At 73.7% G+C, this 99,378-nt stretch carries 101 protein-coding genes, 2 pseudogenes and 1 riboswitch (1 of these 104 only partly in view); of the genes and pseudogenes, 33 read left to right on the top strand and 70 right to left on the bottom strand.

The window, feature by feature from the left end; all coding sequences use genetic code 11:
• Window positions 1-429 carry the 3' portion of a 1,4-dihydroxy-6-naphthoate synthase gene (locus IH44_RS0104660; protein ID WP_030458104.1) on the top strand. 423 nt of this gene lie to the left of the window's left edge, so 429 of the gene's 852 nt are visible here — the last part of the coding sequence; the start codon falls outside the window, past its left edge; it ends in the stop codon at window positions 427-429.
• A gap of 7 nt (window positions 430-436) precedes the next feature.
• On the opposite strand, the gene IH44_RS0104665 is transcribed toward IH44_RS0104660, so the two are convergent.
• Both IH44_RS0104665 and IH44_RS0104670 read right to left on the bottom strand, forming a co-directional pair.
• Window positions 437-820 (bottom strand): cold-shock protein, encoded by a 384-nt coding sequence (locus IH44_RS0104665; RefSeq protein WP_030458105.1) that lies wholly within the window; start codon window positions 818-820, stop codon window positions 437-439.
• A 324-nt stretch (window positions 821-1,144) separates the two neighbouring features.
• Window positions 1,145-2,278 (bottom strand): alpha/beta hydrolase family protein, encoded by a 1,134-nt coding sequence (locus tag IH44_RS0104670; protein WP_030458106.1) that lies wholly within the window; start codon window positions 2,276-2,278, stop codon window positions 1,145-1,147.
• Window positions 2,279-2,479: 201 nt separating this feature from the next.
• On the opposite strand from IH44_RS0104670, the gene IH44_RS0104675 reads away from it, so the two are divergent.
• Window positions 2,480-2,746 carry a hypothetical protein gene (locus IH44_RS0104675; protein WP_030458107.1) on the top strand — a complete coding sequence of 89 codons (267 nt, stop codon included), beginning with the start codon at window positions 2,480-2,482 and terminating at the stop codon, window positions 2,744-2,746.
• Window positions 2,747-2,753: 7 nt separating this feature from the next.
• Here IH44_RS0104675 and IH44_RS0104680 read toward each other — a convergent pair whose 3' ends face one another.
• The gene (locus tag IH44_RS0104680) at window positions 2,754-3,359 is read right to left on the bottom strand and encodes an HAD family hydrolase (RefSeq protein WP_030458199.1); all 606 of its coding nucleotides are present in this window, start codon (window positions 3,357-3,359) and stop codon (window positions 2,754-2,756) included.
• Window positions 3,360-3,479: 120 nt separating this feature from the next.
• Between IH44_RS0104680 and IH44_RS0104685 the strand changes: the two genes are divergently transcribed.
• On the top strand, window positions 3,480-4,502 hold the full coding sequence (locus IH44_RS0104685) for an ABC transporter substrate-binding protein (protein ID WP_035953928.1): 1,023 nt from the start codon (window positions 3,480-3,482) through the stop codon (window positions 4,500-4,502).
• Between the two features lie 90 nt (window positions 4,503-4,592).
• Here the strand turns inward: IH44_RS0104685 and IH44_RS42370 are convergent, their stop codons facing one another.
• Window positions 4,593-5,534 (bottom strand): hypothetical protein, encoded by a 942-nt coding sequence (locus IH44_RS42370; RefSeq protein ID WP_157852104.1) that lies wholly within the window; start codon window positions 5,532-5,534, stop codon window positions 4,593-4,595.
• Between the two features lie 155 nt (window positions 5,535-5,689).
• On the opposite strand from IH44_RS42370, the gene IH44_RS0104695 reads away from it, so the two are divergent.
• A complete protein-coding gene (locus tag IH44_RS0104695) occupies window positions 5,690-8,182 on the top strand; it encodes a helicase-associated domain-containing protein (RefSeq protein WP_051816555.1) in 2,493 nt (830 codons plus the stop codon).
• 39 nt (window positions 8,183-8,221) lie between these two features.
• On the opposite strand, the gene IH44_RS0104700 is transcribed toward IH44_RS0104695, so the two are convergent.
• Window positions 8,222-8,503: a hypothetical protein gene (locus IH44_RS0104700; protein ID WP_030458111.1), complete on the bottom strand. Its 282-nt coding sequence runs from the start codon at window positions 8,501-8,503 to the stop codon at window positions 8,222-8,224.
• A gap of 132 nt (window positions 8,504-8,635) precedes the next feature.
• Between IH44_RS0104700 and IH44_RS0104705 the strand changes: the two genes are divergently transcribed.
• Window positions 8,636-10,267 (top strand): DNA repair helicase XPB, encoded by a 1,632-nt coding sequence (locus IH44_RS0104705; RefSeq protein WP_030458112.1) that lies wholly within the window; start codon window positions 8,636-8,638, stop codon window positions 10,265-10,267.
• 7 nt (window positions 10,268-10,274) lie between these two features.
• Here IH44_RS0104705 and IH44_RS46220 read toward each other — a convergent pair whose 3' ends face one another.
• A complete protein-coding gene (locus IH44_RS46220; protein ID WP_157852106.1) occupies window positions 10,275-10,439 on the bottom strand; it encodes a hypothetical protein in 165 nt (54 codons plus the stop codon).
• A gap of 306 nt (window positions 10,440-10,745) precedes the next feature.
• On the opposite strand from IH44_RS46220, the gene IH44_RS0104715 reads away from it, so the two are divergent.
• Complete coding sequence (locus tag IH44_RS0104715; RefSeq protein ID WP_030458113.1) at window positions 10,746-12,815, top strand: AAA family ATPase; 2,070 nt, start codon at window positions 10,746-10,748, stop codon at window positions 12,813-12,815.
• Between the two features lie 161 nt (window positions 12,816-12,976).
• Here IH44_RS0104715 and IH44_RS0104720 read toward each other — a convergent pair whose 3' ends face one another.
• The 5 genes from IH44_RS0104720 to IH44_RS0104740 form a co-directional block, all read right to left on the bottom strand.
• Entirely contained in the window at window positions 12,977-13,663 is a 687-nt protein-coding gene (locus IH44_RS0104720; protein ID WP_030458114.1) for a copper homeostasis protein CutC, read from the bottom strand.
• A gap of 117 nt (window positions 13,664-13,780) precedes the next feature.
• On the bottom strand, window positions 13,781-14,767 hold the full coding sequence (locus IH44_RS42375; protein WP_051816556.1) for a hypothetical protein: 987 nt from the start codon (window positions 14,765-14,767) through the stop codon (window positions 13,781-13,783).
• Complete coding sequence (locus IH44_RS0104730; RefSeq protein ID WP_035953932.1) at window positions 14,764-15,123, bottom strand: PadR family transcriptional regulator; 360 nt, start codon at window positions 15,121-15,123, stop codon at window positions 14,764-14,766. Before IH44_RS0104730 ends, IH44_RS42375 begins: the two co-directional genes overlap by 4 nt.
• An 80-nt stretch (window positions 15,124-15,203) precedes the next feature.
• Window positions 15,204-17,909 (bottom strand): FtsX-like permease family protein, encoded by a 2,706-nt coding sequence (locus IH44_RS0104735; protein WP_030458117.1) that lies wholly within the window; start codon window positions 17,907-17,909, stop codon window positions 15,204-15,206.
• The gene (locus IH44_RS0104740; protein ID WP_030458118.1) at window positions 17,906-18,607 is read right to left on the bottom strand and encodes an ABC transporter ATP-binding protein; all 702 of its coding nucleotides are present in this window, start codon (window positions 18,605-18,607) and stop codon (window positions 17,906-17,908) included. Before IH44_RS0104740 ends, IH44_RS0104735 begins: the two co-directional genes overlap by 4 nt.
• Window positions 18,608-18,766: 159 nt before the next feature.
• Here IH44_RS0104740 and IH44_RS0104745 point away from each other — a divergent pair, with 159 nt between their 5' ends.
• Complete coding sequence (locus IH44_RS0104745; protein ID WP_030458119.1) at window positions 18,767-19,396, top strand: hypothetical protein; 630 nt, start codon at window positions 18,767-18,769, stop codon at window positions 19,394-19,396.
• A 10-nt stretch (window positions 19,397-19,406) separates the two neighbouring features.
• On the opposite strand, the gene IH44_RS0104750 is transcribed toward IH44_RS0104745, so the two are convergent.
• From IH44_RS0104750 to thrC, 7 genes are all read right to left on the bottom strand, one after another.
• Window positions 19,407-19,688 (bottom strand): DUF4031 domain-containing protein, encoded by a 282-nt coding sequence (locus tag IH44_RS0104750; protein WP_030458120.1) that lies wholly within the window; start codon window positions 19,686-19,688, stop codon window positions 19,407-19,409.
• Window positions 19,685-20,044: a hypothetical protein gene (locus IH44_RS0104755; RefSeq protein WP_030458121.1), complete on the bottom strand. Its 360-nt coding sequence runs from the start codon at window positions 20,042-20,044 to the stop codon at window positions 19,685-19,687. Before IH44_RS0104755 ends, IH44_RS0104750 begins: the two co-directional genes overlap by 4 nt.
• Window positions 20,045-20,066: 22 nt before the next feature.
• Window positions 20,067-20,366 (bottom strand): Uma2 family endonuclease, encoded by a 300-nt coding sequence (locus IH44_RS0104760; RefSeq protein ID WP_255358037.1) that lies wholly within the window; start codon window positions 20,364-20,366, stop codon window positions 20,067-20,069.
• A gap of 164 nt (window positions 20,367-20,530) precedes the next feature.
• Window positions 20,531-22,153 carry a chaperonin GroEL gene (gene groL / locus IH44_RS0104765; protein WP_030458123.1) on the bottom strand — a complete coding sequence of 541 codons (1,623 nt, stop codon included), beginning with the start codon at window positions 22,151-22,153 and terminating at the stop codon, window positions 20,531-20,533.
• A 312-nt stretch (window positions 22,154-22,465) separates the two neighbouring features.
• Window positions 22,466-22,672, bottom strand: coding sequence for a cold-shock protein (locus IH44_RS0104770; RefSeq protein ID WP_014137493.1), 207 nt, complete (start codon window positions 22,670-22,672; stop codon window positions 22,466-22,468).
• A gap of 583 nt (window positions 22,673-23,255) precedes the next feature.
• Complete coding sequence (locus tag IH44_RS0104775; protein ID WP_014137492.1) at window positions 23,256-23,534, bottom strand: MoaD/ThiS family protein; 279 nt, start codon at window positions 23,532-23,534, stop codon at window positions 23,256-23,258.
• Window positions 23,535-23,571: 37 nt separating this feature from the next.
• Window positions 23,572-24,852 carry a threonine synthase gene (gene thrC / locus IH44_RS0104780; RefSeq protein ID WP_030458124.1) on the bottom strand — a complete coding sequence of 427 codons (1,281 nt, stop codon included), beginning with the start codon at window positions 24,850-24,852 and terminating at the stop codon, window positions 23,572-23,574.
• A 17-nt stretch (window positions 24,853-24,869) separates the two neighbouring features.
• Window positions 24,870-24,997, bottom strand: a riboswitch (SAM riboswitch).
• Between the two features lie 138 nt (window positions 24,998-25,135).
• On the opposite strand from thrC, the gene IH44_RS0104785 reads away from it, so the two are divergent.
• Window positions 25,136-26,134 carry a glucosyl-3-phosphoglycerate synthase gene (locus tag IH44_RS0104785; RefSeq protein WP_035953938.1) on the top strand — a complete coding sequence of 333 codons (999 nt, stop codon included), beginning with the start codon at window positions 25,136-25,138 and terminating at the stop codon, window positions 26,132-26,134.
• Window positions 26,135-26,205: 71 nt separating this feature from the next.
• Window positions 26,206-27,675 carry a trehalose-6-phosphate synthase gene (locus IH44_RS0104790; RefSeq protein WP_030458126.1) on the top strand — a complete coding sequence of 490 codons (1,470 nt, stop codon included), beginning with the start codon at window positions 26,206-26,208 and terminating at the stop codon, window positions 27,673-27,675.
• 249 nt (window positions 27,676-27,924) lie between these two features.
• Here the strand turns inward: IH44_RS0104790 and otsB are convergent, their stop codons facing one another.
• From otsB to IH44_RS0104810, 4 genes are all read right to left on the bottom strand, one after another.
• Complete coding sequence (gene otsB / locus IH44_RS0104795) at window positions 27,925-28,773, bottom strand: trehalose-phosphatase (RefSeq protein WP_030458127.1); 849 nt, start codon at window positions 28,771-28,773, stop codon at window positions 27,925-27,927.
• A gap of 53 nt (window positions 28,774-28,826) precedes the next feature.
• Window positions 28,827-29,057 carry a DUF3263 domain-containing protein gene (locus IH44_RS0104800; RefSeq protein WP_030458128.1) on the bottom strand — a complete coding sequence of 77 codons (231 nt, stop codon included), beginning with the start codon at window positions 29,055-29,057 and terminating at the stop codon, window positions 28,827-28,829.
• Between the two features lie 81 nt (window positions 29,058-29,138).
• Entirely contained in the window at window positions 29,139-30,404 is a 1,266-nt protein-coding gene (locus IH44_RS0104805) for an extracellular solute-binding protein (RefSeq protein ID WP_232794823.1), read from the bottom strand.
• Between the two features lie 228 nt (window positions 30,405-30,632).
• Complete coding sequence (locus tag IH44_RS0104810; protein WP_030458130.1) at window positions 30,633-31,421, bottom strand: DeoR/GlpR family DNA-binding transcription regulator; 789 nt, start codon at window positions 31,419-31,421, stop codon at window positions 30,633-30,635.
• A gap of 198 nt (window positions 31,422-31,619) precedes the next feature.
• Between IH44_RS0104810 and IH44_RS0104815 the strand changes: the two genes are divergently transcribed.
• From IH44_RS0104815 to IH44_RS0104830, 4 genes are all read left to right on the top strand, one after another.
• Window positions 31,620-32,540, top strand: coding sequence for an SIS domain-containing protein (locus IH44_RS0104815; protein WP_030458131.1), 921 nt, complete (start codon window positions 31,620-31,622; stop codon window positions 32,538-32,540).
• A 147-nt stretch (window positions 32,541-32,687) separates the two neighbouring features.
• Entirely contained in the window at window positions 32,688-33,620 is a 933-nt protein-coding gene (locus IH44_RS0104820; protein ID WP_030458132.1) for an ROK family protein, read from the top strand.
• Complete coding sequence (gene nagA, locus IH44_RS0104825) at window positions 33,617-34,792, top strand: N-acetylglucosamine-6-phosphate deacetylase (RefSeq protein WP_030458133.1); 1,176 nt, start codon at window positions 33,617-33,619, stop codon at window positions 34,790-34,792. Before IH44_RS0104820 ends, nagA begins: the two co-directional genes overlap by 4 nt.
• Before the next feature lie 95 nt (window positions 34,793-34,887).
• Window positions 34,888-35,745, top strand: a complete 858-nt coding sequence (locus IH44_RS0104830) for a class II fructose-bisphosphate aldolase (RefSeq protein ID WP_030458134.1) — start codon at window positions 34,888-34,890, stop codon at window positions 35,743-35,745.
• A 41-nt stretch (window positions 35,746-35,786) separates the two neighbouring features.
• Here IH44_RS0104830 and IH44_RS0104835 read toward each other — a convergent pair whose 3' ends face one another.
• Complete coding sequence (locus IH44_RS0104835; RefSeq protein WP_030458135.1) at window positions 35,787-36,722, bottom strand: hypothetical protein; 936 nt, start codon at window positions 36,720-36,722, stop codon at window positions 35,787-35,789.
• A 123-nt stretch (window positions 36,723-36,845) separates the two neighbouring features.
• A complete protein-coding gene (locus IH44_RS0104840) occupies window positions 36,846-38,636 on the bottom strand; it encodes a diguanylate cyclase (protein WP_030458136.1) in 1,791 nt (596 codons plus the stop codon).
• A gap of 221 nt (window positions 38,637-38,857) precedes the next feature.
• Here IH44_RS0104840 and IH44_RS0104845 point away from each other — a divergent pair, with 221 nt between their 5' ends.
• Entirely contained in the window at window positions 38,858-39,412 is a 555-nt protein-coding gene (locus IH44_RS0104845; protein ID WP_030458137.1) for a flavin reductase family protein, read from the top strand.
• 7 nt (window positions 39,413-39,419) lie between these two features.
• Here the strand turns inward: IH44_RS0104845 and arfB are convergent, their stop codons facing one another.
• Complete coding sequence (gene arfB, locus IH44_RS0104850; RefSeq protein WP_030458138.1) at window positions 39,420-39,848, bottom strand: alternative ribosome rescue aminoacyl-tRNA hydrolase ArfB; 429 nt, start codon at window positions 39,846-39,848, stop codon at window positions 39,420-39,422.
• A 62-nt stretch (window positions 39,849-39,910) separates the two neighbouring features.
• Between arfB and IH44_RS0104855 the strand changes: the two genes are divergently transcribed.
• Together IH44_RS0104855 and IH44_RS0104860 are read left to right on the top strand one after the other, a co-directional pair.
• A complete protein-coding gene (locus tag IH44_RS0104855; protein WP_030458139.1) occupies window positions 39,911-40,402 on the top strand; it encodes a hypothetical protein in 492 nt (163 codons plus the stop codon).
• Between the two features lie 114 nt (window positions 40,403-40,516).
• Window positions 40,517-41,092: a TerD family protein gene (locus IH44_RS0104860; protein ID WP_030458140.1), complete on the top strand. Its 576-nt coding sequence runs from the start codon at window positions 40,517-40,519 to the stop codon at window positions 41,090-41,092.
• A gap of 69 nt (window positions 41,093-41,161) precedes the next feature.
• On the opposite strand, the gene IH44_RS49330 is transcribed toward IH44_RS0104860, so the two are convergent.
• The 7 genes from IH44_RS49330 to IH44_RS0104895 all read right to left on the bottom strand — a co-directional run bounded on the left by IH44_RS49330 (window position 41,162) and on the right by IH44_RS0104895 (window position 47,507).
• The gene (locus IH44_RS49330; RefSeq protein WP_157852108.1) at window positions 41,162-42,163 is read right to left on the bottom strand and encodes a hypothetical protein; all 1,002 of its coding nucleotides are present in this window, start codon (window positions 42,161-42,163) and stop codon (window positions 41,162-41,164) included.
• A gap of 104 nt (window positions 42,164-42,267) precedes the next feature.
• A complete protein-coding gene (locus tag IH44_RS0104870; RefSeq protein WP_030458142.1) occupies window positions 42,268-42,765 on the bottom strand; it encodes a DUF3180 domain-containing protein in 498 nt (165 codons plus the stop codon).
• Window positions 42,766-42,887: 122 nt separating this feature from the next.
• Window positions 42,888-43,526 carry a 2-amino-4-hydroxy-6-hydroxymethyldihydropteridine diphosphokinase gene (gene folK, locus IH44_RS0104875; RefSeq protein ID WP_369794897.1) on the bottom strand — a complete coding sequence of 213 codons (639 nt, stop codon included), beginning with the start codon at window positions 43,524-43,526 and terminating at the stop codon, window positions 42,888-42,890.
• Window positions 43,523-43,882, bottom strand: coding sequence for a dihydroneopterin aldolase (folB, locus tag IH44_RS0104880; RefSeq protein ID WP_030458144.1), 360 nt, complete (start codon window positions 43,880-43,882; stop codon window positions 43,523-43,525). Before folB ends, folK begins: the two co-directional genes overlap by 4 nt.
• A gap of 166 nt (window positions 43,883-44,048) precedes the next feature.
• Complete coding sequence (locus IH44_RS0104885; RefSeq protein WP_081966724.1) at window positions 44,049-44,549, bottom strand: nuclear transport factor 2 family protein; 501 nt, start codon at window positions 44,547-44,549, stop codon at window positions 44,049-44,051.
• A gap of 2 nt (window positions 44,550-44,551) precedes the next feature.
• Window positions 44,552-45,418 carry a dihydropteroate synthase gene (gene folP, locus IH44_RS0104890; protein WP_030458146.1) on the bottom strand — a complete coding sequence of 289 codons (867 nt, stop codon included), beginning with the start codon at window positions 45,416-45,418 and terminating at the stop codon, window positions 44,552-44,554.
• A 250-nt stretch (window positions 45,419-45,668) separates the two neighbouring features.
• On the bottom strand, window positions 45,669-47,507 hold the full coding sequence (locus tag IH44_RS0104895) for a phosphatidylglycerol lysyltransferase domain-containing protein (RefSeq protein WP_030458147.1): 1,839 nt from the start codon (window positions 47,505-47,507) through the stop codon (window positions 45,669-45,671).
• Window positions 47,508-47,900: 393 nt separating this feature from the next.
• Here IH44_RS0104895 and IH44_RS0104900 point away from each other — a divergent pair, with 393 nt between their 5' ends.
• Window positions 47,901-49,082 (top strand): alpha/beta hydrolase family protein, encoded by a 1,182-nt coding sequence (locus tag IH44_RS0104900; protein ID WP_030458148.1) that lies wholly within the window; start codon window positions 47,901-47,903, stop codon window positions 49,080-49,082.
• A 55-nt stretch (window positions 49,083-49,137) separates the two neighbouring features.
• Here IH44_RS0104900 and folE read toward each other — a convergent pair whose 3' ends face one another.
• From folE to dacB, 6 genes are all read right to left on the bottom strand, one after another.
• The gene (folE, locus tag IH44_RS0104905; protein WP_030458149.1) at window positions 49,138-49,743 is read right to left on the bottom strand and encodes a GTP cyclohydrolase I FolE; all 606 of its coding nucleotides are present in this window, start codon (window positions 49,741-49,743) and stop codon (window positions 49,138-49,140) included.
• A gap of 124 nt (window positions 49,744-49,867) precedes the next feature.
• Window positions 49,868-51,910 (bottom strand): ATP-dependent zinc metalloprotease FtsH, encoded by a 2,043-nt coding sequence (gene ftsH / locus IH44_RS0104910; RefSeq protein ID WP_030458150.1) that lies wholly within the window; start codon window positions 51,908-51,910, stop codon window positions 49,868-49,870.
• A gap of 223 nt (window positions 51,911-52,133) precedes the next feature.
• Window positions 52,134-52,673 (bottom strand): hypoxanthine phosphoribosyltransferase, encoded by a 540-nt coding sequence (gene hpt, locus IH44_RS0104915; RefSeq protein WP_035953964.1) that lies wholly within the window; start codon window positions 52,671-52,673, stop codon window positions 52,134-52,136.
• Window positions 52,674-52,751: 78 nt separating this feature from the next.
• Window positions 52,752-53,885 carry a tRNA lysidine(34) synthetase TilS gene (gene tilS / locus IH44_RS0104920; protein ID WP_030458152.1) on the bottom strand — a complete coding sequence of 378 codons (1,134 nt, stop codon included), beginning with the start codon at window positions 53,883-53,885 and terminating at the stop codon, window positions 52,752-52,754.
• Between the two features lie 232 nt (window positions 53,886-54,117).
• Window positions 54,118-55,275, bottom strand: a complete 1,158-nt coding sequence (locus tag IH44_RS0104925; RefSeq protein ID WP_030458153.1) for a zinc-dependent metalloprotease — start codon at window positions 55,273-55,275, stop codon at window positions 54,118-54,120.
• 116 nt (window positions 55,276-55,391) lie between these two features.
• Window positions 55,392-56,912, bottom strand: a complete 1,521-nt coding sequence (gene dacB, locus IH44_RS0104930) for a D-alanyl-D-alanine carboxypeptidase/D-alanyl-D-alanine-endopeptidase (protein ID WP_051816559.1) — start codon at window positions 56,910-56,912, stop codon at window positions 55,392-55,394.
• A gap of 95 nt (window positions 56,913-57,007) precedes the next feature.
• Between dacB and IH44_RS0104935 the strand changes: the two genes are divergently transcribed.
• Entirely contained in the window at window positions 57,008-57,499 is a 492-nt protein-coding gene (locus IH44_RS0104935; RefSeq protein WP_030458155.1) for an inorganic diphosphatase, read from the top strand.
• Between the two features lie 112 nt (window positions 57,500-57,611).
• Here the strand turns inward: IH44_RS0104935 and IH44_RS0104940 are convergent, their stop codons facing one another.
• The 3 genes from IH44_RS0104940 to IH44_RS0104950 form a co-directional block, all read right to left on the bottom strand.
• On the bottom strand, window positions 57,612-57,833 hold the full coding sequence (locus IH44_RS0104940) for a dodecin (RefSeq protein WP_030458156.1): 222 nt from the start codon (window positions 57,831-57,833) through the stop codon (window positions 57,612-57,614).
• A gap of 110 nt (window positions 57,834-57,943) precedes the next feature.
• Complete coding sequence (locus tag IH44_RS0104945) at window positions 57,944-58,894, bottom strand: asparaginase (protein WP_030458157.1); 951 nt, start codon at window positions 58,892-58,894, stop codon at window positions 57,944-57,946.
• A gap of 60 nt (window positions 58,895-58,954) precedes the next feature.
• Entirely contained in the window at window positions 58,955-59,473 is a 519-nt protein-coding gene (locus tag IH44_RS0104950) for a hypothetical protein (protein WP_030458158.1), read from the bottom strand.
• A 347-nt stretch (window positions 59,474-59,820) separates the two neighbouring features.
• Between IH44_RS0104950 and dtd the strand changes: the two genes are divergently transcribed.
• Complete coding sequence (dtd, locus tag IH44_RS0104955) at window positions 59,821-60,252, top strand: D-aminoacyl-tRNA deacylase (RefSeq protein ID WP_030458159.1); 432 nt, start codon at window positions 59,821-59,823, stop codon at window positions 60,250-60,252.
• A gap of 119 nt (window positions 60,253-60,371) precedes the next feature.
• Here dtd and IH44_RS0104960 read toward each other — a convergent pair whose 3' ends face one another.
• From IH44_RS0104960 to IH44_RS0104970, 3 genes are all read right to left on the bottom strand, one after another.
• Complete coding sequence (locus IH44_RS0104960; protein WP_030458160.1) at window positions 60,372-61,328, bottom strand: folate-binding protein YgfZ; 957 nt, start codon at window positions 61,326-61,328, stop codon at window positions 60,372-60,374.
• A gap of 10 nt (window positions 61,329-61,338) precedes the next feature.
• Window positions 61,339-61,785, bottom strand: a complete 447-nt coding sequence (locus IH44_RS0104965) for a Fur family transcriptional regulator (protein WP_030458161.1) — start codon at window positions 61,783-61,785, stop codon at window positions 61,339-61,341.
• A gap of 86 nt (window positions 61,786-61,871) precedes the next feature.
• Window positions 61,872-62,456, bottom strand: coding sequence for an FABP family protein (locus IH44_RS0104970; RefSeq protein ID WP_030458162.1), 585 nt, complete (start codon window positions 62,454-62,456; stop codon window positions 61,872-61,874).
• Between the two features lie 242 nt (window positions 62,457-62,698).
• Between IH44_RS0104970 and IH44_RS0104980 the strand changes: the two genes are divergently transcribed.
• A complete protein-coding gene (locus IH44_RS0104980) occupies window positions 62,699-63,061 on the top strand; it encodes a DsrE family protein (protein ID WP_030458163.1) in 363 nt (120 codons plus the stop codon).
• Here IH44_RS0104980 and IH44_RS0104985 read toward each other — a convergent pair.
• From IH44_RS0104985 to IH44_RS0104995, 3 genes are all read right to left on the bottom strand, one after another.
• Window positions 63,055-63,336, bottom strand: coding sequence for a DUF3099 domain-containing protein (locus IH44_RS0104985; protein ID WP_030458164.1), 282 nt, complete (start codon window positions 63,334-63,336; stop codon window positions 63,055-63,057). The two genes, IH44_RS0104980 and IH44_RS0104985, sit on opposite strands and share 7 nt — an antisense overlap.
• Window positions 63,337-63,416: 80 nt before the next feature.
• Window positions 63,417-63,707 carry a DUF1416 domain-containing protein gene (locus IH44_RS0104990; protein WP_030458165.1) on the bottom strand — a complete coding sequence of 97 codons (291 nt, stop codon included), beginning with the start codon at window positions 63,705-63,707 and terminating at the stop codon, window positions 63,417-63,419.
• A gap of 39 nt (window positions 63,708-63,746) precedes the next feature.
• Entirely contained in the window at window positions 63,747-64,580 is an 834-nt protein-coding gene (locus IH44_RS0104995; protein ID WP_030458166.1) for a sulfurtransferase, read from the bottom strand.
• Window positions 64,581-65,165: 585 nt separating this feature from the next.
• Between IH44_RS0104995 and IH44_RS0105000 the strand changes: the two genes are divergently transcribed.
• A complete protein-coding gene (locus IH44_RS0105000; protein ID WP_030458167.1) occupies window positions 65,166-65,363 on the top strand; it encodes a hypothetical protein in 198 nt (65 codons plus the stop codon).
• On the opposite strand, the gene IH44_RS0105005 is transcribed toward IH44_RS0105000, so the two are convergent.
• The 4 genes from IH44_RS0105005 to IH44_RS47645 all read right to left on the bottom strand — a co-directional run bounded on the left by IH44_RS0105005 (window position 65,351) and on the right by IH44_RS47645 (window position 67,110).
• The gene (locus IH44_RS0105005) at window positions 65,351-65,587 is read right to left on the bottom strand and encodes a hypothetical protein (protein WP_030458168.1); all 237 of its coding nucleotides are present in this window, start codon (window positions 65,585-65,587) and stop codon (window positions 65,351-65,353) included. The two genes, IH44_RS0105000 and IH44_RS0105005, sit on opposite strands and share 13 nt — an antisense overlap.
• A 137-nt stretch (window positions 65,588-65,724) precedes the next feature.
• Window positions 65,725-66,015: a hypothetical protein gene (locus IH44_RS0105015; RefSeq protein WP_157852112.1), complete on the bottom strand. Its 291-nt coding sequence runs from the start codon at window positions 66,013-66,015 to the stop codon at window positions 65,725-65,727.
• Between the two features lie 11 nt (window positions 66,016-66,026).
• Window positions 66,027-66,173, bottom strand: a complete 147-nt coding sequence (locus tag IH44_RS46225) for a hypothetical protein (protein WP_157852114.1) — start codon at window positions 66,171-66,173, stop codon at window positions 66,027-66,029.
• A 199-nt stretch (window positions 66,174-66,372) separates the two neighbouring features.
• A complete protein-coding gene (locus IH44_RS47645) occupies window positions 66,373-67,110 on the bottom strand; it encodes a hypothetical protein (RefSeq protein ID WP_232794824.1) in 738 nt (245 codons plus the stop codon).
• Between IH44_RS47645 and IH44_RS47650 the strand changes: the two are divergent.
• A pseudogene (locus IH44_RS47650) lies at window positions 67,109-67,384 on the top strand (helix-turn-helix transcriptional regulator); the annotation flags it as partial. The gene IH44_RS47645 and the pseudogene IH44_RS47650 sit on opposite strands and share 2 nt — an antisense overlap.
• Window positions 67,385-67,519: 135 nt before the next feature.
• Here IH44_RS47650 and IH44_RS0105030 read toward each other — a convergent pair.
• Window positions 67,520-68,089: pseudogene (locus IH44_RS0105030) on the bottom strand (DUF2993 domain-containing protein); the annotation flags it as partial.
• Between the two features lie 121 nt (window positions 68,090-68,210).
• On the bottom strand, window positions 68,211-68,468 hold the full coding sequence (locus tag IH44_RS0105035; protein ID WP_030458172.1) for a MoaD/ThiS family protein: 258 nt from the start codon (window positions 68,466-68,468) through the stop codon (window positions 68,211-68,213).
• A 662-nt stretch (window positions 68,469-69,130) separates the two neighbouring features.
• Between IH44_RS0105035 and IH44_RS0105040 the strand changes: the two genes are divergently transcribed.
• The 5 genes from IH44_RS0105040 (at window position 69,131) to IH44_RS0105060 (ending at window position 74,663) form a co-directional block, all read left to right on the top strand.
• Window positions 69,131-69,862, top strand: a complete 732-nt coding sequence (locus IH44_RS0105040; protein WP_030458173.1) for a response regulator transcription factor — start codon at window positions 69,131-69,133, stop codon at window positions 69,860-69,862.
• Between the two features lie 126 nt (window positions 69,863-69,988).
• Window positions 69,989-71,029, top strand: a complete 1,041-nt coding sequence (locus tag IH44_RS0105045; protein WP_030458174.1) for a LacI family DNA-binding transcriptional regulator — start codon at window positions 69,989-69,991, stop codon at window positions 71,027-71,029.
• Window positions 71,030-71,154: 125 nt separating this feature from the next.
• Window positions 71,155-72,318 (top strand): S1C family serine protease, encoded by a 1,164-nt coding sequence (locus IH44_RS0105050; protein WP_232794825.1) that lies wholly within the window; start codon window positions 71,155-71,157, stop codon window positions 72,316-72,318.
• Between the two features lie 111 nt (window positions 72,319-72,429).
• Window positions 72,430-73,203, top strand: a complete 774-nt coding sequence (locus IH44_RS0105055) for a response regulator transcription factor (protein WP_030458176.1) — start codon at window positions 72,430-72,432, stop codon at window positions 73,201-73,203.
• 59 nt (window positions 73,204-73,262) lie between these two features.
• Window positions 73,263-74,663, top strand: coding sequence for a cell wall metabolism sensor histidine kinase WalK (locus tag IH44_RS0105060; protein ID WP_051816560.1), 1,401 nt, complete (start codon window positions 73,263-73,265; stop codon window positions 74,661-74,663).
• Between the two features lie 73 nt (window positions 74,664-74,736).
• Here the strand turns inward: IH44_RS0105060 and IH44_RS0105065 are convergent, their stop codons facing one another.
• The 6 genes from IH44_RS0105065 to IH44_RS0105090 all read right to left on the bottom strand — a co-directional run bounded on the left by IH44_RS0105065 (window position 74,737) and on the right by IH44_RS0105090 (window position 82,246).
• On the bottom strand, window positions 74,737-76,545 hold the full coding sequence (locus IH44_RS0105065) for a bifunctional metallophosphatase/5'-nucleotidase (protein ID WP_051816561.1): 1,809 nt from the start codon (window positions 76,543-76,545) through the stop codon (window positions 74,737-74,739).
• A gap of 164 nt (window positions 76,546-76,709) precedes the next feature.
• On the bottom strand, window positions 76,710-78,056 hold the full coding sequence (locus IH44_RS0105070; RefSeq protein WP_030458179.1) for an ATP-binding protein: 1,347 nt from the start codon (window positions 78,054-78,056) through the stop codon (window positions 76,710-76,712).
• Window positions 78,057-78,100: 44 nt separating this feature from the next.
• Complete coding sequence (locus tag IH44_RS0105075) at window positions 78,101-79,672, bottom strand: SCO6880 family protein (protein ID WP_030458180.1); 1,572 nt, start codon at window positions 79,670-79,672, stop codon at window positions 78,101-78,103.
• A gap of 7 nt (window positions 79,673-79,679) precedes the next feature.
• On the bottom strand, window positions 79,680-80,963 hold the full coding sequence (locus IH44_RS0105080) for a hypothetical protein (protein WP_030458181.1): 1,284 nt from the start codon (window positions 80,961-80,963) through the stop codon (window positions 79,680-79,682).
• The gene (locus IH44_RS0105085) at window positions 80,953-81,771 is read right to left on the bottom strand and encodes a hypothetical protein (protein WP_030458182.1); all 819 of its coding nucleotides are present in this window, start codon (window positions 81,769-81,771) and stop codon (window positions 80,953-80,955) included. Before IH44_RS0105085 ends, IH44_RS0105080 begins: the two co-directional genes overlap by 11 nt.
• A gap of 127 nt (window positions 81,772-81,898) precedes the next feature.
• A complete protein-coding gene (locus IH44_RS0105090; RefSeq protein ID WP_030458183.1) occupies window positions 81,899-82,246 on the bottom strand; it encodes a hypothetical protein in 348 nt (115 codons plus the stop codon).
• Window positions 82,247-82,496: 250 nt separating this feature from the next.
• Here IH44_RS0105090 and IH44_RS0105095 point away from each other — a divergent pair, with 250 nt between their 5' ends.
• Both IH44_RS0105095 and IH44_RS0105100 read left to right on the top strand, forming a co-directional pair.
• Window positions 82,497-83,552: a bifunctional lytic transglycosylase/C40 family peptidase gene (locus IH44_RS0105095; RefSeq protein WP_030458184.1), complete on the top strand. Its 1,056-nt coding sequence runs from the start codon at window positions 82,497-82,499 to the stop codon at window positions 83,550-83,552.
• A 211-nt stretch (window positions 83,553-83,763) separates the two neighbouring features.
• Window positions 83,764-84,522: a phosphatase PAP2 family protein gene (locus IH44_RS0105100; protein WP_035953945.1), complete on the top strand. Its 759-nt coding sequence runs from the start codon at window positions 83,764-83,766 to the stop codon at window positions 84,520-84,522.
• A 44-nt stretch (window positions 84,523-84,566) separates the two neighbouring features.
• Here IH44_RS0105100 and IH44_RS40575 read toward each other — a convergent pair whose 3' ends face one another.
• Window positions 84,567-84,761 (bottom strand): hypothetical protein, encoded by a 195-nt coding sequence (locus IH44_RS40575; RefSeq protein WP_035953947.1) that lies wholly within the window; start codon window positions 84,759-84,761, stop codon window positions 84,567-84,569.
• Between the two features lie 159 nt (window positions 84,762-84,920).
• Here IH44_RS40575 and IH44_RS0105110 point away from each other — a divergent pair, with 159 nt between their 5' ends.
• On the top strand, window positions 84,921-85,751 hold the full coding sequence (locus IH44_RS0105110; protein ID WP_030458186.1) for a hypothetical protein: 831 nt from the start codon (window positions 84,921-84,923) through the stop codon (window positions 85,749-85,751).
• 140 nt (window positions 85,752-85,891) lie between these two features.
• Window positions 85,892-86,104 (top strand): hypothetical protein, encoded by a 213-nt coding sequence (locus IH44_RS0105115; protein WP_030458187.1) that lies wholly within the window; start codon window positions 85,892-85,894, stop codon window positions 86,102-86,104.
• Window positions 86,105-86,117: 13 nt separating this feature from the next.
• On the opposite strand, the gene IH44_RS0105120 is transcribed toward IH44_RS0105115, so the two are convergent.
• On the bottom strand, window positions 86,118-86,477 hold the full coding sequence (locus tag IH44_RS0105120) for a metal-sensitive transcriptional regulator (RefSeq protein ID WP_030458188.1): 360 nt from the start codon (window positions 86,475-86,477) through the stop codon (window positions 86,118-86,120).
• A 252-nt stretch (window positions 86,478-86,729) separates the two neighbouring features.
• Between IH44_RS0105120 and IH44_RS0105125 the strand changes: the two genes are divergently transcribed.
• Both IH44_RS0105125 and IH44_RS0105130 read left to right on the top strand, forming a co-directional pair.
• Window positions 86,730-87,350, top strand: coding sequence for a DUF47 domain-containing protein (locus IH44_RS0105125; RefSeq protein ID WP_014137429.1), 621 nt, complete (start codon window positions 86,730-86,732; stop codon window positions 87,348-87,350).
• A gap of 5 nt (window positions 87,351-87,355) precedes the next feature.
• On the top strand, window positions 87,356-88,351 hold the full coding sequence (locus IH44_RS0105130) for an inorganic phosphate transporter (protein WP_030458189.1): 996 nt from the start codon (window positions 87,356-87,358) through the stop codon (window positions 88,349-88,351).
• A gap of 133 nt (window positions 88,352-88,484) precedes the next feature.
• Here the strand turns inward: IH44_RS0105130 and pstB are convergent, their stop codons facing one another.
• The 9 genes from pstB to IH44_RS0105180 form a co-directional block, all read right to left on the bottom strand.
• Window positions 88,485-89,261, bottom strand: a complete 777-nt coding sequence (gene pstB, locus IH44_RS0105135; RefSeq protein WP_030458190.1) for a phosphate ABC transporter ATP-binding protein PstB — start codon at window positions 89,259-89,261, stop codon at window positions 88,485-88,487.
• Window positions 89,262-89,302: 41 nt separating this feature from the next.
• Entirely contained in the window at window positions 89,303-90,379 is a 1,077-nt protein-coding gene (gene pstA / locus IH44_RS0105140; protein ID WP_030458191.1) for a phosphate ABC transporter permease PstA, read from the bottom strand.
• Window positions 90,376-91,359 carry a phosphate ABC transporter permease subunit PstC gene (pstC, locus tag IH44_RS0105145; RefSeq protein WP_030458192.1) on the bottom strand — a complete coding sequence of 328 codons (984 nt, stop codon included), beginning with the start codon at window positions 91,357-91,359 and terminating at the stop codon, window positions 90,376-90,378. The genes pstA and pstC overlap by 4 nt, the downstream gene beginning before the upstream one ends.
• A 174-nt stretch (window positions 91,360-91,533) precedes the next feature.
• A complete protein-coding gene (gene pstS / locus IH44_RS0105150; protein ID WP_030458193.1) occupies window positions 91,534-92,670 on the bottom strand; it encodes a phosphate ABC transporter substrate-binding protein PstS in 1,137 nt (378 codons plus the stop codon).
• Between the two features lie 256 nt (window positions 92,671-92,926).
• On the bottom strand, window positions 92,927-93,433 hold the full coding sequence (locus tag IH44_RS0105155) for an NUDIX hydrolase (RefSeq protein ID WP_198544947.1): 507 nt from the start codon (window positions 93,431-93,433) through the stop codon (window positions 92,927-92,929).
• 38 nt (window positions 93,434-93,471) lie between these two features.
• Window positions 93,472-94,548 (bottom strand): CHAD domain-containing protein, encoded by a 1,077-nt coding sequence (locus IH44_RS0105160; protein ID WP_051816562.1) that lies wholly within the window; start codon window positions 94,546-94,548, stop codon window positions 93,472-93,474.
• Between the two features lie 89 nt (window positions 94,549-94,637).
• Window positions 94,638-97,133, bottom strand: a complete 2,496-nt coding sequence (locus tag IH44_RS0105165; protein ID WP_030458196.1) for an RNA degradosome polyphosphate kinase — start codon at window positions 97,131-97,133, stop codon at window positions 94,638-94,640.
• Between the two features lie 285 nt (window positions 97,134-97,418).
• Window positions 97,419-98,339, bottom strand: coding sequence for a mycothiol synthase (gene mshD, locus IH44_RS0105170; RefSeq protein WP_030458197.1), 921 nt, complete (start codon window positions 98,337-98,339; stop codon window positions 97,419-97,421).
• A gap of 295 nt (window positions 98,340-98,634) precedes the next feature.
• Window positions 98,635-99,255, bottom strand: a complete 621-nt coding sequence (locus IH44_RS0105180) for a hypothetical protein (protein ID WP_030458198.1) — start codon at window positions 99,253-99,255, stop codon at window positions 98,635-98,637.
• Window positions 99,256-99,378 lie beyond the last annotated feature (123 nt).

Here is a 99,378-nt window from a genome sequence, read left to right on the forward strand (position 1 = left end):
GTCCGGGACGGGAAGGTGGACGCCGGGCTGGTGATCCACGAGGCCCGGTTCACGTACCAGGAGTACGGGCTGCACTGCCTGGCCGACATGGGCGAGGCGTGGGAGGCGGCGACCGGGCTGCCGATCCCGCTGGGCGCGATCGTGGCCCGGCGCTCGCTGGGCGCCGAGCGGCTGCGCGAACTGGCCGACACCGTGCGGGCGTCGGTGCGCGCGGCCTGGGCGGACCCGGCGGCCTCCCGGGAGTACGTGCTGGCGCACGCCCAGGAGATGGACCCGGCCGTCGCCGAGCAGCACATCGGGCTGTACGTCAACGAGTTCACCGAGGACCTCGGCGAGGCCGGCTACGCGGCGGTGCGCGGCCTGCTCGCCCGGGCCGCCGAGCGGGGACTCGTCCCCGCCGTCGACCCGGGCGCGCTGGCGTTCGCCTGACGGCCGGTCAGACGTCGAACTGGTCGGCGATGGCGCGCAGCACCATGGCGATCTTCTGGCCCTCCGGCTTGCCCGGGTAGCGGCCGCGCTGCAGGCCCGGCAGCACGCTGTCCAGCTTGGTGATCAGGTCCTGGACGATCGGGGCCATGTCGTCGGCGCTCTTGCGCTGGGCGGCGGCCACCGAGGGCAGCGCGTCCAGCAGTTGGACGCTCATCGCCTGGTCGCCGCGGTGGCCCGCGGCGATCCCGAACTCGACCCGCTGGCCCGGCCTCAGCGTGGTGACGCCCGCGGGCAGCGCCTTGGTGTGGACGAAGACCTCGCCCCCGTCGTCGCGCGACAGGAAGCCGTAGCCCTTCGTCTCGTTGAACCACTTGACCTGGCCGGTGGGCATCTCGAACAGTCCTCGGTATCGGGTGCGTGCGGCCTCGTCGGGCCGCGGGTGGATGTGCGGGTGGGCGCCCCGGTCGGGCGGCCGGTCTCGCTCAGTGGAGCAATGATCCCTCAGCGTTCACCGGAACGGCGAAGGGATTCCGGACCGGGGCGCGGCCGTGCCCCGCGCTCGCTGCGCCCTCCACTGGCTCACACCCCCGATCGGTGCCGGGCGGGCGTTCGTGGACCATCGGCAGGTCCGCCCGCGCGATGGCTGCATACCCGGGGGCGGCGCGGGTCGAAACTCCTTGCGCGCACGGAGTTGCGCGCTGTGACGCCGGGCCGGTCAGGAGGGGTCGGCGAGGTGGCCGCCGAGCCAGCCCAGCGAGGCCGGGAGCATCCGGGACCAGGTGGTGAAGTTGTGGCCGCCGCTGTCCAGGGTGATCGCCGAGACCTTGGTCGGGGTGCCCTTGGCGGCGGCCCGGAACCGCTCGGTCTGGTCGTAGTAGTCGCCGTCGCCCTCCCGGCTGCCGCCGACCAGCAGCGCGGTGGCCGGGGCCGGCAGGTGGGCGAGGCGCCACTCCAGGTCGGCCTGGTCGCGGCGGGCCCCGTCGCCGCCGAACAGGTCCCCGGTGGTCGGGTCCTCGGCGGCCTTGTAGTAGCCGGACAGCGACACCGCGGCGGCGAACACGTCGGGGTGACGCATCGCCAGCTTCAACGCGCAGTAGCCGCCGGTGGAGTTGCCGATCACGCCCAGGCTGCCCGGCCCCTCCGCGATCCGGTAGGAGGTGCGCAGCGCGGCGGGCACGTCGGCGCTGAAGTACCGGTCGGCCTGCGGGCCGCCCGGCACGTCCTCGCACTCGGTGTCCCGGGGCATCGCCGGGGAGGGGCGCATCAGCACCAGCACGGTGGGCTTGGCCCGGCCCTGCTCGGCCAGTTTGAACTGCACGGACGGGTAGTTGAGTTTGGTGACCAGGTTCTTGGCGTCGCCGGGGAAGCCGGTGATGGCGATCACCGCGGGGAAGCGCTTGGCCCGGTACTCGGGGCGGAAGTACTGCGGCGGCAGGTAGACGTAGCCCTCAGTGGTCAGGCCGGTGCTCGCCCCGGGCAGCCGGACCCGCTCCAGCCGGCCGACCTGCTCGGGGGCCCGGCCGGCCGCGCCGGTGTCGCGGACGTTCTCGGCGGCCAGCGTCTGGACGGCGGGGGCGCGGCCGAGCAACTGGTTCTGGATGGTCACCGGGCCGTCGTCGCCGGTGCCCAGCAGGTCGTCCCAACTGCTGTAGAAGGCGAAGGAGTTGTTGGCCATCAGGGCCAGCGTGCAGAGCACCGCCAGCTGGGTGCCGACGATGGTGCCGAGCCGGCCCAGCACCGCCCGCCAGCCGCGCCCGGCCAGCCGGGGCCAGAGCCAGACCGTGCCCCCCACCGCCAGCACCGACAGCAGCGCGGACAGTGCCAGCACCTTGTGACTGGTCAGACCCATGTGCCCGTACGCCCCGCTCGCCCGTCGCCGTTCCCGCTGCCGCCCTTCAGCATGCCTGAGGGATTCCTGGGAATCCTGAGCGTTCAGTCGGAACGTGTGTCGCCGCGCCCCCGCCGATCGGAGGGGGCGCGCGGTGGGACAATCGACGGGAGTGCCCCGCGCGAAGGCGCCGGGAGCGCCCCGTGCGAAGGAGTGGTGAGAGTGAGCGACCGTCCCGACGACCCCGGTGACGTGCTGGTCCGCGTCGGCGGCATCGTGTTCGGCATCGGCATGCTGGCCACCGTCGCCACCTTCGTGCCGCTCTTCCTCGACCTGACCCGGCTGCCCACGTTCGCGTACTGGCTGTCGATGCTGATGCCGCTGGGCCTGCTGGTCGCCCTGGTCGGGCTGTTCGCCAACGCCCGGAGCAGCTCCCGGCGGCGGCGCGCCCGGCAGGCCGCCGCCACCGGCACCGCCGCCGCGGGCTGAAGCCCCGTCAGGCCCGGTGCGCGGCCAGCCAGGCCGGGAACTCGGTGAGGTCGCCCAGCACCGCGTCCGCCCCGGCCCCGGCCAGCTCGGCGGCGCTGTACGGACCGGTGGCCACGCCCACCGCGACGGCGTCCGCGGCCCGGGCGCCGCGGATGTCGCCCAGGTGGTCGCCGACGTAGACGTCCGCGCCGTGCGCGCGCAGCGCCTCGCCCTTGGTCTCCGCCCACAGGTCGCCGACCAGCACGTCCACCTCCAGCCCGATCGCGTCCAGGTGACGGCGGGCGTTCGGCTCCCACTTGCCGGTGATCACCAGCACCCGGCCGCCCGCCGCCCGGACCGCGGCCACCGCCGCCAGCGCACCGGGCAGCTCGACGGTCGGCGCGATGGCGTGCTCCACGTACAGCTCGCGGTAGCGGTCGGCCACCGCCTCCAGCCGCTCCGGCGGGTACCAGTTGGCCAGTTCCCGCACCAGCGGCGGCCCGAGCCGGCTGACCACCAGGTCGGAGTCGATGACGGTGCCGGTCTCGGCGGCCAGCACGTCGTACGTGGCCTTGATGCCGGGGCGGGTGTCGAGGAGCGTCATGTCGAGGTCGAAACCGACGGTGAGAGCCATGCGGCCAGCCTAGCCAGCGGGGTTTCGGGCCCGAAAAGCCGGGGGGAAAGCCGCATCGCGGACATACTGGCTGCGGACGTACTGGCTGACGACCGACCGCGCCGCCGGAGGAGGTCCCGGGTGCCACCCCCGCTGTCCCGCCGGGCCGCCCTCGCCGGGCTCGGCGCCGCCCTGCTCACCGGCTGCGGCCCGCACCCGTTGCCCGAGGGGCCGCCGCTGCCCGCCGCCGCCGACGGCTCGCCCACCGGCAGCGGCACCCCCGCGCCGGCCCAGCCCAGTCCCCCGCCGCGCCCCGCCGTCACCGTCGACGCCGCGGACGGGCCGGTCACCGTGCCCGGCGGGGTGCTCCGGGTGGTCGTCCGGGACACCGCCGAGCTGGACTCCGCGATGACCCTGGGCATCACCCCCGTCGGCGCCGCCAAGGCCCCGCTGGACGCCGGCCTGCCCGGCTACTGGCCCGCCTCCCGGCTCGCCCGGATCGCCGTGGTCGGCGACCTCGGGGCCGCCCCCGACACCGCCGCGATCACCGCCCTGCGGCCGCAGCTGGTGCTCACCAACCTGACCCGCGACGCCGACCGCCTCCCGGCCCTGCGGGCGATCGCCCCGACCGTGGCGACCCGGACCACCGGCGCGCCCTGGCGGGAGGACTTCCAGCTGCACGCCGCCGCCCTGGACCGCCGCGAGCAGGCCGCCGCCGTGGTCGCCGGGTACGAGCGGCACGTCGGCCAGGCCAGGGCCGCCCTCGCCGCGGCCGGCGCCGACGGGCAGCGGATCAGCCTGGTCCGCTTCGTCGAGGGCTCCCCCGCCGTCCGGCTGTACGCCCGGCAGAACTTCCCCGGCAGCGTCCTGGCCGACCTCGCGCTGCCCCGCCCCGACCCGCAGAACGCCGACCGCTTCGACACCGAGACCGCCCCCGACCGGCTCGCCCCCGCCGACGGCGACCTGCTGCTGTACGCCGGCTACGGCGACCCCGCCCGCAACGGCCTGACCGCCGCCCTCGCCTCCCCCGGCTGGCAGGCGCTGGGCGCCGTCCGCGCCCACCGCGCCTTCCGGGTCGACGACCAGCTGTGGTTCCAGGGCATCGGCTACACCGGCGCGCACTTCCTGATCGCCGAACTGCTGTACCTGCTCGGCGCGGGCTGACCCCGGCGGAGCACCCGCGTCGGGGCACACGCGTCGGGGCGCGCACCTCCGGGACGTGCCCGCCGGGCGCGCACCGTCGGAGAGGCCCCGCTACCCCTTGCGGCGGCGCAGCGTCACCGCCAGCACGAACAGCGCCGTCAGCACCGCCGCGGCCCGCAGCACGCCCGGCGCGGCCGCCCAGGTGGTGGCGCCCGCGTCGCTGCCCGGGGCCAGCGCGTTGCCCCAACGGCCCTTCTCCCGGCCCCAGTTCCACACCGTCAGACCGGTCACCGTGACCAGCGGGATGCCCAGCACGGCGAACTTCTTCATCAGGTCGGTCCAGCCCTTCGACAGGTACGCCGCGGCCCAGCCGAGCAGCATCACCAGCAGTTGGCCGGTCACCGCCCCGGCCAGCAGCAGGCCCGCGCCGAGCAGCAGCAGCGGCGCCGGCCTGCGGGCCCCGGCCGCCGCGGCGGGGGCGGGGGCGGGGGGCGCCGACGGGGCGTCAGGAGCGGCCTTCGGCTTGCCGAACAGCGCCGCCAGCAGGATCCGCCCCACCCCGGGGCGTTCGCGGGCGGGCTCCGGGGCGGGCTCGGGCGCCGCCTCCGGTTCGGGCACGGGCTCCGGGGCCGGTTCGGGCGCGGCCTCCGGTTCGGGTTCCGCCAGGCCGAAGTACTGCGCGGTCCACCCGGGCTGCCCGATCCCGAAGTCCGGGGCGCTCAGGTCCTCCGAGTACGCGAAGGCCCGGTCGACCTCGGACTGCGACGACTCCCTGCCGACCGGCCCGACCGGCCCGGCCGGCGTCCGCGGCTTGCCCAGCTCGACGGCCGCGGCCCGCGGCGGCTGCGCGGGCACCGGCGGGACCGGCGGTGCGGCGGGGGCCTCGGGGACGGCAGCCGGCGGCGGCTCCGCCGCCGGCCGGGGCAGGTACACGCTCCCCCCGCCGTCCGAACCGTCCGCCGCCCCGCCCTCGCGCCACCACGAGCCGTCCGCCATCGCCCCGCCACCCGCCCTCACGTCCACGTACCCGCCGCCCACCGAGACGGTACCCACCCCCGCCCGCCCGAAGCGAGCCCCGACCGGCTGCCGGAAGCAAGCCCCGACCGGCTGCCGTCCCCGGCCCCGCGGCGCCGGAGCGGCCGCGGATTCGTACGGAGTTCGTCCGCCGTTCTGGGCCCCGAGCGGGGGCGTTGACTAGTCTGGACCGGATGACCGCACCGCAGAGCGCGCCGCGTGCCACCCGCGCCGCCGCACCCCGCACCCTGGCCGAGGAACTCCGCGGTCGGGAGGACGGGGCCGTCGCCGCGCTGCTCCGGGCCCGCCCCGACCTGCTGAACCCGGTGCCGACCGACCTCACCCAGCTGTCCGCGCGGCTCTCCAGCCGGGCCTCGGTGCTGCGCGCCCTGGAACGGCTGGACCGGTTCACCCTGCAGGTCGCCGAGGCCCTCGCGGCCGCCCCCGAGGGCGCGTCCGAGGCCGCCGTGCGGAGCCTGCTGACCGGACCCGCCCGGGTCAAACCGCACCCCGGCGCCGAGCCCGTCGACCGGGCCGCCGTCACCGCCGCGCTGCCCGCCGCGCTGGCCCGGCTGCGCGAGCAGGCCCTGCTGTGGGGGCCGGACTCCGCGCTGCGCCTGGTCCTGGCCGTGCGCGAGGCGCTCGCCCCCAGCGCGCTCAACCCCGGCCGCACCGGCCTCGGCCCGGCCTTCGCCGACGCCACCGCCGGCATGTCGCCCGCCCGCCTCCAGCAGCTGCTGGCCGGCACCGGCCTGCCGCCCACCCCGGACCCGGTCACCGCCGTCGCCGCGCTCACCGCCCTGCTCGGCGACCGCAAGCGGCTGGGCGCGCTGCTCGAACAGGCCCCGCCCGCCGCCCTCGGCCTGCTGGAGCGGCTGGTCTGGGGCCCGCCCACCGGCACCGTCCCGGACGCCGCCCGGCAGGTCACCGCCGAGGACGCGCGCAGCCCCGTCGAGTGGCTGCTCGCCCGCGGCCTGCTGCTGCCCTCCAGCCCCGGCTCGGTCGTGCTGCCCCGCGAACTCGCCCTGCACCTGCGCGGCGGCCGCACCCACCGCGGCGTCGACCCGGCGCCGCCCGCCGTCGCCCCCGTCGTCGAGCGCGACCCGGTGGTCACCGACCGCACCGCGGCCGGGCAGGCCGGCACCGCCGTCCGCACGGTCGAGGAGCTGCTGGAGTCCTGGAGCCTCACCCCGCCGCCCACCCTGCGGGCCGGCGGCCTGGGCGTGCGCGACCTCAAGCGCGCCGCCGCCCTGCTGGAGGGCTCCGAGGCGGACGCCGCGTTCTGGATCGAACTCGCCCACACCGCAGGGCTGGTGGCCCCCGACGGCGAGGTCGACGAGGTCTGGGCGCCGACCCCCGCCTACGACGCCTGGCTGCAGCAGGACACCGCCGAACGCTGGAGCGTGCTGGCCCGCGCCTGGCTCGCCGCCACCCGGGTCGGCCGCCTCACCGGCACCCCCGACGGCAAGGGCCGCCCGCGCGCCGCGCTCGGCCCCGAACTCGACCGCACCCTCGCCCCGTCGGTGCGCCGCGCCGTCCTGACCCGGCTCGCCGAACTCCCGCCCGGCACCGCCGCGTCCGCCGACGCCCTGCTGCCCGCCCTGCGCTGGCACCGCCCGCTGCGCGGCGGCCCGGTCGGCGCCGACGGCCGCGACCTGCGCGACCAGCTCGCCGAGTGGACCCTGCACGAGGCCGAACTACTCGGCGCCACCGGCCGCGGCGCCCTGGCCGCCCCCGTCCGGGCCCTGCTCGACGGCGCCGACCCGGTGCCGGTCCTGGCGCCGCTGCTGCCCGAGCCGCTCGACCACGTCATCCTGCAGCCCGACCTGACCGCGATCGCCCCCGGCCCGCTGCTCACCCCGCTCGCCCAGGCCCTCGCGCTGGCCGCCGACATCGAGTCCAAGGGCGGCGCGACCGTCTACCGCTTCACCCCCGACTCGGTCCGCCGCGCCCTGGACGCCGGACGCACCGCCGCCGACCTGCAGGCGTTCCTGGCCCAGCACTCCCGCACGCCCGTCCCGCAGCCGCTCGCCTACCTGATCGACGACGTGGCCCGCCGGCACGGCATCCTGCGGGTCGGCGCCGCCTCCTCCTACCTGCGCTGCGACGACCCCCGGCTGCTCGACGAGGTCCTCGCCGACCGGCGCGCCGCCGAACTGCGCCTGCGGCTGCTCGCCCCCACCGTGCTGGCCGCCCAGGCCGGGCCCGAGACGCTGCTCGCCGTGCTGCGCACCATGGGCTACGCGCCCGCCGCGGAGTCCGCCGAGGGCGACGTCGTGATCACCCGCCCCGACAGCCGCCGCACCCCGCCGCGCACCCCGCCGCTGCCCGTCCCGGACGGCCCCGCCCGCCCCGACGACGCCCTGCTGGCCGCCGCCGTCCGCGCCATCCGGGCCGGCGACCGGGCCGCGACCGCCGTCCGCAAGGACACCGTGGCCGGGCCCGCGGCGAGCGCCGCCGTCCCCCGCACCGCCGCCGCCGACACCCTGGCCGCGCTGCAGACCGCCGTCCTGCTCGGCGAGCGGATGTGGATCGGCTACATCAACGCCGAGGGCCTCTCCTCCCAGCGCGTCATCGACCCGGTCAAGGTCGAGGGCGGCTTCGTCACCGCCTACGACCACCTCGCCGACGAGGTCCGCACCTTCGCCCTGCACCGCATCACCGGCGTCGCCGAGGTCGAGGAGTAGCGGCCGGGGCGCGCCCCCTCGCCCCGGCCCCGCCCCGGGCTACTTGCCGGCGTGCTGCTTCGCGTCCTCTTCGGCCTTCTGCTTCTTCGCCTCGTCCACGATCGCGTGCGGGTCCGGCATCTTCGGCTCGACGCCCGTCAGCAGGCCGGTGCCGGTGAAGGCGACGGTGCCGATCAGTCCGCCGGGCTGGCCGATGTCGGCGACCTGGTCGAGGGCCATGGCCTCGGTGTCGGCCGCGTGGGCGGGCGCCGCCCCGAGGGCGGTGGCGAGGGCCGCGCCGGAGAGCGCCAGGCCGGCCAGGAATCGGTTGGGCTTGATCATGCCCTGCCCAACGAGCGGGAGCGCCGCAGGTCACTGTCCCGCCCCGCGGGCCGCGGCCGCGGACCGCCCCGACCGGTCGGCGCGCCGATGCGGCACACTGGACGTTTGGCCCGCGGAAGGGGATGCACAGGCGTGGACGGACCGCTGATCGTGCAGAGCGACAAGACGCTGCTGTTGGAGATCGACCACCCGCGGGCGGCGGAGTGCCGGCGGGTGATCGCGCCGTTCGCCGAGCTGGAGCGGGCGCCGGAGCACGTGCACACGTACCGGGTGACGCCGCTGGGGCTGTGGAACGCGCGGGCGGCGGGGCACGACGCGGAGCAGGTGGTGGACGCGCTGGTGGAGTACTCGCGCTACCCGGTGCCGCACGCCCTGCTGGTGGACGTCGCGGACACCATGGCGCGCTACGGGCGCCTCCAGCTGCAGAAGCACCCGGTGCACGGGCTGGTGCTGACCACCACCGACCGGCCGGTGCTGGAGGAGGTGCTGCGCTCGAAGAAGATCGCCCCGCTGGTGGGGGCCCGGGTCGACCCGGACACCGTGCTGGTGCACCCCTCGGAGCGCGGCCAGATCAAGCAGGTGCTGCTGAAGCTGGGCTGGCCGGCCGAGGACCACGCCGGGTACGTGGACGGCGAGGCGCACCCGATCCACCTGGAGGAGGACGGCTGGCAGCTGCGCCCGTACCAGCGGCACGCGGTGGACGGCTTCTGGCACGGCGGCTCCGGCGTGGTGGTGCTGCCGTGCGGCGCGGGCAAGACGCTGGTGGGCGCGGCGGCGATGGCGGAGGCCAAGTCGACCACGCTGATCCTGGTGACCAACACCGTCTCGGCCCGGCAGTGGAAGCACGAGCTGGTCAAGCGCACCTCGCTGACCGAGGACGAGATCGGCGAGTACAGCGGCACCCGCAAGGAGATCCGCCCGGTCACCATCGCCACCTACCAGGTGATGACGACCAAGCGGAAGGGCGTGTACGCGCACCTGGAGCTGTTCGACGCCCGCAACTGGGGCCTGGTGGTGTACGACGAGGTGCACCTGCTGCCCGCGCCGGTGTTCAAGTTCACCGCGGACCTGCAGGCCCGCCGCCGGCTCGGCCTGACCGCGACGCTGGTGCGCGAGGACGGCCGGGAGGGCGACGTGTTCTCGCTGATCGGCCCGAAGCGGTTCGACGCCCCGTGGAAGGAGATCGAGGCGCAGGGCTACATCGCGCCCGCCGACTGCTGCGAGGTCCGGGTGACGCTGACCGACTCCGAGCGGCTGGCGTACGCGACGGCCGAGCCGGAGGAGAAGTACCGGTTCTGCTCGACCACGGCGACCAAGCGCCGGGTGGTGGAGCGGCTGGTGGAGAAGCACAAGGGCGACCAGACCCTGGTGATCGGCCAGTACATCGACCAGCTGGACGAGCTGGGCGAGGTGCTGGACGCCCCGGTGATCAAGGGCGAGACCTCGAACGCCCAGCGGGAGAAGCTGTTCGAGGCGTTCCGGTCGAAGGAGATCAGCGTGCTGGTGGTCTCGAAGGTGGCGAACTTCTCGATCGACCTGCCGGAGGCGACGGTGGCGATCCAGGTGTCGGGCACCTTCGGCTCCCGCCAGGAGGAGGCCCAGCGGCTGGGCCGGGTGCTGCGCCCGAAGGCGGACGGGCACGCGGCGCACTTCTACTCGGTGGTCGCCCGGGACACCGTCGACCAGGACTTCGCGGCGCACCGCCAGCGCTTCCTGGCCGAGCAGGGCTACGCGTACCGGATCGTCGACGCCGACGACCTGTAGCGGTCGGTCAGAGCTTGACGCCGTCGCGCCCGAGGAAGAGCACGCGCGCGGCGGTGTCGAGCACGATGCCGACGTTGCGGACGGCGTTGGCCACCGGGTGGCGGCGGCGCTGCTCGGCGCGGTGGGCGCCGTGCACGCCGTCGAACTGCGGGTTCACTCGTTCGGTCGTCATGTCTCCACGGTAGGTTCACAACCGGGGCGGGCACATCAGCCGAAAGACCCGAGCCCGCGGCGGCGCGCCTCGTCCTGCGGGTGTACGGCTCCCCTACCCCGGTACCGGGGATCCCCCGGAAAAAGGATTCGCACCCGGACGGCGCCGGGTCTAGGATCGTCCGTCTGCCCCTCCCGAACCGTGGTGCCAGCGTCGTCGGCAGCCGTGGGAGTGCCGGCCGTTCGGCAACCGGCCGGTGTCCTTCACCGTGAGCTCTCCGACGAGTCGGCCGCCGCCCTTCCACCGCCGCGGCCGGGAAGGTCCGCCGTGCACTCCCCCACCCCCACCGAAACCGCCGACGCCGCCACCGATCCGCTCGGCCGCGAACGCTCCCACCTCGCCGCCTCCCGGGCCGCGCTGACCGCGATGCGCGAGGACGTCGAGGCGCTCGACCTGCGCGACGTCACCGGCACCTGGGTCTCCGCCCAGGTGCTGCAGAAGCAGGTCGACGAGCGGATCAAGGCGCTCGCCGACCTCGCGCACACCCCGCTGTTCTTCGGCCGCCTCGACTACCTGCACGCGATCAGCGAGGCCGAGTCCGAGGGCAGCGGCGGCGAGCGCTTCTACATCGGCCGCCGCCACGTGCACGACGCGGGCGGCGACCCGATGGTGATCGACTGGCGCGCCCCGGTCTCCCAGCCGTTCTACCGGGCCAGCCGCACCGAGCCGATGGACGTCGCCAAGCGCCGCCGCTTCGGCTACACCGGCGGCGAGCTGACCGCCTACGAGGACGAGAACCTCTCCGACCCGGACGAGTCCGACAGCCGCTCCGCGCTGCTCGCCGCCGAGATCGAGAAGCCCCGCGTCGGCCCGATGCGCGACATCGTCGCCACCATCCAGCCCGAGCAGGACGAGATCGTCCGCGCCGACGTCACCGGCACCGTCTGCGTCCAGGGCGCCCCCGGCACCGGCAAGACCGCCGTCGGCCTGCACCGCGTCGCCTACCTGCTGTACGCGCACCGCGAGCGCCTGGCCCGCACCGGCACCCTGGTGGTCGGCCCGAACCGCTCCTTCCTGCAGTACATCGAGCAGGTGCTGCCCGCCCTCGGCGAGCTGGACGTCGCCCAGGCCACCGTGCAGGAGCTCGTCGGCCACGTCGAGGTCCGCGGCACCGACACCGCCGGTACCGCCCGGATCAAGGGCGACGCCCGGATGGCCGCCGTCCTGCGCAACGCCGTCCGGGCCGGGATCACCCTGCCCGCCGAGCCCTGCGTGGTCGTCCGCGGCTCCCGCCGCTGGCGCGTCCCCGCGTACGAACTCGAGGAGATCGTCCGCGAGTTGATGGGCCGCGAGATCCGCTACGGGGCCGCCCTGGAGGCCCTGCCGCAGCGGATCGCGCACGCCGTCCTGGTCAAGATGGAGCAGGGCGGCGAGGCCCCCGACGACCGGGTGCAGGACGCCGTCGCCCGCAACGCCGCGGTCAAGGCCACCGTCAAGGCGTGCTGGCCCGCCGTCGACCCGGTCAAGCTGGTGCACCGGCTGCTCAGCGACGCCGAGTTCCTCGCCACCGCCGCCGACGGCCTGCTCGACGCCGACGAACAGGCCGCCCTGCTCTGGGCCAAGCCCCCGCGCAGCGCCCGCACCGCCCCCTGGTCGGCCGCCGACGCCGTCCTGATCGACGAGGCCGCCGACCTGGTGCACCGCACCCCCTCGCTCGGCCACGTGGTCGTCGACGAGGCCCAGGACCTCTCCCCCATGCAGTACCGGGCCGTCGGCCGCCGCTGCACCACCGGCTCCGCGACCGTCCTCGGCGACCTCGCCCAGGGCACCACCCCGTGGGCCACCGGCAGTTGGCAGGAGGCCCTGCACCACCTCGGCAAGGACGGCGCCCACGTCGAGGAGCTCACCCAGGGCTTCCGCGTCCCCGGCGAGGTCATCGCCTACGCCTCCCGGCTGCTCCCCGCCATCGCCCCCGGCCTGGCCCCCGCCACCTCGATCCGCGACCTGCCCGGCTCACTCGCCCTCCGGCACGTCCCGGACGGCCTGGACGCCGCCGTGCTGGACGCCTGCCGCGAAGCGCTCGACCACGAGGGCTCGGTCGGCCTGATCGCCGCCGACGCCCGGATCCCGGCCCTCGCCGCCGCCCTCACCGCCGCCGGGCTCCCCTACCTCGACCCCGGCACCGAGACCACCGCCGACGCCCGCCTCACCCTCGTCCCGGCCTCCCTCGCCAAGGGCCTCGAGTACGACTACGTGGTCCTCGACGAACCCGCCGCGATCGTCACCGGCGAACCCGACCACCGCACCGGCCTGCGCCGCCTCTACGTCTCCCTGACCCGCGCGGTCTCCGGCCTGACGGTCCTCCACGCGGAGCCGCTGCCGGCAGAGCTGGACTGAGGCAGCACGCAAGCAGGGGCGCGGGGAACTGCGCGGCCGAGCGAGTACGCACAGCCGGATCGCCTAGCAGGACACGAACTTGCACTGTCCCGCGATCTTGCTGACGTGCGACTCCGCCGCGCGCAGTTCCCCGCGCCCCTGTCGGTGCGCGTCCGGTCAGCTCACGTACCGATGAGCTCGCGCCACTGCGTGACCTTCGCCGCGTCGACCGCACCCGCCCAGCCGCCCTCGCGGGCCGCGCCGCCGATGTGGAAGGCGTCGAAGCCCGCGGCGAGGAGGTCGGGGACGTGGTCGGCGCGCAGGCCGCCGCCGACCAGGATCTGCGGGCGGTAGCCGGGCTCGCCGGTCTTGGCGAGTTCGCCGAGCAGGACCTCGCGGCCGGCGTCGACGCCGGCGGCCGCGCCGGAGGTGAGGAAGGTGTCGAGGCCGGGCAGGTCGGCGACGGCGGCGCGGACCTCGGAGCGGTCGGCGCTGTGGTCGATGGCCCGGTGGAAGGTCCAGCGGCAACCGGCGACGGCTTCGGCGACGGCCCGGGTCGCGGCGAGGTCGACCGCGCCGTCGGGGGTGAGGAAGCCGAAGACGAACTCCTCGGCGCCTTCGGCCCGCAGCGCGGCGGTGCGGGCTAGCAGGTCGTCGAGGTCGCCGGGGGTGAAGCCCTCGCGGATGCGGAGCATGACCCGCAGCGGGAGGTCGACGGCGGCGCGGATCGCGGCGAAGTCCCTGGTCGCCGGGGTGAGCCCGTCGGCGGCCATGTCGGTGACCAGTTCGAGGCGGTCGGCGCCGCCCGACTCGGCGGCCCGGGCGTCCTGGGGGGTCAGCGCGATGACTTCGAACATTGGTCTAGACATATCGAATAGCCTGCCACATCGGCAGGCGGCGGGCGAGCCCCCGCCGCCGTTCGGCCCCGCTTCCCCCTCCGATCGTGCGCCGTTCGCGTCCCGTTCGCCCCCGCCAGGAGGCCCCCGCTAGGAGACCTCCGCCCGGCCGCGCGCGCCCTGACGGGTCGACAGCGCCTGTGCGGTCAGCAGCAGCCCGGTCGCGCCGGCCACCGCCAGCGGGGCCAGCCGCCACATCCCGCCGACCTGCTCCCACAGGCTGAACAGGCTGAACCAGAGGGTCAGCGGCAGGACGGCCAGGCCGATCGCCGCCGGGAGCAGCCGCTCGCGGGCGGCGCACAGGATCAGCAGCAGCGGGGCGAGCAGGAGCAGCAGCGGCATCCAGCCGTCCATCAGGTGCCAACTGTCGTAGCCGCCCTGGGCCTTGGTCACCAGCAGGCCGGTGCCCGCGCCGACGGCGACCAGCAGGCGGCTGGGCCGCTCCAGCAGGTCGGCGGGGGCGGCGAGGAGCAGGCCGCCCGCGGCGAGGTAGGGCAGCAGGGCGGTGGCGTCCAGGAGCAGCAGCCAGATGCCGCTCTGGGAGGGCCAGAAGCCGCCGGGGTCGGTGTGGACGGTCAGCAGGCCGACCCCGAGCCGGACGGCGGCGAGCAGCACGACCAGCCCGGCCAGGGCCCGGACCGCCCGCCAGGCGCCGAGGGCCGCGGCGAGGGCCAGCAGCGCGGGGACGACGGTCAGGCCCAGCAGGGCGAGGTTGTCGGGCAGTTGCTGCCAGCGGACGCCGAACCCGGACCGGGCCGCGTCGGCGACCCGCCAGAAGCGGGTGTCGCCGGGCAGCGCGACGAGTCCGAACAGGGTGCCGGCCAGCAGCGGGGCGGCGGCGGCCAGCAGGCGGCCGCCGAGCGCGGTGGAGGTGAGGCCGGTGCGCAGCCGCAGGCCGTAGGCGGCCAGGTCGAGCGCTTCGCGGGCGGTGGCCAGGCGGCCGGCTCCGGCGGTGGTGTCGGCGAACACCTCGGCGAGTTCGGCGCCCCGGTCGCGGCGGTAGCGGGCGGGGTAGAGCGCGAGGACGGTGCGCAGGGTGACGCCGGCGCGGTGGCCGCCGGGGGCGAGGGTGCTCATGCGGTGGCCCCCCGCGGCACGGCCCCCCGCGGCACGGCGGCGCCGCCGAGGCGGCGCTGGGCCTCGGCGGCGACGGAGCGGAGGCGTTCGGCCTCGGCGGCGAGCAGGCCGCGCCCGGCGTCGGTGAGCGCGTAGGTGCGGCGGGCCCGGCCGTCGACGATCTCCTCGGCGGCGACGGTGATCAGGCCCTGCTGGAGCAGCCGGTCGAGCGCGCCGTACAGGGTGCCGGTGCGCATCCGCACCCGCCCCCCGGAGATCGCGTCGATCTCCTGGATCAGCGCGTACCCGTGCCGGGGGGCGTCCGCGAGTGCGGTGAGCAGCAGCAGGGTGGGTTCCTGCATGGCGCGTTCTGTCATACGACTACATATATCGCTGACCGTCCTATCCGCGCCACCCTGTCCGCGCCACCCTGCCCGCTCCCCTCCTCACGGCCCGGTCAGCTCCGCCACCCGGCCGGGTCGTCCCGGCGCAGCGCGCCGAGCAGGCCGGCCAGCAGCGGCAGGCCCAGGGCGAGCAGCGCGATGGTCGCCCACGGCGCGTCGGCCAGGCTCACGGCGGGTCCGCCCGGCACCCCGGCGGCCCGGGAGCGCAGCAGGGCGAACGCCGGGACGAAGCCGCTGACGGTGCCGAGCAGGGCGCCGAGCAGGGCGATCAGTCCGGCCTGCAGTCCGGCGACGGTGCGCCGGGTGCGGGGGCGGGCGCCGATCGCGGAGAGCAGGGCGCGTTCGCGGCGGGCGTCGGCGGCGGCCAGCGCGGTGGAGACCACGGCCGCGCCGAGCACCACCAGGGCGGCGAAGCCGCTGAGCGCGATCCGGACGGTGCTGTCCTTCGGCTTGAAGCCGCGCTCCACCCCGAACTCGGCGCGCGGGGCGAGCCGGGCGACGGTGGCCGCGCCGCGCTGCTCGGCCCGCTTGTCGACCGGCGTGGCGGGCAGCCAGACCGCCCCGGCGGGCTGGACGGTCAGGCCCAGGGCGCGGATCGCGTCGGGAGCGACCACCATCGGCGCGTAGCGCTGTCCGGCCGGGCGCTCGACCAGCACCGCGTCGATCCGCTGCTCCCGCACCTGGCCGCCGACGCCCTGCATCGTCAGCACGGCCTGGCCGTCGTGCAGGTAGGCGGGGTCGGTGACCACGGCCTTCCCGGCGAGCAGCGCGTCGTCGGCGCGCTGGTCGCGCAGCGCCAGCAGGTTGTGCAGCACGGCGGCGTCGCCGACGACCAGGGGGCTGGTGGCGTCGCCCGTCCCGTAGCGGGCGGTCCCGCCCTTGGCGTACACCCGGCCCCAGCAGTTGTCGCAGAACACGTACGCGGCCTGGTAGAGGTCGGCGCGCTCGCCGAGGTCGGGCAGGTCCTGCGGCAGGGCGGCGCGCAGTTGCGGCATCGCCTTCTCGTTGCCGTTCAGGACCAGGCGGACGGCGCCGGCGGGCTGTTCCATCCGGTAGGCGGCCCGGTCCTGGACCTCGGCGCCGGACGCGTGCACGCCGACGGCGACCGCGCCGGCCACGGCGGCGAGCACGGCGGCCACGGCGGGCGCGGTGCGGGAGCGGTGCCGGGCGGCGTCGCGCAGGGCCAGCCGGGGGCCGACCGGCAGCCGGCCGGAGAGCCGGCCGAGCAGGGCGATCAGCAGCGGGGTGAACAGCAGCAGGCCGAGTTCGGCGAGGACCGCGCCGCCCAGCACGGACAGCGAGCGCGTGCTCAGCCCGGCCAGCACCGGCGGGCCCGCGACCTGGCCGGCCACCGCCCCGTACAGCGCCAGCGCGGCGCCGGCCAGCACGGCGGCCAGGCCCAGCAGCGGCGTCCAGCGGGAGGTGCGGCGCACCGGGTCGTGGTCGGTCAGTCCGGCCAGCACCTCGCGGCGGCCGGCCTGCAGGGCGGGCAGCAGGGCGGCCAGCAGGGCGGTGACGACGCCGACGGCGGCGATCAGCAGCAGTTCGGTCGGACGGAGCGTCAGCTGCCCGAACCGGCTGCCGCCCCACTCCTCCAGCCAGGGGCGCAGCACGGCCACCAGGGTGGCGCCGAGCACGCTGCCGGCCGCCGCGCCGACCGCGCCGAGCACCAGGCCGCCACCGAGCACCACGGCCCGCACGTGTCCGGGGCGGCCGCCGGCCGCGCCCAGCAGGGCGAGTTGGCGGCGGGCCCGCCGGGCGCCGACGGCGAACGCCGGTCCGGCCAGCAGGGCGACCTCCAGCAGCGCCATGGCGGCGGTGGTGGCGGCGGTCATCAGGGTGCGTTCGCGTTCGTCCGCGGCGCCGACGGCCTCCTGCCGCTCCAGCGCCTCGGCGGGCGGGTGGGCGGCGACCTGGCGGCTGGTCAGGGTGTAGCCGTGGGCGTTGAGTTGGCGCACCTGCTCCCAGCCGAGTCCGGCCCCGGCGGGCAGGGTGACCAGCCAGGCGGCCTTCCGGGTGGCGGCCTGCTCGGCGGACGGGGTCTGCGGGGCGAGCCCGGCGGCGACCTGCGCCTCGTCCAGTTGCCGGTACAACTCGCCGGGGCGGGCGACGAGTTCGGAGGCGTTCAGGTCGCCGGGGTGCTCGACGGTGCCGGTCAGGGTGAACGGGGTGGACTCCAGGCCGCGGACGGTGACGGTGTCGCCGATCCGCAGGCCGGTGGTGGCCAGGAAGGCCCGGGTGGCGGCGGCCTCGTGCGGGGCGGCCGGGGCCCGGCCGCCGACCAGGTCGATCCGGCCCTGCCAGAGCTGCCCGGTCAGGTCGGCCTCGAAGGTGTCGACGGGGGCCAGGCCGTCCTTGGTCTGCACGGCGGCGACCGGTCCGGTGCGGGCCGGGGTCAGGACGCTGCCGGGCGGCAGCAGCGCGCCGAGCAGGTCGGCGGGTTCGGTGCTCGCGGCGCGCTGCTGCTCGGGGCTCGGCGCGGTGTCGGGGCGCTGCGGCAGGGCGCGGACCCCGTCGGCGGGGAACACCGCCTGCTCGATCGCGCTGCCCGGGTCGTACGCGCCGACCAGGGCGTCGGCCCGGCCCATCAGCCGGTCGGAGCGTTCGGCGGCGGTGAGTTGGCCGCTGCGGTGCACCACGTCCACGCCGGTCGCGCCGAGCACCGGCAGCGCGATCATCGCGGCGACCAGGGCGCTGCGGCCCTTGGCCCGCCAGGCGTCGCGGCGCGCGATCCGCAGCACCGCCCGCAGGGCGCTCACCGGCGCACCGCCTCTTCGGTGATCCGGCCGTCGCGCAGGAAGACCACCCGGTCCGCCCAGGCCGCGTGGGTCGCGTCGTGGGTGACCATCATGACGGCGGCCCCGGCGTCGCAGCGGGCCCGCAGGACCTCCAGCACCGCGTCGCCGGTGGCCGAGTCCAGCGCGCCGGTCGGCTCGTCGGCCAGCACCAGCCGCCGGTCGCCGGAGAGCGCCCGGCCGATGGCGACCCGCTGCTGCTGGCCGCCGGACATGTCCTCCGGGAAGCGGTCGGCGAGTTCGCCGATGCCCAGTTCGGCGAGCACCTCGCGCGCCTCGGCGCGGGCGGTGCGGGCCGACACGCCCTCCAACTCCCGTGGCAGCGCGATGTTCTCCGCGGCCGTCAGGGACGGGATCAGGTTGTACGACTGGAACACGTAGCCCACCGAGCGGCGGCGCACGTCGGCCAGCTTCGCCCGGCTCAGCCCCTCCAGCGGTGCGCCCTCCACCAGCACGCGCCCGCTGGAGGGGCGGTCCAGGCCGCCGGCCAGCGCGAGCAGCGTGGACTTGCCGGAGCCGGACGGGCCCATCACGGCCAGGAACTCCCCGGCCCGCACCTCCAGGTCGATCGGGTGCAGCGCGTGCACCTCGGCCGCGCCCCGGCCGTGCACCCGGCCGACTCCCTCCAGGCGCAGGACGGCCTGCGCGTTCGATCCGGTCATGGCTCCCCCTCGGAACAGCGGAACGTCTTGCATACCGAGTATGTATAGCCGCCGGACGACGATGACTCAAGTCTGCGTCATAAGTCGGTGAACTACATATAGGCTGGATCACACCCGCCCACCGCAACCGAGGGAGCCCGAGGGAGCACAATGGCCGCCATGACCGCATCGCTGTCCGCGCGCTGGCACGACCTGCTCACCCGCTGCGGCGCCACCGCCGACCCCGAGCCCTACGCCCGCGACCTGCTCGCCCGCTGGGCCGAGCCGCAGCGCCGCTACCACACCACCGCCCACCTCGAAGCCGTCCTCGACCGGATCGACGAACTCGCCGCCCACGCCGACGACCCCGACGCCGTCCGGCTCGCCGCCTGGTTCCACGACGCCGTCTACCGCCCCGACCGCTCCGAGAACGAGGAGCGCAGCGCCGCCCTCGCCTGCCGCGCCCTGCGCGAGGCCGGCCTGCCCGAACCCCTGGTCCACGAGACCGACCGCCTGGTCCGGCTCACCACCGACCACCACCCCGCCCCCGGCGACCGCAACGGCGAGGTGCTCTGCGACGCCGACCTCGCCGTCCTCGGCGGGCCGCCCGAGCAGTACGCCGCCTACGCCGCCGCCGTCCGCGCCGAGTACTCCTTCGTCCCGCCGGACGCCTTCCGCGAGGGCCGCGCCGCCGTCCTGCGCCAGCTGCTCGCCCTGCCCGCCCTCTACCGCACCCCCGAGGCCCACGCCCGCTACGACGCCCGGGCCCGCACCAACATGCACGCCGAACTGGCCGCCCTGGAAGCCTGACCCCGGCCCCTCAGCCCTTCGACACCTTCCGCACCTTCGACACCTTCCGCACCCGGAGCCCCGCCGCCGTCAGCCGGGCCACCAGCTCCCTGCTGCCCACCGGCAGCGCGCCCAGCGCCACCGCCCGCTCGTACCAGGCCGCCGGGATGTCGAAGTGGTCCCGGTCGAAACCCTTCGCGGGCGCGCCCAACTCGGCGGCGAAGGCGTGCAGTTCGTCCAGCGACACGTCACTGACCAGGTGCGACCACCACTTGCCGTGCCCCGGCCAGTCCGGAGGGTCGATCAGGATCACGCGAGCCCGCCGACCGGCGCGACCACCACGCCGCGCTTGCCGCACACCCAGTGCGGATCGGGCCCGAGCTCCGGCTCGACCCCGAGCGCGTGCGGGTCGTCCTCCTGCTCCGCGCAGGCGATGCACAGCGGCCAGCGCCCGTACGACTCCAGCAGCGCGTCCTGCACGTCCTGCGCCACCAGCCCGAGCACGAACTCCCGCCCGTCCGGCCACTGTTCGAGCCACCAACGGCGGTGGGTGACGGCGTCCTCCACCAGCGAGACGATCGCCGCGTCGGCAACGTCCCGGGCGGTGAGGTCGGCGAGGATCAGCGCCCGCGCGCTGTGCAGGGCGGCTTCGATGTCGGAACTGGCCATCCGCCCATTGTCCCGCACTCCGCTACGGCAACGGGAAGCCCGTCGTGTCCAACGTGATCCCGAACGGCTCCGGCAGTTCGACGGGCTTCCCGAACGGCACCCGCACGCTCTGCCCGTACGCCCCGTCGGAGGGTTCGGAGTAGAGCGTCACCGTCGGCCCGGGCTGGTCGAAGCGGTCGATCAGCAGGTACAGCGGAACGGGCGCGTGCGCGTAGCCCCGGAGCTTCTTCGTCCGGTCCTGCCGGGCCGTGCTGCGCGAGGTGATCTCGACGGCCAGCAGAATGTCCGCCGCGTCGAACCGTCGGCCTCCCCTCTTCCTCATGACGCTGTTCGTCCTCGAGGCAGTCGGGCCCCAAGTCGCCGAAACCGTCCATGGCCCCAGCGTCCCACGGAGGAGTGACCGGGGCGAGAACGCCGCGAGGGCGGCCTCCCGAAGGAGGCCGCCCTCACGGACGAACGCGTTGGAGCGCCTGATCCCGAGGGGGATCAGAAGTCCATGTCACCGCCCGGCATGCCGCCGCCGGCGGCCGCGGCGGCCTTCTCCGGCTTGTCGGCGATGACGGCCTCGGTGGTGAGGAACAGCGCCGCGATGGAGGCGGCGTTCTGCAGGGCGGAGCGGGTGACCTTGGCCGGGTCGATGATGCCGGAGGCGACCAGGTCGACGTACTCGTTGGTCGCGGCGTTCAGGCCGTGGCCGGCGGGCAGGTTGCGGACCTTCTCGACCACGACGCCGCCCTCGAGGCCGGCGTTGGTCGCGATCTGCTTGATCGGGGCCTCCAGCGCCACGCGGACGATGTTGGCACCGGTGGCCTCGTCGCCCTCCAGCTCCAGCTTCTCGAACGCGACACCGGCCTGCAGCAGGGCGACGCCGCCACCGGCGACGATGCCCTCCTCGACGGCGGCCTTGGCGTTGCGCACCGCGTCCTCGATGCGGTGCTTGCGCTCCTTGAGCTCGACCTCGGTGGCCGCGCCGGCCTTGATGACGGCCACGCCGCCCGCGAGCTTCGCCAGGCGCTCCTGGAGCTTCTCGCGGTCGTAGTCCGAGTCGGAGTTCTCGATCTCGGCGCGGATCTGGTTGACCCGGCCGGCGACCTGGTCGCTGTCGCCGCCGCCGTCGACGATGGTGGTCTCGTCCTTGGTGATGACGACCTTGCGGGCGGTGCCCAGCAGGTCGACGCCGGCGTTCTCCAGCTTGAGGCCGACCTCCTCGGAGATCACGGTGCCGCCGGTCAGGATGGCGATGTCGCCGAGCATGGCCTTGCGGCGGTCGCCGAAGCCCGGGGCCTTGACGGCGACGGACTTGAAGGTGCCGCGGATCTTGTTCACGACCAGGGTCGACAGGGCCTCGCCCTCGACGTCCTCGGCGATGATGACGAGCGGCTTGCCGCTCTGCATGACCTTCTCCAGCAGCGGGAGGAGGTCCTTGACCGAGGAGATCTTGGAGTTGGCGATGAGGATGTACGGGTCCTCGAAGCTCGCCTCCATGCGCTCCAGGTCGGTGGCGAAGTAGGCGGAGATGTAGCCCTTGTCGAAGCGCATGCCCTCGGTGAGCTCGAGCTCCAGGCCGAAGGTGTTGCTCTCCTCGACGGTGATGACGCCTTCCTTGCCGACCTTGTCCATGGCCTCGGCGATGAGCTCGCCGATCTGGGTGTCGGCGGCCGAGATGGAGGCGGTGGAGGCGATCTGCTCCTTGGTCTCCACGTCCTTGGCCTGGGCCAGCAGCTGGTCGGAGACGGCGGCGACGGCCTTCTCGATGCCGCGCTTGAGGGCCATCGGGTTGGCGCCGGCGGCGACGTTGCGCAGACCCTCGCGGACGAGCGCCTGGGCGAGCACGGTGGCGGTGGTGGTGCCGTCACCCGCGACGTCGTCGGTCTTCTTGGCGACCTCCTTGACCAGCTCGGCGCCGATCTTCTCGTACGGGTCCTCGAGCTCGATCTCCTTGGCGATGGAGACACCGTCGTTGGTGATCGTGGGGGCGCCCCACTTCTTCTCCAGGACGACGTTGCGACCCTTGGGGCCGAGCGTGACCTTCACGGCGTCGGCAAGCTGGTTCATGCCACGCTCAAGGCCGCGGCGGGCTTCCTCGTCAAAGGCGATGATCTTGGCCATCAGAAGTGGTCCTCCGGGACACGGTCGACTGCTCGGACCAAGGGGTGCCCGCGACGGACGGCCCAGGAGAGCGGGGGTCCCTTCCCCTACCGCTTCCGGGGCCTCACCGGCCCGGTCCGTTTGTCACTCTCACACGGTGAGTGCTAACGCCAATGATTAGCACTCTGGGGTGGCGAGTGCAAGCCCATTGGGGCCCCGCCGACCGGCCGCCGGGCAACCCGCGGGCCGCCCGGAAAGCCCGCAGGCCCGCCCCGGACGCGTCGCGTCGGGGCGGGCCTGCGGGTTTCGGTGCGTGGCGGTCCGCCGGGGCCGTCAGGCGCCGGCGGCGCGGACCATGTCGGCCTGCGGACCCTTCTGACCCTGCGAGATCTCGAACTCGACCCGCTGGCCCTCTTCCAGGGTGCGGTAGCCGTCCATCTGGATCGCGCTGTAGTGGACGAACACGTCCGCTCCACCGTCGACCGCGATGAAGCCGTAGCCCTTCTCGGCGTTGAACCACTTGACGGTGCCCTGAGCCATTCCGAACTCCCCTTGTGCTGTGCTGGCCCTTCAGAGATCCGCAGGACGCGGACCCGGAGGTCTGGAAGACCGGCCTGGGGACTCCCCCCCGTACGGCGCAGCCTCTGTCGCGGCTGAATGTATCCGGATATGCGCCCTCTGCAACAGGCCCAATTTGCGGGGAACCCCGCCGCCCGGCGGGGGATATTTCGGAACGAAAGGCGCATCCGTCGACAATTGCCACGGGACATAACGGACGCGTCGCCGCAAAACGACGGAACAATTCTGACGGCGGCCTGACAGAACAGGCGGAAAGCTCCCCGGCGGACGTCTCAGCGCGCGGGACGGAAGCGAGGCGGAAGCGGGGGCGGAACGGGTTCTGCACGGGCGGAGCGCGGTGCGGAAAACGAGGATTGAACCGGGCCGTGGAGGGGAACGGACCTGACCGGAACTCTACTCCCCCGAACCGGTCGGAATTCCGGCGACCCGCCGCGCCGGAAAACCGCAGGTAACCGGGCCGCCGGGCCCCGGCGCGCAACGGGCCGCCGCCCGGTCCGGAAAAAGGAATTCCGGACCGAACGGCGGCCGCGGGAATGCGGGCGGTTCAGCAGCCGCCGGCCACCGCCGGAATGATCGACACCGAGGCGCCGTCCTTGATCTCGGTCTCCAGGCCCTCGGCGAAGCGCACGTCGTCGTCGTTCACGTACACGTTGACGAAGCGGCGCAGCTTGCCGGTGTCGTCCAGCAGGCGGGCGGCGATGCCGGCGTGGTTCGCCTCCAGGTCCGCGATGACGGCGGACAGGGTCGCGCCCTCGGCGGTCACCTCGGCGGCGCCGCCGGTGTAGGTGCGCAGGATGGTCGGGATGCGGACGGTGGCGCTCATGCGGTGCTCCTCGGGCGTGGGGCGGCGTGGGGGGGTGTCAGGCGGTGGCGAGGCCGGCGGCGCGGAAGGACTCCAGCGTCGGGCGGATCACGGCGGTCATGCCGGCGTCGGCGACCGCGTCGAGGGTCTTGAGGCCGTCGCCGGTGTTGATCGCGACGGTCTCCTTGGACGGGTCCAGCAGGCCGGTCTCGACCAGCTTCTTCAGCACGCCCACGGTGACGCCGCCCGCGGTCTCGGCGAAGATCCCCTCGGTGCGGGCGAGCAGCTTGATCGCCTCGACCACCTCGGCGTCGGTGACGTCCTCGACCGCGCCGCCGGTGCGGCGGGCGATGTCCAGCACGTACGGGCCGTCGGCCGGGTTGCCGATCGCCAGCGACTTGGCGATGGTGTCCGGCTTGACCGGCTTGATCACGTCGCGGCCGGCCTTGAAGGCGGCGGAGACCGGGGAGCAGCCCTCGGCCTGGGCGCCGAAGATCTTGTACGGCTTGTCCTCGACCAGGCCGAGCTTGATCAGCTCCTGCAGGCCCTTGTCGATCTTGGTGAGCTGGGAGCCGGAGGCGATCGGGATGACGAGCTGGTCGGGCAGCCGCCAGCCGAGCTGCTCGCAGATCTCGAACGCCAGGGTCTTGGAGCCCTCGCCGTAGTACGGGCGCAGGTTGACGTTCACGAAGCCCCAGCCCTCGCCGGCCGGGTCGCCGATCAGCTCGGAGCAGAAGCGGTTCACGTCGTCGTAGTTGCCGTCGATGCCGACCAGCTCGCCGCCGTACACGCCGGCCATCACGACCTTGCCCTGCTCCAGGTCGTGCGGGATGAACACGCAGGACTTGAAGCCGGCCCGGGCGGCCGCGGCGCCCACCGCGCCGGCCAGGTTGCCGGTGGAGGAGCAGGACAGCGTGGTGAAGTCGAAGGCCCGGGCGGCCTCGATCGCGCAGGCCACCACCCGGTCCTTGAAGGAGTGGGTCGGATTGCCCGAGTCGTCCTTGATGTGCAGCTGCGCGGTGAAGCCCAGCTCGCGGCCCAGGTTGTCGGCCTTGACCAGCGGGGTCCAGCCCGGGTTCAGGTTCGGCTTGCCGGCCACGTCTGCCGGGACGGGCAGCAGCGGGGCGTAGCGCCAGATCGACGCCGGGCCGGCCTCGATCCGCTTGCGCAGCTCCTCGGCGTCGTAGCCCGCGTAGTCGTAGGCGATCTCCAGCGGGCCGAAGCACTCCAGGCAGGCGAAGCTCGGGCCGAGCGGGAAGCGCGTTCCGCACTCCCGACAGGACAGCGCGGTCGCGGGACCGAGGTCGACGGCGGTGGGTGCGGCGGTGTCAACAGCCATGGTGGCGAGGCCCTTTCTCCTCATCTTCCCCGGAGCGCGGTCGCGTCCGGGACGGAATTGGCACCTGTCCCGCCGGGCCTGCTGGCCGCGCGGGAGGGTTGCCGGGACTTCAACGGGCCGTTCCCTCAGTCCCTCTGGATGAGCTCTGTGAAGTTGTGGTCGTACGCTGCGAGCGACCCCCGGGTGCGAAGGCACGATCGCAATACGAAGACTGTATCCGAAGGCCCGCGCGGACCCACCCCCGCGTCCGACACCCGAGACGAACCGACACAGGGAGCGAGACTTGCCGGAGCAGCCCGAGCCCGGGGTCCTGCCGGAGGTGGCCGACTGGCTGCGCCGCCGATCGTGGACGGCCGCCGACCGGCCGCTCGACCTGCTGCTGGCCGCCAAACGCGCCGCCGGGGCGGCCGGCACCGTCAGCGTGGTGCTGCCCGCGCTGGACGAGGAGCCCACCGTCGGCGAGATCGTCGCCGCGATCCGCACCGAGCTGGTCGAGCGCGTCCCGCTGGTCGACGAACTGGTGGTGGTCGACTCCGGCTCGCAGGACGGCACCGCCGCCGCCGCGGCCGCCGCCGGCGCCCGGGTGGTGCACCGCGACGCGATCCTGCCCCGGCTGCCCGCCGAACCCGGCAAGGGCGAGGTGCTGTGGCGCTCGCTGCTCGCCACCAGCGGCGCGATCGTCTGCTTCGTCGACGCCGACCTGCGCGAGTTCGACCCGGCCTTCGTCTCCGGCATCATCGGCCCGCTGCTCACCGACCCGGCCCTGCAGCTGGTCAAGGCCATGTACGACCGGCCCTTCGAAGCCGACGGCGCCGTCGTCCCGGCTGGCGGCGGCCGGGTCACCGAACTGGTCGCCCGCCCGCTGCTCAGCCTGCACTGGCCGCAGCTGGCCGGCTTCGTCCAGCCCCTCGGCGGCGAGTACGCGGCCCGCCGCAGCCTGCTGGAGCGGCTGCCCTTCCCGACCGGCTACGGCGTCGAACTCGGCCTGCTGGTCGACGCGTTGGAGCTGGCCGGGCTGGACGCGCTGGCCCAGGTCGACGTCGGCGTCCGGCACCACCGGCACCAGGACGGCCAGGCGCTGGGCCGGATGGCCGCCACCATCTACCGCACCGCCCTGGAACGCCTGGACCGCACCCACCGCCTCAAGGCCGACCCCGACCTGGTCCGGCCGCTGCTCACCCAGTACACCCGCACCGCCACGGGCTTCACCCCCCGCACGCACCCCGTCCCGGCCACCGAACGCCCCCCGATGGCCGCCGTCCCCGAGTACCGCGACCGCTGACCCCGGGAGTTCACCCGGCACGCACCGCGCCGAGTGGTTTGGTCCGGTGATCGCACGGCAAGGTTGGCTGTATGGCCGATCACGCGTCCGAACGCCCCCAGCAGTCCGGAGCCGCCCCGATCCTGGTGGCCTCCAACCGCGGCCCGGTGTCCTTCCGCACGGAGGACGACGGCTCACTGACCCTCCGCAGAGGCGGCGGCGGCCTGGTGTCCGGGCTCTCCGCGATCGACGACCCGAACGCGGTCTGGGTCTGCGCCGCCCTCTCCGACGCCGACCGCACCGCCGCCCGGCAGGCCCCCGACGGCCGCCTCGACCTGGCCGGCCACGACGTCGGCGGACAGGCCGTCCGGATGCTGGACATCGATCCGGAGACCTTCGCCCGCGCCTACAACGGCGTCGCCAACTCCACCCTCTGGTTCGTCCACCACCTGCTCTACCAGACGCCCGTGCAGCCCGCCTTCGGCGCCGACTTCCGCACCGAGTGGGCCGCCTACCGGGCGTACAACGCCGCCTTCGCCGAAGCCCTCGCCGCCGAGGCCGCCCCCGGCGCCGCCGTCCTGGTGCAGGACTACCACCTCTCGCTGGCCCCCGCCCTGCTCCGCGAACTCCGCCCCGACCTGCGGATCGGCCACTTCTCGCACACCCCCTGGGCCCCGCCGGACTACTACCGGCTGCTGCCCGACGACGTCGCCGCCGCCGTCCTCGAAGGCATCCTCGGCGCCGACCGCGCCGCCTTCCTCACCCGCCGCTGGGCCCTCGCCTTCGCCGACTGCTGCGAGGCCGTCCTCGGCGCGCAGGTCGACCGCTCCGAACTGACCGTCACCCACGGCGGCCGCACCACCCGGCTCGGCGTGCACGGCCTCGGCGCCGACGCCGAGTTCCTGCGCGAACGCGCCCACCGGCCCGACGTCGACGAACGCCTCGCCACCCTGCGCGAGGCCGTGGGCGAGCGCCGCACCATCGTCCGGGTCGACCGCACCGAACTCAGCAAGAACATCGTCCGCGGCCTGCTCGCCTACCGGCACCTGCTGCGCACCCGCCCCGAGTGGCTCGGCAACGTCGTCCACATCGCCTTCGCCTACCCCTCCCGCACCGACCTCGCCGAGTACCGCGACTACACCGCCGAGGTGCAGCGCCTCGCCGAGGAGATCAACACCGAGTTCGGCACCGCCGACTGGCAGCCGCTCATCCTGCACGTCAACGACGACTTCCCGCGCTCCCTCGCCGCGTACCGGCTCGCCGACGTCGCCCTGGTCAACCCGATCCGCGACGGCATGAACCTGGTCGCCAAGGAGGTCCCCGTCGTCTCCGACCACGGCTGCGCCCTCGTCCTGTCCCGCGAGGCCGGCGCGTACGCCGAACTCGCCGACGACGCGATCACCGTCAACCCCTACGACGTCATCGCCACCGCCGACGCCCTCGCCGAAGCCCTCACCATGCCCCCCGCCGAACGCACCGACCGCACCAAACGCCTCGCCGCCGCCGCCACCGCCCTCCCACCCCAGCAGTGGTTCCTGGACCAGCTCCACGCGCTCCAGTAGCCGCGTAAAGCGAAACCAGGGGCGCGGGAAGAACTGCCGGGCCAGACCCTGCGAAAGCAGGGGCGCGGGGAACTGCGCGGCCAACCGAGCACCCACAGCCAGATCGCCTCGCAGGACAGTGTGTTGCACTATCCCGCGACCGCACCGACGTGCGACTCCCTCCCCCAGCCCCAAGGGGGGCTGGGAGGTGCCCCCTTCGCGCAGTTCCCCGCGCCCCCGGTTTCGCACCATCCCGTCCGCGCCCGCGGCCTACCCCCGCAGCAGTTCCGTCAGCCCGTTCAGCAGGTCGACCACCCCCGCCGGCCCGGCGACCAGCAGGTCGGCGCGTTCGGCGAGGGCCGCGACCGGGGGTTCGCCGGTGACGGGGCCGCTGCAGACGAGCAGGCCGGGGTGGCCGGCTTCGCGGCGGCGGCCGATCTCCGCGTAGGCGGCGAGGTCGCCGAGGTCGTCGCCGGCGAAGAGGACCGGACCCGCGTCCCGTTCGGCGAGGAACTCATGCAGGGCGGCTCCCTTGTCGACCCCGGGCGGCCGCAGTTCGAGGACCATCCGGCCGGGTTCGACGACGAGTCCGTGCCGCCCGGCGAGTTCGTCGAGCGGCCCGCGCAGCCGTTCCAGCAGCGCGTCCGGTTCGGGGGCGCGCCGGGTGTGGACGGCCAGCGCGCGTTCCTTGTCCTCGACGAAGGTGCCCTCGGGCACGTCCAACCCGGCGAGCAGCGACGGCAGTTCGCCGCGGACGGCGGCCACCCCGGGCGGTGCCGGGGCGGCGGTGACGGCGTTGCTGCGGGCGTCCCAGCGCTCGGCGCCGTAGTGGCCGAGGACGGTGAGGTGTTCGAGGCCGGGGGCGGCGGTGAAGCCGCCGTACGCGGCGGCGGTCGCGGCGGGCCGTCCGGTGACCACGACGACCGCGCCGACCAGCGGGGCCAGCGCGCCGAGTGCGGGGACGACGCCGGGGTGGGCGCGGGCCCGGTCGGGGTCGGCGACGATCGGGGCGAGCGTGCCGTCGAAGTCGAGTCCCACGACGGCGGACTTCGGATCGGCGAGCAGGCCCGCCAGTCCGGTCCGACCTGCCTGGGTCGTGATCTGTTCAGCGATTCCCATGCCCCCGACGCTACCGGCCGCCGCCGGCCGCCGGGCGGCTATCGGGCCGGTGGTCACTGCCGGGCTTCGCGCCGCGCCTGCCGGATCCGGCGCAGCCGGTTGACCAGGACCGGGTCGTGGGCGAGTGCCTCGGCCCGGTCGAGCAGGGCGTTGAGCAGCTGGTGGTAGCGGGTGGCGGAGATGCCGAGCTCCTGCCGGATCGCCTGCTCCTTGGCGCCGGCGGTCCGCCACCCGCGGGCTTCCAGGGCGAGCACGGCCCGGTCGCGTTCGGTCAGTTCGGCCATGCGTCCAGGCTATGCCCCGCCCCCGTCACACCGTCCCCCGTCACACCGCCGCCGTCCCCCGTCGCACCGCCCCCGTCCCCGTCACCCCGTCCGGCGGGCCTTGGCGGCCTCGGCGAGGGCGGTGGACTGCAGGTCGGCGAGCACCTGGTCGCCGCCGCTCTTCACGGCCTTGCCCATCTGCTGCTTGATCATGCTGCTGACCTTGTCCCAGGAGGGGTCGCCGTAGGGGTAGAAGCTGGCGGTGGGCAGGTTCTGGAGGAACTGGGCGAGGTCCTGGTGGGAGGCGTTGGTCGACATGTCGTCGAGGGTGTCCTGGGTGACGGGGAGCATGTTGTACTCCTCGTCGAAGGCCAGGGTGTTCTGCTTGGCGAGGGTGAAGTTCAGGAACTTCTTGATCTCCGCCCGGTGGCCGTTGGCCTTGAAGGCCATCAGCCAGTCGGCGACGCCGAAGGCGACCTCCTTGACCTCCTTGCTCTTGCGCGGGATCGCGGCGGTGCCGTACTGGACGCCGGCCGCGGCGGCGGCCTTGATCAGTGCGGGGTGGCCGTTGAGCATGGCGACCTCGCCCTTGGTGAAGGCGGTGAAGGCGTCCTTGCGGTTGACCTGGCCGGGGTCGTCGTAGGTCAGGCCCCGGTCGACCAGGTTGGTGCGCAGCCACTTGAAGGTGTCCCGGTTGGGCTGGCTGTCGATGGTGTAGTTGCCGACGCTGTCGGAGAGTTCGCCGCCGCCGCTCATCGTCCAGATCATCGACTCGGCCTGGGCCTCCTCGGGGCCGAGCGGCAGCGCGTACGGAGTGACGCCCGGGACCTTGGACTTGATCAGGTCGGCGTCCTTGCGCAGGTCGTCCCAGGTGGCGGGCGGGGCGGTGATGCCGGCCTTGTCGAAGATCGCCTTGTTGTAGACGAACACCCGGCTGGAGGAAATGAACGGGATGCCGTACTGGCTGCCGAGCACCTGGCCGGCCTTGCTGAACGAGCCCAGCAGGTTGGCCTGGGCCTCCATGGAGAGCACGTCGCCGACGGGGTAGAGGCGGTCGGCGGCGACCTGGTCGGCGAAGCCGCCGGTCTGCACGACGTCGGGGGTCTTCCCCTTGGCGATCAGGTCGGCGACGTGCTTGTCGATGTCGTCCCAGGAGACCACGTCGACCTTCACCTTGATGCCGGGGTTGGCGGCCTCGAAGTCCCTGGCGACCTTGTTCCAGTAGATGCTGCTGCTGTTGGAGGCGTCGGTTCCGTAGTCGGCCGCGACCAGGTCGAGCGTCACCCCGCCTCCACCGGACAGGACGCCGCAGCCGGAGAGCAGCAGGCATCCGGCGAGGGGGAGAGGGATCAGCGCTGATCGCTTCAAGGGGGACCGCCTTCGGGAGGGTGACAGCCGCGACCCTGGCAGTTCCCGCTCACAGTGGTCCAGACCTGTAGGGGCGGAAGTTATCGAAGTGTCAGTTCCTGTTGCGCCCCGCGCAACGTGGACTGCACAACTGTCCGATATTCGGACGGCCGAGGGTCTCCACCGTGCCGCCGCCCCGCCGCTGCCCCGCCCCCGTTCCGTCGCCGTTCCGCCCCCGCTCCGGCCCGCTCAGGCGGTCAGGACGGTCACCCCGGCGTCGGTGAAGGCGGCGGCCAGCGCGTCCGGCACCTGGCTGTCGGTGACCAGGGTGTTGACCGCCTCCAGGCCGCAGATCCGGGCGAAGGCCCGGTGGCCCAGCTTGGAGGAGTCGGCGGCCACCACCACCCGCCGGGCCCGTTCGGCGAGCAGCCGGTTGATCGCCGCCTCGCCCTCGTGGTGGGCGGTCGCGCCGTGCTCGGTGTCGAGCCCGTCCACGCCCAGCACCGCGGTGTCCAGGGCGAGTTCGCCGAGCACCTGGGCCGCCAGCGGGCCGATCAGCTCGTACGACTGGGGGCGGGCGACACCGCCGGTGACCACGATCTTCACCTGCGGACGGACCGTCAGCTCGTTGGCGATGTTGAGCGCGTTGGTGACCACGGTGAGGCTCTGGCCGCTCTCCGGGTGCTCGGCCAGGTCGGGCCGGACGGCGAGCGCCCGGGCCACCTCGGTGGTGGTGGTGCCGCCGTTCAGGCCGACCACCTCGCCGGGGGCGATCAGGCCGGCCACCAGGGTGCCGATCCGCTGCTTGGCGTCGGCGTTGCGGGCGGTCTTGTAGCGCAGCGGCAGGTCGTAGGAGACGCTGTGCGCCACCGCGCCGCCGCGGGTGCGGGTGAGCATCTGCTGGCGGGCCAGCTGGTCGAGGTCGCGGCGGATGGTCGCGGCCGAGACGTCAAGCTCGCCGGCCGCCTCCTCGACGTCCAACCGGCCGTGCTCGGCCAGCAGTTCCAGCAGCGCGTTCCACCGCTCGTACCTGGACACCGTCCGCTCCTCCCGCGCCCCGCCCGGCGCGCCCCGCGCCCGGCGGGGACAGCTTCGCACACCCGGGCTCCGCTCCACTCATTGCGCAATCGTGCGCGAAACAGCTATAAATCAATCAGCTTTGCGCACTCGTTCCGCCCTCGGGCGGTTCCGGTCCGCATCGCGCCGTCCCCGGGGAAGCCGAAGGAGCCCGCACCCATGCCGCACACCAGCCTGACCGGCGAGGAGATCGCCACCCAGCCCGACGACTGGCGCACCGCCGCCGCCCTGGCGGCGAGCGGCCCGGCCGGCCTGCCGCGGCGCGGCGAGCGGGTGGCCGTGGTGGGCTGCGGCACCTCCTGGTTCATGGCCCAGGCGTACGCCGCACTGCGCGAGGCCGGCGGCCACGGCGAGACCGACGCCTTCGCCGCCTCCGAGTTCCCGCTCGCCCGCCGCTACGACCGGGTGCTGGCGATCACCCGCTCCGGCACCACCACCGAGGTGCTGCGGCTGCTGGCGGCCACCGACCTGCCGACCACCGCGCTCACCGCCTGCGTGGACCAGCCGGTGGCCGCCGCCGCCGACCACCTGGTCGACCTGGGCTTCGCCGACGAGCGCTCGGTGGTGCAGACCCGCTTCGCCACCACCGTGCTCGCCCTGCTCCGGGCCCACCTGGAGACCGAGGGCGCCCTCCCGGCCGGGGTGCGCACCGTCGCCGCGGCCGCCGCGGACGCCGAGCGGGCGGTGGCCTGGCAGGTGCCGGACGAGCTGGTGGCGCTGGAGCAGGTCTCCTTCCTCGGCGCGGGCTGGACCAACGGCCTGGCCCAGGAGGCCGGGCTGAAGATGCGCGAGGCGGCGCTGGCCTGGACCGAGGCGTACCCGGCGATGGAGTACCGGCACGGCCCGATCTCGATCACCGCCCCGGGCCGGGCCGCCTGGATGTTCGGCGAGCTGCCCGCGGGCCTGGCCGACGAAGTCGCCGCGGTCGGCGGCCGGCTGGTGGCCGACTCCGGCGCGGACGGCCTGGACCCGCTGGCCGACCTGGTCCGGGTGCACCGGCTGGCGGTCGCGCTGGCCGCGCACCGCGGCCTGAACCCGGACGAGCCGCGCAACCTGACCCGCTCGATCGTGCTCGGCTGAGCCCGGGCCGCCCGCACCCCCGGTAACGGCTTCGCCACCCAAACCGCCCAGGAGGCTGCAAAGAGCGATAAACCTCACCTCTCAGGACCAGACCAATCGAGCAACTGGACTAGACCTCTTAGACCCGGCCAAGGGAAACTGTCCCCCGTGAAGCACGTCATCGCACTCGATGTAGGCGGCACCGGCATGAAGGCCGCGCTGGTCGCCCAGGACGGCTCCGTGCTGTTCGAAGCACGCCGACCGACCGGGCGGGAGCACGGCCCCGACGCCGTCGTCGCCACCATCCTCGACTTCGCCGCCGACCTGGCGCAGGAGGGCCGCACCCGGTTCGGTGCCGCCCCCCTCGCGGCGGGCGTCGCCGTGCCGGGGACGATCGACGAGAAGAACGGGATCGCGGTCTTCTCCGCCAACCTCGGCTGGCGCGACCTGCCGATGCGCAAGCTGCTCGGCGAGCGCCTCGGCGGCATCCCGGTCGCCCTCGGCCACGACGTCCGCTCCGGCGGCCTCGCCGAGGGCCGGATCGGCGCCGGGCAGGGGGTCTCGCGCTTCCTGTTCATCGCGCTCGGCACCGGCATCGCCGGCGCCATCGGCATCGACGGCGCCATCGAGGCGGGTGCGCACGGTTACGGCGGCGAGATCGGCCACGTGGTGGTCCGCCCCGGCGGCCCGCAGTGCGGCTGCGGTGCCCGCGGCTGCCTGGAGACCCTGGCCTCGGCCTCCGCGGTCTCCCGGGCCTGGGCCGAGGCCAGCGGTGACCCCGAGGCCGACGCCGCCGCCTGCGCGAGCGCCGTCGACGCCGGCGACCCGAGGGCCCTCGCGGTCTGGCGGAACGCGGTGGACGCGCTCGCCGACGGCATCGTGCTGGCGCAGAGCCTGCTCGACCCGTCCACGGTGATCGTCGGCGGCGGGCTGGCCGAGGCCGGTGACACGCTCTTCACGCCGCTGCGCGCCGCGGTGACCGAGCGCCTGACCTTCCAGATGCCCCCGAAGGTCGTACCGGCCATGCTCAAAGACACCGCCGCGTCCCTGGGCGCAGGCTTGCTCGCCTGGGATCTGCTCTCCATGGAGGTGACCGCGTGACCGCGGACCGTACTGCACTGGCCGGAGCCCGACTGGTCCTGCCCGGCGGGGTGATCGACGCGGGCCGGGTCTCCGTCGAGGGCGCCCGCATCGCGGGCCTCGGCGGCGAGGTGGAACCGGGCGACCTCGACCTCACCGGGTACACCGTCGTCCCCGGCTTCGTCGACCTGCACGTGCACGGCGGCGGCGGCGCCTCGTACGCCTCCGGCATCGCCGAGGAGGCGCTCACCGCCGCCCGCACGCACCTGGAGCACGGCACCACCACGACGATGGCCTCCACCGTCACCGGCGAGATCGACGAGGTCTGCCGCCAGGCGGCGGTGCTCTCCGAGCTCGTCGAGGACGGCGTGCTGGCCGGCATCCACTTCGAGGGCCCGTTCATCTCGCACAACCGGTGCGGCGCCCACCGCCCCGACCTGCTGCGCGACCCGGACCCGGCGCTGGTGCGCAAGCTCGCCGACGCGGGCCGCGGCCACACGAAGATGTTCACCCTGGCCCCGGAGCTGCCCGGCGGCCTGGAGTCGGTGCGGATGCTGTCCGACCTCGGCATCATCGCCGCCGTCGGCCACACCGACTCCGACTACGAGGTCACCCTGCGGGCGATCGACGCCGGCGCCACCGTGGCCACCCACCTGTTCAACGCGATGCCGGGCATCCAGCACCGCGCCCCCGGTCCGATCGTCGCCCTGCTGGAGGACGAGCGGGTCACCGTCGAGCTGGTCAACGACGGCATCCACCTGCACCCCTCGGTGGTCGAACTCGCCTACGGCACGGCCGGCGCCGAGCGCGTCGCGCTGATCACCGACGCGATGGGCGCGGCCGGCATGGGCGACGGCCTGTACCCGCTCGGCCCGCTCCAGGTCCGGGTCGAGAACGGCGTGGCCCGCCTGGTCGAGGGCGGCTCCATCGCCGGCTCGACCCTCACCCTGGACGTCGCCTTCCGGCGCGCCGTCACCGTCCTCGGCCTGTCCCTGAACCAGGCCGTCACCTCGCTGTCCACCGTCCCCGCCCGCCTGCTGGGGCTGGGCGACACCATCGGCACCCTGGAGGCCGGAAAGAACGCCGACCTGGTCGTCCTCGACTCCGACAGCTACGAACTCGCCGCGGTGATGCGCCGCGGCGAGTGGATCGTCGGCGCGGACCGCTTCGCCCGGGCCGGCAATCCGGCCTGACCCGGCGCCGCCCCTCCGGGCGGTCCCGGTCCTCCCGCCACGGGGGTGAGCAGCGGAACCTGCGCCTCGCTACTCACCCCACCGGGAGCTCCCCCTTGCCGCTCGCCCGCACCTCCGACCTGCTCGCCGCCGCCGTCGCCGAACGCCGCGGCCTGCCCGCCTTCAACGTGATCACCCTGGAGCACGCCGAGGCCATCGCCGCCGGCGCCGAGGCCGCCGGCACGCCCGTGGTCCTCCAGCTCAGCCAGAACGCCGTCGCCTACCGCGGCGGCCGGCTGCTGCCGATCGCCCGCGCCTGCGCCGAGGTCGCCGCCGCCGCCCGCGTCCCGGTCTCGCTGCACCTCGACCACGTCGAGGACACCGACCTGCTGCGGGCCGCCCCCGGCGCCGGGTTCTCCTCGGTGATGTTCGACGCCTCCGCGCTCCCGCACGACGAGAACGTCAAGGCCACCGCCGAGGCCACCGCCTGGGCGCACCGCCACGGCCTGCACCTGGAGGCCGAACTCGGCCGGGTCGGCGGCAAGGACGGCGAGCCCCCGCTCGGCGCGCACGCCCCCGGCGCCCGCACCGACCCGGCCGAGGCCGCCCGCTACGTCGCCGACACCGCCGTCGACGCGCTGGCCGTCGCGGTCGGCTCCTCGCACGCGATGACCACCCGCACCGCCGCCCTGGACCACGCCCTGATCCGCGAGCTGGCCGCCGCCGTCCCCGTCCCGCTGGTCCTGCACGGCAGTTCCGGCGTCCCCGACGACGCCCTGGCCGCGGCGGTCGCCGCCGGCATGGTGAAGATCAACATCGGCACGGCGCTCAACCTCGCCTGCACCCCGGCCGTCCGCGCCCACCTGGCCGCCCACCCCGCCGCCACCGACCCGCGCGCCTACCTGACCGCGGCCCGGGACGCGATGACGGCCACCGTCGACCACCTGGCCCGGGTGGTGTCCGGCCGGGCCTGAGCCGGGGGCGCGGGGGGCACCGCCCGCCGCGCCCGCCGCCGCTACTTCGGGTAGTCGTTGACGCTCATCGGCGTCAGCGCGACCTGGTCCAGCAGCACCGGGTTGGACGCCCCGGCCGGGACGGTCACCGTGATGGTGTTCGGACCGGCCTGCAGCACCGGCCATATGTTGGTGCTGAACCAGGAGTACGCCGGGTCGGCGGCCGGGGTCTTGGAGTAGTTCTTGAAGGTCACGCCGCCCGGGTGCTCCTTGCCGTTGACGGTGACCTGGGTCGGCTGGTCGGCGCCGGTGTTGTTGAAGTGCAGCCAGAACTTGGCCTTGCCGTCGGCGTCGGCGTTGACCGTCCAGGTGAAGGACGAACCGGCCTGCAGCACCAGGTAGCTGCCGTCGGCGGAGATCGCGCCCTTGACGGTGCTGTCGGTGGTGGCGCCCTGGGCCTGCAGCTTGGACGCGTCGCTGACCGGCTGGCCCGCCGCGGTCGGGCTGGGCACGGCGCTGCTCGCGGCGGTGCTCGGGCTGTTCGAGGCGGTCGCGGCCGGGCTGTGCGCGGCCGGGGCGGTGGCGTCGGCCTTGGACTTGGACTTGCCGTCCGGGTCGCCGGTGGAGAGCGCGACGCCCGCACCGACGGCGACCGCGGCGACCACCGCGACGGCGCCGATGATCGCGGCCTTGCCGCGGCCCGCGGGCTTGTCCTCGCCGGGCCGCGGCCGGGAGCGCTCGGCGTACCGGGACTGCTGCGGGGGCAGCGCGGTGGTGGGTTCCTGGCCGTACCCGGCGGGGCCGGGCGGCGGCGGGGCCTGCGGGTGGACGGGCCGCTCGCCGTAGCTGGCGCGGCCGACCTCCATCGGGCGGCTGTAGCCGCTGCGGGGCCGTTCGGCGACGGGCTGCTCGCCCTCCGCCGGGCGGTACAGGTACGCGAAGGGGTCGTCCTGGCCGGCGCCTTCGGGCGCGGTGCCGTTGTCACCGGGCGTGGTCACGGTCGACTCCCCTGGAGCTGGATGGTCTCTGTACCCAGGGCACCCTACCTGGCCCGGGTGAGCAGGGGGTAAGCGGTTCAGACCGACCGGCACACGGAGGGCGGCGTCGCGTGCCGGTCGGTCTCAGCCCGCCCGGCGGTGCGAGCGCTCGCCGCGCGAGCCCCGGGCGGCGCCGCCGCGGGTGCGCTTCTCGTCGTACATCCGCTCGTCCGCGGAGTGCAGCACCTCGTCGATGCTCATGCCGCAGCCGGCCCAGCCGATGCCCAGGCTGACGCCGACCCGCACCGCCCGGTTGTCGATCCGCATCGGCGGCAGGATCGCCCCGCGCAGCCGCCCGGCCAGCTCCTTGGCCTCCTCGCGGCCGATGTTGTCGGCGAGGACGACGAACTCGTCGCCGCTCATCCGGGCCACCGTGTCGCCCTCCCGGACGACCTGCTGCAGGCGGCGGGCGATCTCGATCAGGACGGCGTCGCCGGTGTTGTGGCCGTGCCGGTCGTTGACCAGTTTGAAGCCGTCGAGGTCGCAGTAGAGGACGGCCAGGCCGCGCTCGCCGGCGGGGGCGCCGCCGCGGCGGTGGCCGTGCCACAGGTCGCCGGGCGGCTGCTCGGCGGGAACCACGGCGTGCACGTGGTGGGCGGGGGCGCCGTGGTGGGCGGGCGGGGCCGGGGGGTAGGCGGCGCGGCCGTGCTCCAGGGCCCCGTCGGGGGCCGCGTAGCCGTGCGCGGGGGCGGCGCTCTCCCCGGCGGCCGGACGGCCGTCCTGGGCGGCTTGGGAGGGCTCGTGGGGGGCGTCGGACGGGGGCGCCTGGCCGGGGATCGCGGCGGCGGGGGCGATCGGACAGAGCCGGCGGGCCAGCCGGGCCCGCAGCTCGGCGCCGTTGGGCAGGCCGGTGAGGGCGTCGTGGCTGGCCCGGTGGGCGAGCTGGAGCTCGTGGCGCTTGCGGTCCTCGATGTCCTCGACGTGGGTGAGCAGGAAGCTGGGGCCCTCGGCGGCGTCGGCGACCACCGAGTTGCGCAGGCAGACCCACTGGTAGCTGCCGTCCCGGCGGCCCAGCCGCAGCTCGGCCCGGCCGCCCTCGGCGCTGGTGCGCAGCAGCAGTTCGAGGTCGTCGGGGTGGACCAGGTCGACGAAGCGCTGCTGGCGCAGCGCGGCGCGGGGGCGGCCGAGCAGCCGGCACAGCGCGTCGTTGACCCGGCTGAGCTGGCCGGTGGCGTCGCCGTGCAGCTCGGTGATGGCCATCCCGCTGGGGGCGTACTCGAACGCCTGCCGGAAGGACTCCTCGCTGGCCCGCAGGGCCTGCTGCTCCTTCTCCAGCCGGGCCAGCGCGCGCTGCATCTCGGCGCGCAGCCGGGCGTTGCCGATGGCGATGGAGGCCTGCAGGGAGAACATCTCCAGGGCCTCGCGGGTCCAGGCGCCGGGGCGCTTGCCGCTGCGCGGGCGGTCCACCGAGAGGATGCCGAGCAGGTCGCCGCCGGCGCTGTACATCGGCGCGAGCAGGACGTCGGCGGGGTGCCAGTCGTTGCCGTAGACGGGCATCGGGCCGTCGCCGGTCCAGGTGGGGACGTCGGTGGCGATCGCCCAGCCGCGGTCGTGCGGCAGGAAGCGCAGGGTGCCCCAGTGGTCGGCGACCTGGAGCATCCGCTCCCAGGACTCGCGGGAGCCGACCTGGCCGAGCAGCACGGTGGGGCCGCCGAAGGCGCTCTCCTCGATCTCCCAGACGGCGGCGACCACCAGGTCGCCGTCGGGGCGCACCAGGCTGACCGCGGCGGCGTCGAACCCGAGTCCGTGGACGGCGCCCTCGACGACCGCCTGCAGGGTCCCCGCCAGGCTCCGGGCAGCGTTGAGGTCCGCCACGACCCGGTGCAAGGTGCGGAGGGTCGCCAGGCGGACGTAGGGCTCCGACTCGGCTTCCATGCGGGGGCTCCCCGGCTGCTTCGGATGGTTCGAAAGGTTGTCGTCCGATTGCCAGAAGAACTGAATCACAGGGAGCACTGCGATAGGCACGCTCGGTCAGCAATAGCCGGTGACTGTGACTCAAATCACATAATGATCAAGGACTCGGCGACCAAAGGCCGAGCGGACCTACGACCACGGCCCGATACCGGCCCGCCCGACCGGCGACTACCGTGCGGTACGTGTACAGCTCTCCGCAGTCCCCCGCCGCCCCCGCGGCCCCCGCCCCCGCGGCGGCGGCCGGTGCCACCCCCGAGGAGTTCCGGGCCGCCCTCGGCCAACTGGCCTCCGGCGTCTCGCTGCTGACCGTGCACGACCCCGAGGACGGCGAGGACGCGGGGATGACCGCGACCTCCCTGCTGTCGGTGTCGCTGGAGCCGCCGCTGGTGCTGGTCTCGGTCCGCACCGACTCGCGGATGGACGAACTGCTGGGCCGGGCCGAGACCTGGGCGGTGTCGCTGCTCGGCGAGGAGCACCGCACGCTCGCCTCCCGGTTCGCCATGAAGGGCCGGCTCAGCGACCGGCTGCTGTTCGCCGACGCCGCCTGGCACCGCGGCCCGCACGCCGGCGCCCCGCTGGTCGACGGCGCGCTGGCCACCGTGGAGTGCCGCACCGAGCAGCGGATCGAGGCCGGCGACCACACCCTGGTGCTCGGCCGGGTGCTCGCCGCCGAGGTGCCCGCCCCGGCCGGCCGGCCGCTGCTGTACCTGCGCGGCGGCTACCGGCAGCTCGGCTGACGGCCCGTCACTCCGGGCGGACCCGGCCCCGGCCCTGCTTGAGCCCGGAGCGGTGCCGCTTGTTCTCCAGCCGCCGCTCGACCATGCCGCGGCTGGGCTTGGTGGCCCGCCGGGCCTTCGGCGGCGGCGCGGTGGCCTCCCCCAGCAGCGCGGCCAGCCGGGCCGCGGCCACCTCCCGGTTGCGCCACTGCGAGCGGTGCTCGGAGGCCCGGACCACCAGCACCCCGTCCACCAGCCGGGAGGCCAGCCGCTCCAGGGCGCGCTCCTTCCACACCGGCGGCAGCGCCTCGGAGGCCGCCAGGTCCCACCGCAGCTCGACCTTCGAGTCCGAGGTGTTCACGTGCTGCCCGCCCGGGCCGGAGGAACGCGAGAAGCGCCAGACGAGCTCGGCGTCGGGCACGACCACCGAACCCCGTACGCGCACAGGCTCAGTCATGCGCCCATCATCCCGCCCGCCCCGGGGCCCCGTCACCTGGTTAACCGGGCACAATGGCGGGCGTGATCGAGCTCGGCTACTCGCTGTCCACCCGCCTCCCCGACCCCCCGCAGACCGACTACCGCACCGCGTCGGTCCGCTCGCTGCGGCACGACCTGTTCGCGGGCGACGTCTACCTGGAGGCGGACGAGGGCGCCGGGCTGGAGACCCGCTGGGGCTGGGTGCCGGTGCTGGACTTCGCCTGGGCGGTGTGCGACGTCGTCGAGCGGCTCGACGACGGCCCGCGCGGCAGCCGGGAGGCCCGGGTGCGCACCGAGGACCTGGACTTCACCCAGAACACCGAACTGCTGCGCTTCGCCCGCCGGTTCGGCTGGGTGGAGATCACCGCGACCTGGCGCCCCGACGACGAGCCGCTGGTGGTCCGGCACGCCGAACTGCGCCGCGAGGCCCGGGACTTCCTCCAGGACGTGCTGGCCGACCTGACCGAGCTGCACGAGGGACTCGCCGAGAACCCGAACGTCTGGACCGTGCAGGGCCGCTACCCGAGAATCTGATCGACGCCGGGCGTCCGCCGGACGGAGAAATCCGTCCGTCCACCGAGCAGTGGAACCAACGGCCGCCCGTCCCGCGTTCTCTGGGCAGAACCGACCGAAGGGACACCACAGACCATGCCCGTGAGCCTCACCAAGGGTGGCAACGTCTCGCTGACCAAGGAGGCCCCCGGCCTGACCGCGGTCGCCGTCGGCCTCGGCTGGGACGTGCGCACCACCACCGGCGCCGAGTTCGACCTGGACGCCAGCGCGATCGTGCTGAACGGCGAGGGCAAGGTCTACTCGGACCGGCACTTCGTCTTCTTCAACAACACCAGCACCCCGGACAGCAGCGTCGTGCACACCGGCGACAACCGCACCGGCGAGGGCGCGGGCGACGACGAGTCGATCAACGTCAACCTGGCCGCGCTGCCCGCCGACGTCACCAAGATCGTCTTCCCGGTGACGATCTACGACGGCCTCAACCGCGGCCAGAGCTTCGGCCAGGTCCGCAACGCCTACATCCGGGTGGTCAACCAGGCCGGCGGCGCCGAGATCGCCCGCTACGACCTCTCCGAGGACGCCGCCACCGAGACCGCGATGATCTTCGGCGAGCTGTACCGCAACGGCGACGAGTGGAAGTTCCGCGCCATCGGCCAGGGCTACGCCTCCGGCCTGGTCGGCATCGCCCAGGACTTCGGCGTCAACGTCTGACCCCGCACCACCACGCGAACGGCCCCCCGGGAAGCACCCGGGGGGCCGTTCGCACGTGCGGCGGCGCGGTCAGGAGCGGCCGGCCCGCAGCTCCGGCAGCTCCAGCAGCTCGGTCTCGTCGTGCGCGGTCAGGTCGACCACCTCGGACTCGGTGTCCGACTCGGCGTGCTGGTGGCTCGGCGGCTGCTCCACCGCCCGGTGCGGCGGCTGCGCGGCGTCCACCGGCGCGCCGGACGGCACCGCGTAGCGCTCGCTGTCGGCCAGCGCCTCGTCGCCCACCACGTCCGCCAGGTCGCCCACCGCGGGGGCCGGGGCGCCCGCCCGCAGCGCGGCCCGGGCCGCACCGGGGCGGCCGAAGAAGCTGAACGCGGTGGCCCGCGGCCGCTGCGGCGCCGGCACCGCCGGGCGCTCCTGCGCGGGCAGCGCCGGGCCGACCGGGCGCAGCGCCGCCGCCCCGGCCGCCGGCACCGGCTCCGGCACCTTCGGGCGCAGCTCGACCTGGGCCCGCTCGTCCACCTCGCGGCGCGCCTCGGCGACCGCCGCCTGCCGCTCCAGGTGCCGCAGCGCGGCCTGCGCGCGGACGTAGGAGGCGGGCGTGACGGGGTTCCTGGGGCGGGTGGCCTCCACGGCCCGGCGGGCCGCCTCGGCCTCCTTCAGGGCCTGCTCGGCGACCATCACGGCGCGCTCGCGCAGCAGCCGGGCGATCTCGGTCTCGGCCTTCGCCAGCCGGGACTTCTCCGCGGTCAGCCGCCGCCCGAACCGGGTGGCCCGCTCCTCGGCGACCTCGGCCGCGTACTCGGCCTCGGCGATCTGCTCCTCGTAGCGCTCCTCGGCCCGCATCCGGCGCACCACGGCCAGCTGGGCCGACGTCCGGGCAGCCCGGTCCCGCTGGCGCAGCACCAGCGCCAGGCCGACCACGGCGACCACCGCGGCGACGCCCACCGAGCGGGCCGCCACCTGGTCCGGACTGGCCACCAGCGCGGCCACCGCCGCGAGCACGAGCACACCGGAGGCGACCGGGGGCAGCAGCCGGCCGAGGACGGAGGAATGACGGTGGCGTCCGCGAGACATGGCTAGAAACTAGCGTGCGAATCGCGGCGCTGTCAGCCTCACCCCCCGTTCGGGCCTTGACAGTCCGCGAGAACCACGGACGGCGACGGCGCCGTGACGGTGCGTCAGCGCGGGGAGGCGGCCGTTCCGCGCGGGTGCTCGGGGTCGTCGTGGTCCTCGGGGAGCTTGCAGATGTGCTGCAGCCACAGCGCCACCGCGATCACCGCCGCGCCGGCCAGCACCGCGAACAGCGCGGTGGCCGCCTGCGTCCGGCGGGCCGCGACGTCCAGCGAGCCGAGCAGGAACACCCCGACGCCCGCGTAGATCCCGGTCACCACCGCGGACACCAGCGCGCTGGCCTGCCCCAGCACCAGCGCCCGGGCCGCGTGCAGCGGGTCGACGCCCTTGGCGCCGGGCTGCCGCTCGCGCACCGCCTTCAGCCGGGAGCGCAGCGACACCGCCGCGGCCAGCAGCACCACGGCGATCGCCGCCAGCACGTACGGCGCGTAGGCGGGCACCCCGGGCAGCGTGCCCAGCGAGTCCCACAGCCGGGCGCCGCCCCAGGACAGCAGCCCGGTGATCGCGGTGATGCCGAGCAGCAGGCGGAGACGGAGCGGCTTCACGCGGACGGGCTTCCTTCCAGTGGTACGACGGCGGGGTCACGACCAGGCCACCGTACCGGCCCGGTCGCACCCGCAGGGAGCTACGCCCGCGTGCGCCCGGAAGTTCCCGGGGCCCGCCCCGGCTACTCGGGCAGCCGCAGCTGCAGGTCCCCGCGCAGCCGCACGCCCTGCGCCTCGGCCCCGCCGAGGCCCGCCAGCAGCTCGGCGACCGGCCCGTGGCCCGGTACCTCGGCCGCCGGGTCGGCGTCCTGCCAGGGGGCCAGCACGAACGCCCGCTCGTGCGCCCGCGGGTGGGGCAGCGTCAGGTGCGGGTCGTCGCTGGTGACGCCCTCGTAGGCGAGCACGTCGACGTCCAGGGTGCGCGGCCCCCAGCGGACCTCGCGGACCCGGCCGAAGGCGTCCTCCACCGCGTTGGCCCGCTCCAGCAGGTCCTGCGGGGGCAGCGAGGTGCGCAGCACGGCGACGGCGTTGAAGTAGCTCGGCTGGTTCTCCGGGCCGCCGACGGCGTCGGTCTCGTACACCGCGGACAGCGCGGTCACCCGCACCCCGGGGGTGTCCTCCAGCGCGTCGACGGCGCCCTGCAGGGTCTCCAGGCGGTTGCCCAGGTTGCTGCCCAGGGCGACGGCGGCGGTGCGGGGGCTGTGCAGGGTGGACTCCACGCGGTCCACCTTGCCCTGCAGGTCGAACGTGGTCGGCGTGGCGGTCGGGTCGGTCGTGGCCAATGGAGTTCCCTCTGCTCGGGCTCCACCGGGCGCGGTCAGGCGCGGCTCCGGCGGATCGTGATGGTGACGTCGTCGAACGGGACGGTGATCGGGGCGTCCGGCTTGTGCACGGTGACCTCGACCTCCTCGACCACCTCGTGGCGCAGGCACTGGTCGGCGATCCGCTGGGCCAGCGTCTCGATCAGGTCGACCGGATCGCCCGCGATCACCGCGGTGGCCTCCTCCGCGATCACGCCGTAGTGGGCGGTGCGGGTCAGGTCGTCGCCCGCGGCGGCCGGCCGGGTGTCGAGGAACAGCGTCAGGTCGACCACGAAGGTCTGCCCCTCGATCCGCTCGCGCTCGAAGACGCCGTGGTGGCCGCGGGCACGGAGCCCGCGCAGGGTGACGCGGTCCAGCAAAAGAATCACTGCTCCCAGCTGACGGCCCCGCCCGGAGGCGGGGAACGGCGGGCACCGTCGCCCGCCGCCCCTCGAATCTACCTTCGAGCACCGACCGCCCGGGCCCGCCTCCCCGGCCGCCCACCCGATCGGACCGGCCGCCGCGGCCCTTGACGCGGCGCCGCTACTCGTCCTCGTCGTCCTCGTCGTCCCCACTGGTGAGGACCGGCGACCCGTGGTGCGACCACAGCTTCCAGCCCGCTGACGTCCGCCGGAACAGGTTCGTCGAGACCACCTTGCCGCCCACCAGCGGCCCCAGCTCGCCCTCCTCCTCCGGCTCGCCGCCGGACAGGATGTTCTCCGTGCAGGTGACCAGCGCCACATCGCCCTGCACGTCCACCTCGACGTCGGTCAGGAAGAACTGGATGTACTCGGTGTTCGCCATGATCAGCATGTAGGACCTGGTCACCTGGGCCCGGCCGATCAGCGCCGGCCAGCCCGGGTGGACGCAGAACACCCCGCCCTTGTCGTCCGCTTCGTCCGGCCCCAGCCAGATCTCCTCGACGGCCTCCAGGTCGCCGTTCTCCAGCGCCTCGTACAGCGCCTGGTTGACCGCCAGGACGGCTTCCTCGTCCGGCTCCAGCGCCGCCGCCCGGTCGTTGCCACCGCTCACTGCATCCGCCACGTCTACCCCCTCTGCGCCGCCTGCTCCCAGGCCGCGACGACTCTCACGGCGTCAGCCGTGCCGGACACGTCGTGCACCCGGACCGCCCAGGCGCCCGCCTTCGCCGACAGCACCGAGACCGCCGCCGTGGCGTCGTCCCGCTGCCGCGCCGGGCGCAGCTCCCCGGTTTCCGGGTCGGCCAGCAGCGTACCCAGGAAGCGCTTGCGCGAAGCCGCCACCAGCACCGGCCGTCCCAGCGCCGTCAGCGCGTCCAGCCGGCCCAGCAGCGCCCAGTTGTGCGCCCCGGTCTTGGCGAACCCCAGGCCGGGGTCCAGGATCAGCTGCTCCTGCTTGACGCCCGCGGCCAGCAACTCCTCGACCCGGACGGTCAGTTCCCGCACCACGTCCGCGACCACGTCGCCGTACACCGCGAGGGCGTCCATGTCCGCGGACTGGCCGCGCCAGTGCATCACCACGAACGGCGCGCCGGTGTCGGCGACCACGCCCGCCATCTCCGGGTCCGCGAGCCCGCCGGAGACGTCGTTGACCACCCGGGCGCCCGCCGCGACCGCCGCCGCCGCGACACTCGCCCGCATGGTGTCCACCGAGACCACCACCCCGGCCCGGGCCAGCTCGGTGACCACCGGGACCACCCGGCGCAACTCCTCCGCCTCGGTCACCCGCACCGCCCCCGGCCGGGTCGACTCACCGCCCACGTCCACCAGGTCCGCCCCGCGCGCCACCAGGTCCAGCCCGTGCGCGACCGCCTTCGCCGGGTCCAGCCACATCCCGCCGTCCGAGAAGGAGTCCGGCGTGACGTTGACCACCCCCATCACCGCACAGCGCTCGAGGACGGGCAGACCGGGGACGTTCTCGCTCATGCGTCCCATTATCGACGCACCCCCGAAAACCCCGCGAAACCAGGGGCACCGAGAGCCCTGCCGCGCCAGACCCCGCGAAAGCAGGGGCGCGGGAAGAACCGCCGCGCCAGACCCTGCGAAAGCAGGGGCGCGGGGAACTGCGCGGCCAACCGAGCACGCACAGCCAGATCGCCTCGCAGGACAATGCCTTGCACTATCCCGCGACCGCACCGACGTGCGACTCCCGCCGCGCGCAGTTCCCCGCGCCCCTGTCTGTCGCTTACGCAGCCTTGCCCAGCGGCGCCACAGGCTCCTGCATCAGGCCCTGGCGCTGCCGCTTGCGGCCGAACCGCGGCATGCCCAGGGTGATGAACGCCTCGGCCTGCATCGCGGCGAAGCCGATCCGCGGCAGGTCGCGGGTGTGCTGGTAGACCAGGAAGCGCGGCTCCCAGGTGGGCTGGAACTTCGCGTTGAACTTGTACAGCGACTCGATCTGGAACCAGCGCGACAGGAACACCAGCAGCCCGCGCCAGGCCCGCAGCACCGGCCCGGCCCCGATCCGCTCGCCGCGGGCCAGCGCCGAGCGGAACATCGCGAAGTTCAGCGAGACCCGGCGCACGCCCATCGCCCCGACCTCCTGGAGGGCGGCGACGATCAGCAGCTCGTTCAGGCCCGGGTCGGCCTCCCGGTCGCGGCGCATCAGCTCCAGCGAGATGCCGTCCTCGCCCCACGGGACGAAGTGCAGCACGGCCTTCAGGTCGTCGCCGGTGGCCGGCTGCCCCTCCTCGGGGGCCTTGTGCGCGGTGACGACCACGCAGTCGTCGTCCCCGGCGTCGCCGAACCGGCCGAGCGCCATGGAGAAGCCGCGCTCGGTGTCGGTGCCGCGCCAGCGGGCCGCCGCGTCGCCGATCTGCCGCTTCTCCTCCAGGGTGAGGTCGCCGACCCGGCGCACCTTGCAGGAGTAGCCGTTGCGCTCGATCCGCTTGACCATCTGCCGGACGTTGCGCATGGCGCGGCCGGAGAGCGAGAAGGCGGCGGTGTCGACGATCGCCTCGTCGCCGAGCTCGATCGCGTCCAGCCCGGCCTCCCGGGTCCACACCTCGCCGCCGACCTCGGAGCAGCCCATCACGGCCGGGGCCCAGGCGTGCTCGCGGGCGGTGGCCATGAAGACCTTGATCGCGCCGGGCCAGGCCTCGACGTCGCCGACCGGGTCGCCGGAGGCCAGCATCACGCCGGAGACCACCCGGTAGGAGATCGCGGCCTTGCCGGTGGGCGAGAACAGCACGCTCTTGTCGCGGCGCAGCGCGAAGTAGCCGAGCGAGTCGCGCCGGCCGTGCCGGGCCAGCAGCTCGCGCACCCGGACCTCGTCCTCGGGGGTGAGCTCGGGCTCGGGCTTCTCCGGGCGCAGCGCCAGGTACGCGGTGCTCAGCGCGGTGACCAGGCCGAGCGCGCCGAGCGAGTAGCCGACCAGGTCGCCGATCCGGTCGGAGGTGTAGTGGATCGGCCCCTCGAAGCCGAACAGGCCGTAGCCGACCTGCTCCAGGCGCTGGAACAGCGACGGGTCGCCGACCTCCGCCTTCCAGCGGACCGACACCACGACCAGGCCGAGGCCCACCGACACCGCGCCGAGCAGCACGAACGCGGCCACCGCCCGCCAGCGGGTGCGCGGGTCGGCCTTGGCGTAGAACTCGCGCCGGTGCACCAGCATCACGGCGAGCAGCGCCAGCGAGACCACGGCCTGCCCGAACTGGTGCCAGCGCAGCAGGTGCAGCGCCGCGCCGACCGGCAGCAGCACGCACACCGCCCGCCAGGCGCGCGCCTTGCGGCGGCGCAGCGCGTGCGCGAGCAGCACCAGCAGCATGCCGACCATCAGGGTGCCGGCGGCGGCCAGCGAGGTGGTGCCGCCGGGCAGCTGGCCGACCACGGTGTGGACCCGGGTGAGCCGCAGCCGGGGCGAGAGCGCGACGGCGATGTCGATCAGGCCGATCGCCAGGCAGGCGTACCCGACCGCGCCCGGCAGCCAGGCCCGCGGCACCGCGGCGGCCTGGCTGCGGAGCGCCTGCAGGCCCCGGTGTCGGGGCGCGTCGGAGGTCGTCTCAGCGGACACGGGAGCGCTCATGGGAACTCAGCCTAGAGGCACCGGGACGCTGCGCGCGCACTCCGGGAACAGGGGCGTGATGGACTTTCATGACTGTTCCTTTTTCTGGCAATCCGCACGTCAAGTGCGGTCCACGGGGCGTTCCGGTCCGCTCGCCGGGGGCCCGGATCGAACGGTTGCGCTCATCGGTCCGGGGGACACGACTCCCCGGCCTCGTCCGCACCCGTGCCCGCCCGACCGGCGGTTCGGCGCGTCCGGCATCCCGATGGACGCCGCGTTCCACTGCGACGGTTCCCCTTCCGGTACCGGGCTATTCGCACGGGTTTCCGACGCCCGGTCAGCGTACCCCCATTCGCTCCCGACGGACCGTCAGATGACGATGGCGGGGCGGGAGTCGAGGAGGGACCGGAAGGCATGGAGCTCACCAGCCGGACACTGGTGTACACGCTGGCCGCGGTGGCCGCCGCCGCCCTGCTCGGCACCCTGTGGCTGTGGCCCCGGCTGGCCCGGCAGCGCCCGCTCCCGGTGCTCGGACGGCTGGGCCTGCTGACGGTCACCCAACTGGCGGTGCTGGGCGTGCTGCTGCTGTCGGTCAACGACGCGTACGGCTTCTACAGCTCCTGGAACGACCTGCTGCGTCCCGGCGGCGCCCCGCTCGCCCTGGCCGCCGCCAAGGGTCCGGACGCCGCCCCGGCGGGCGGGCAGCTGGTGCGGCCCACCACCGAGGGCGGGCTGGAGGGCGTCAAGGACGTGCTGCCCGCCGGTCCCCCGGAGGAGGTCGGCCGGGTCGACTCGGTGCGGATCACCGGCCCCGCCTCCGGCCTGTCCGACCAGGTCTTCGTCTACCTGCCGCCGGAGTACTTCAACCCGCGCTACGCCCGCGAGCGCTTCCCGGTGCTGCTCGCCCTGGCCGGCTACCCCGGCCCGTCGCTGCACCTGGTCGAGGGGCTGCGGCTGCCGCAGACCGCCGCCGAGCTGCAGCGCACCGGGCAGCTGGCGCCGACCGTGATCGTGATGGCCCGCCCGACGGTGGCCCCGCCGCGCAACACCGAGTGCGTGGACGTCCCGGGCGGTCCCAAGGCGGAGACCTGGTTCGCCCAGGACGTCCCGGCGGCGGTGCGCTCCGCGTACCGGGTCGGCCGGTCGGCGGACTCCTGGGGCGTGTTCGGCTACTCCACCGGCGGGTCCTGCGCGCTGCGGCTGGCGATGCGCCACCCCGGCACGTTCCGGACCGCGGCCGGGATGCACGCCGACTACACGGTGCCCAACGACCGCTGGACGGACGGCGACCTGTTCCGCGGCGACAAGGACGCCGCCCAGCAGTCCGACCTGAACTGGCGGCTGAAGCACCTGCCCGCGCCGCGGGCCGACCTGCTGCTGGTCTCCACCCGGGCCGAGGACGACTACCCGGCCACCGAGCAGTTCCTGGCCGAGGCCCGGCAGGTGTCCGCGGCCCACCCCGAGCTGGAGGTCGACTCGATCGTCCTGCCCGACGGCGGCCACTCCTTCGAGAGCTGGCGCCGCGAGCTGCCCGCCACCCTGGAGTGGCTCGGCGACCACCTCGCCCCGCCGCCGGACCGCGAGCCGCGGCCCTGACGCGCAGGGGCGCCACCCGTGGCGGGTGGCGCCCCTGCGGCGGACTGACGGCGCGTCAGCGGCCGATGATGAGGCTCATCGCCTCGTTGCGGGTGGCCGGGTCGCGCAGCTGGCCGCGGACGGCGGAGGTGATGGTCTTGGCGCCGGGCTTGCGGATGCCGCGCATCGACATGCACATGTGCTCGCACTCGATCACCACGATGGCGCCGCGCGGCTCCAGGATCCGCATCAGCGCGTCGGCGACCTGGCTGGTCAGGCGCTCCTGCACCTGCGGCCGGCGGGCGTACACGTCGACCAGCCGGGCCAGCTTGGACAAGCCGGTGATCTTGCCGCTGGTGGACGGGATGTAGCCGACGTGCGCGACGCCGCGGAACGGCACCAGGTGGTGCTCGCAGGTGGAGAACACCTCGATGTCCTTGACCAGCACCATCTCGTCGTGGCCGAGGTCGAAGGTGGTGGTCAGCACGTCCTCCGGCTGCTGCCACAGCCCGGCGAATATCTCCCGGTAGGCGCGGGCCACCCGGGCCGGCGTCTCCAGCAGGCCCTCGCGGTCCGGGTCCTCCCCGACGGCGAGCAGCAGCTCGCGGACGGCGTTCTCGGCCCGCTTCTGGTCGAACTCGCGGACGGGGGTCTCACCGTCGAGCGTCACCGGATCGATCATGCGTGCCTCGCTGCTCGTCAGTCGGAAAAATCTCGGTAAAGAGGGTCGGTGCAGCACGAATGCCGCGCCTCCAGGGTACAAACCCCGGAAACGCGGCATCCATTCCGAACGGTTGTGCGGTCGGTCAGCTCTCGACCTGGCCGCCGTCGACCGGCGGGAGCTTCACGACGTCGACCGGGTCGCCCGCGGTCGGCGCGGCGCCGTTGGTCAGCGCCAGCTCCTTCGGCGACTGCACCGGCGGCCGGGTGGACGGGGTGCGGCGGGCCGACCCGGTCCAGGCCGGACGCGGGGGACGCTTGATCACCGGAGTGAAGATCTCGGCGATCTGCTCCTTGTTCAGCGTCTCCTTCTCCAGCAGTTCGAGGACCAGGTTGTCGAGCACGTCCCGGTTCTCGACCAGGATCTCCCAGGCGTCGTTGTGCGCCGTCTCGATCAGCTTCTTGACCTCCTCGTCCACCAGCCCGGCGACCTCTTCCGAGTAGTCGCGCTGGTGGCCCATCTCGCGGCCGAGGAACGGCTCGGAGTCGGAGGAGCCGAACTTGATCGCGCCGAGGCGCTCGCTCATGCCGTACTGGGTGACCATGGCCCGCGCGGTGGCGGTGGCCTTCTCGATGTCGTTCGAGGCGCCGGTGGTCGGGTCGTGGAAGACCAGCTCCTCCGCCGCCCGGCCGCCCAGCATGTAGGACAGCTGGTCGAGCATCTCGTTGCGGGTGGTCGAGTACTTGTCCTCGTCCGGCAGCACCATCGTGTAGCCCAGGGCGCGGCCCCGGGACAGGATGGTGATCTTGTGCACCGGGTCGGAGTAGTTGCAGGCCGCCGCGACCAGGGCGTGGCCGCCCTCGTGGTACGCGGTGATCTTCTTCTCCTTGTCGGACATGATCCGCGAGCGCTTCTGCGGACCGGCCACGACGCGGTCGATCGCCTCGTCCAGCATCTGGTTGTCGATCAGCTTCTTCTCGGAGCGCGCGGTGAGCAGCGCCGCCTCGTTCAGCACGTTCGACAGGTCGGCGCCGGTGAAGCCGGGGGTGCGCTTGGCGACGGCCGACAGGTCGACGTCCGGCGCGATCGGCTTGCCCTTCTGGTGCACCTTGAGGATGTCCAGCCGGCCCTGGAGGTCCGGACGGTCGACCGCGATCTGCCGGTCGAAGCGGCCGGGGCGCAGCAGCGCCGGGTCCAGGATGTCGGGGCGGTTGGTGGCGGCGATCAGGATGACGCCGCCCTTGACGTCGAAGCCGTCCATCTCGACCAGCAGCTGGTTGAGGGTCTGCTCGCGCTCGTCGTGGCCGCCGCCGAGGCCCGCACCGCGGTGCCGGCCGACGGCGTCGATCTCGTCGACGAAGATGATCGCCGGGGCGTTCGCCTTGGCCTGCTCGAACAGGTCGCGGACGCGGCTGGCGCCGACGCCGACGAACATCTCGACGAAGTCGGAGCCGGAGATCGAGTAGAACGGCACGCCCGCCTCGCCCGCGACGGCGCGGGCCAGCAGGGTCTTGCCGGTGCCGGGCGGGCCGTACAGCAGCACGCCCTTGGGGATCTTGGCGCCGACCGCCTGGAACTTGGCCGGCTCCTGCAGGAACTCCTTGATCTCGTGGAGCTCCTCGACCGCCTCGTCGGCGCCCGCGACGTCCGCGAAGGTGGTCTTCGGGGTGTCCTTGGTGAGCAGCTTGGCCTTGGACTTGCCGAACTGCATGACCCGGGAGCCGCCGCCCTGCATCTGGTTCATCAGGAACAGGAAGACCAGGACGATGATCACGATCGGGAGCATCGAGAAGAGCAGGCTGACGATCGTCGACTGCTTCTCGGGGCTGACCGTGTAACCGTCGGCGATCTGCCCGCCGGCGTACTTGTCCTGCAGGGTCTTGGCCAGGTCGGCGGCCTGCTGCTCGCCGGTGTAGGAGGCCTGGAAGCGGGTGCCGGACGGCGACTTGCCGTTCGAGCCGGCCTTCAGCTTCTGACCGTCCTGCAGCTGGATCTTGATGAGGTTCGAGTCACCGGTGGTGAGCTGCGCCGACTTCACCTGGTTGTTGTCGATGGCGCTGACGATCTGCCCGGTGTCCGCAGTCTTGTAGCCGCTCGAATCCGAGACGAGCTCCATCAACGCGAACACGGCGAGGGCGGCCAGCACGACCCACATGATCGGCGCACGGAAGTATCGCTTGACGTCCATCCATGCGGGGCGTCACCGCCCCGTCCCTCCTGCCAGTTCAACGGGCGCTGCTCGGCTGTGGGGCCTCGGCGCATCCGATATGTGCTCGTAAGACGAGCGTTTGATTGGACCGTACCGCAGCGACCCCCGGTCCCGGCGGGATCGCACCACGGTGCGGGCTATTTTCCTACCCCCGCACAACGGGTGGGAACGGGACACTGTTCCCACCCGTCGCCCGGACGGTTCAGCCGCCGTAGACGTGCGGCGCCAGCGTGCCGATGAACGGCAGGTTGCGCAGCTTCTCGGCGTAGTCCAGGCCGTAGCCGACCACGAACTCGTTGGGGATGTCGAAGCCGACGTACTCGACGTCGATCTCCACCTTGGCGGCGTCCGGCTTGCGCAGCAGGGTGCACACCTTGAGCGAGGCCGGGCCGCGCGAACCCAGGTTGCCGAGCAGCCAGGACAGCGTCAGACCGGAGTCGATGATGTCCTCGACGATCAGCACGTCCTTGCCGGCGATGTCGGTGTCCAGGTCCTTGAGGATCCGGACCACGCCGGAGGACTTGGTGCCCATCCCGTACGAGGAGACCGCCATCCAGTCCATGGTCACCTGGCTGTGCAGCGTCCGGGCCAGGTCGGCCATCACCATCACGGCGCCCTTGAGGACGCCGACCAGCAGCAGGTCCTTCCCCGCGTAGTCCTGATCGATCCGTGCGGCCAGCTCCGCCAGCTTGGCGTCGATCTCGTCCTTGCTGATGAGCACCTTCGCGAGGTCTGCGCCCATGTCGTTCTGGTCCACCGGGGATACGTCCTCAAACGTTCGGGGTCTGGGTTCGGCGGCGGTAGTACGACTGGTTCGTGCTCAGCCGCCCTGCCTCCGAAACACCAGCGTGCCACACCGGCGCACGGCTTCGACGCCCCCGGGTAGGTGCAGCGGGCCCTGGCCGCGCCAGCCGGTGACCAGCAGGTCCACCGTCTCCAGGTGGCGGGCGAACAGGTCGCCGGCCGGGCAGCCCGCGCGCAGCGCGGCCCGGCGCAGCACCCGGCGGCGCACGGCGGGGGGCAGTTCGGCGAGCTTGCCCACGTCCAGGGCGCCGTCCGGGGAGCGCAGGTCGCGCTCGGCCAGGGCGGCCCACTGGTCGAGGGCGTCGGCGTCGTCGCGGAACAGCCGGGCGGTGCGGGCCAGTGCCTCCACCACGCCGCCGCCCAGGTGCTTCTCCAGCACCGGCAGCACCTCGTGCCGGACCCGGGAGCGGGTGTAGGCCGGGTCGGCGTTGTGCGGGTCGTCCCAGACCGGGATGGACTGCGCGGCGCAGGCCTGCCGGGTGGCGGCCCGGTCCAGCTCCAGCAGCGGGCGGCGGTAGCGGCCCTTCTGGGCGGGCATCCCGGCCAGCGAGCGGGCCCCGGAGCCGCGGGCCAGGCCCAGCAGCACGGTCTCCGCCTGGTCGTCGCGGGTGTGGCCGAGCAGCACGGCGAGCGCGCCGTGGCGCTCGGCGGCCAGGTCGAGCGCGGCGTAGCGGGCGTCCCGGGCGGCGTTCTCCGGGCCGCCCCCGCGGCCCACCCGGACGGCGACCGCCTCCACCGGGTCCAGGCCGAGTTCGCGCAGCCGGACGGCGACCTGCTCGGCGCGCTCGGCCGAGCCGTCCTGCAGGCCGTGGTCGACGGTCACCGCGCCGACCCGCAGGCCGAGCTTGGGGGCCTCGAAGGCGGTGGCGGTGGCCAGCGCCATCGAGTCGGCGCCGCCGGAGACCGCCACCAGCACCAGCGGGGAGCCGGGCGCGGCGGGCGTGCGGGGCAGGCCGGAGGGGTGCCGGCGGGCGTTGCCGATCAGCGTGCCGGGCACCGTCGCGGTGCCGGCCAGCGCGGGCACCGGCACCGGCGCGGGCGTCCGCGGGCGGTCCTGCCCGCCGGGGACGACACCCGCCTCCGCGGCGAGTTCGGCGAGGGTACGGCGGACGGCGAGGCGTATCGCCGCGACAGCGGGGTGTGGGCCCATGGTTGGCACTCCTTGGCGGAGGGGGGGTTCGTCGGCACCGGTCAGCTCTCGGTCACCAGGCGCTCACAGATGGTCGCAGAATCCGGCCACCGCCCACGCCACCCGCGCCAACGGCGGATCCACCGTCCCACGTACGGGTGAATGGAGAAACGTTACGGCTGCCTCCAGGTGTACGACTCACCCGGTCGACGGGCCGGTCGGGACCGGACGCGCGCCCGTCCGGGAACCGCGCTCAACCGATCACCCGGGCCACCCAGGAGGCCGGGTCGTGGACCTCCTCCTTGGTCGGCAGCGTGTTCGGCGAGGTCCACACCCGGTTGAAGCCGTCCATCCCGACCCGTTCCACCACGCCGCGGACGAACACCGCGCCGTCCTGGTACTGCCGCAGTTTGGCGTCCATCCCGAGCAGCCGGCGCAGCGCCAGGTCGAGGCGGCCGCTGCCGCGGTCGCGGCGGCGCTGGAACTTCTCCCGGATCTCCGCCACCGAGGGCACCACCGCCGGCCCCACCCCGTCCATCACCACGTCCGCGTGGCCCTCCAGCAGCGACATCACCGCCGTCAGCCGGGCCAGGATCTCCCGCTGCGCGGGCGTCTGCACCAGGTCGGTCACGCTGGGCACGCCGCCCTCCCGCCGGGCGCCGCCCAGGCCCGGGACCGGCAGGCCGCCGAGCGCCTCGCGCAGCCGCTCCAGGAAGGCCGCCGGGTCGACGTCGGTCTGCGCCAGGAAGTCCTGCACCTCGGACTGGATGTGGTCGCGCAGCCAGGGCACCGCGCTGAACTGGGTCCGGTGGGTCTCCTCGTGCAGGCACACCCAGAGCCGGAAGTCGTGCGGGGCGACGTCGAGTTCGCGCTCCACCTGGACGATGTTCGGCGCCACCAGCAGCAGCCGCCCGGGCGGGACGGGCAGGCCGCGCCGCGGCTGGTCGAACAGGCCCTCCGGGGTGTCCGGGGCGCTCGGCAGCTCGGCCGGGGCGAAGGTCTCGTACTGGCCGAGCACCTTCGCCGACAGGAAGGCCAGCACCACGCCGACCTCCACCCCGGTGGCCTTCGCGCCCGCCGCGCCGGCCGCCGCGCCGAACCCGCCGCCCTCCCGGCGGGCCGCCAGCTTCTCGGTCAGCGGCCGCACCACCGTCCGGAAGCCCGCCACGTTGGCCCGCACCCAGCCCGGCCGGTCCACCACCAGCACCGGGGTGCCCGCCGCCGAGGCCGACCCCATGCCGGTGTACTCGCGCACGTGCCGCTCGGCCTCCGCGGCGTGCCGGCGCAGCTCGGCGACGGCGGCCCGGGCCTCGTCCCGACCGATCCGCGGCCCCGGCCGGGCGAGCCGCACCGCGGTCGCCACCGCGAGGTTCCAGTCGATCATCTCCGCACCGCCGCTCGCGCTCGTCATGCCCTCACCGTACGTGCTCGCCCCCGCCCGGGGGAGGGACGCACCAGCCCGGACCGCGAGGTGACGCACCGTCAGCGGGCTTCCGGGAGAAGCTCGCTGCGGCCGGCCGAGCCGGGTCAGCAGCCGCAGGCGGCGATCCGGGCGACGATCCGGTCCACGGCGGCGCGGGCGGCGGCCGGGTCGGCGTCGGTGCGGGTCATCAGGGCGAAGGCCAGCACCCGGCCGTCGGCGTCGACCACGGTGCCGGCCAGGGTGTTGACGCCCTGGAGGGTGCCGGTCTTGGCCCGGACGATGCCGGCGGCCTCCCCGGCGCCGGACTTCGCACCGAAACGGTTCACCAGGGTGCCGGAGAAACCGGCCACCGGGAGGCCGGTGATCACCGGGCGCAGCTCCGGGTGGGCGGGGGCGGCGGCCACGGCGAGCAGCTTCACCAGGGTGATCGGCGGGATCAGGTTGGCCTTGGCCAGGCCGCTGCCGTCGGTGAGCAGCACGCCGTCCAGCGGCACCCCGAGCCCGGCCAGCTCGTCGGTGACCGCCTTCGCCGCGCCCTCGAAGCTGGCGGGCTGCTTCGCGGCGACCGCGGCCTGCCGGGCGACCGCCTCGGCCAGCGTGTTGTCGGAGGTGGTGAGCATCCGTTCGACCAGCCGGCCGATCGTCGGCGACTCCACCCGGGCCAGTTCGGCCGCCCCGGCGGGCGCGGCGGCCGCGGCGGGCTTGCCCTGCACGGTGACGCCCTCGGCCCTGAGGAAGCCGGCGAAGGAGTCGGCGGCCTGCCCGGCCGGGTCGAACACCCGGGCCGGGGCCTCGTCGGGCGAGCGCGGGTCGATCCGGCCCTCGTCGACCATCAGCGGGGTGACCGCGGCGATGTTCATCGCGTCGTGGTCCCGGTGCAGCAGCGGGCCGGTGTACAGCGAGGTGTCGTACGAGAGCTTGACCCCGGTGGTGCCGGCGGCCTTCAGCGCGGTGGCGGTGCGGTGGGCCAGGTCGGCCATCGAGGCGGGGGCGCTGTCCTGGTCGACCGGCAGGCCGCCGATCCGGACCTGGTCGGCGGGCAGCGCGGTCAGGGTGGGGTCGCCGCCGCCGACCAGGGTGATCTCGCCGGGGGCGGCGCCGACCACGGTGGTGGCGATCCGGTGCCCGGCGGGCAGCAGGGCGAGCGCGGCGACCGCGGTGGCGAGCTTGGTGGTGGAGGCGGGGGTGGCCGGGGTGCTCTCCTGGGCGCCGAACAGGAACTCGCCGGTGGCGGCGTCGGCGACCGCGAAGTTCAGGGTGCCCAGCGCCCTGTCCTGGACGGTGCCGCCGAGCGCGGTGCGCAGCCCGCCGCCGGTCGGCGCCTTGCTGTCGGCGGCGTCGCCCTCGGCCAGCACCGGGCCCTTGAGCGGGACGGCCCGGTGCCGGTCGTCGCGGCGCTGCTTGCCGCCGCCCTTGCCGTCGCTCCGGCCGCCGTCCCTGTCGTCCCCGCGGCCGTCGTCCTGCCGGTCGCCGCCCCGGTCGCCGTCCTGGCCGCCCTCGTCGGCGTGCCGGCCGTGTCCGGCGCCCGGCGTGGGCTGGGCGAGGGCCGGTTCCGCGGTGAGCGCCCCGGCCGCCAGCACCACCCCCAGCGCGGCCGCGAGGGCGGCTCTGCGCCCGCGTCCCACCCCTGTCCCTGATCTCACCGACCGGCCCCTTTCCTGAGCACACCCCGCCGTAGGAGACACTTGGATTCTGTCAGTACCGACCGTTGGAGGAACCGTTGGAGTTCGACGTCCTGATCGAGATCCCGAAGGGCTCGCGCAACAAGTACGAGGTCGACCATGAGACCGGTCGGCTCCGTCTGGACCGCATGCTCTTCACCTCGACCCGCTACCCGGCCGACTACGGCTACGTCGAAGGCACCCTCGCGGACGACGGCGACCCGCTGGACGCGCTGGTCATCCTGGAGGAGCCGACCTTCCCGGGCTGCCTGATCAAGTGCCGCGCCATCGGGATGTTCCACATGACCGACGAGGCCGGCGGCGACGACAAGCTGCTGTGCGTCCCGGCGACCGACCCGCGCTGGTCGCACCTGCAGGACCTGCAGGACGTGTCGGAGTTCGACCGCCTGGAGATCCAGCACTTCTTCGAGGTCTACAAGGACCTGGAGCCCGGCAAGTCCGTCCAGGGCGCCGACTGGGTCGGCCGCGCCGAGGCCGAGGCCGAGATCACGGCCTCGATCAAGCGCCTGGAGGAGCAGGGCGGCCACTGAGCCGTGACACCCCCAGGGGTGGCCCGCACCGCGCGTGCAGGGGCGGGAGTCCGGAGTCCCGGGCTCCCGCCCCTGCTGCTTGCGCCCTGCTGCGCGTACGCGCGGCGGCGGCTCAGGCGCCGTCGTTGTCGTCGAGCCGGAAGCCGACCTTGAGGCCGACCTGGTAGTGCTCGACCTCGCCGTCCTTGAGGTGGCCGCGGACCTGGACCACCTCGAACCAGTCCAGGTTGCGCAGCGTCCGGTTCGCCCGGGCCAGGCCGTTGCGGATGGCGGCGTCCACGCCCTCGTGCGAGGAGCCGACGATCTCGGTGACCCGGTAGGTGTGGTCGGTCATGGCGGTCTCTCCCTGTGCGGCGACGGGTGGCTCCCCCCGCCGTCCACCGTGCACCGAAGCGCCGCCCCGGGCATCCCGGCGTCCGCCGACGGGGCGCCCGGGGCGCGGGCTCAGAACGCCGCGCGGACCTCGCCGACCACGTTCCCGCCGCCGTGCAGCGGGGCGGCGGCGATCCGCTCCAGCACCGGGTCCTGGACGCCCAGTCGGCGCAGCGCGGCGGCCAGCACCGGGCCGCGGGCGCGCTCCGCGCCGTCCTCGATCTTGAAGGCGAGCGCCCGGCCGTCGGCCAGCGCCACCACCTGGACGGCCTCGGCGCCCATCTTGGACAGCGCGCCGGGCACCGCCCGCATCAGCCAGGTGTCGGCCCGGCGGGTGCCGGCCACGTACTCGGGGTGGGCGCGCATCGCGTCGGCGACCCGGCGCTGCTCGGTGCCGGGGGCGGCCAGCAGCAGGGCGCGGTAGCCGCGGGCCAGGCCGGTCAGCGAGACGGCCAGCAGCGGGGCGCCGCAGCCGTCGGTGCCCAGGTGGGCGGCGCGCTCGCCGGTGGCCTCCTCCAGGGCGGTGCGGGCCAGCTGCTGGATCGGGTGGGCCGGGTCGAGGTAGCCCTCCAGGTCCCAGCCGTTGGCGGCGGAGGCGGCCAGCCAGGCGGCGTGCTTGCCGGAGCAGTCCATCAGGATCGGGGCGCGCTCCCCGCCGGAGCGCAGCAGTTCCTCCGCCTCGACCTGGTCCAGCGGCAGGTCGGCGGGCAGCCGCAGGGCGGCCTCGGTGAGGCCGGCGTCGGCCAGCAGCCGGCGCACGGCGGCGCGGTGGAAGGGCTCGGCGGAGTGGCTGGAGGCGGCCAGCGCGAGCTGTTCGCCGTGCAGGTCGAGGCCGGCCCGCAGGGTGGCCACCGCCTGGAAGGGCTTGGCGGTGGAGCGCGGGTAGACCGGCAGTTCGGGGGTGCCGAGCGCGTACTCGACGGCGCCGTCGGCGTCGAGCAGGACCAGCGAACCGCGGTGGCGGCCCTCGGTGAAGCCGGAGCGTATGACCTCGGCGAGGGCGGGCAGGGCGGACTGCGACACGGGTGGGTCTCCAGGGCGGTGCGGTGAGGGTGAGGGTGGCCCCGGCCGCGGTCGCCCCGCTCAGCGTTCGCTGAGCAGGTCGTCGACCCGGGCCTCCCCCTCACGGTACCTGCGGGTGATCTCCGCCCCGCAGTCGTCCGCGGTGCGCTGCAGCGCGTGCCGGCGGCCGGAGACCTCGCGCTGGTGCACGTCGAGCCGCTCGACGGCGGCCAGCAGGTCGGCGGTGGCGTGCGCGGACAGGTCGGCCAGCTGGACGTCGCCCATCAGGGCGTCCGCCTCGCGCCGGTAGCGCTCGCCGCGCGGCGGGCCGAGGGTGACGTGCCGGGCCGGGCGGCGGGTGGCGGACGGGGCGTCGGCGAGGATCGCCGGCAGTCGGTCCAGCAGCGCGCACTGGGCCTCGCCGGCGGCGGTCAGCGGGATCTCCCGGCGCTGGAGCTCGGCCCGCAGGATGTCCATCCGGCCGTGCAGCAGGCGGCGCAGGTAGGACAGGTCGGCCTCCTGCTCCAACGCGTCCCGGCGGAGCACCCGCAGTTCCTCCAGGGCCAGGCCGGCCAGCCCGTCGACCGCGCTCACGTCCATCAATCCGACCACCTGCCGTAGTACCAGTGCCCGCCGGTAGCACGGGCCGCCCGTCCTCCAGGGTTCCCCCCGGCGGGCGCTGCCACTCGTGCGGGTGACGCGGTTCGCCGGGACGGCGGACGCCACCGCGGGGCCCGGGTGGCCCCGGGCCGTCGGACAGCGTGCCACCCCGGGCCCCGGCGCCGCACGCCCGAGTACCCGAACGGCCCCCTGGCGAACACCCCTGGCTAGTACGAAGAATCCGCGCCACCGGCTCACCTGCACGAATCGGGGCGCATCACGCGCGACCCCGGCGTGCAACCGGAGGCCGTGCGCCCCCAGTGAGCCCGGACGGGCACAATGACGGCATGCGAGCAGTGGTGCAGCGGGTCGCCGGGGCGGCCGTGACGGTGGACGGCGAGACGGTCGGCGCGATCGAGGGGCCGGGCCTGTGCGTCCTGGTCGGCGTCACCCACGAGGACACCCCGGCCCGGGCCGCCCAACTGGCCCGCAAGCTCTGGACGCTGCGGCTGTTCCCGGGCAACCCCGAGCAGTCCTGCTCGGAGCTCGGCGCCCCGCTGCTGGTGATCAGCCAGTTCACCCTCTACGGGGACGCCCGCAAGGGCCGCCGCCCCACCTGGAACGCGGCCGCGCCCGGCCCGGTCGCCGAGCCGCTGGTGGACGCCGTGGTGGCCGAACTGCGCACGCTGGGCGCCAAGGTGGAGACCGGGCGGTTCGGCGCCGACATGCAGGTGTCGCTGGTGAACGACGGGCCGTTCACCGTGCTGCTGGAGGTCTGAGGCCCGCACGGGCGCGAGAGGGCCTCACGGATGCGACAGTCCCTCACGGTCGCGAGAGGCTGTCATGGAAGTGAGACCCCCTCACGGAAGCGAGAGGGTCTCACGAGAGCGTCGCCCCGTCACGCCGGGACGATCACGTCCTGGGTGCCGGGGACGCCGTCGGCCAGCAGCACCGCGTCCACCGGGGTGTTGCGCTTGACCAGGGCCAGCGCGATCGGGCCCAGCTCGTGGTGGCGGGCCGAGGAGGTGACGAAGCCGACCGGACGCTCCTGGCCCTCGACGCGGACCTCGGCGCCGTGCGCGGGCAGCTTCTCCTCGGTGCCGTCCAGGTGCAGGAAGACCAGGCGGCGCGGCGGCCGGCCCAGGTTGTGCACCCGGGCGACCGTCTCCTGGCCGCGGTAGCAGCCCTTCTGCATGTGCACGGCGCTGCCCAGCCAGTCCACCTCGTGCGGGATGGTGCGGTGATCGGTCTCGAAGCCGAGCCGCGGCCGGTGCCCCTCGACCCGCAGTGCCTCGTACGCCCAGACGCCCGCCGCCGGGCCGAACTCCTCGGCGGCCGCGGCGAGTTCGGCGCGCGGGAGGAACAGGTCGCGGCCCCACGGGAGTTCGCGCACCGCGGCGGCCCGCTCGACCGGGGCGGTGGAGCCGGCCGGCAGGAAGACCACCGCGTACTGCTCGGTGGCGTCGGCGACCTCGACCCGGTTCCAGAACTTCATCGACTCCAGGTACTTCACCAGCGCGGGAGCGTCGCCCGGCTCGACGTGGATCCAGGTGGTCTCCCCGTCGTCGACCAGGTAGAGCGCGTGCTCCACGTGCCCGTTCGGGGAGAGCACCAGCGCCTCGGTGGCGTGCTGCGGCGGCAGTTCGCTGACGTGCTGGGTGAGCAGCAGGTGCAGCCAGCTCAGCCGGTCCGGGCCGGTCGCGGTGATCACGCCGCGGTGCGACAGGTCCACGAAGCCGCGACCCGCGGCCAGCGCGCGCTGCTCGCGGAACAGGTCGCCGTAGTGGGCGGCGACCCCCTCGTCGGGACCTTCGGCGGCAACGGCCCCGGGCAGGGCAAGCAGCGGGCTCTTCATACCGGTCAGCTTACGACCGCCCGCCCGCCAGCTTGGCGGTGCAGTCGGCGCAGCGGCCGAAGATGGCGAAGTGCTTGAGGTCGGTGTCGAAGCCGTGCTCGGTGCGCAGGCTGTCGATCAGCGGGGCGGCGATCGCGGTGTCGGTCTCGGTGACCCCGTCGCAGTCCCGGCAGACCAGGTGCAGGTGGGTGTGCCGGCCGGCCAGGTGGTAGGTGGGGGCGCCGTGGCCGAGGTGGGCGTGCGAGACCAGGCCGAGTTCCTCGAGCAGTTCCAGCGTCCGGTAGACGGTGGAGATGTTGACGCCGCTGGCGGTCTTGCGGACCTGGCACAGGATGTCGTCGGGGGTGGCGTGGTCGAGCACGTCGACGGCCTCCAGCACCAGTTGGCGCTGCGGGGTCAGCCGGTAGCCGCGCTCGCGCAGGTCGGCCTTCCAGTCGGTGCTCTCGCTGTTCGCCACGTGTGTCCCTGCCCGGTGAGAGGTCGTGCCGACAAGTGTAGGGACCGACCGCCCGGTCGGCCCCTACCCGTGCGTACGCGCTCCGCTCAGCGGAAGAACGCGATGCCGTCGTCCGGCAGGTCGTTGATGTCGTTGATCAGCTGCGCCGGGTTGAGCACCTTCTTCAGCTGGGCCGACATGTACGGCCGCAGCGGCACCTCGGGGGCGGCCTTCTCGCCGACCCAGAGCAGCTCGTCCTTGACCAGGCCGTACAGCCGCTTGCCGCCGCTGTAGGGGGCCGCGCCCTCGATCCGGGCGACCGCGTCGGTGGCCAGGTCGATCTGCGGCTTGCCGTCGTGCAGCTTGCCGTACCAGATCTCCACGGTGCCGTCGTCGCGGACCGAGGAGACCTCGATCTCGCGCTCGCCGCTGGTGCCGTGCTGGTTGCTGGTGACCCGCCAGAAGGCGTGCTCGGTCTCCAGGGCGCGGACCTTCTCCCCCTGCTCGTCCAGCACCCAGGTGCGGGAGCGGAACTCCAGGAAGGGACGGCCGTCGTGCCGGAAGACGATCTCCTGGCCGAAGTTGCACTTCTCGCTGCCCGGGAAGTCGTGGACGCCCGCGCCCTCCCAGGTGCCGAGGAGGAAGGCGAGCGGGACGACGTCGCGGTGGAGGTCGGAAGGAATCTCGATCATGGTCCTGGCTGGTGTCGTCGGACGGTTACCGGGTCAACCGTACGGCAGTCGTCAGCGCTGGCCCTGGTAGAGCTTCATGACGGAGAAGATGGCGAACCAGGTGATCAGCACGGCCATCAGAGCCAGCAGGCTGTCGAAGAAGATCTCAAGACCGGACACGGTGCGCTCCCAGGGGCGGGTTCGACGGGCTGTGGTACGGCGCGAGTCTATCCGGCGCCCCTCGCGCCCGTAGTCTCTGGGGCATGTCGAAGAAGCTGGTCATCAAGGTCACCGCCGGTGCGGACGCCCCGGAACGCTGCTCGCAGGCCTTCACGGTCGCCTCGGTCGCGGTCGCCAGCGGCGTGCCGGTCTCGCTCTGGCTGACCGGGGAGTCCGCCTGGTTCGCGCTGCCGGGAAAGGCCGCCGAGTTCGAGCTGCCGCACTCGGCGCCGCTGCCGGACCTGCTGGGGGCCGTCCTGGCGGCCGGGAGCGTCACCCTGTGCACCCAGTGCGCGGCGCGCCGGGGCATCGTCCAGGACGACGTGATCGAGGGCGTGCGGATCGCCGGGGCGCAGGTGTTCCTGTCCGAGGTGATGGCGGACGACGCCAGGGCGCTCGTCTACTGACGGTCGGGCGGGGGTTCGCGGTCCGGCGCGTCCCGGTCGTGGCCGCGCTGCTCCCAGTGCGGGTCGTCCCAGCGCGGGTCGTTCCACCAGTCGTCGTCCTTGTCGCGCTTGTTGGCGAGGACGGCGGCCACCGGCGGGATCACCATGGCGACCACGCACATGCCGATGGCGGCGCCGACCGACCAGAAGCGCACCACGCCCCAGGCGAGGACGAACAGCGCCAGGCAGCCGCCCATCATCACGAAGTAGCGCACGTGCCGTCGGTGTGCCTGCACCCTTCCAGGGTAGGCCGAGGGGCCCGGCCGTCAGAAGACGTCCGGGCCCCTCGTCACGCTGTCGCGCTGTCGCGCGGTCCTCAGACCGCGATCGCCACCTCGGTGAACTCGCCCTGGGCGGCGACCACCTGGCGGTCGACGGTGGCGCCGGGCACCAGGGCCCGCAGCGTCCACTTGCCCGGGCGGGCGAAGAACCGGAACTGCCCGGTCGCCGAGGTCGGGACCTCGGCCGTGAACTCGCCGTTCTCGTCGAGGAGCCGCACGTAGCCGTTGACCGGCTCGTCGTTGCGGGTCACCGAACCCTGGATGATCGTCTCGTTCGCCACGTCAACTCCTGCCAGGTCCGGGCCGCCGGCCTTCGCACCGCACATATCTGTCTCCCTCTTCCTTGCTGTCGTGCGAGCCGGGGCTCAGTTGCCGAGCTCGATCGGCACGCCGACCAGGCTGCCGTACTCGGTCCACGAACCGTCGTAGTTCTTGACGTTCTCCTGGCCGAGCAGCTCGTGCAGCACGAACCAGGTGAGCGCGGAGCGCTCGCCGATCCGGCAGTACGCGATGGTGTCGGTGGCCAGGTCGACGCCCTCGGCCTCGTAGAGCGACTTGAGCTCGTCGTCGCTCTTGAAGGTGCCGTCGTCGTTGGCGTTCTTCGCCCACGGGATGTTCTTGGCGGACGGGACGTGGCCCGGGCGCTGCGACTGCTCCTGCGGGAGGTGGGCCGGGGCGAGCAGCTTGCCGGAGAACTCGTCGGGCGAGCGGACGTCGACCAGGTTCAGGGTGCCGATCGCGTTGACCACGTCGTCGCGGAAGGCGCGGATCGAGGAGTCGGCCGGCTGCGCGGTGTACTGGGTGGCGGCCCGCTGGGGCTGCTCGACGACCAGCTCGCGGGAGTCGAGCTCCCACTTCTTGCGGCCGCCGTCCAGCAGGCGGACGTCGCCGTGGCCGTACAGCTTGAAGTACCAGTAGGCGTAGGACGCGAACCAGTTGTTGTTGCCGCCGTAGAGCACCACGGTGTCGTCGTTGGCGATGCCCTTGGCGGACAGCAGCGCCTCGAAGCCGGCCTGGTCGATGAAGTCGCGGCGGACCGGGTCCTGGAGGTCCTTCTTCCAGTCGATCCGGACCGCGTTGCGGATGTGGTTCTTGTCGTAGGCGGCGGTGTCTTCGTCGACCTCGACGATGACGACCTTCGGGTCGTCCAGGTGGTCCTGGACCCAATCGGCGTCGACCAGGACGTCGCTGCGGCTCATGTGGGTTTCTCCATCCGGGGGCGGTTGGCGGAAGGGCTGCTGGGAGTGCTCCGGGCCGCACGCGTCCGCACACCCGTCCGCATGCTGGGACGGGAGTGGGTGCGGCTTCGGCCGGGGTGAATCAGAGGTGTGTGCTCGTCGCTCCGGACGCACCGGTGCCCATGGCTACCGGTTCGCGGCGTCGGAGCGGGGCTGACGCGCCGGGACTGCGGGACGTGACCGCAGAATCAGCGCATTCGACACAGGCAGCTCGACACGCGGCAGTGGTCTACCGCCCGCCGCTTCGTGAGGTCCGCCTGTCGCTTCATGACGACGATGCTAGGGACTCGGAGGGGGCGCTGTCATCATCGTGTCGAATACTGAGACCGGATCATCCGGATATTGGGATTTACCGCTTTCCGCTCACCTGCCGCCAGGCCCGGACCCCGTGCGGGGACCGGGCGGGCGGGCGATTCGGGGCGTTCCGGCAACCGCGCTGGACAGGCCGTCTCGCCCAGCGGACGCCGAAGCCCCGCCGGAGCGGGGCCCGGTGCCGTGCCGGTCGGACGGGGACGTCCGGTCAGCCGGTGACGGTGGGGCTTCGCGGTGAGCCCGGTCGGGACGGCGACCACGTCGGCGGCGTTGCACGAGCCCGCGGCGGCGGCCTTCCTGCTGCCGGCGGTGACCTGCCAGACCGCGGTGCTGTCGGGCGAGCGGAGCAGGGTGCCGTCCGCGGGGGCGGTCCTCGCGGCGGCCGCGGCCTCCCAGGTACCGGGGACGGCCCGGAGCGGCTACTGGTCGTAGCCGAGGCCGGTGAAGTCGGCGACGGCGAGCGGGACGGCCATGCCCCCGGCCATCACGTACACGCGCGGGTCGGCGCCGGAGACGTTCTCGACCGCGGTGCCGTCCTTCAGCCGGCGGGCGACCGCCCCGGCCTCCCAGGACTCGGAGACCCCGACCGGCTGCCGGCTCGCGCAGTAGGCGTCGGACTCGGCGCGGGTGAGCAGCAGGGCGGATCCGTTGACCATCGCGTAGCGGTTGCGGAGCGGCCCGGGGGGTTGGTCGCCCTCGATCTGGACGTGGCCGTTCGGGGCGCTGCGGCGGTCGGCGCGCAGCGGGCCGGAGGCGGGCCGCGGGGCGGGTGGCGCGGGGTGGCGGCCGGGATTCAGCCGGTGGCCGGGGCCGGGGGTTGGTAGCGGCGGTTCAGCAGCGGCGAGGCCCGGTGGCTGCGGGCGAGCAGGGCGTACGCGGTGTCGGTGGAGCACGGCGGGCCGTCGGCGGGGTGGCGGGTGAGGAGGTAGAGCAGCAGGTCGAGGCGGTCGTCCTCGCTGCGGGCGGTGATGTGCTGGAGGGCGTCGCCGGGGCGGGTGTGGGCCCAGAGGATGTCGACGGCCTGCCTGGTCTCGTCCGGCGGGGTGGGTCCGGGCCGTCTGCGTCGCAGGCTGGCGTAGACCACGTCCACGGGGGTCAGCCCCAGCCGAGGCTGCCGTCGGCCACGGTCACGGTGTGGGCCGGGGTGTCGGCGGACAGGGCGGTGACGGCGGCGGGGGCGGCGAACAGGGCGGTGAGGGCGAGGGCGGTGACCGCGGCGGCCTTGACCAGACGAGTGCGCATTTCGGTGGTTCTCCTCAAGAGCAGTGGAAGGCGGGGGAGTTCCGGTTCGGCGTCCCGCGGTTGACGCCTCTTCCGGTTCGCCGCCCGGTCTGTCTCCCTGGCGGCGATCACTAGCTTCGCCGGTCGCCGAGCCCGTCGGAAGGTGTTCCGGATGGCGCCAACCGGACTGTCCGACATCAGACACCGGGTCATGAACACGTCAGGAATGTCGCCCGGCGGATCCCGGCACCCCGACCCGAACGCCCACTCCCGAGCAAGCGGGAATCCTCTGGTCAAACCGACGGAAGCCGCCACGGGCAGGGCAAATCCGTTCTTGTGTGCGACTCCGGCGCGCTGAAATGATCGGTGAAGCTTCGTGCACCACCACCCACACCGCCCACACACGATTCCGGGGGGAACCATGCTGGAGGCACTCGGCCTGTCGGCCACGGCCGGCCAGGTCTACCAGGCCATGCTCGACCGTCCCGGCGACGGCATCGACGAACTCGCGGCGCACTGCCTGCTGCTGCCCGGCCAGGTCCACGACAGCCTGGACGAACTCGGCGAACTGATGCTGGTGCGCGCCTCCGCCGAGCACCCCGGCCGGATGCGCGCCGTCGACCCCTCCATCGGACTGGCCGACCTCGCCGCCCGCCAGGAGGCCGACCTCGCCGCCCGCCAAGCCGCCCTGGCCGCCTCCCGCGCCGCCGTCGCCCGGATGGTCGCCGACCGCGCCGAGCACCGCTCCGCCCACGGCGAGCGCCTGCTCGGCATCGACGCCATCCAGCACCGCCTCGAACAGATGGGCCGCGCCACCACCCGCGAAGTCCTCAGCAGCCAGCCCGGCACCCAGCGCCCCGAGGACCTCGACGCCTCCCGCCCCGCGGACGCCGAAGCACTCGCCCGCGGCATCACCATCCGCACCCTCTACCAGGACTCCAACCGCCACCAGCCGCATGCCGCCCACTACGCCCACTGGCTGCTCGGCCTGGGCGGCGAGGTCCGCACCGCCCCCACCATCCCCCAGCGCATCGTCATCGTCGACCGCCGTCAGGCCCTCGTCCCGAAGCCTCTACGAACAGGCCTGGAACACCGCCGTCCCGCTCGGCGCCAGCACCCCCGACGACCCCACCACCGGCCTCACCCCCACCGAACGCGAACTGCTCCGCCTGCTCGGAAGCGGCCTCACCGACGACACCGCCGCCCAGCGCCTGGGCATCTCGGCCCGCACCGTCGGCCGCCACATGGCCTCGATCATGGAACGCCTCGGCGCCACCAGCCGCTTCGAAGCCGGCATCAAAGCCACCCCGGACGCCGTCCTGTTCCGGGGTCGCCTCGGCCAGCGAGAGGCCGGTCGGCAGGCCGGTCAGGCCGAACCGCTGGGGCTTCAGCAGGTCGCCGGCCAGGCCGCTCAACTTGGATGCGGCGCCGGTGAGTTGGAGACCGTCCACGACCACCTGGTTGCCCTCGCTGCGCAGCCTGCCCTCGACCGCGCCGCCCGGCACCTCGGCCTTCACCTTGCCCGGCCCGGCGTACGCCAGGGTGAGCCGGCCGCCGCCGACCATGAACTTCGACAGGTCCTGGTAGGCGATCACGCCCCGGCCGTCGCCGTGCCCGACCGTGACGCCCCGGTAGGAGTCGGTGAACTTCACGTCGGAGAGGTCGGCCCGGAAGGAGTGCATCGTCACCGTCTCCTTGCCGTCGGTCACGGTCATCCCGTCCGAGCTCATCGTCACCTTGTCCAGCTCGCCGGCCACCGCGCTGGTCAGGAACGGGAAGTCGTCGATGCTGACGTCCGGCTTGGTGGTCATCCAGCCGGAGGAGACGGCCGCGTCCGCCGCCTGGTCCTCCGCGACCCCGACGGCTATCCGGTCGGCGCCGACCAGCAGGCCGCCCACCACCCCGAGGCCGATCAGCAACTTCACCGAGCCGTGCATCGCACTCCCCCAGAGACGGTCGATCCGAGATCCGTTCGGAGGCGAACGGCATTCGGGCTACGGACATAGGACGATCGCACGCATGCCCCAGTTCCGGAACCGCACCCGGGGAAAACGGCGCTCAGCCTCCGGCGAACGGCGGCAGCACCTCGACCGTCCAGCCCTCGGACAGCAGCACCGCGGCGGGCTCCCGGCCGCCGGTCTGCTCGCCGTCCAGCAGGAACGAGCACACCTCCAGCAGCCGCAGCAGCTCCGGCCGGTCGGCGTGCGCGGCGCGCACCGCGGCCAGCGCCCCGGCGAGCGTCGCGGCCTCGACGGGTTCCTCGGCCCGGCCCGCCGCGGACTTGGCGGCGGCCCAGTAGCGGACGGTCCCGCTCACCCTCCCGGGTGATCCGGCGGCGGCGGGCTCCCCGGCGGTGGTGCGGGTTTCGGCGGTCGCGGTCACGGCAACCCCTCTCGACGGTCCTCGCCCGGTACGGCGGCCGGCCCGGTGCCGGCCGGCCCACCCGTGGAATCGGTGTACACGTACGGTGCGGCCGGTGCGGCCCCCATCATCGCCCGCGCCCCCCGTCCGGAGGCAAACACCCGAGGTCGCGCCGCCCCGCCGGAGTGACGAACCGCACGGCCCTGAGCCCCGCCCACCGCCGCGCGCCCCGCTCGCGCCTCTCCCCAGGCTCCGGCCGGTCGGCTATTCTCGAACCCGATGAGGGATCCGGGCAGAGTCGCCCCCGGGTCCTTTTGTGCTTTCAGGACGCCATACGGACGTTCTTGCGAACGGTGCCCCACCCGCACCCGACGCCGGAGCGCCCCCACCGCTCGACCGCACGACGTGGTGCGCCGACGGCGGGACAGACCGGAGGGTACGCCGATGGACGGGGCACCAGCGGGACGCCAGGGGTTGCGGGACCCCGGGCGCGCCACCGCCGCCCCGCCCGACGACGCCCCCGCCGGCCCTGTCGGCGCTCCCCCACCCTGTACCGCGGCCGGTGCTCTCCCCCGGCGGCCGCGACCGCGACGACCCGGAAAGGGGACTAACCGGGTATGAGTTCTCTGCTCCTGCTGACCAACGCCCTGCAACCCTCCGCCGAGGTGCTGCCCGCCCTCGGGCTGCTGCTGCACAGCGTCCGGGTGGCCCCCGCCGAGGGGTCCGCCCTGGTCGACACCCCGAGCGCCGACGTGATCCTGGTCGACGGCCGGCGCGACCTGCCGCAGATCCGCAGCCTGTGCCAGCTGCTGCGCTCCACCGGCATCGGCAGCCCGCTGATCCTGGTGGTCACCGAGGGCGGCCTGGCCGCCGTCACCGCCGAGTGGGGCATCGACGACGTGCTGCTCGACACCGCCGGACCGGCCGAGGTGGAGGCCCGGCTGCGGCTGGCCCTCGGCCGGCTGAACTCCGCCACCGACGACAGCCCGATGGAGATCCGCAACGGCGACCTCTCGGTCGACGAGGCCACCTACTCCGCCAAGCTCAAGGGTCGGGTCCTCGACCTCACCTTCAAGGAGTTCGAGCTGCTCAAGTACTTGGCCCAGCACCCCGGCCGGGTCTTCACCCGGGCCCAGCTGCTCCAGGAGGTGTGGGGCTACGACTACTTCGGCGGCACCCGCACCGTGGACGTCCACGTCCGCCGGCTGCGGGCCAAACTCGGCGTCGAGAACGAGCAGTTGATCGGCACCGTGCGCAACGTCGGCTACCGCTTCGTGGTCCCCGAGCGCCCCGACAAGGCCCCCGAACGGGCCGAGCAGAGCCGCACCGGCGCGACCCGCGAACACTGACGGAGGGCCGGGCGGGCCGCACCGCGGAGACACTCGCCCGGCTTTGCCCGGATCGGTCCCGAAACCGCCGTCCCACCAGGTGTCACCCCGGGCCTGGGCGCCGCACCACCCGCGTAGACTCCCCCCGTGGCCAAGGTGACGCGCGACGACGTAGCCCGACTGGCTGGCACCTCGACCGCGGTCGTCAGCTATGTGATCAACAACGGTCCCCGGCCGGTCGCCCCGGCCACCAGGGAGAAGGTGCTCGCCGCGATCGAGCAGCTCGGGTACCGCCCGAACTCGGTCGCCCAGGCGATGGCCTCCCGGCGCACCAACCTGATCGGCATGGTCGTCCCCGACGCCCGGCAGCCGTTCTTCGCGGAGATGGCGCACGCCGTGGAACGCGCCGCCTCCGAGCGCGGCAAGCTCGTCCTGATCGGCAACTCCGACTACGTGGACGACCGCGAGGTGCACTACGTCCGGGCCTTCCTCGGCATGCGGGTCTCCGGCCTGATCCTGGTCAGCCAGGGCCCCTCGCAGCGCGCCGCCGAGGAGTTCGCCGCCATGGAGGGCGCCAAGGTGGTGCTGCTGCACCGCCGCCCCGAGGCGATCGACGACGTCGCCGTGGTCACCGACGACGTCGGCGGCTCCGAACTGATCGTCCGGCACCTGCTGGAGGTGCACGGCCACCCGTACGTGGCCTGCTTCGGCGGGCCGGTGGAGTCCCCCGCCCCCGGCGACCCGGTGATCGACCACGTGGCCGGCTGGGAGCTCGCGATGGCCGCGCACGGCCTGCCCACCGAGCCCCACCTGGTGGACGCCCCGTTCCACCGCTACGGCGCCTACCAGGTCGCGCTGGAGCTGCTCGGCTCCGACCGGCGGCCGCCCGCGATCTTCTGCTCCACCGACGACCAGGCCATCGGCGTGCTCCGGGCCGCCCAGGAACTCGGCCTGCGCGTCCCCGAGGACCTCGCGGTGGCCGGCTTCGACGACATCCCCGAGGCCGCCTTCGCCTCCCCGCCGCTGACCACCGTCGCCTCCGACCGGGACGCGATGGCCCGGGCCGCCGTCGACCTGGTCCTCGACGACTCGCTGATGGTGCCCGGCAGCGACACCGAACGGGTCCGCAAGTTCCCGTCCCGGCTGGTCGTGCGGCGCTCCTGCGGCTGCGGCGGCGAACAGCCCTGACCTGCGGGTCCTCCCCCGGGCCGATCACCGGCCTGACCAGGCTTTATGAGAAGCTGACGCGCTTCTCGGGGAACCTGTAGCACGCTCTCATCCGGTCTTCATGAACCGGGCGGAACTTGGTCGTCATGAGCGACCAGCACCGCAGCACCCACGAGCCCCACCCCCAGGACGGCGGCGCGGGCTGGCTCCCGCCGCAGCCGCCCGCCGCGCCCGCGTACCCGCCGCACACCGGCACCCCGTACCGGGAAGCCGCCTACCCGGCCCTGCCGCCCGCCGCCGCGCCCGACCCGGCGCTGCTGCCCGCGACCTTCGCGCTCGCCGCCGAACCCGGCACCGGGGACGGCGCCGGGGCGGGCCCGCAGCCGCCCACCGGGCACCGGGCCCGCCGCGGCCTGCTGCGCAGCCGGCTCGCCCTGGTCACCGCCGTCGCCGCGATCGCCGCCCTGGTCGGCGGCGTCACCGGCGGCGCCCTGGCCGGCGAGCGCACCGGCTCCGCCGGCGCGAGCAGCACCCTGGTCCGCCCGGTCTCCGCCAACGCCGACGGCAGCGCCGACGTCTCGGCGATCGCCGCCGCGGTCTCCCCCGCCGTCGTGCAGATCACCGTCAAGACCGGCAGCGGCACCGCCACCGGCACCGGCGTGGTGCTCACCGCCGACGGCCAGATCCTCACCAACTACCACGTCGTCTCCGGCGCGGTCGGCGGCGGCGGCCAGACCACCGTCACCTTCAAGGACGGCTCCACCGCCACCGCCACCGTCACCGGGACCGACAAGTCCCTCGACACCGCCGTCATCACCGCCTCCGGCGTCAGCGGCCTGACCACCGCCGTCCTCGGCGACTCCGACAGCACCGCCGTCGGCGACCCGGTGGTCGCCATCGGCAACCCCGAGGGCCTCACCGGCACCGTCACCTCCGGCATCATCTCCGCCAAGAACCGGCAGGTCTCCGTCCAGGTCGACGAGGGCACCACCAGCAACAACGGCGGCTTCGGCTTCCCCAACCTGCCCGGCCAGCGCGGTTCCTCCGGCTCCTCCGCCGGCAGCTCCTCCTCCGACACCGCCACCTACCAGGCCCTGCAGACCGACGCCGCACTCAACCCCGGCAACTCCGGCGGACCGCTGATCAACACCGCCGGACAGGTCATCGGCCTCAACTCGGCGATGTACTCCGCCAGTGGCTCCAGCTCCACCGGCAGCTCCGACGCCGGCAGCGTCGGCCTCGGCTTCGCCATCCCGATCAACAGCGTCAAGCAGGTCCTGTCCCAGATGCAGGCCGGCAAGACCCTCTGACCGCCGGTGCCGACCGGCACCGCCGACCACCCCCCGATCCGTCCCCCGATCCGTCCCCACCCGACGGACAATGGCCAGGACCGCACCGGACGCAGAAAGGGCCCCGAGCCGATGACTCCCCCCGCCGACGACCGCACCCCCACCGAGGCCCCGGGCGGCGGCGCCCGCGTCCTCGTCGTCGACGACGAGCCCGCGCTGCGCGACGCGCTGGAATCCAGCCTCGCCTTCGAGGGCTACCAGGTCACCACCGCCACCGACGGCTACGAGGCCCTGGCCGCCGTCGAACGCGACCGGCCCGACCTGGTGCTGCTCGACATCATGATGCCCCGGATGGACGGCCTCACCGCCGTCCGCCGGATGCGCTCCCGCGGCGACGCCGTCCCCGTCCTGATGCTCACCGCCCGCGACGCCGTCGGCGACCGCGTCACCGGCCTCGACGTCGGCGCCGACGACTACCTCGCCAAGCCCTTCGAACTCGACGAACTCCTCGCCCGGGTCCGCGCCCTGCTCCGCCGCAACGCGCTCGCCGCCGAAGCCGCCGCCCGCACCGCCGCCGACGAGGACGGCGGCGAGGTGCTGGCCTTCGCCGACCTGCGGATGAACACCGCCACCCGCGAAGTCACCCGCGACGGCACGCCCATCGAACTCACCCGCACCGAGTTCATGCTGCTGGAGATGTTCCTCTCCCACCCGCGCCAGGTGCTGACCCGCGAACAGATCCTCAAGGCCGTCTGGGGCTTCGACTTCGAGCCCTCCTCCAACTCCCTCGACGTCTACGTCATGTACCTGCGCCGCAAGACCGAACAGCACGGCATGCCCCGGATCATCCAGACCGTCCGCGGCGTCGGCTACGCGCTGCGCGCCGCGACCGGCGCCGCGGCGTGAAACCGATCGGCCGGCTCACGGGGTGGTTCCGCGGCAAGTCGCTGCGGAGCAGGCTGGCCATGCTCACGGCTGCCGCGGTGGCGGTGGCGATCGCGGTGGTGTCGGTGGCCAGTTGGCTGCTGGTGCGCGAGAAGCTCTACCAGGAGGTGCACGACAACCTGGCCGGTGCCGTCCAGGACGGCCCCGGTCTCACCCGCAGCCCCGTCCTCCAGTGCGGCGACACCCCGGCGGAAGGCTTGGCCAAGGTGTCCTCGCCGACCACTGACGGCCGCTTCGGACCCCCGAAGTACGACTTCCAAGTCGTGACGTCCGACGGCAGCGTGTGCTTCCCAATGGGTGCCACGAAGGCAGTGGAGGTGAAGGCGAGCGATCTGCCGGGCGCTTCGAGCACCAGACAGCCGTCCTACCGCGAGGGCACCTACCTCAACGGCGACTCGGCGCTGGTCCGCCGCACCGGCACCACGGTCCGGGTGGGCAACGTCGACCAGCCCGCTGTACTGCTGACCGCGCTGTCGACCAACGGGGTGCAGGACTCCCTCAACAGTCTCGCGCTGCTGATCGCGTGCGTGGCCGGGCTCGGCGTGATCGGTGCCGGGATCACCGGGCGGATCGTCGCCCGCTCCGCGCTCAAGCCCGTCGACCAGCTCACCGACGTGGTCGAGCACATCGCCCGCACCGAGGAGGTCGGCACCACCATCCCCGTCAACGGGAAGGACGAGATCGCCCGGCTCTCCACCTCGTTCAACTCGATGTCGACCGCGCTCGCCAACTCGCGGGAGCGGCAGACCCGGCTGATCGCCGACGCCGGGCACGAGTTGCGCACGCCGCTGACCTCGCTGCGCACCAACGTGGACCTGTTGATCCGTTCGGACGCGCAGGGGCGGGCGCTGCCGGCCGAGACGCGGGCGCGGATGCTGGGGAACATGAAGGCGCAGATGCAGGAGTTGACCGTGCTGATCGGGGACCTGCTGCAGCTGTCCCGGCCGGACACGCCGAATCCGGAGGCGGTGCGGACGGTGGTGCCGTTCCACGAGACGGTGGGGCGGGCGCTGGAGCGGGGGCGGTTGCGCGGGCCGTCGCTGGTGTTCGAGACGGACGTGCGGCCCTGGTACGTGCACGGGGACCCGGCGGCGCTGGAGCGGGCGGTGATCAACCTGCTGGACAACGCGGTGAAGTACTCGCCGCCCGCCGGGACGATCGAAGTGTCGTTGCGGGAGGGGCGGTTGACGGTCCGGGACCACGGGCCGGGGATTCCGGCGGAGGAACTGCCGTACGTGTTCGACCGGTTCTGGCGTTCGCCGTCCTCGCGCCAGCTGCCGGGTTCGGGGCTGGGGCTGTCGATCGTGGCGCAGACCGTGCAGGACACCGGCGGGCAGGTCTCGCTGGGCCCGGCTCCGAACGGCGGCCCGGGGACGCAGGCGGTGGTGCTGCTGCCGGGGCAGCCGTCCGAGCCGCGCTGAGACGTGCTGAGACGTACTGAGACGTGCCGGGGGCGGGGCACCGGAGTGCCCCGCCCCCGTTGCTGCGGTGGTGTCAGCTGTTGTCCTGGCCGATGCCGATGACCTTGATCCGGTCGGCGGCGGGCGGCGCGATCGGGGCGCTCGCCGAGCTGTGGCTGGTCAGGTAGGCGTTGAACAGGTCCAGGTCGGAGGCGCCGACCAGCTTGTCGGTGCCGGCCGCGAAGGCCGGGAAGCCGTCGCCGCCGCCGGCCAGGAACTCGTTCGCGGCGACCCGGTAGGTCGCGGCCGGGTCGATCGGCGCGCCGTTCAGGCGGATCGAGTCGACGACCACGCGGGCCGCACCGGCCTTGTTCAGGTCGAGGGTGTAGCGCAGGTTGTTCGAGATCTGCAGGACCTTCGGGGACGCCTCGTTGGAGCCGGAGACCTGCTGCTGCAGGACCTGCACCAGCTGGGCGCCGGTCAGCGTCTTGACCTGCATCATGTTGGTGAACGGCTGGACGGCGAACGCCTCGCCGTAGGTCACCACGCCGTCGCCCTCGGCGCCGGTGGCCTTGTAGACCAGGTCGGCGCGGATGCCGCCGGGGTTCATGAACGCCACCTGCGCGCCGCCCTTGTCGGGCGCCGAGAGGCCGGCCAGCTGGGCGTCGGCGATCAGGTCGCCGAGCGGCTTCTCCAGCGCGGTGGAGCCGCGGCCGTTGATGTCGGCGGTGATGTAGCCGGTGGCGCGGTTGGCGATCGGCGCGGCCAGCTTGCTGTACCGGTCGATCAGCGCGGTGAGGTCCGGCGCCTTCGGCACGTCGCGGCGGACGATGTGGTTGGCGGCGCTGACCGAGGGGCGGACGATGCTGCCGGTGCGCTTGTCCAGCTTGAGGTCGATCTCGGTGTACAGGCGGCCGAACGAGGCGGCGCTGGTGACCGAGCGGGGCACGCCGTTCGGGTCCGGGATCATGCAGGCGTACGAGTTGTGGGTGTGGCCGGTGACGATCGCCCCGACGGCCGGGTCGATCCTCTTGGCGATGTCCACGATCGGGCCGGAGATGCCCGCGCCGGCCGCGCCGCAGTCGTAGTTGTAGACGTTGCTGGCGGGCAGGCCGCCCTCGTGGATCAGCGCCACGATCGAGTTGACGCCCTGCTTCTTCAGCTCGGCGGCGTACTTGTTGATGGTGGTGACCTCGTTGCCGAACTTGAGGCCCTGCACGCCGGCGGCGGTGACGATGTTCGGGGTGCCCTCCAGGGTCACGCCGATGAAGCCGACCTTGACGCCGCGGACGTTCTTCACCCAGTACGGCTTGAGCAGCGTCCTGCCGGTCTTCTCGTTGGTGACGTTCGCCGCCAGGTACGGGAAGTCCGCGCCCTCGAAGGTGCGGCCCGCCTCGTAGCAGCCGTCGGTGGGGTGGCAGCCGCCGTTCTGCATCCGCAGCAGCTCGGCCGAGCCCTCGTCGAACTCGTGGTTGCCCACCGAGGTGACGTCGAGGCCGATCTCGTTCATCGCCTCGATGGTCGGCTCGTCGTGGAACAGGCCGGAGACCAGCGGGCTGGCGCCGATGACGTCGCCGGCCGCGACGGTGAGGCTGTTGGCGTGGCCCTTGCGGGCGTCGCGCAGCGCGGTGGCCAGGTACTCGACACCGCCGGCGGGGGTGGCGACGGTCTTGCCGGTGGCCGGGTCGATCTCGTTGATCGTGCCCGAGGAGCCGGCCGGCGGCTCCAGGTTGCCGTGGAAGTCGTTGATGGCGAGGAGCTGCAGGTCCTCGTACTTGGGCTTGTCGTGGCCCCGGCCGTGGGCCTCGGCGGTGGCCGGGAGGGCCATCGTGCCGAAGAGGGCGGCGGCCGCGGCGACCGCGAGGGCGGTCGAGCGGCGGCCGGTGGAACCGGAAATGGGCATGGCTGTCCCCTGGACCGTCGGGGGCCGCGGCTGTGCGGCCTGGCGTTGTCTGGGTGCAGCCTAGGGTCAACGCGCGTAGCTGTCAGGAACCTGCGAGTAACGAGCTGGTATCCGCGGCCTGACGAAACGTTTGCCGACCCTTGGTCAGCCCCTGGGCCGGGCGCTCAGATCCGCGGCTGCGCCGCCAGCTGCTGGTCGGCCCGGTCCCGCTCGGCCACCGCGTCCTCGGTCATCGCGCGGTCGGTGTACACCAGCGGCTTCTCGGCCTCGGTGATGATGTGCTTGACCACCTGCACGTTGCCGTTGACGTCCCACACCGCGATGCCCGGCGACAGCGTCGGGATGATCTCCACCGCCCAGCGCGGCAGGCCCAGCACCCGGCCGGTGGCCCGGGCCTCCTCGGCCTTCTGCATGTAGATCGTCCGGGTCGAGGACATCTTCAGGATCGCCGACGCCTCCTTGGCCGCCGCCCCGTCCACCACGTCCGACAGGTGGTGCACCACCGCCACGAAGGACAGGCCCAGTCGGCGGCCGAACTTCAGCAGCCGCTGGAACAGCTGCGCCACGAACGGGCTGTTGATGATGTGCCAGGCCTCCTCCACCAGGAAGATCCGCTTCACCCGGTCCGGCCGCAGCCAGGTGTGCTCCAGCCACACCCCGACGATCGCCATCAGGATCGGCATCGCGATCGAGTTCCGGTCGATGTGCGACAGGTCGAAGACGATCAGCGGCGCGTCCAGGTCGATGCCCGCCGAGGTCGGGCCGTCGAACATGCCGCGCAGGTCGCCGTCGACCAGCCGGTCCAGCACCAGCGCCACGTCCAGGCCCCAGGACTGCACCTCGCCGACCTGCACGCCCAGCGACTCCACCGCCGACAGGTCGGGGCTGCGCAGCGTGTCGATGATGTCGTTCAGCACCGGCTGACGGTCCTTCACCGTCGCGGTCACGTACGCGTGCGCGGCCTTCAGCGCGAACCCGGCCCGCTCCTCCAGGCCGCGGCCCATCGCCACCTCGATGATGGTGCGCAGCAGCGACAGCTGGCCGGTGGTGGTGATCGCCGGGTCCAGCGGGTTCAGCTTCACCCCGCCGTCCAGGGCCGCCATCGGGTCCAGCCGGATGGACTTTATCCCCAGCGCGTTGGCGATCAGGTTCCACTCGCCGACGCCGTCCTCGCCCTGCGCGTCCAGCACCACCACCTGGCGGTCGCGGAACCTCAACTGCCGCAGCACGTACGTCTTCTCCAGCGCCGACTTGCCGTTGCCGGACTCCCCCAGCACCAGCCAGTGCGGGGCCGGCAGCTGCTGGCCGTACAGCTGGAACGGGTCGTAGACGTAGCCCTTGCCGCTGTACACCTCGCGGCCGATGATCACCCCGGAGTCGCCCAGGCCGGGCGCCGCCGTCGGCAGGTACACCGCCTGCGCCTGGCCGCTGGAGGTGCGCACCGGCAGCCGGGTGGTCTCCACCCGGCCGAACAGGGTGCTGGTGAAGGAATCGGTGAGCTTGCCGAGCATCTACGGGCCTCCGGGGGTCAGCGGCGTCAACGACGTCGGCGGCGTCAGCGGCGGATGCCGGTGGCGAACGGCAGGGTGTTGGCGAACGCCCGGTGGTGCTCGCGGTCGCACCACTCCAGCTTCAGGTAGCTCTTGCCCGCCGACGCCCGGATGGTGCGCTTGTCCCGGGCCAGCGCCTCCGGGCTGCGCGAGGACACCGTCAGGTACCCCACCAGGTTCACCCCGGCCGCGCCGGACGCCAGGTCGTCACCGCGCTGGTCCACCCGGCCGGTGTGCGCCAGGTCGCGCGGGTCCACCGTGCGGTTCATCTTCGCCGCCCGGCTGGCCTCCGCCTCGTCGTTGGTCTTCTCGGTCAGCATCCGCTCGATCGCCACGTCGGTCGGCTCCAGGTCCATGGTCACCGCGACCGTCCGGATCACGTCCGGCGTGTGCACCAGCAGCGGCGCCAGGAAGTTCACCCCGACCGGCGTCAGCGGCCACTCCTTGATCCACGCGGTGGCGTGGCACCACGGCTCCCGGGTCGCCGCCTCGCGGGTCTTCGCCTGCAGGTACTGGGTGTGGGTGGCGTCCAGCTCGGCCGGCCAGGCGTTGCGCCGGCTCATCGCCTGGATGTGGTCGATCGGGTGGTCCGGGTCGTACATCGAGTGGATCAGCGACGCCAGCCGGGCCTGCCCCAGCGGCTGCCGCACCCGGATGTCCGCCTCCGCCAACCGGGCGCAGATGTCGGTCAGTTCACGCGCCATCACGGTCGCCAGGCCGTCGTCCGACCGGTCCCGCCTCTCGCCCCGCCCGTACGCGGTGCGCCCCATCGCGTGCGCCTCGGCCGCCAGGTCCCGGGTGTAGTGCATGCACGCCACCAGGTACGCCCGGTGCTGCTCCGAGGAGGTCGACACCATCGACTGCAGCTGGTCGTAGCTCTCCTGCAGCCAGCGCGGCGCCGCGTGGTCGCCGCGCCGCTCCACGTCCTTGGCGTGCGCGTCCGGGTCGGCCGGCAGGGTGCGGGCCAGGATCTGCAGCCTGGTCACGAAGCCGTCGCCGTTGGCCACGTGCTTGAGCAGCGTGCCGAACCGGTCGACCAGCGCCTCCTGGTCCTCCGAGTCGCGCAGGCCCACGCCCGGGCCCTCGATCTCGATCGCCGCGGTCACCGTCCGCCGCTCCAGGTGCATCAGCACCGCGACCTCGTCCGGCCCGAACGGCGCGGTCAGCCAGCGCAGCCGCCCCACCCCCGGCGGCGGGCCGACCTCCACCTCGCGCCCGTCCAGCCGCGTCCCGGCCTCGTGCACGTCCGGCTTCCACACCGCCCGGCCGCTGCGCACCGTGCGCCGGAACGTCCGGTTGATCTCCACCCACTTGTAGAACGTCCGCCGCCGGTACGGCACGTACACCGCCATGATCGCCAGCAGCGGGAAGCCCACCAGGCCCGCGATCCGCAGCGGCAGCAGGCTCGGGATCAGCCCCCACACCATGCCCAGGCCGGCGCCGGCGATGATCAGCACGATCTCGCCGTTCTCCCGGTTGCGCCCGATCGGCGCGTTCGGCCGCGCCTTGCCGATCAGGTAACTGCGGCGCTGCTGGGCGTACTGGGTGCCGTACTGGCCGAACTGTTCGCTGCTCATCTCCCCGTCACCCTCCCTTCGGGTTGTTGACCGGAGCCTGGACCTGGGCCTGCGCGGGCGGCGCCGCCGGACGGGGGGCGTTCGCCGGCCGGGACGCGTGCGCCGCGATGCCCGCGCCCGCCCCGCCGCCGCCCGCCGGGGCGCCACCGCCGCCCCCGCCCTCCGCGCCACCGCGCGAACCGTGCGTGGAGATGCCCTGCTTCACGAAGTTCGCCGGGCCGTTGATCATCGCGCTGCCGGCCTGCACCGCACTCGCCCGGGCCCGCCGCATCGCCATCAGCTCGTCGCCGAAGCCCGGCACGAACCGGTACACCGCCGCACTGGCGAAGATCGACAGGAACAGGATCGCCAGCCCCGCCAGCACCCGGCTGAAGTCGTCGTCCGCCCCCGCGCCGGTCGCCACCGCGCCCGCCAGCCCCAGGATGATCACCACGATCGGCTTCGCCAGGTCCACCGCCAGCATCATCGCGGCCCACCGGCGGACGTGCTTCCACATCTGCTTGTCCACCAGCCCCGCGTACACCGCCGTCCCCAGCAGCGCACCCACGTACAGCATCGCCGCCCGGATCACCAGCTCCACCCACAGCACCGCCGCGGCCAGCACCGCCACCAGCGACACCAGGATCAGGATCAGCGGACCGCCGCCGATGCTCCCCTTCTCCAGGGTGTCCGCGAACCCGCCCAGGTACGTGCCCGTGTCGGACTTCGTCCCCGCCGCGATCGCGTCCGTCAGCCCGTCGGTGACCGTCACCACCGTGTACAGGATCAGCGGCGTGAACGCCGAGGCGATCACCGTCAGCCACAGGAACCCGACCGCCTCGCCGAACGCCTGCCCCAGCGCCGCCCCGCGCACCGCGCGCTTCGTCACCGCCAGCAGCCACAGCACCAGCGTGATCACCGTCGAGACCGCGAACACCACCGCGTACTGCTGCAGGAACGCCGCGTTCGTGAAGTCGACCTTCGTCGTCCCGTCGATCGCCCCCGACAACTGCCGCACCACCCACGCCGCCGCCTGCGCGCACCCCTTCGCCAACGACCCCAACGGGTCGGTGACCCCGGAGACGGTGCCGGACCCGGGGATCACGGTGGCCCCGGGCGGAGCGCACAGCTTGTCGGCGCCGAGGACCGTCGCGTCGTTGCCCGCGCACTTGGTGCCGCTCGGGCTCGGCGTCGGATCGGCGGCCGCGACGCCCTGCACGACCAGCAGCGCGGCGAGTTGGAGCACGCTCAGTGCGGCGCCGAGCACCCCGGCGCGGCGCAGGAAGCGCAGTCTGGGCGCCTCAGCGGGCATAGCGGAACCCTCCGAACTGCTGGACGGCATCGGCGATCTCTTTCGCGGTGGCCGCCTGCTGGTCGCCCGGCAGGGGGGCGGGGCCCGCGGCGCGGGAGTAGTCGGTGAGCTTCCAGTCGCTGCCGGTCCAGCGCATGGTGACGGTCAGGGTGTACCAGTCCTGGGTGACCGGGACGACCGAGCCCTCGCCCGCCAGGCCGTACAGGCCGGTGCACCAGACGTCGACCCGGGTGGCGGTGTCCGCCCCGTTGGTGGTGCGGGTGCCGATCGGGACGATCCGGCTGACGAAGGTCTGGCCCTTCGGTGCCTTGCCCTGCGCGTCCAGCCCGTAGCGCGCGTTGGTCTCCGGCGTGAACGCCTGGTCCAGGCGGGCCTGCAGGGCCGGCAGGGCGGTGGGGTCGGCGACGGTGGCCAGCACGGTGCGGCGGCTGTCGGTGCGGAACATGTCCGCGGAGCCCAGCGCCACCGCGTAGTTGGCGGCGGCGGACTGCGCGCCCTGGTCGGTGTGCGGGTAGCCGGTGCCGATGCCGTTGGACGTGGTGGCGACGGGCTGCTGGCCGCTGGCGGCGGTGCGGTCGGGGGAGGCGCCGGCGCCGGGGGCGCGGTCGCCGGAGGTGCTGGTGCCGCCGCGGCCGGCCGCGGGCTTGTCCCGGTTGGCGACGGCGACGGCGACCACCAGCAGGGTGACGATGCCCAGGACGGTCAGGAGGGTGCGAAGCGGCCGGGCCTGACGGCCCGTCGCGGGGGTGGTCTGTTCGGCGACCGGTAGCCGCGTACGGGTGTGCGGCTGGTCGTCGGACAACGGCACGGGGCCCTCCTGGTGGGCGCCGCCGCGCGGGGCGCGCGCGGCGGCGTGACGGGTGCTCGGCGGAGAAGTGCGGGGCGGCGGGCCGGCGGGCCGGATCAGCGGCGCCGGACGGTGAGTTGCCCGATCGTCAGATGGCCATGCCGTACACAATGGTGAACAGGGTGCCGAGCGAACCAATGATGAACACGCCGGTCAGGCCCGCGACGATCAGCCCCTTGCCCTGTTCGGCGCTGAAGGTGTCACGCATCGCGGTGGCGCCGATCCGCTGCTTGGCGGCGCCCCAGATGGCGATGGCCAGGCAGACCAGGATCGCCACCGCCATCACGACCTGGACCATCACCCGGGCCGAGGAGCCGAGCGTGGCGAACGGGCCCCAGTCCGGGGCGATCCCACCGATGATGGTGTCGATGTTGGCCTTCTTGGGCGGATCCTCCGCCAGGTACCGGATCACTGTGCTGTCCACGTTCAGGTCCATCCCATCTCACCGCCCGATCAGGAAAATTCAAGGCCCCGGACCACGGTCGAGCGAAGGGGCAGGTCCTATTCTTGGCCAGATCTGACGTCGACTTGGCTGCTTCTCGCGGATTGCTCGTGGCAGGACCGGACGCTCCGCCAGGATGTCCGGTGGCTCCAAGGATACTTCCCGCCCGTGGTATCTGTGATGATTGCACCGGGCAATTGCGTAACAGGACATGGCCGCTGACGTTCCGTCGGGATGGTGCTGGATGGTGCTCCGGAAGGCTCGGGCGGCAGGTGCCGCGACGGTGGTGCTGGCCATCGGCTTCGTGGGTGTGGTGACCCTCGGGACGTATGCGGCCAGTGGGGTTCCCGAGTCCTCCTCGGCCACCCTCGGACTGTCCGGCGGAACGGTGCCGGCCGCCTACCGGACGCAGATCCAGAAATGGGGCGCGCTCTGCCCGGAGATCTCGGCGCCGATGCTGGCCGCGCAGCTCTACCAGGAAAGCGGTTTCGACCCGGCCGCGAAGAGTCCGGTGGGAGCATCCGGCATGGCTCAGTTCATGCCCGGCAGCTGGGACGCCTTCAGCGTCGACGGTGACGGCGACGGCAAGCGGGACGTCTGGAACCCGCTCGACGCGATCGCTTCCGCCGCCAGCTACGACTGCCTGTTGGCCAAGCAGGTCGCCAACGTCCCCGGCGACCGGCAGGCGAACATGCTGGCCGCCTACAACGCCGGCCCCGGCGCGGTGTCCCAGCACCGGGGGATCCCGCCCTACAAGGAGACCCAGGGCTACGTCCGCAGCATCCAGGCGCTGGCGAAGTCCTTCACCGCGCCGGCCGACCCGGGCGTGCAGCTGGCGCTGTCCAAGGAGGCGACCGGGGCGATCTGGTTCGCGCAGAGCAAGCTGGGCACCGACTACCTGTGGGGCGGCACCGGGCAGTCCTGGGAGAACGGGCGGTTCGACTGCTCGGGCCTGACCAAGATCGCGTACGAGAGCGTGGGCATCGAACTGCCCCGGGTGGCCAACGACCAGTGGTACGCCGGGCCGCACCCGTCCCGGGACCAACTCCGCCCCGGCGACCTGGTGTTCTTCGCCAACGACCTGGAGGACCCGCGCACCATCCACCACGTCGGCATCTACGTCGGCGGCGGCTACATGATCGACGCGCCGCACACCGGGGCCAAGGTCCGCTACGACACCATCGACCAGCGGGACTACATCGGGGCGACCCGGGTCACCCCGGACGGCGCCGCCGCGCTGCCCGACCGGAACCTGAACGACGGCACCATCACGAAGAGCGAGACGCCGAAGGTCGACTGACCGCGCCCCGTCCGCCCCGACCCGCCCCGACGGTCGGATCCGGTCTCGGCATGTGCATGCGCGGTGGACAGTCAGTCAATTTTCCATAACGGTACGTTTCGACGGAAACCGCGGCGGCCTTGATCGCGTTGACTGGGGAGGCTGCCGGTCGTCCGCACCCGGAAGCACCACGACCTGGGACCACTGCGGAGAGCGGACAGGGAGGTGCGGCGTGCCGACGCTGCTCGCGGACGCCGGATCCGGTTCGGGCGACCCGGATCTCGGCCTGCTCAAGGCCGTCAACGGCCTGGCCGCGGACGCCCCCGGCTGGCTGGACTCACTGGTCGCCTGGACGGCCGAGTACGGCATCCTGCTCGGCCTGGCCGCGATCGGCCTGACCGCCTGGCTGAGCGCCCGCCGCCGGCCGGACGCCCCGGTCGCGGTGGCGGGCGTGCTGTGGGCACCGCTCGCGGTGGCCATCGCCGAGCTGGCCAACCTGCCGATCTCCAAGCTGGTCGACCGGCCCCGGCCGTTCGTCACCCACCCCGAGCTGGACGTCCTGGTGCCCGGCAAGGAGGACACCCTGTCCTTCGTCAGCGACCACTCGGCGATGTCGATGGGCATCGCGGTCGCGCTGTTCCTGGTCAACCGCAGGCTGGGCCTGGCGGCCGGCGCGCTGGCCCTGCTGCAGGGCTTCTGCCGGCTGTTCGTGGGCGTGCACTACCCGACCGACGTGCTCGGCGGCTACGCGCTGGCCACCGCCGTGGTGCTGCTGCTGGCCCCGATCGCCATGGCCGTCCTGGTGCCGCTGTGCCACGCGCTGTCCCGGGGCGCGCTGCGCCCGCTGGTGGTGGCCCGCGCCTCCGCCGCGGACTCCGGGCGCCGCCGCCAGTCCGCGCCGTCCGGCCGTCGCTCCGGCCGCCGCGCGGGCCGCGACCGCGACCGGGGCCGGGACCACGAGCCGGACCACGAGTCCGACCTCGCCGCCTGACCCGCACCCGTTCCGGCCGACCGGCCGGGCCTCGCAGCCGCCGTTCAGCCGCCGTGCTCCGCGAGGTGCTCCGCGGCGTCCCGCCGTGACTTGTCCCGGGAGCGCCGCCCGGGGGCGAACCAGCCGCAGTCGCACCGGGCGAAGCTGAACGAGCCGCGTTCCGTCACCTCCACCCGGTGCTCGGCCGGGTGGTCGGTCCGCGTCGTCCCGCCGGGCGCCCCGGGGCGCTGGTCTGCCACATCCTTCACCGTATCCCGCCCGCGCGGCGCGGCGTGCCGCCCGTCCGGTGAACAACGGCGTAACCTTCCGCGCCCCAACTCGTTTGCCTGGCAAGCGCTCTGCCCATCCGGGGCGGTTGCTTGCCGGGTCATCCGGGGCCCGAGGGGGTTGTCGAAGAAGTGAAGAAGCTCAACCGCGCCGCGGCCGCGGCCCTGCTCGTCACCGTGCTGTCGGCCTGCAGCGGCGGCGGCCAGGACCGGCCGGGTTCCGCCGACCAGCTCTCCGCCGACCCACTGACCGCGGTCCGCTCGGCCGCCGACATCACCGGCCGCACCGGTTCGGTGAGCGCCGCCACGGAGCTGATCACCGAGTCCGCCGACAAGAAGGCGGTGTTCAAGGGCACCGGCGGCTACGACTACGTGAAGCGGATCGGCCGGCTGGAGGTCGACGTGCCGCCGGGCGCCGCCACCACCGGGAAGATCACCGAGGTGGTGCTGCCCGGCACGGTGTACCTGCAGAACAGCGGCGCGAAGATCCCCGAGGGCAAGTGGGTCAAGCTGGACGTGCGCCAGCTCCCGGACGGCAACCTGGTGAGCTCCGGCGCCACCGACCCGGCCACCGCGGCGGGCGCGCTGCGCGGCGCGCAGAGCGCCGAGCTGGTCGGCACCGAGCCGGCCGACGGCGGGGAGCTGAAGCACTACAAGGGCACCCTGGACCTGGCGAAGGCCGCCGACGCGACCGGCGGCCGCGGGGCGGACGGCCTGCGGATGGCCGCCCAGACCTTCACGGTGAAGGAGGTCCCGTACGAGGTCTGGCTGGACGGGCAGGGCCGGCTGCACAAGGTGGTGGAGAACTTCACCTTCGCCGGGGTGGCCGGCTCCACCGCGGCCAAGGACCAGGTCAAGGTGGTGTCCACGCTGTCGCTGGCCGACTTCGGCAAGCCGGTGGAGGCCGCCGAGCCCGCCGCCGCCGACATCTACTCGATGAAGGCCAGTCCCTCCCCGAAGTGACCGGCCCCGCCGGACGGGCCCACCCGTTTCGGACGGCAGAGATGGCCCGTCCGTGCCATGTGGCCCGGCCCGCGGCTCCCTACGCTGGTACGGGGCGGGCAGGCCGGTGCGGCGGACGGGGCGCGGAAGGGGTGGAGGCCATGGCATCCGGGGAGAGCGGCACCCGCGGCCACGACCGAGCCGCGCTGGACGAGATCGACCTGGCCGGCGAGCTGATGATCGCCGCCTCGGCCAGCCGCGCGGAGCGGCTGGCCGCCGAGCAGATCGACGAGGTCCTGCTGGCCCGCCACCGCGCACCGGGGCCGGCTGGGGACGGGCCGGCGGACGGGGACGGGCGCGGTTCCGGGTCCTGACGGGCCGTCGGCGTCAGGTGCGCAGCAGCCGGGCGATGGCCGCGCTGGCCTCGGCGACCTTGGCGTTCAGCTCCTCGCCGCCGTCCTCCGCGGCGGCCGCGGCGGCGACGCAGTGCCGCAGGTGCTCCTCCAGCAGGGAGAGCGCGAAGGACTGCAGCGCCTTGGTGGAGGCGGACACCTGGGTGAGGATGTCGATGCAGTAGACGTCCTCGTCGACCATCCGCTGCAGGCCGCGGATCTGACCCTCGATCCGGCGCAGCCGCTTGAGGTGCGCCTCCTTGTCGCCGCTGTAGCCGTGCGGCCCGGTGGCCGCGGGGCCGCCGTGGCAGGCCGCCGGCGCGGTGTCGGTGCTCGGGGTGTCGATGGTGGTCATCCGGTCCGCCCTCTTGGTCTCGGTACTCGGCCCGCCCCCGGCCTCCGGCCGGGAGGTGCTCCCCTGTCCAACACGCGGCGCCAGCCGCGTGTTCCGCCGTCCGGGCGTCAGGTCAGAGATCCCCGTGCAGAGCGGGAGCAAACCGGCGTGTCGTGGGACACACTTAGGGCGCGCGTCGGCAACCCCGTGTCCACCAGTGGGGCGCGTGCGCCTAGCATCGTCAAGTACCGACCCCGCACATCGGAGATTTCCGTGCGTTTTAGCCTGACCCCGAAGGAGACGAGCTTCTACGACATGTTCGCCGCCGCCGCGGAGAACCTCGTCGTCGGATCGAAGCTCCTGCTGGAACTACTGGGCTCTGACGTGTCAGCCCGCGCGGAGATCGTCGAGCGCATGCGCGCCGCCGAGCACGCGGGCGACGACACCACCCATGCGATCTTCCACCAGCTGAACTCCTCGTTCATCACCCCGTTCGACCGGGAGGACATCTACAACCTGGCCTCCTCGCTGGACGACATCATGGACTTCATGGAGGAGGCCGTCGACCTGGTCGTGCTGTACGACATCGAGACCCTCCCGAAGGGCATCGAGCAGCAGATCGAGGTGCTGGCCCGGGCGGCCGAGCTGACCGCGGAGGCGATGCCCAACCTGCGGTCGATGTCGAACCTCACCGAGTACTGGATCGAGGTCAACCGGCTGGAGAACCAGGCGGACCAGATCCACCGCAAGCTGCTGGCCCACCTGTTCTCCGGCCAGTACGAGGCGATCGAGGTGTTGAAGCTCAAGCAGGTCGTGGACGTCCTCGAGGAGGCGGCCGACGCGTTCGAGCACGTGGCCAACACGGTGGAGACCATCGCGGTCAAGGAGTCCTGACCTCCGTGGACATGGCAGCACTGATCGTCGTCATCGGCGTCGCTTTCTTCTTCACGTACACGAACGGCTTCCACGACTCCGCCAACGCGATCGCCACCTCGGTCTCCACCCGGGCGCTGACGCCCCGGGCGGCGCTGGCGATGGCCGCGGTGATGAACCTGGCGGGCGCCTTCCTCGGCAGCGGGGTGGCGAAGACCGTCTCCGAGGGGATCATCGAGACCCCGACCGGCAGCAAGGGCATGGCGATCCTGTTCTCGGCCCTGGTCGGGGCGATCGCCTGGAACCTGGTCACCTGGTACTTCGGCCTGCCGTCCTCCTCCTCGCACGCGCTGTTCGGCGGCATGGTGGGCGCGGCGCTGGCCGGCGGCATCGGCGTGGTCTGGCACGGCGTCATCGAGAAGATCATCATCCCGATGATCGTCTCGCCGGTGGTCGGCCTGATCGGCGGCTTCCTGGTGATGCTGGCGATCCTGTGGATCTTCCGGCGGGCCAACCCGCACCGGGCCAAGCGCAACTTCCGGGTGGCGCAGACCGCCTCGGCGGCGGCGATGGCGCTGGCGCACGGTCTGCAGGACGCGCAGAAGACCATGGGCATCGTGGTGATGGCCCTGACCATCTCCGGCCACCAGTCCGGCAACGGCATCCCGATCTGGGTGAAGATCTCCTGCGCCACGATGCTCTCGCTGGGCACCTACGCGGGCGGCTGGCGGATCATGCGCACCCTGGGCCGGAAGATCATCGAGCTGGACCCGCCGCAGGGCTTCGCCGCCGAGGCCACCGCCTCCGCGGTCATGTACGTCACCTCGTTCGTCTACGCGGCGCCGATCTCCACCACCCACGTGATCACCTCGGCGATCATGGGCGTGGGCGCCACCAAGCGGGTCCGCGCGGTCCGCTGGGGGGTGGCGAAGAACATCGTGATGGGCTGGTTCATCACCATGCCGGCGGCGGCGATCGTGGCCGCCGCGATGTACGGGATCGTGAACCTGCTGATCCTCTGACCGGCCCCGCGCACCGAAGGCGGAAGGGCCCGCCCCCACAGCACGGGGGCGGGCCCTTCCTCTTCTGACTCCGCGGCGGCACCGCCATGCAGCGCCGCGGAGCAGCTCGTACGGCCCCGGGACGGGCCTCCGGTCAGCCGAAGCGGCCGGAGATGTAGTCCTCGGTGGCCTGGACCGACGGGTTGGAGAAGATCCGCTGGGTGTCGTCGAGCTCGACCAGCTTGCCCGGCTGGCCGACGCCCGCCAGGTTGAAGAACGCGGTGCGGTCGGAGACGCGGGCCGCCTGCTGCATGTTGTGGGTCACGATCACGATGGTGAACTGCGACTTCAGCTCGCCGATCAGGTCCTCGATGGCGAGGGTGGAGATCGGGTCGAGGGCCGAGCAGGGCTCGTCCATCAGCAGCACCTCGGGCTCGACCGCGATCGCCCGGGCGATGCACAGGCGCTGCTGCTGGCCGCCGGACAGGCCCGCGCCGGGCTTGTTCAGGCGGTCCTTGACCTCGTTCCACAGGTTGGCGCCCTGGAGGGACTTCTCCACCACGCCGTCCAGCACGGACTTCTTCTTCACGCCGGCCAGCTTGAGGCCGGCCACCACGTTGTCGTAGATCGACATGGTGGGGAACGGGTTGGGGCGCTGGAACACCATGCCGACCGATCGGCGGACGGCGACCGGGTCGACGTTGGCGCCGTACAGGTTCTCGTCGTCCAGCATCACCTTGCCCTCGACCCGGGCGCCGGGGATCACCTCGTGCATCCGGTTGAGGGTGCGCAGGAAGGTGGACTTGCCGCAGCCCGAGGGGCCGATGAAGGCGGTCACCGAGCGGGGCTCGATGGTCATCGAGATGTCCTCGATGGCGCGGGTGGAGCCGTAGTAGGCGGACAGTCCGCTGACGTCGATGCGCTTGGCCATGATCTTTCGTCTTCTCTCGTCTGTTCGTACGTCAGTCGGTGTCAGTGCCCGCCCTTGGGCGAGCGCCAGCGCGCGATGCCCCGGGCGATGAGGTTGAGACCCATCACGAAGGCGATCAACACGAGGGCGGCGCCCCAGGCGCGCTGGTAGCCGAAGTCGTTGTTGATCTGCGAGTACTGCTGCCAGATGTAGAGCGGCAGCGACTGCTGCGGTCCGTTGAACGGGTCGCTGTTGATGAAGTCGGCGCCGAACACCAGCATCATCACGGGGGCGGTCTCACCGGTGATGCGGGCGACCGCCAGCATCACACCGGTGGTGATGCCACCGACGGCCGTGGGCAGGACGATCCGCAGGATGGTCTTCCAGCGCGGCACACCGAGCGCGTACGAGGCCTCGCGCAGCTCGTTCGGGACGAGCTTGAGCATTTCCTCGGTGGAGCGGACCACGACCGGCATCATCAGGATGGCCAGCGCGAGGCTGCCCGAGAAGCCGGAGTACTCGAAGCCCAGCGCGATGTTCCAGAGCGAGAGGACGAACAGGCCGGCCACGACCGACGGGATGCCGGTCATGACGTCGACGAAGAAGGTGACCGCCTTGGCGAGCCGGCCGCGGCCGTACTCCACCAGGTAGACGGCGGTGAGCAGGCCGATCGGCGCGGCGATCAGGGTGGCCAGCAGGACCTGCTCGATGGTGCCGATGATGGCGTGGTAGATGCCGCCGTCCGGGCTGAGGGTGGCGACGACGCCCTTCATCGAGTGGGTGAGGAAGTCGCCGTTGATCGCCCCGATGCCCTGCTGGACGGTGTAGACCGTCAGCGAGACCAGCGGGACGACGGCGCAGATGAAGGAGACCCAGACCAGCGAGGTGGCGAACCGGTCCTTGGCCTGGCGGCGGCCCTCGACCGAGGCCGAGACGGCGTAGCCGGCCAGGACGAACAGCAGTGCGGAGATCAGGCCCCACTGGATGTGGCTCTTGAGCCCGGCGGCGGCGCCGATGCCGCAGCCCACCGCGATCGAGGCGGCGGCGATGCCGGCCGGCGCCCAGCGGGGCAGCCGGGCCGCGGTCAGCCGGTGGCTGAGCTGCGGGGTGGCGTCGGTGACGGTGGAGATGGCGCTCACGCGGCGGCCCCCGAGTACTCCTTGCGACGGGCGATGATCATGCGGGCCGCGCCGTTCACCAGCAGGGTGATGACGAACAGGACCAGGCCGGAGGCCATCAGGGCGTCCCGGCCCAGCGGCTGGGCCTCGTTGAACTTGAGCGCGATGTTCTGCGCGAAGGTGCCGCCGCCCGGGTCGAGCAGGTGCAGCGAGAGCTTGCTGCTGGTGGACAGCACGGTGGCGACCGCGATGGTCTCGCCGAGCGCGCGGCCCAGGCCGAGCATCGACGCGGAGATGATGCCGGGGCGGCCGAACGGCAGCACCGCGGTGCGGATGGTCTCCCAGCGGGTCGCGCCGAGCGCGAGCGCCGCCTCCTCGTGCATCCGCGGGACCTGCCGGAACACCTCGCGGGTGACCGCGGTGATGATCGGCAGCACCATGATCGCCAGCAGGATGCCGACGGTGAACAGGTTGCGCGCCGGGACGCCCGCGGTGGACTGGCCGAAGATGTACGTCCAGCCCAGGTACTGGTCCATCCAGCTGGTCAGGCCGTCCATGTGCGGGACCAGGAACAGCACGCCCCACAGGCCGTAGACGATCGACGGGACGGCGGCCAGCAGGTCCACCAGGTAGGCGAACGGCTGGGCGATCCGGCGCGGCGCGTAGTGCGAGATGAACAGCGCGATGCCGACCGAGACCGGGACCGCGATGACCATCGCGATCAGCGCGCTGACCAGGGTGCCGAAGGTGAGAACGGCGATGCCGAACACCGGCTTCGCGGCGTCCGGGGTCCACTCGAAGGTGGTGAGGAAGTTGCCCTCGTTCTTGCCCAGGGCGAGGGCGGAGCGGTAGGCGAGGAAGCCTGCGATGGCGGCCATGATGACCAGCAGCAGGATGCCCGAGCCGCGGGAGAGGTTGAAGAACAGGCTGTCACCGCGGCGGCTGTCGCCCCGGCTCCGTCGAACCCGTCCCCGCGCGTCGGCGGGGGGTGCAGAAGTCATGGTCGTTTACTCCGGTCTGGCGGCGCTGCCCCGCGGAGGGCGGCACCTTGGCGGCGGTGCCCCGGACGTTCTCGTGGTGGGTGGTGCGTGTGCTGCGTGCCGACGGGTGCCCCGGCCGGGCGGCCCCTCCCCCTCCTTCGGGGGCCGCCCGGCCGGTCGTCGTCCGGCCCCGGATCAGGCCAGGGCGTCGATGTGGGACTTGACCTTGGTGGCGAGCTCGGCCGGCAGCGGCACGTAGCCGACGGCGCCGATGGCCTGCTGGCCGGCGTCGCTGACGGTGTAGTTCAGGAAGGACTTCAGGACCGGCAGGCTGTCGGCCTTGTTGCCCTTGTCGCAGACGATCTCGTAGGTGACCAGGGTGATCGGGTAGTTGCCCTCGGCCTTGGTCGCGTAGTCGATGTCCAGCGCCAGGTCGGCACCGGTGCCGACGACCTTGGCGGAGGCCAGGGTGGCGGCGGCGTTGGCGGCGGTGGCCTCGACCGGCTTGGAGGCGCCGGTGTTGATCGCGGCGCTGTTCAGCTTGTTGGTCTGGGCGTAGGAGAGCTCGACGTAGGAGATCGAGTTCTTGGTCTGCTTGACCAGGGCCGCGACACCGGCGGAGCCGTTCGCGGACTGGCCGCCCTGGCCCGCCCACGCCTTGGCGGCCGGGTACTTCCAGTTGCCGCCGCCGGCCTTGGCCAGGTAGCCGGTCAGGTTGGCGGTGGTGCCGGAGTCCTCCGAGCGGTGGATCGCCTGGATCGCGGCGTCCGGCAGGGTGACGCCCGGGTTCAGCGCGGCGATCGCCGGGTCGTTCCACTTGGTGATCTGCGAGTCGAAGATCTTCGCCAGGGTCGGGCCGTCCACGACGAGCTTGTCGACGCCGTCGATGTTGAAGACGATCGAGACCAGGCCGGCGACCATCGGAAGGTCGATCGCCTGGCCACCGGTGCAGACGGCCTTGGAGGCGTCGACCTCGGCGGGCTTCAGGGCCGAGTCGGAACCCGCGAAGGCGATCTTGCCCTGGTTGAACTGGGTGACACCGGCGCCGGAACCGCCACCGGAGTAGGTCAGGGTCGCGCTGGAGCAGGCGGCGCTGTAGGCGGCCTTCCAGACGTCGATGGCCGGAGACTGCGCGGTCGAACCCGCGCCCAGCAGCTGGCCGCCCTTGTCGGCGCACGCGATCTTGGCGGCGGTCGCTCCGCCCGCGGTCGAGGCGCCCGAGGAGGACTTGCCGGTGTTGTCGTCCGTGCCGCAAGCCGAGAGCGACAGCGTGGAGACGAGCGCGACGGCACCGATGGCGAGGGCCTTGGAGCGGCCGTTCCGCAGGTTCACTGGGTGTCCCTTTCTGAGGCAATGCCGGTCTCGGAACGACCGGTTTTGCTGTGGTCCGGGGCCCTTTCGGCCCTCCGGTAACCCAGAAGTTAGGCAGGACAGGTGACGCGTCAGCCGGTCGCAAATGAACGGGGAGTGAACCTCGAAGGGACGTCAGGAAACTGCGGCCGGTAGTAACGGTTGCGTCACGGTGCGGGCGCGGGCAGATCACCCGTACGACCTGTGCGAACCACCCGGTCCCGTCCCGGCCCCCCGGTCAGCCGAGCAGCAGCTCCAGCAGCGCGTCCACCAGCACCCGGTCGCGCGGGTGCGTCAGCCGCTCCTTGGCCCGCTTCGGCGGCAGCCACTCCAGCCGGTCCACCTCCCGGTTGGGCCGGAACGCGCCACCCGTCGGCACCGCCGACCAGTACCGGACCTCCTTCGGCCGGCCGTGCGCCAGGTAGTGCTGCACCGGCAGCTCCGGCCCCAGCACGCAGCGCATCCCGGTCTCCTCCCGCACCTCGCGCAGCGCCGCCGCCCGCCAGCCCTCCCCCGGGTCCAGCTTCCCCTTCGGCAGGCTCCAGTCGTCGTACTTGGGCCGGTGCACCAGGGCGATCCGCGGCTTCTTCCGCCCCTTGCCGCCCTTCTTCGGCGGCCCCGGCACCCAGAGCACCGCCCCCGCCGCCAGCACCGTCGAACGGGGGCCCGCCGCCGGCCGGCGGTCGGTGCGGGAGCCGCCCGACCGCGCCGGGGCACGGTCGGGCGCCGAGGAGCGATCGGGCATCTGCGGCACGCGGTCCATCCGGGCGGGGAACGAGGGTCTCAGTCCGACAGCGCCGCCACCGGACCGACCAGCCCGGGCGCCACCCCCGGCCACTGGCGCCCGAAAGCGTACCGGGCCGACTCCACCTCCAGCCGCTGATCGGCGTGCACCACGCCCAGCACGTACGCCGTCGCCGGGGTGATCCGCGGCGTGCGCGCCGCCGTCGCCACCGTCGCCGCCGCGTCCGACGCCTCCTGGTGGCGCGCCAGCACCCCGTCCAGCTCGGCCAGCCCGTCCCCCGGTGCCCCGCACACCTCCAGCGCGTACCGGGCCCGCTTCACCAGGATCCGGGCCCGCAGCCACGGCTCGTCGTCCGCCGCCAGCGCCGCGTCCGCGTCCGCCGGGGTGCGCGCCGCCGGCACCCCGCCCGGCTCCGCCTCCCGGGCCGGGGGGCCCAGCCGGTGCAGCCCCGCCCCGCCGTACGCCTGCGCCGCCCGCTGCCACGGCAGCCGCTCGCCCGCGCCCAGCAGCGCCGCCAGCGCCGCCCCGGTCTGCGGCAGCAGCGCCGCCACCGGCTCTGCGGCCGCCGGCGCCACCAGCGGCACGTCCCCGGCCAGCAGCGTCATCCGGTCGGCCAGCGCGTGCAGCCGGGCCGAGCGCAGCTCCTGCAGCAGCGCGGTGTGCGCCCGGGTCCGGGCCAGCGTCAACTGCCGCTCCAGCAGCGCCCGGGCCTTCGGCGCGCCCGCGTGCCCGGCCAGCATGCCCGCCCCGTCCGGGGAGGTGTCGGCCAGCGAGTCCAGCGCGCCCAGCAGCCGCACCGCCCGCCGCTGGTAGCCCGGCTCCTGGGCGAGCAGGTTGAGCAGCCAGCGCAGCTCGGTGCGCGACTCCTGCGCCCACTCGGCCTCGAACGCCGCCGCGAAGGTGTGCAGCGCCCCGCCGATCCGGCGCACCGCGCGCAGCAGGTCGTCCGCCGCCTGCGCCGACGCCGGGAGCGCCCCCGGTCTGGACCCCGCCTCGCCGACCGCCTGCGGCAGGGCGCGCAGGAACGCGCCCGCCTGGGCGGTCAGGTAGCCGGCAAGGACCTCCCCGGCGGTCGCGGCGCGCGCCACCGGGGCCGTCGTCGGCGCATCGGTCATGGCTGTGGCTCTCCCCGATTTCCTCCCTGGGCCTGCCCCAGGGGTGCAGTCCGCCCGCGCCGGGAGCCCCGGCGCGGGCGGGGTGCCGCTCAGCGCGCGGCGGCGGAGCCGCGGTTGCGGCGGCGCGAGTCGATCAGCAGGTCCTGGACGTGGCGCAGCGGCCGGCCCTCGGCGTCCTGGGCGTGCCTGGTCCAGGTGCCGTCGGCGCCCAGGTGCCAGGAGTCGGTCTCGTCCGAGACGCCCAGGTCCAGCAGCCCGTTCAGCTCGGCCCGGTGCGCCGGGTCGGTGACCCGCACCAGCGCCTCGATCCGGCGGTCCAGGTTGCGGTGCATCATGTCGGCGCTGCCGATCCACACCTCCGGGTCGCCGCCGTTGCCGAACACGAACACCCGCGAGTGCTCCAGGAACCGCCCGAGGATCGACCGCACCCGGACGTTCTCGCTCAGCCCCGGCACGCCCGGCCGGATCGCGCAGATGCCGCGCACCCACACGTCCACCGGCACCCCGGCCTGCGAGGCCCGGTACAGCGCGTCGATCACCACCTCGTCGACGATCGAGTTGACCTTGACCTTGACGAAGGCCGGCCGCCCGGCCCGGTGGTGCGCGATCTCCCCGTTGATCCGCGCCACCAGCCCGTCCCGCAGCCCGCGCGGCGCGGTCAGCAGCCGCCGGTACGACTCGCGCCGCGAGTACCCCGACAGCCGGTTGAACAGGTCCGACAGGTCCGCGCCGACCTGCGGGTCGGCCGTCAGCAGGCCCAGGTCCTCGTACAACCGGGCCGTCTTCGGGTGGTAGTTGCCGGTCCCGACGTGCGAGTACCGGCGCAGCGTGTCGCCCTCCTGCCGGACCACCAGCGACAGCTTGCAGTGCGTCTTCAGCCCGACCAGGCCGTACACCACGTGGCAGCCGGACTCCTCCAGCTTCCGGGCCCACTTGATGTTCGCCTGCTCGTCGAACCGGGCCTTGATCTCCACCAGCACCAGCACCTGCTTGCCGGACTCCGCCGCGTCGATCAGCGCGTCCACGATCGGCGAGTCACCGGAGGTGCGGTACAGCGTCTGCTTGATCGCCAGCACGTGCGGGTCCGCGGCGGCCTGCTCCAGGAACGCCTGCACCGAGGTCGAGAACGAGTCGTACGGGTGGTGCAGCAGCACGTCCCGCTCGCGCATCGCGCCGAAGATGTCCGGCAGCGTCGCCGACTCCACGTCGGTCAGCCCGCGCGCCGTGCCCGCCACGAACTTCGGGTAGCGCAGCTCCGGCCGGTCCAGGTCGGCGATCCCGAACAGCCCGGTCAGGTCCAACGGCCCGGGCAGCGGGAAGACCTCCGCCTCGGTGATGTTCAGCTCCCGCACCAGCAGGTCCAGGATGTACGGGTCGATCGACTCCTCGACCTCCAGCCGCACCGGCGGGCCGAAGCGGCGCCGCATCAGCTCCTTCTCCAGCGCCTTCAGGATGTTCTCGGTGTCGTCCTCCTCCACCTCCAGGTCCTCGTTGCGGGTGACCCGGAACGCGTGGTGGGCGAGCACCTCCATCCCCGGGAACAGCTCCTCCAGGTGCGCCCCCATCACGTCCTCCAGCGGCACGTACCGCTGCGGCGACGCCTCCAGGAACCTCGACAGCGACTGCGGCACCTTCACCCGGGCGAAGTGCTTGTGCCCCGACACCGGGTTGCGCACCACCACCGCCAGGTTCAGCGACAGCCCCGATATGTACGGGAACGGGTGCGCCGGGTCGACCGCCAGCGGCGTCAGGACCGGGAAGATCTGCTGCCGGAACAGCGTGTGCAGCCGGGCCTGCTCGGTCTCCGCCAGGTCCGGCCAGCGCACCAGCTCGATGCCCTCGGCCGCCAGGTCCGGCAGCACCTCCTGCTGGAAGGTCGCCGCGTGACGCGCCATCAACTCGCGCGAACGCCGCCAGATCAGGTCCAGCACCTCGCGCGGCTGCAGACCGGACGCCGAACGCTGCGCCACCCCGGTGGCGATCCGACGCTTCAGGCCGGCCACCCGCACCATGAAGAACTCGTCCAGGTTGGACGCGAAGATCGCCAGGAACTTGGCCCGCTCCAGCAGCGGGATGTTCGGGTCCTCCGCGAGCTCCAGCACCCGCTCGTTGAACGCCAGCCAGCTGCGCTCGCGGTCCAGGAACCGGCCCTGCGGCAGCTCCGCCTCCTCCGCGCCCCGCCCGTCGGGCGAACCCGCGGCACCCGCCGGGAAGGCCGCCGACACCGCCGCGGGCAACGCCGTCGCCGCCCGCACCGGCTCGGCCTTGGCGTCCGCCTTCTGCCCGGCCTGCTGCCCAGCCCTCGGCCCGGCCTTCTGCTCCGTCCGGGCCGCGGGCCTGGGCGCCGCCTCGGGCTCCTCCGTGTCGGATGCCGCCTTGGCGTCGGCGGACCGGGTCTTGGCGCGCGCCGACACCGCCCGCGGCTTGGCGTCCTTGGCGTCCTTGGCGTCCTTGGCCGCCGTCCCGGCGGCGTCCTTGCCGGAAGCCGCGGACCTGGACCTCACACCCGACCGCGCGGCCGGCTTCTGCTCACTGCTGCGCTCGGCCGGATCGGCCGAGTCGGAGACGGGGCGGGGGATGCTCATCGGTTCCAGCTCCTCCTGCAGGACGCGGCCCGGACGGGACGAAGGGCATGACTCCGCAAGCTGCTCGTCCTCGTCGACCCACGTCCACCCGCCCGGGGAAGCCGGAATCCGGCCGGACGGGCGGGGTGTGGAGCGGTGACGCGGACGCGGCAATACGGACGACATTCTGTGATCTTCGCGGCGCCAATTGAATCCACGGTAAACACCGCATGGCCAGGAGGAAAGCTGAGTCCGTCACCCCCGTGGCTGCGAGCGGACGCTCCCTTCCGCCCGCGTCCGCGCAGCTCAGCGGGCCCCGGACGGCTCCCACCGGTACATCAGGTCCACCTCGTGGACGGTGAACCCGAGTCGCTCGTACACCCGGACGGCGGCCGCGTTGTCCGCGTCCACGTACAGCATCACCGTCGACAGGCCGCGATCCAGCAGCAGGTGCCGCAGACCCACCGCCGTCAACGCCCTCCCCAGGCCATTACCCTGCTCCGCCGGATCCACCCCCACCACGTACACCTCGCCCAGCCCGTCCGGCTGGGTCTTGGTCCAGTGGAAGCCCACCAGCCTGCCGTCCCGCTCCGCCAGGAAGAAGCCCTTCGGGTCGAACCACGGCTCGGCGATCCGCTCCGCCAGGTCCTGCTCCGTCCACGAGCCCTGCTCCGGGTGGTGGGCGAAGGCCAGCGCGTTCAACGCCAGCCAGGCCGCCTCGTCCCGGCCCGGCTCGAACGTCCGCAACTCGACGCCCGCCGGCAGCGGCACCGCGTCCGGAGCCGCCGCGGTGCGCCGCATCTGCCGCAGCTCGCGCACCAGCACCGCGCCGTGCGCCTCCGCCAGGTGCCGGGCCGCCGGGAGGCCGCCGTGCGCCCAGAAGTCCAGCCCGCCCGCGCCCTCGGCCAGCACCGCGTCCACCAGCTCGCCGCCCAGGCCCCGGCCGCGCTCCGCCGGAGCCACCGTCAGCTCCACCGTCCCCGGCCGCTCGCCCTCCAACTGCGCGTAACCGACCACCGCACCGCCCACCGACTGCACCAGGTGCCGCACACCCTCGCGCGGGCTGTCCGGCCGGATCCGCAACCGCCCGGCCTCCGACACCGCCTCCCGCCCGTCCGCCCGGGCCGCCGCCGCCAGCAGCTCCCGCACCGCCCCGGCCCGCTCCTCCGTCAGCACCTCGACCCGCTCGATCCGACCCGCGCCTGACGTGTTCTCAGAAGTCCGCATACCGGCGAGCCTACGTTCTCCGCCCCGCTTCCAGCAGAGCGCCGGGAGACCGGGGCCTCGCACCGTCGGGGCGTCGGGCTGTCGGGGCCTCGGGCCTCGGTGCTGGGTCAGGGCACCGGCCAGGCCGCCAACGCCAGTTCGGCCGTCGCGGCCAGCTCCGCCGCGTCCGCCCCGTCCCGGGCGCGCTGCGACATCCCCTGCAGCATCGCACCGCAGCAACACACCACCGTCGCCCTCGCCTACGTTCTGGACCACTCCGACGCCTGGCGTCGTCTCAACTCCCGTCGTCCCAAGGTCAGTAGACCGGGGCCACCCCCACCACGCCCCACCCCCGGGCTGCGGCCCACCGCACCACTCGCAGCGGACCGTCGAGCAGTTCCTCGGCCGGGTAGCCCGGCTCGTCCCCGAGCCCCACCAGCCAGGCCCGCACCCGGTCGAGGATCCGCTCCCGCTCCTCCCCCGACCACCCCAGGGCCGCCTCGAACTCCGGCAGCCGGTCCCACACCTGGTCCGCGCTCAGCACGAACTCCCCGAACCACCCCGGCAGCCCGAGCACCGCCTCCGGACCCACCCCGTACGCCAACGCCCCGAACGGGAACGCCTTGCGCATCACCGCGGCAAAGAACCGCTCAGGCTCCCGCTCGTCCAGCCACCCCGTCACCGCTCTGCGGAACCCCTCCGCCGCGTCCGCCCCTTCGTACCACCTGCTGATCAGCTGCCCGAGCCGATCGGCGTCCTCGTCCTCCCACAGCCTGTGGACAACCCGGCCCACGCGATTCCGCTCGTGAACCGCCTCCCACCAGGCCCGCTCGCCCTCGACCTCGGCCGGCGGCACGAACAACCCGTCCAGCCCCGGCAGCCGCCCCAGCTCGTCATCGGGCACCGCAACGACCACCCACGCCCCGGTGAATCCCACCGCTCTTCCTCTTTCCGTCTGGCGGGCCCGGAAATGCAGAAAGGGCCCCAGCCTGACGGCTGGAGCCCTTTCTTGAATGATTGTTCGGCGGCGTCCTACTCTCCCACAGGGTCCCCCCTGCAG

Source organism: Kitasatospora sp. NRRL B-11411 (assembly GCF_000721345.1).
Classification (GTDB): Bacteria; Actinomycetota; Actinomycetes; order Streptomycetales; family Streptomycetaceae; genus Kitasatospora; species Kitasatospora cineracea.

Coding starts and splice junctions, on each gene's coding strand:
- IH44_RS0105050 (WP_232794825.1), top strand. CDS start 71,155: ATGAGCGACCAGCACCGCAGCACCCACGAGCCCCACCCCCAGGACGGC.
- IH44_RS0104790 (WP_030458126.1), top strand. CDS start 26,206: ATGGCCGATCACGCGTCCGAACGCCCCCAGCAGTCCGGAGCCGCCCCG.
- thrC (WP_030458124.1), bottom strand. CDS start 24,852: ATGGCTGTTGACACCGCCGCACCCACCGCCGTCGACCTCGGTCCCGCG.
- folP (WP_030458146.1), bottom strand. CDS start 45,418: ATGGGACGCATGAGCGAGAACGTCCCCGGTCTGCCCGTCCTCGAGCGC.
- IH44_RS0105060 (WP_051816560.1), top strand. CDS start 73,263: ATGCTCACGGCTGCCGCGGTGGCGGTGGCGATCGCGGTGGTGTCGGTG.
- IH44_RS0105080 (WP_030458181.1), bottom strand. CDS start 80,963: ATGCCCGCTGAGGCGCCCAGACTGCGCTTCCTGCGCCGCGCCGGGGTG.
- IH44_RS0104755 (WP_030458121.1), bottom strand. CDS start 20,044: ATGGCCAGTTCCGACATCGAAGCCGCCCTGCACAGCGCGCGGGCGCTG.
- IH44_RS0104995 (WP_030458166.1), bottom strand. CDS start 64,580: ATGAGCCGCAGCGACGTCCTGGTCGACGCCGATTGGGTCCAGGACCAC.
- IH44_RS0104730 (WP_035953932.1), bottom strand. CDS start 15,123: ATGACAGAACGCGCCATGCAGGAACCCACCCTGCTGCTGCTCACCGCA.
- IH44_RS0104950 (WP_030458158.1), bottom strand. CDS start 59,473: ATGGACGTGAGCGCGGTCGACGGGCTGGCCGGCCTGGCCCTGGAGGAA.
- IH44_RS0105075 (WP_030458180.1), bottom strand. CDS start 79,672: ATGAGCAGCGAACAGTTCGGCCAGTACGGCACCCAGTACGCCCAGCAG.
- IH44_RS0104970 (WP_030458162.1), bottom strand. CDS start 62,456: ATGATCGAGATTCCTTCCGACCTCCACCGCGACGTCGTCCCGCTCGCC.
- IH44_RS0104720 (WP_030458114.1), bottom strand. CDS start 13,663: ATGTCTAGACCAATGTTCGAAGTCATCGCGCTGACCCCCCAGGACGCC.
- IH44_RS0104940 (WP_030458156.1), bottom strand. CDS start 57,833: ATGACCGACCACACCTACCGGGTCACCGAGATCGTCGGCTCCTCGCAC.
- IH44_RS0104745 (WP_030458119.1), top strand. CDS start 18,767: ATGACCGCATCGCTGTCCGCGCGCTGGCACGACCTGCTCACCCGCTGC.
- IH44_RS46220 (WP_157852106.1), bottom strand. CDS start 10,439: ATGACGACCGAACGAGTGAACCCGCAGTTCGACGGCGTGCACGGCGCC.
- IH44_RS0104700 (WP_030458111.1), bottom strand. CDS start 8,503: ATGATCAAGCCCAACCGATTCCTGGCCGGCCTGGCGCTCTCCGGCGCG.
- IH44_RS0105070 (WP_030458179.1), bottom strand. CDS start 78,056: ATGCTCGGCAAGCTCACCGATTCCTTCACCAGCACCCTGTTCGGCCGG.
- IH44_RS0104800 (WP_030458128.1), bottom strand. CDS start 29,057: ATGGCCGAACTGACCGAACGCGACCGGGCCGTGCTCGCCCTGGAAGCC.
- hpt (WP_035953964.1), bottom strand. CDS start 52,673: ATGGGCGCAGACCTCGCGAAGGTGCTCATCAGCAAGGACGAGATCGAC.
- IH44_RS0105065 (WP_051816561.1), bottom strand. CDS start 76,545: ATGCCCATTTCCGGTTCCACCGGCCGCCGCTCGACCGCCCTCGCGGTC.
- IH44_RS0104860 (WP_030458140.1), top strand. CDS start 40,517: ATGCCCGTGAGCCTCACCAAGGGTGGCAACGTCTCGCTGACCAAGGAG.
- IH44_RS0105005 (WP_030458168.1), bottom strand. CDS start 65,587: ATGGTCAACGGATCCGCCCTGCTGCTCACCCGCGCCGAGTCCGACGCC.
- IH44_RS0104925 (WP_030458153.1), bottom strand. CDS start 55,275: ATGACGAGCGCGAGCGGCGGTGCGGAGATGATCGACTGGAACCTCGCG.
- IH44_RS0105120 (WP_030458188.1), bottom strand. CDS start 86,477: ATGACCACCATCGACACCCCGAGCACCGACACCGCGCCGGCGGCCTGC.
- IH44_RS0104895 (WP_030458147.1), bottom strand. CDS start 47,507: ATGAGCGCTCCCGTGTCCGCTGAGACGACCTCCGACGCGCCCCGACAC.
- IH44_RS0104960 (WP_030458160.1), bottom strand. CDS start 61,328: ATGAAGAGCCCGCTGCTTGCCCTGCCCGGGGCCGTTGCCGCCGAAGGT.
- arfB (WP_030458138.1), bottom strand. CDS start 39,848: ATGACTGAGCCTGTGCGCGTACGGGGTTCGGTGGTCGTGCCCGACGCC.
- IH44_RS47645 (WP_232794824.1), bottom strand. CDS start 67,110: ATGCGGCTGGTGGCGGTTGGAGTCCTGGTAGAGGGTGCGGATGGTGAT.
- IH44_RS46225 (WP_157852114.1), bottom strand. CDS start 66,173: ATGCGCACTCGTCTGGTCAAGGCCGCCGCGGTCACCGCCCTCGCCCTC.
- groL (WP_030458123.1), bottom strand. CDS start 22,153: ATGGCCAAGATCATCGCCTTTGACGAGGAAGCCCGCCGCGGCCTTGAG.
- IH44_RS0104665 (WP_030458105.1), bottom strand. CDS start 820: ATGCCCACCGGCCAGGTCAAGTGGTTCAACGAGACGAAGGGCTACGGC.
- IH44_RS0105040 (WP_030458173.1), top strand. CDS start 69,131: ATGAGTTCTCTGCTCCTGCTGACCAACGCCCTGCAACCCTCCGCCGAG.
- IH44_RS0105160 (WP_051816562.1), bottom strand. CDS start 94,548: ATGACCGATGCGCCGACGACGGCCCCGGTGGCGCGCGCCGCGACCGCC.
- IH44_RS0104695 (WP_051816555.1), top strand. CDS start 5,690: ATGACCGCACCGCAGAGCGCGCCGCGTGCCACCCGCGCCGCCGCACCC.
- folE (WP_030458149.1), bottom strand. CDS start 49,743: ATGATCGATCCGGTGACGCTCGACGGTGAGACCCCCGTCCGCGAGTTC.
- IH44_RS0104775 (WP_014137492.1), bottom strand. CDS start 23,534: ATGAGCGCCACCGTCCGCATCCCGACCATCCTGCGCACCTACACCGGC.
- IH44_RS0105055 (WP_030458176.1), top strand. CDS start 72,430: ATGACTCCCCCCGCCGACGACCGCACCCCCACCGAGGCCCCGGGCGGC.
- ftsH (WP_030458150.1), bottom strand. CDS start 51,910: ATGGACGTCAAGCGATACTTCCGTGCGCCGATCATGTGGGTCGTGCTG.
- IH44_RS0104990 (WP_030458165.1), bottom strand. CDS start 63,707: ATGTGCGGTGCGAAGGCCGGCGGCCCGGACCTGGCAGGAGTTGACGTG.
- pstB (WP_030458190.1), bottom strand. CDS start 89,261: ATGGCCAAGCGCATCGACGTCAGCGGACTGTCCGCCTACTACGGCTCC.
- IH44_RS0104740 (WP_030458118.1), bottom strand. CDS start 18,607: ATGACCGGATCGAACGCGCAGGCCGTCCTGCGCCTGGAGGGAGTCGGC.
- IH44_RS0105165 (WP_030458196.1), bottom strand. CDS start 97,133: ATGAGCATCCCCCGCCCCGTCTCCGACTCGGCCGATCCGGCCGAGCGC.
- IH44_RS0104760 (WP_255358037.1), bottom strand. CDS start 20,366: ATGAGGAAGAGGGGAGGCCGACGGTTCGACGCGGCGGACATTCTGCTG.
- IH44_RS0104680 (WP_030458199.1), bottom strand. CDS start 3,359: ATGGCTCTCACCGTCGGTTTCGACCTCGACATGACGCTCCTCGACACC.
- IH44_RS0104770 (WP_014137493.1), bottom strand. CDS start 22,672: ATGGCTCAGGGCACCGTCAAGTGGTTCAACGCCGAGAAGGGCTACGGC.
- pstC (WP_030458192.1), bottom strand. CDS start 91,359: ATGACTTCTGCACCCCCCGCCGACGCGCGGGGACGGGTTCGACGGAGC.
- otsB (WP_030458127.1), bottom strand. CDS start 28,773: ATGGGAATCGCTGAACAGATCACGACCCAGGCAGGTCGGACCGGACTG.
- IH44_RS49330 (WP_157852108.1), bottom strand. CDS start 42,163: ATGTCTCGCGGACGCCACCGTCATTCCTCCGTCCTCGGCCGGCTGCTG.
- IH44_RS0104670 (WP_030458106.1), bottom strand. CDS start 2,278: ATGGGTCTGACCAGTCACAAGGTGCTGGCACTGTCCGCGCTGCTGTCG.
- IH44_RS0104980 (WP_030458163.1), top strand. CDS start 62,699: ATGTCGAAGAAGCTGGTCATCAAGGTCACCGCCGGTGCGGACGCCCCG.
- tilS (WP_030458152.1), bottom strand. CDS start 53,885: ATGGGCCCACACCCCGCTGTCGCGGCGATACGCCTCGCCGTCCGCCGT.
- IH44_RS0105115 (WP_030458187.1), top strand. CDS start 85,892: ATGGCATCCGGGGAGAGCGGCACCCGCGGCCACGACCGAGCCGCGCTG.
- IH44_RS0105090 (WP_030458183.1), bottom strand. CDS start 82,246: ATGGACCTGAACGTGGACAGCACAGTGATCCGGTACCTGGCGGAGGAT.
- IH44_RS0104840 (WP_030458136.1), bottom strand. CDS start 38,636: ATGGAAGCCGAGTCGGAGCCCTACGTCCGCCTGGCGACCCTCCGCACC.
- IH44_RS0104815 (WP_030458131.1), top strand. CDS start 31,620: ATGCCGCACACCAGCCTGACCGGCGAGGAGATCGCCACCCAGCCCGAC.
- dtd (WP_030458159.1), top strand. CDS start 59,821: ATGCGAGCAGTGGTGCAGCGGGTCGCCGGGGCGGCCGTGACGGTGGAC.
- IH44_RS42375 (WP_051816556.1), bottom strand. CDS start 14,767: ATGAGCACCCTCGCCCCCGGCGGCCACCGCGCCGGCGTCACCCTGCGC.
- IH44_RS0105095 (WP_030458184.1), top strand. CDS start 82,497: ATGGTGCTCCGGAAGGCTCGGGCGGCAGGTGCCGCGACGGTGGTGCTG.
- mshD (WP_030458197.1), bottom strand. CDS start 98,339: ATGCGGACTTCTGAGAACACGTCAGGCGCGGGTCGGATCGAGCGGGTC.
- IH44_RS0105155 (WP_198544947.1), bottom strand. CDS start 93,433: ATGCCCGATCGCTCCTCGGCGCCCGACCGTGCCCCGGCGCGGTCGGGC.
- IH44_RS0104900 (WP_030458148.1), top strand. CDS start 47,901: ATGGAGCTCACCAGCCGGACACTGGTGTACACGCTGGCCGCGGTGGCC.